The sequence below is a fragment of the Collinsella aerofaciens ATCC 25986 genome, assembly GCF_964259375.1.
Lineage (GTDB): Bacteria > Actinomycetota > Coriobacteriia > Coriobacteriales > Coriobacteriaceae > Collinsella > Collinsella aerofaciens_BO.
Window position 1 is genome coordinate 1 of record NZ_CAXVJM010000003.1, and the last position, 115,343, is coordinate 115,343.

Annotated in this window: 97 protein-coding genes and 1 riboswitch (1 of these 98 running past the window's edge); of the genes, 49 read left to right on the forward strand and 48 right to left on the reverse strand. The window is 60.3% G+C overall.

Annotated elements, in window-relative coordinates; all coding sequences use genetic code 11:
- A partial coding sequence (locus ACEXKH_RS01765) for a zinc ribbon domain-containing protein (RefSeq protein ID WP_373572852.1) occupies positions 1-661 on the forward strand: 661 nt, incomplete at its 5' end.
- Between the two features lie 279 nt (positions 662-940).
- Here the strand turns inward: ACEXKH_RS01765 and ACEXKH_RS01770 are convergent.
- The 5 genes from ACEXKH_RS01770 to ACEXKH_RS01790 all read right to left on the reverse strand — a co-directional run bounded on the left by ACEXKH_RS01770 (position 941) and on the right by ACEXKH_RS01790 (position 5,802).
- On the reverse strand, positions 941-1,654 hold the full coding sequence (locus ACEXKH_RS01770; RefSeq protein ID WP_006234438.1) for an ABC transporter ATP-binding protein: 714 nt from the start codon (positions 1,652-1,654) through the stop codon (positions 941-943).
- Entirely contained in the window at positions 1,655-2,515 is an 861-nt protein-coding gene (locus ACEXKH_RS01775) for an ABC transporter ATP-binding protein (RefSeq protein WP_055310550.1), read from the reverse strand.
- Entirely contained in the window at positions 2,505-3,584 is a 1,080-nt protein-coding gene (locus ACEXKH_RS01780; RefSeq protein ID WP_117758808.1) for a branched-chain amino acid ABC transporter permease, read from the reverse strand. The genes ACEXKH_RS01775 and ACEXKH_RS01780 overlap by 11 nt, the downstream gene beginning before the upstream one ends.
- 9 nt (positions 3,585-3,593) lie before the next feature.
- Positions 3,594-4,475: a branched-chain amino acid ABC transporter permease gene (locus ACEXKH_RS01785; RefSeq protein WP_117582912.1), complete on the reverse strand. Its 882-nt coding sequence runs from the start codon at positions 4,473-4,475 to the stop codon at positions 3,594-3,596.
- A 139-nt stretch (positions 4,476-4,614) separates the two neighbouring features.
- Positions 4,615-5,802: an ABC transporter substrate-binding protein gene (locus ACEXKH_RS01790; RefSeq protein WP_349088828.1), complete on the reverse strand. Its 1,188-nt coding sequence runs from the start codon at positions 5,800-5,802 to the stop codon at positions 4,615-4,617.
- Positions 5,803-6,278: 476 nt separating this feature from the next.
- On the opposite strand from ACEXKH_RS01790, the gene ACEXKH_RS01795 reads away from it, so the two are divergent.
- Together ACEXKH_RS01795 and ACEXKH_RS01800 are read left to right on the forward strand one after the other, a co-directional pair.
- The gene (locus tag ACEXKH_RS01795; RefSeq protein ID WP_316364681.1) at positions 6,279-7,622 is read left to right on the forward strand and encodes a homoserine dehydrogenase; all 1,344 of its coding nucleotides are present in this window, start codon (positions 6,279-6,281) and stop codon (positions 7,620-7,622) included.
- 214 nt (positions 7,623-7,836) lie between these two features.
- Positions 7,837-8,586: an SDR family NAD(P)-dependent oxidoreductase gene (locus ACEXKH_RS01800; RefSeq protein WP_373572853.1), complete on the forward strand. Its 750-nt coding sequence runs from the start codon at positions 7,837-7,839 to the stop codon at positions 8,584-8,586.
- Between the two features lie 284 nt (positions 8,587-8,870).
- Here ACEXKH_RS01800 and ACEXKH_RS01805 read toward each other — a convergent pair whose 3' ends face one another.
- Complete coding sequence (locus ACEXKH_RS01805; RefSeq protein ID WP_373572854.1) at positions 8,871-10,433, reverse strand: cation:proton antiporter domain-containing protein; 1,563 nt, start codon at positions 10,431-10,433, stop codon at positions 8,871-8,873.
- A 184-nt stretch (positions 10,434-10,617) separates the two neighbouring features.
- Between ACEXKH_RS01805 and ACEXKH_RS01810 the strand changes: the two genes are divergently transcribed.
- Both ACEXKH_RS01810 and ACEXKH_RS01815 read left to right on the forward strand, forming a co-directional pair.
- Complete coding sequence (locus ACEXKH_RS01810) at positions 10,618-14,364, forward strand: phosphoribosylformylglycinamidine synthase (RefSeq protein WP_373572855.1); 3,747 nt, start codon at positions 10,618-10,620, stop codon at positions 14,362-14,364.
- 99 nt (positions 14,365-14,463) lie between these two features.
- Positions 14,464-15,399 carry a DMT family transporter gene (locus tag ACEXKH_RS01815; protein WP_373572856.1) on the forward strand — a complete coding sequence of 312 codons (936 nt, stop codon included), beginning with the start codon at positions 14,464-14,466 and terminating at the stop codon, positions 15,397-15,399.
- Between the two features lie 102 nt (positions 15,400-15,501).
- Here ACEXKH_RS01815 and ACEXKH_RS01820 read toward each other — a convergent pair whose 3' ends face one another.
- Together ACEXKH_RS01820 and ACEXKH_RS01825 are read right to left on the reverse strand one after the other, a co-directional pair.
- A complete protein-coding gene (locus ACEXKH_RS01820) occupies positions 15,502-16,644 on the reverse strand; it encodes a GGDEF domain-containing protein (RefSeq protein ID WP_373572857.1) in 1,143 nt (380 codons plus the stop codon).
- A 187-nt stretch (positions 16,645-16,831) separates the two neighbouring features.
- Positions 16,832-17,854, reverse strand: a complete 1,023-nt coding sequence (locus ACEXKH_RS01825; protein ID WP_373572858.1) for a 2-keto-3-deoxygluconate permease — start codon at positions 17,852-17,854, stop codon at positions 16,832-16,834.
- A 212-nt stretch (positions 17,855-18,066) separates the two neighbouring features.
- Here ACEXKH_RS01825 and ACEXKH_RS01830 point away from each other — a divergent pair, with 212 nt between their 5' ends.
- Positions 18,067-18,879 carry an HD domain-containing protein gene (locus ACEXKH_RS01830; protein WP_373572859.1) on the forward strand — a complete coding sequence of 271 codons (813 nt, stop codon included), beginning with the start codon at positions 18,067-18,069 and terminating at the stop codon, positions 18,877-18,879.
- Here ACEXKH_RS01830 and ACEXKH_RS01835 read toward each other — a convergent pair.
- The 3 genes from ACEXKH_RS01835 to ACEXKH_RS01845 are packed head-to-tail and all read right to left on the reverse strand — an operon-like array spanning position 18,876 to position 22,501.
- Complete coding sequence (locus ACEXKH_RS01835; protein WP_373572860.1) at positions 18,876-20,081, reverse strand: FAD-binding protein; 1,206 nt, start codon at positions 20,079-20,081, stop codon at positions 18,876-18,878. The genes ACEXKH_RS01830 and ACEXKH_RS01835 overlap by 4 nt on opposite strands.
- Entirely contained in the window at positions 20,082-20,897 is an 816-nt protein-coding gene (locus tag ACEXKH_RS01840) for an electron transfer flavoprotein subunit beta/FixA family protein (protein ID WP_373572861.1), read from the reverse strand.
- 2 nt (positions 20,898-20,899) lie between these two features.
- Positions 20,900-22,501, reverse strand: a complete 1,602-nt coding sequence (locus ACEXKH_RS01845; protein WP_373572862.1) for an FAD-binding oxidoreductase — start codon at positions 22,499-22,501, stop codon at positions 20,900-20,902.
- A gap of 346 nt (positions 22,502-22,847) precedes the next feature.
- On the opposite strand from ACEXKH_RS01845, the gene ACEXKH_RS01850 reads away from it, so the two are divergent.
- From ACEXKH_RS01850 to ACEXKH_RS01890, 9 genes are all read left to right on the forward strand, one after another.
- Positions 22,848-23,144, forward strand: coding sequence for a hypothetical protein (locus ACEXKH_RS01850; RefSeq protein WP_271748673.1), 297 nt, complete (start codon positions 22,848-22,850; stop codon positions 23,142-23,144).
- A complete protein-coding gene (locus ACEXKH_RS01855) occupies positions 23,141-23,650 on the forward strand; it encodes a hypothetical protein (RefSeq protein ID WP_373572863.1) in 510 nt (169 codons plus the stop codon). Before ACEXKH_RS01850 ends, ACEXKH_RS01855 begins: the two co-directional genes overlap by 4 nt.
- Before the next feature lie 87 nt (positions 23,651-23,737).
- The gene (locus tag ACEXKH_RS01860) at positions 23,738-24,340 is read left to right on the forward strand and encodes a hypothetical protein (RefSeq protein WP_373572864.1); all 603 of its coding nucleotides are present in this window, start codon (positions 23,738-23,740) and stop codon (positions 24,338-24,340) included.
- The gene (locus ACEXKH_RS01865) at positions 24,321-24,581 is read left to right on the forward strand and encodes a hypothetical protein (RefSeq protein WP_373572865.1); all 261 of its coding nucleotides are present in this window, start codon (positions 24,321-24,323) and stop codon (positions 24,579-24,581) included. The genes ACEXKH_RS01860 and ACEXKH_RS01865 overlap by 20 nt, the downstream gene beginning before the upstream one ends.
- 39 nt (positions 24,582-24,620) lie before the next feature.
- The gene (locus ACEXKH_RS01870) at positions 24,621-26,024 is read left to right on the forward strand and encodes a hypothetical protein (protein WP_373572866.1); all 1,404 of its coding nucleotides are present in this window, start codon (positions 24,621-24,623) and stop codon (positions 26,022-26,024) included.
- 89 nt (positions 26,025-26,113) lie between these two features.
- Positions 26,114-26,830 carry a DUF554 domain-containing protein gene (locus tag ACEXKH_RS01875; RefSeq protein WP_373572867.1) on the forward strand — a complete coding sequence of 239 codons (717 nt, stop codon included), beginning with the start codon at positions 26,114-26,116 and terminating at the stop codon, positions 26,828-26,830.
- An 87-nt stretch (positions 26,831-26,917) separates the two neighbouring features.
- A complete protein-coding gene (locus tag ACEXKH_RS01880; protein ID WP_373572868.1) occupies positions 26,918-28,663 on the forward strand; it encodes a TerB N-terminal domain-containing protein in 1,746 nt (581 codons plus the stop codon).
- Positions 28,656-29,960 (forward strand): ATP-binding protein, encoded by a 1,305-nt coding sequence (locus ACEXKH_RS01885; protein ID WP_373572869.1) that lies wholly within the window; start codon positions 28,656-28,658, stop codon positions 29,958-29,960. Before ACEXKH_RS01880 ends, ACEXKH_RS01885 begins: the two co-directional genes overlap by 8 nt.
- Positions 29,961-30,076: 116 nt before the next feature.
- Positions 30,077-32,521, forward strand: coding sequence for a DEAD/DEAH box helicase (locus ACEXKH_RS01890; RefSeq protein ID WP_373572870.1), 2,445 nt, complete (start codon positions 30,077-30,079; stop codon positions 32,519-32,521).
- A 25-nt stretch (positions 32,522-32,546) separates the two neighbouring features.
- On the opposite strand, the gene ACEXKH_RS01895 is transcribed toward ACEXKH_RS01890, so the two are convergent.
- From ACEXKH_RS01895 to ACEXKH_RS01910, 4 genes are all read right to left on the reverse strand, one after another.
- The gene (locus ACEXKH_RS01895; RefSeq protein ID WP_373572871.1) at positions 32,547-33,422 is read right to left on the reverse strand and encodes a spermidine synthase; all 876 of its coding nucleotides are present in this window, start codon (positions 33,420-33,422) and stop codon (positions 32,547-32,549) included.
- On the reverse strand, positions 33,423-35,330 hold the full coding sequence (locus ACEXKH_RS01900; RefSeq protein WP_373572872.1) for an elongator complex protein 3: 1,908 nt from the start codon (positions 35,328-35,330) through the stop codon (positions 33,423-33,425).
- A gap of 97 nt (positions 35,331-35,427) precedes the next feature.
- Positions 35,428-36,324, reverse strand: coding sequence for a DUF4097 family beta strand repeat-containing protein (locus ACEXKH_RS01905; protein WP_373572873.1), 897 nt, complete (start codon positions 36,322-36,324; stop codon positions 35,428-35,430).
- On the reverse strand, positions 36,324-37,040 hold the full coding sequence (locus tag ACEXKH_RS01910) for a helix-turn-helix domain-containing protein (protein WP_373572874.1): 717 nt from the start codon (positions 37,038-37,040) through the stop codon (positions 36,324-36,326). The genes ACEXKH_RS01905 and ACEXKH_RS01910 overlap by 1 nt, the downstream gene beginning before the upstream one ends.
- A 267-nt stretch (positions 37,041-37,307) precedes the next feature.
- Here ACEXKH_RS01910 and ACEXKH_RS01915 point away from each other — a divergent pair, with 267 nt between their 5' ends.
- From ACEXKH_RS01915 to ACEXKH_RS01925, 3 genes are all read left to right on the forward strand, one after another.
- Positions 37,308-38,180: a class I SAM-dependent methyltransferase gene (locus ACEXKH_RS01915; protein ID WP_152068388.1), complete on the forward strand. Its 873-nt coding sequence runs from the start codon at positions 37,308-37,310 to the stop codon at positions 38,178-38,180.
- Positions 38,181-38,298: 118 nt separating this feature from the next.
- The gene (gene trmB / locus ACEXKH_RS01920) at positions 38,299-39,138 is read left to right on the forward strand and encodes a tRNA (guanine(46)-N(7))-methyltransferase TrmB (protein ID WP_373572875.1); all 840 of its coding nucleotides are present in this window, start codon (positions 38,299-38,301) and stop codon (positions 39,136-39,138) included.
- A 99-nt stretch (positions 39,139-39,237) separates the two neighbouring features.
- A complete protein-coding gene (locus tag ACEXKH_RS01925) occupies positions 39,238-41,919 on the forward strand; it encodes a DEAD/DEAH box helicase (protein ID WP_373572876.1) in 2,682 nt (893 codons plus the stop codon).
- A gap of 79 nt (positions 41,920-41,998) precedes the next feature.
- Here the strand turns inward: ACEXKH_RS01925 and ACEXKH_RS01930 are convergent, their stop codons facing one another.
- From ACEXKH_RS01930 to ACEXKH_RS01955, 6 genes are all read right to left on the reverse strand, one after another.
- Positions 41,999-43,756, reverse strand: coding sequence for a DUF2130 domain-containing protein (locus ACEXKH_RS01930; protein ID WP_373572877.1), 1,758 nt, complete (start codon positions 43,754-43,756; stop codon positions 41,999-42,001).
- 152 nt (positions 43,757-43,908) lie between these two features.
- A complete protein-coding gene (locus tag ACEXKH_RS01935) occupies positions 43,909-44,454 on the reverse strand; it encodes a metallophosphoesterase (RefSeq protein ID WP_373572878.1) in 546 nt (181 codons plus the stop codon).
- A gap of 66 nt (positions 44,455-44,520) precedes the next feature.
- The gene (locus ACEXKH_RS01940) at positions 44,521-44,700 is read right to left on the reverse strand and encodes a hypothetical protein (protein ID WP_373572879.1); all 180 of its coding nucleotides are present in this window, start codon (positions 44,698-44,700) and stop codon (positions 44,521-44,523) included.
- Between the two features lie 18 nt (positions 44,701-44,718).
- Complete coding sequence (locus ACEXKH_RS01945) at positions 44,719-45,045, reverse strand: HIRAN domain-containing protein (protein WP_373572880.1); 327 nt, start codon at positions 45,043-45,045, stop codon at positions 44,719-44,721.
- A gap of 422 nt (positions 45,046-45,467) precedes the next feature.
- Positions 45,468-46,847 carry an aldehyde dehydrogenase gene (locus ACEXKH_RS01950; protein WP_373572881.1) on the reverse strand — a complete coding sequence of 460 codons (1,380 nt, stop codon included), beginning with the start codon at positions 46,845-46,847 and terminating at the stop codon, positions 45,468-45,470.
- Between the two features lie 8 nt (positions 46,848-46,855).
- Entirely contained in the window at positions 46,856-48,133 is a 1,278-nt protein-coding gene (locus ACEXKH_RS01955; protein WP_373572882.1) for an iron-containing alcohol dehydrogenase, read from the reverse strand.
- A gap of 200 nt (positions 48,134-48,333) precedes the next feature.
- On the opposite strand from ACEXKH_RS01955, the gene ACEXKH_RS01960 reads away from it, so the two are divergent.
- On the forward strand, positions 48,334-48,894 hold the full coding sequence (locus ACEXKH_RS01960; protein ID WP_432316707.1) for a ferritin family protein: 561 nt from the start codon (positions 48,334-48,336) through the stop codon (positions 48,892-48,894).
- A 243-nt stretch (positions 48,895-49,137) separates the two neighbouring features.
- On the opposite strand, the gene ACEXKH_RS01965 is transcribed toward ACEXKH_RS01960, so the two are convergent.
- On the reverse strand, positions 49,138-50,019 hold the full coding sequence (locus ACEXKH_RS01965) for a hypothetical protein (protein ID WP_373572883.1): 882 nt from the start codon (positions 50,017-50,019) through the stop codon (positions 49,138-49,140).
- Between the two features lie 538 nt (positions 50,020-50,557).
- The gene (pdxR, locus tag ACEXKH_RS01970; protein WP_373572884.1) at positions 50,558-51,997 is read right to left on the reverse strand and encodes a MocR-like pyridoxine biosynthesis transcription factor PdxR; all 1,440 of its coding nucleotides are present in this window, start codon (positions 51,995-51,997) and stop codon (positions 50,558-50,560) included.
- A gap of 145 nt (positions 51,998-52,142) precedes the next feature.
- Here pdxR and pdxS point away from each other — a divergent pair, with 145 nt between their 5' ends.
- Both pdxS and pdxT read left to right on the forward strand, forming a co-directional pair.
- Positions 52,143-53,033 (forward strand): pyridoxal 5'-phosphate synthase lyase subunit PdxS, encoded by an 891-nt coding sequence (gene pdxS / locus ACEXKH_RS01975; protein WP_035137036.1) that lies wholly within the window; start codon positions 52,143-52,145, stop codon positions 53,031-53,033.
- A gap of 20 nt (positions 53,034-53,053) precedes the next feature.
- A complete protein-coding gene (pdxT, locus tag ACEXKH_RS01980; RefSeq protein WP_195544259.1) occupies positions 53,054-53,641 on the forward strand; it encodes a pyridoxal 5'-phosphate synthase glutaminase subunit PdxT in 588 nt (195 codons plus the stop codon).
- Positions 53,642-54,040: 399 nt separating this feature from the next.
- Here pdxT and ACEXKH_RS01985 read toward each other — a convergent pair whose 3' ends face one another.
- Both ACEXKH_RS01985 and ACEXKH_RS01990 read right to left on the reverse strand, forming a co-directional pair.
- Complete coding sequence (locus ACEXKH_RS01985; protein ID WP_373572885.1) at positions 54,041-54,952, reverse strand: hypothetical protein; 912 nt, start codon at positions 54,950-54,952, stop codon at positions 54,041-54,043.
- 151 nt (positions 54,953-55,103) lie between these two features.
- Positions 55,104-56,516, reverse strand: coding sequence for an MFS transporter (locus ACEXKH_RS01990; protein ID WP_373572886.1), 1,413 nt, complete (start codon positions 56,514-56,516; stop codon positions 55,104-55,106).
- A gap of 204 nt (positions 56,517-56,720) precedes the next feature.
- On the opposite strand from ACEXKH_RS01990, the gene ACEXKH_RS01995 reads away from it, so the two are divergent.
- Positions 56,721-57,131, forward strand: coding sequence for a peptide deformylase (locus ACEXKH_RS01995; RefSeq protein ID WP_373572887.1), 411 nt, complete (start codon positions 56,721-56,723; stop codon positions 57,129-57,131).
- Between the two features lie 31 nt (positions 57,132-57,162).
- Here ACEXKH_RS01995 and ACEXKH_RS02000 read toward each other — a convergent pair whose 3' ends face one another.
- Both ACEXKH_RS02000 and ACEXKH_RS02005 read right to left on the reverse strand, forming a co-directional pair.
- Complete coding sequence (locus ACEXKH_RS02000; RefSeq protein WP_373572956.1) at positions 57,163-58,644, reverse strand: aminotransferase class I/II-fold pyridoxal phosphate-dependent enzyme; 1,482 nt, start codon at positions 58,642-58,644, stop codon at positions 57,163-57,165.
- Between the two features lie 201 nt (positions 58,645-58,845).
- Positions 58,846-59,703: a LysR family transcriptional regulator gene (locus ACEXKH_RS02005; protein ID WP_349099774.1), complete on the reverse strand. Its 858-nt coding sequence runs from the start codon at positions 59,701-59,703 to the stop codon at positions 58,846-58,848.
- A gap of 118 nt (positions 59,704-59,821) precedes the next feature.
- On the opposite strand from ACEXKH_RS02005, the gene ACEXKH_RS02010 reads away from it, so the two are divergent.
- Together ACEXKH_RS02010 and ACEXKH_RS02015 are read left to right on the forward strand one after the other, a co-directional pair.
- Positions 59,822-60,736: a DMT family transporter gene (locus ACEXKH_RS02010; RefSeq protein ID WP_373572888.1), complete on the forward strand. Its 915-nt coding sequence runs from the start codon at positions 59,822-59,824 to the stop codon at positions 60,734-60,736.
- Between the two features lie 210 nt (positions 60,737-60,946).
- Positions 60,947-63,196 (forward strand): KUP/HAK/KT family potassium transporter, encoded by a 2,250-nt coding sequence (locus tag ACEXKH_RS02015; protein ID WP_373572889.1) that lies wholly within the window; start codon positions 60,947-60,949, stop codon positions 63,194-63,196.
- Between the two features lie 79 nt (positions 63,197-63,275).
- On the opposite strand, the gene bsh is transcribed toward ACEXKH_RS02015, so the two are convergent.
- Positions 63,276-64,241 carry a choloylglycine hydrolase gene (gene bsh, locus ACEXKH_RS02020; RefSeq protein ID WP_373572890.1) on the reverse strand — a complete coding sequence of 322 codons (966 nt, stop codon included), beginning with the start codon at positions 64,239-64,241 and terminating at the stop codon, positions 63,276-63,278.
- A 244-nt stretch (positions 64,242-64,485) separates the two neighbouring features.
- Positions 64,486-64,905 carry a peptide deformylase gene (locus ACEXKH_RS02025; RefSeq protein ID WP_055250721.1) on the reverse strand — a complete coding sequence of 140 codons (420 nt, stop codon included), beginning with the start codon at positions 64,903-64,905 and terminating at the stop codon, positions 64,486-64,488.
- Between the two features lie 193 nt (positions 64,906-65,098).
- Here ACEXKH_RS02025 and ACEXKH_RS02030 point away from each other — a divergent pair, with 193 nt between their 5' ends.
- From ACEXKH_RS02030 to ACEXKH_RS02045, 4 genes are all read left to right on the forward strand, one after another.
- Positions 65,099-66,412, forward strand: a complete 1,314-nt coding sequence (locus ACEXKH_RS02030; RefSeq protein WP_373572891.1) for an NCS2 family permease — start codon at positions 65,099-65,101, stop codon at positions 66,410-66,412.
- 208 nt (positions 66,413-66,620) lie between these two features.
- Positions 66,621-68,408 (forward strand): hypothetical protein, encoded by a 1,788-nt coding sequence (locus ACEXKH_RS02035; protein ID WP_373572892.1) that lies wholly within the window; start codon positions 66,621-66,623, stop codon positions 68,406-68,408.
- A 302-nt stretch (positions 68,409-68,710) separates the two neighbouring features.
- Positions 68,711-70,495, forward strand: coding sequence for a hypothetical protein (locus ACEXKH_RS02040; RefSeq protein WP_368135157.1), 1,785 nt, complete (start codon positions 68,711-68,713; stop codon positions 70,493-70,495).
- 205 nt (positions 70,496-70,700) lie between these two features.
- Positions 70,701-71,363 (forward strand): alpha/beta hydrolase, encoded by a 663-nt coding sequence (locus ACEXKH_RS02045; RefSeq protein ID WP_373572893.1) that lies wholly within the window; start codon positions 70,701-70,703, stop codon positions 71,361-71,363.
- A gap of 61 nt (positions 71,364-71,424) precedes the next feature.
- Here ACEXKH_RS02045 and ACEXKH_RS02050 read toward each other — a convergent pair whose 3' ends face one another.
- Both ACEXKH_RS02050 and ACEXKH_RS02055 read right to left on the reverse strand, forming a co-directional pair.
- Complete coding sequence (locus tag ACEXKH_RS02050; protein ID WP_373572894.1) at positions 71,425-72,759, reverse strand: uracil-xanthine permease family protein; 1,335 nt, start codon at positions 72,757-72,759, stop codon at positions 71,425-71,427.
- A 122-nt stretch (positions 72,760-72,881) separates the two neighbouring features.
- Positions 72,882-74,015 (reverse strand): 5-methyltetrahydropteroyltriglutamate--homocysteine S-methyltransferase, encoded by a 1,134-nt coding sequence (locus ACEXKH_RS02055; protein ID WP_373572895.1) that lies wholly within the window; start codon positions 74,013-74,015, stop codon positions 72,882-72,884.
- Positions 74,016-74,268: 253 nt separating this feature from the next.
- Between ACEXKH_RS02055 and ACEXKH_RS02060 the strand changes: the two genes are divergently transcribed.
- Positions 74,269-75,792 (forward strand): carbohydrate-binding domain-containing protein, encoded by a 1,524-nt coding sequence (locus tag ACEXKH_RS02060; RefSeq protein ID WP_373572896.1) that lies wholly within the window; start codon positions 74,269-74,271, stop codon positions 75,790-75,792.
- Positions 75,793-75,935: 143 nt separating this feature from the next.
- Here ACEXKH_RS02060 and ACEXKH_RS02065 read toward each other — a convergent pair whose 3' ends face one another.
- The 3 genes from ACEXKH_RS02065 to ACEXKH_RS02075 all read right to left on the reverse strand — a co-directional run bounded on the left by ACEXKH_RS02065 (position 75,936) and on the right by ACEXKH_RS02075 (position 78,919).
- Entirely contained in the window at positions 75,936-76,955 is a 1,020-nt protein-coding gene (locus ACEXKH_RS02065; protein ID WP_373572897.1) for a helix-turn-helix transcriptional regulator, read from the reverse strand.
- Between the two features lie 149 nt (positions 76,956-77,104).
- Positions 77,105-78,001: a LysR family transcriptional regulator gene (locus ACEXKH_RS02070; RefSeq protein ID WP_195503436.1), complete on the reverse strand. Its 897-nt coding sequence runs from the start codon at positions 77,999-78,001 to the stop codon at positions 77,105-77,107.
- Between the two features lie 9 nt (positions 78,002-78,010).
- Positions 78,011-78,919 carry an HAD-IIB family hydrolase gene (locus ACEXKH_RS02075; protein ID WP_373572898.1) on the reverse strand — a complete coding sequence of 303 codons (909 nt, stop codon included), beginning with the start codon at positions 78,917-78,919 and terminating at the stop codon, positions 78,011-78,013.
- Positions 78,920-79,012: 93 nt separating this feature from the next.
- Positions 79,013-79,123, forward strand: a riboswitch (TPP riboswitch).
- Between the two features lie 51 nt (positions 79,124-79,174).
- Here ACEXKH_RS02075 and thiM point away from each other — a divergent pair.
- Genes thiM through ACEXKH_RS02090 form a run of 3 tightly spaced genes read left to right on the forward strand, consistent with a single transcriptional unit; the run spans position 79,175 to position 81,051 of the window.
- On the forward strand, positions 79,175-80,014 hold the full coding sequence (thiM, locus tag ACEXKH_RS02080; RefSeq protein ID WP_373572899.1) for a hydroxyethylthiazole kinase: 840 nt from the start codon (positions 79,175-79,177) through the stop codon (positions 80,012-80,014).
- A 3-nt stretch (positions 80,015-80,017) separates the two neighbouring features.
- Entirely contained in the window at positions 80,018-80,359 is a 342-nt protein-coding gene (locus ACEXKH_RS02085; RefSeq protein ID WP_349089304.1) for a thiamine-binding protein, read from the forward strand.
- Positions 80,356-81,051: a thiamine phosphate synthase gene (locus ACEXKH_RS02090; protein ID WP_373572900.1), complete on the forward strand. Its 696-nt coding sequence runs from the start codon at positions 80,356-80,358 to the stop codon at positions 81,049-81,051. The genes ACEXKH_RS02085 and ACEXKH_RS02090 overlap by 4 nt, the downstream gene beginning before the upstream one ends.
- 162 nt (positions 81,052-81,213) lie before the next feature.
- On the opposite strand, the gene ACEXKH_RS02095 is transcribed toward ACEXKH_RS02090, so the two are convergent.
- Complete coding sequence (locus tag ACEXKH_RS02095; protein WP_373572901.1) at positions 81,214-82,083, reverse strand: patatin-like phospholipase family protein; 870 nt, start codon at positions 82,081-82,083, stop codon at positions 81,214-81,216.
- A 324-nt stretch (positions 82,084-82,407) separates the two neighbouring features.
- On the opposite strand from ACEXKH_RS02095, the gene ACEXKH_RS02100 reads away from it, so the two are divergent.
- From ACEXKH_RS02100 to ACEXKH_RS02130, 7 genes are all read left to right on the forward strand, one after another.
- Positions 82,408-85,125: a bifunctional diguanylate cyclase/phosphodiesterase gene (locus ACEXKH_RS02100; RefSeq protein ID WP_373572902.1), complete on the forward strand. Its 2,718-nt coding sequence runs from the start codon at positions 82,408-82,410 to the stop codon at positions 85,123-85,125.
- 127 nt (positions 85,126-85,252) lie between these two features.
- Positions 85,253-86,782, forward strand: coding sequence for a diguanylate cyclase domain-containing protein (locus ACEXKH_RS02105; protein ID WP_373572903.1), 1,530 nt, complete (start codon positions 85,253-85,255; stop codon positions 86,780-86,782).
- Between the two features lie 111 nt (positions 86,783-86,893).
- Positions 86,894-87,517 carry a flavodoxin family protein gene (locus ACEXKH_RS02110; protein ID WP_349089300.1) on the forward strand — a complete coding sequence of 208 codons (624 nt, stop codon included), beginning with the start codon at positions 86,894-86,896 and terminating at the stop codon, positions 87,515-87,517.
- A 12-nt stretch (positions 87,518-87,529) separates the two neighbouring features.
- Positions 87,530-87,871, forward strand: coding sequence for an arsenate reductase family protein (locus ACEXKH_RS02115; protein WP_022093957.1), 342 nt, complete (start codon positions 87,530-87,532; stop codon positions 87,869-87,871).
- A gap of 86 nt (positions 87,872-87,957) precedes the next feature.
- Positions 87,958-89,088 (forward strand): GTP-binding protein, encoded by a 1,131-nt coding sequence (locus tag ACEXKH_RS02120; RefSeq protein ID WP_373572904.1) that lies wholly within the window; start codon positions 87,958-87,960, stop codon positions 89,086-89,088.
- A gap of 100 nt (positions 89,089-89,188) precedes the next feature.
- Complete coding sequence (locus ACEXKH_RS02125; RefSeq protein WP_373572905.1) at positions 89,189-89,788, forward strand: tRNA (cytidine(34)-2'-O)-methyltransferase; 600 nt, start codon at positions 89,189-89,191, stop codon at positions 89,786-89,788.
- 144 nt (positions 89,789-89,932) lie between these two features.
- Positions 89,933-91,033, forward strand: a complete 1,101-nt coding sequence (locus tag ACEXKH_RS02130; protein WP_373572906.1) for an ATP-binding protein — start codon at positions 89,933-89,935, stop codon at positions 91,031-91,033.
- A 40-nt stretch (positions 91,034-91,073) separates the two neighbouring features.
- On the opposite strand, the gene ACEXKH_RS02135 is transcribed toward ACEXKH_RS02130, so the two are convergent.
- From ACEXKH_RS02135 to ACEXKH_RS02150, 4 genes are all read right to left on the reverse strand, one after another.
- Positions 91,074-93,569 carry an excinuclease ABC subunit UvrA gene (locus ACEXKH_RS02135; protein WP_373572907.1) on the reverse strand — a complete coding sequence of 832 codons (2,496 nt, stop codon included), beginning with the start codon at positions 93,567-93,569 and terminating at the stop codon, positions 91,074-91,076.
- Between the two features lie 10 nt (positions 93,570-93,579).
- A complete protein-coding gene (locus tag ACEXKH_RS02140) occupies positions 93,580-94,698 on the reverse strand; it encodes an AAA family ATPase (RefSeq protein WP_373572908.1) in 1,119 nt (372 codons plus the stop codon).
- Between the two features lie 93 nt (positions 94,699-94,791).
- Positions 94,792-96,795: a GTP-binding protein gene (locus tag ACEXKH_RS02145; protein ID WP_373572909.1), complete on the reverse strand. Its 2,004-nt coding sequence runs from the start codon at positions 96,793-96,795 to the stop codon at positions 94,792-94,794.
- Positions 96,796-97,050: 255 nt separating this feature from the next.
- Positions 97,051-97,539 carry a GNAT family N-acetyltransferase gene (locus tag ACEXKH_RS02150; protein WP_373572910.1) on the reverse strand — a complete coding sequence of 163 codons (489 nt, stop codon included), beginning with the start codon at positions 97,537-97,539 and terminating at the stop codon, positions 97,051-97,053.
- Positions 97,540-97,615: 76 nt separating this feature from the next.
- Between ACEXKH_RS02150 and ACEXKH_RS02155 the strand changes: the two genes are divergently transcribed.
- Positions 97,616-97,912, forward strand: a complete 297-nt coding sequence (locus ACEXKH_RS02155) for a hypothetical protein (protein ID WP_373572911.1) — start codon at positions 97,616-97,618, stop codon at positions 97,910-97,912.
- 48 nt (positions 97,913-97,960) lie between these two features.
- On the opposite strand, the gene ACEXKH_RS02160 is transcribed toward ACEXKH_RS02155, so the two are convergent.
- Entirely contained in the window at positions 97,961-98,665 is a 705-nt protein-coding gene (locus ACEXKH_RS02160) for a class I SAM-dependent methyltransferase (RefSeq protein WP_373572912.1), read from the reverse strand.
- A 436-nt stretch (positions 98,666-99,101) separates the two neighbouring features.
- Between ACEXKH_RS02160 and ACEXKH_RS02165 the strand changes: the two genes are divergently transcribed.
- Positions 99,102-99,503, forward strand: coding sequence for a hypothetical protein (locus ACEXKH_RS02165; protein WP_373572913.1), 402 nt, complete (start codon positions 99,102-99,104; stop codon positions 99,501-99,503).
- 128 nt (positions 99,504-99,631) lie between these two features.
- On the opposite strand, the gene ACEXKH_RS02170 is transcribed toward ACEXKH_RS02165, so the two are convergent.
- Complete coding sequence (locus ACEXKH_RS02170) at positions 99,632-100,447, reverse strand: putative RNA methyltransferase (RefSeq protein ID WP_373572914.1); 816 nt, start codon at positions 100,445-100,447, stop codon at positions 99,632-99,634.
- A 178-nt stretch (positions 100,448-100,625) separates the two neighbouring features.
- On the opposite strand from ACEXKH_RS02170, the gene ACEXKH_RS02175 reads away from it, so the two are divergent.
- Positions 100,626-102,008, forward strand: coding sequence for an MATE family efflux transporter (locus ACEXKH_RS02175; RefSeq protein WP_373572915.1), 1,383 nt, complete (start codon positions 100,626-100,628; stop codon positions 102,006-102,008).
- Between the two features lie 27 nt (positions 102,009-102,035).
- On the opposite strand, the gene ACEXKH_RS02180 is transcribed toward ACEXKH_RS02175, so the two are convergent.
- Positions 102,036-102,902 carry a LysR family transcriptional regulator gene (locus ACEXKH_RS02180; protein WP_373572916.1) on the reverse strand — a complete coding sequence of 289 codons (867 nt, stop codon included), beginning with the start codon at positions 102,900-102,902 and terminating at the stop codon, positions 102,036-102,038.
- 158 nt (positions 102,903-103,060) lie between these two features.
- On the opposite strand from ACEXKH_RS02180, the gene ACEXKH_RS02185 reads away from it, so the two are divergent.
- Both ACEXKH_RS02185 and ACEXKH_RS02190 read left to right on the forward strand, forming a co-directional pair.
- Positions 103,061-103,969, forward strand: a complete 909-nt coding sequence (locus ACEXKH_RS02185) for a DMT family transporter (protein ID WP_373572917.1) — start codon at positions 103,061-103,063, stop codon at positions 103,967-103,969.
- Positions 103,970-104,058: 89 nt separating this feature from the next.
- Complete coding sequence (locus ACEXKH_RS02190; RefSeq protein WP_373572918.1) at positions 104,059-104,784, forward strand: uracil-DNA glycosylase; 726 nt, start codon at positions 104,059-104,061, stop codon at positions 104,782-104,784.
- A gap of 55 nt (positions 104,785-104,839) precedes the next feature.
- On the opposite strand, the gene ACEXKH_RS02195 is transcribed toward ACEXKH_RS02190, so the two are convergent.
- The 3 genes from ACEXKH_RS02195 to ACEXKH_RS02205 form a co-directional block, all read right to left on the reverse strand.
- Positions 104,840-105,520 (reverse strand): SDR family NAD(P)-dependent oxidoreductase, encoded by a 681-nt coding sequence (locus ACEXKH_RS02195; RefSeq protein WP_373572919.1) that lies wholly within the window; start codon positions 105,518-105,520, stop codon positions 104,840-104,842.
- A 9-nt stretch (positions 105,521-105,529) separates the two neighbouring features.
- Complete coding sequence (locus tag ACEXKH_RS02200; RefSeq protein WP_226812554.1) at positions 105,530-106,252, reverse strand: VUT family protein; 723 nt, start codon at positions 106,250-106,252, stop codon at positions 105,530-105,532.
- Positions 106,253-106,408: 156 nt separating this feature from the next.
- Entirely contained in the window at positions 106,409-108,022 is a 1,614-nt protein-coding gene (locus ACEXKH_RS02205; RefSeq protein WP_373572920.1) for a peptide chain release factor 3, read from the reverse strand.
- A 552-nt stretch (positions 108,023-108,574) separates the two neighbouring features.
- Between ACEXKH_RS02205 and ACEXKH_RS02210 the strand changes: the two genes are divergently transcribed.
- From ACEXKH_RS02210 to ACEXKH_RS02225, 4 genes are all read left to right on the forward strand, one after another.
- Positions 108,575-108,955, forward strand: coding sequence for a GntR family transcriptional regulator (locus tag ACEXKH_RS02210; RefSeq protein WP_373572921.1), 381 nt, complete (start codon positions 108,575-108,577; stop codon positions 108,953-108,955).
- Positions 108,956-108,978: 23 nt separating this feature from the next.
- On the forward strand, positions 108,979-109,860 hold the full coding sequence (locus ACEXKH_RS02215; RefSeq protein ID WP_373572922.1) for an ABC transporter ATP-binding protein: 882 nt from the start codon (positions 108,979-108,981) through the stop codon (positions 109,858-109,860).
- Positions 109,857-110,555, forward strand: a complete 699-nt coding sequence (locus ACEXKH_RS02220; RefSeq protein WP_373572923.1) for an ABC-2 transporter permease — start codon at positions 109,857-109,859, stop codon at positions 110,553-110,555. Before ACEXKH_RS02215 ends, ACEXKH_RS02220 begins: the two co-directional genes overlap by 4 nt.
- A gap of 450 nt (positions 110,556-111,005) precedes the next feature.
- A complete protein-coding gene (locus ACEXKH_RS02225) occupies positions 111,006-111,881 on the forward strand; it encodes an EamA family transporter (RefSeq protein ID WP_373572924.1) in 876 nt (291 codons plus the stop codon).
- A gap of 92 nt (positions 111,882-111,973) precedes the next feature.
- On the opposite strand, the gene ACEXKH_RS02230 is transcribed toward ACEXKH_RS02225, so the two are convergent.
- The 3 genes from ACEXKH_RS02230 to ACEXKH_RS02240 form a co-directional block, all read right to left on the reverse strand.
- On the reverse strand, positions 111,974-113,263 hold the full coding sequence (locus tag ACEXKH_RS02230) for a chloride channel protein (RefSeq protein WP_373572925.1): 1,290 nt from the start codon (positions 113,261-113,263) through the stop codon (positions 111,974-111,976).
- A gap of 125 nt (positions 113,264-113,388) precedes the next feature.
- Complete coding sequence (locus tag ACEXKH_RS02235; protein WP_373572926.1) at positions 113,389-113,922, reverse strand: LOG family protein; 534 nt, start codon at positions 113,920-113,922, stop codon at positions 113,389-113,391.
- A gap of 35 nt (positions 113,923-113,957) precedes the next feature.
- On the reverse strand, positions 113,958-114,383 hold the full coding sequence (locus tag ACEXKH_RS02240) for a potassium channel family protein (protein ID WP_373572927.1): 426 nt from the start codon (positions 114,381-114,383) through the stop codon (positions 113,958-113,960).
- Positions 114,384-114,627: 244 nt separating this feature from the next.
- Between ACEXKH_RS02240 and ACEXKH_RS02245 the strand changes: the two genes are divergently transcribed.
- Positions 114,628-115,343, forward strand: partial view of an ATP-binding protein gene (locus ACEXKH_RS02245; RefSeq protein WP_373572928.1) — the start only. Its footprint extends 2,089 nt past the window's final position; only the first 716 of its 2,805 coding nucleotides appear in the window; its start codon is at positions 114,628-114,630; its stop codon lies beyond the right edge, outside the window.

Genomic DNA, 115,343 nt, shown 5'->3' on the forward strand with positions numbered 1-115,343 from the left:
TGGAGGGCAATATTGCGGAAATACCGAAGCGGTGCCGATTCGCAATAACGGCAGTGCTAAAGCAGGCGATTACTCAGGCGATGGATATCTCAGCGATGTATCGCATGACGGCAGCATCCTGCTTGGAAAATACTCAGACGATAACAAGTCCTCAATGTGCCTAATTGATGCAAAAAATGGAGCTAAAAGCGAGTTTAACTCTCATTGGTGCGACCTTTCGTTCATGGACGAAGATCGAAAGATATTGGCAACTTATTTCGACGAGAATGACCCCACCACACTTCATGTGAACATCTACAAATCGAACGTCCCTCATTCGCTGCCTGAGGATGTTCTCTACTTTGTCCAGACTCACCTGCCGTTTGTTATTGGCGGTGGCGTGGCGATCGTCCTCATCATCGGTGGCGCGATCGTTATCCTTTGCATCCGCAAGAAGCGCACGAGGACAGCAAACGGCATGGCAGCCGCAACGCCTAAGCCCCAGCGCAAGCAGCGTCGTCGCCAAAAGCGCGCCCAGCAGAACGCCGTGGCACCCGCAGCACCTGCGATGCCGACGGCACCGGCAGCTCCGGCCGAGCCCGCCCGCTTCTGCCGTCACTGCGGAACCCCGCTCGTACCCGAAGCCCAGTTCTGCCCAACATGCGGACAAAAGGTAGACTAGCGAACAAAACCCAATAGACCCCAACCACCAAGGCCCCGTTCCGAAACACTCCAGAACGGGGCCTTTTTTAAGGCAAGAGGGTCAGGTTTATACAAAGTAGTCGTTGGGGACGTCGATGTTTTGGCAACGACAGCGAAAGCCCGCCAGAGCGAGCAAGGTGCCTTGAAACGAGGCGGCATTGACCTTCTGGTCATGCCGCCGAAGTTGAAAGGCAGATTGCCGCCCTGGCGGGCTTGCAGCGTCGAGCCGTTACGCGGTTTGGTAAAACCGCGTAACTAGTTAGCCTCCGAGGTAAGCCTTGCGGACGTTATCGTCGTGCAGGAGCTCTTGGCCCGTGCCGGTCATGGTAATCTTGCCGGTCTCGAGCACGTAGCCGCGCGTGGCGATCGAGAGCGCCATTTGCGCGTTCTGCTCGACCAGAAGCACCGTGGTGCCGGCCTTGTGCAGGTCCTCGACAATCTGGAAGATCTGCTCAATCAGAATCGGCGCCAGGCCCATGGAAGGCTCGTCGAGCATGAGCAGTTTGGGGTTACTCATAAGGGCGCGGCCCATAACGAGCATCTGCTGCTCGCCGCCCGAAAGGGTGCCGGCGACCTGGCGACGGCGCTCCTTCAGGCGCGGGAACTGCTCGTAGACGCGCTCAAGGCCCGGAGCAACCGTGGACTTGGGCTGCGTGTAGGCGCCCATCTCCAGGTTCTCCTCGACCGTCATCTGCAAAAAGGCGCGACGGCCCTCGGGCACCTGGGCCAGGCCCTTACCAACCAGCTTATCGGCGGGCGTATGGGTAATGTCCTCGCCCATAAACTTGATGGAGCCGGTCTTGGAGCGCAGCAGGCCCGAGACGGTCTTGAGCGTTGTGGACTTGCCGGCACCGTTCGCACCGATCAGAGCCACGATCTCGCCCTCGTTGACGTTAAAGGAGATGTCCTTGATGGCGTGGATGGCGCCGTACCAGACGTTGATGTTGTAGACGGAAAGCATCGGCTCTGCCATTTAGTTCTCCCCCTTATCCTGCTTGCCCAGATATGCCTCGATAACGGCGTCGTTGTTCTGGATTTCCTCTGCCGTGCCCTTGGCGATGACCTTACCAAAGTTGAGCACGCAGATACCCTCGCAAATATTCATGACGAGCGACATGTCGTGCTCGATAAGCATGATGGCAATGCCAAAGGTGTCGCGAATCTTAACGATGTTCTCCATGAGTTCCGCGGTCTCGGACGGGTTCATGCCGGCGGCAGGCTCGTCGAGCAGCAGCAGTTTGGGGTTGGTGGCAAGCGCGCGGACGATCTCCAGACGGCGCTGGGCGCCGTAAGGCAGCGAGCCAGCCTGCTCGTTTGCCAGGTGCTCCATATCAAAGATGGACAGCAGCTCCATGGCGCGCTCGTGGGCAGCCTTCTCGTGCTTCCAATACGTCGGCAGGCGCAGCACGCCCTCAAACCCGGAGTAGCGCTCCTGGTTATGCAGACCGACCTTAACGTTGTCCTCCACCGTCATGGTGTTGAACAGGCGAATGTTCTGGAAGGTACGGGCAATGCCCATGCGGTTGACCTGATAGACCGACTTGCCCGAGGTGTCTTCGCCATCGAGCAGGATGGTGCCATGCGTGGGCTGATACACCTTGGTGAGCAGGTTGAAGACCGTGGTCTTGCCGGCACCGTTGGGGCCGATGAGACCGGCAATCTCAGTCTTGCCGATAGTCAGGCTAAAGTCGTCGACTGCCTTAAGGCCACCGAACTCAATGCCCAGGTGGATGCACTCGAGTGCAGGGCGCTCGCCCAGGTCGCGGTCGGGAACGATGGCTCCAGAAGGATACGGGACCATCTTGCCCTTCTTGAACTCAAACTTACTGGGCATCGGCTGCCACCTCCTTCTTGGAAGCAAAGCGGTCCTTGACGCGACCGAAGAACGCCTTGAGCTGCGGGTTGTTGGTAAAGATCATGACCAGAATCAACACGATGGCGTAGATGAGCATGCGGTAGTCCGAGAACTGACGGAGCAGCTCGGGGAGCACCGTGAGCAGCGCCGCGGCGATAACGGAGCCGCGCATATTGCCCAGGCCGCCCAGGACCACGAACACCAGAATGAGAATGGAGGTATTGAAGTCGAACTTGGTGGCGGAGAGCTGCGAGAAGTTACCGCCGAAGAGAGCTCCGGCAGCACCGGCGAGGGCAGCGGAAACCACGAAGGCGATCATGCGGTACTCGGTGACGGAGATGCCTACGGACTCGGCTGCAATCTTGTTATCGCGCACGGCCATGATGGCACGGCCGGTACGGCTGCGAACCAGGTTGAGCACGATCACGAGTGCGACCATGACCAGGATGGCACCGGCGAGGAAGGTCGAGTACGTCGACACGCCCGAGGCGCCCTGGGCGCCCTTGATGATGGCGGTGCCGTCCTCGAGCAGATGCAGGTCGTCGATCGTAGAGTTGCCCGTGATGTTAAAGATCACGTGCAGGCCGCGGGAGTCGACGCCCACAATGAGGCAGGTGACGATCTCTTTGATGATCTCGCCAAAAGCCAGGGTCACGATAGCCAGATAGTCGCCGCTCAGGCGCAGGACCGGGATACCGATCAAGAAGCCCAGGATGGCGGCAGCGATAGCGCCGACCACGATGCTGATGATAAGGCGCACCGGATCGGAGGGAACGGCGCTCTCGAGGGCGACCGCGGTGACGATGCCCGTGTAGGCACCGACACTCATAAAGCCCGCATGGCCCAGCGACAGGTCGCCCGCGATGCCGACGACAAGGTTGAGGGAAATGGCCATGACGATGTAGGCCGTGATGGGAACCAGCTGACCGGCGATCATGCGCGGGATCATATGGTTGGACTGCATAAAGAACACGATGGCGAAGGCCACGATACACATGGCGTACGTGACAAAGTCGTGACGCGTCTGCTTATCTTTAAGAAACTTCATAACGCTCACCTACACCTTCTCGGGGACGTACTTGCCCAAGAGGCCGGCAGGCTTGACGAGCAGGACGATGATCAAAACACCAAAGACGATGGAGTTGGCAAGGCTCGTGGAAATGTAGGCCTGCGCCATCGCCTCGATGATGCCGATGAGAATGCCACCGACAAAGGCGCCGGGGATGGAGCCGATGCCACCGAAGACGGCGGCGTCGAAGGCCTTGATGCCAGGCATGGCGCCCGTCGTAGGCTGCAGCACCGGCGAGTAGGAGCACAGCAGCACGCCGGCGATGGCGGCAAGGGCAGAGCCGATGGCGAACGTCATCGAGATGGTGCGGTTGACGTTGATGCCCATGAGCTGAGCGGCGGCCTTGTCCTCGGACACGGCGCGCATGGCTTTGCCCATCTTGGTCTTACCCGTAAAGAACATCAGGCCGGCCATGATAACCAGGCAGGCGACGATGGTGACGAGCGAGACGGCGCTTACGTTGAACTTGGCCAAGAACTCCGGCACCTGGAAGGTGACGAGCGAAGTGAAGTTCTTGGGCGTGGCGCCCCACAGAAGCTGCGCGGCGTTCTGCAGGAAGTAGGACACGCCGATAGCCGTGATCAGAACGGCCAGCGGGCCTGCTTGGCGCAGCGGCTTATAGGCCAGACCCTCGATGAGAACGCCGAGAACCGTGCAGACCACACAAGAGAGAATTACAGATGCCCAGCCCGGGAGGCCGAGATACGACGTGGCGCAGAACGAGACATAGGCGCCGACCATGATAACGTCGCCGTGAGCGAAGTTCAGCATCTTGGCGATACCGTAGACCATGGTGTAGCCCAACGCGATGATGGCGTAGACGCTGCCCATGGACAGGCCGTTGACCAGGTATTGGATAAAGACCGTCATGTTCCACATCCCCCTTTCGAATAGGTTTCCAATTGATGTATGAAACAGGGGCGTTACATCGTCCCTAGATACCAAGCAAGCAGGGAAGGCCAAAACCTCCCCTGCTTGGGATCAAAACCGCTCTATGTAAGGCGGCCAATTAGGCCTGTACGTACTTGCCGTCGGTGATGACGTACGCCGTGGGCTCCTTCTGGACCTGGCCCTTATCGTTCCAGGTGAGCTTGCCGGTCAGACCGTCAACGGTAATCTTGAGCATAGCCTTGGACAGCTTCTCGGCGGCCTCGGTCGGATCGGCGTCGACACCAAGACCGGCCTCCTTGAGGGCCTCGGCCACCGCGTGCACGCCGTCGTAGGCGTCGGCGGCAAACTGGTCGGGGGTATCGCCGTACTTATCCTTGTAAGCGTTGACGAAGTCGGCGTTCTTCTCGTCGTCGGCAGAGAACGGGGTCATGAGCAGCAGACCCTCGGCAAGAGAGGTATCGAAGCCCTCAACGCCCAGGATGCCGTCCATGCCGTCGCAGCCCATCATCTTGACGTCGTAGCCCATGTCCTTGGCGTTCTTGAGCAGGACGGACGCCGGCGTGTAGTAGATCGGCGCAAAGATCATGGTGGCGCCGGCCTGCTTGGCCTTGGTCAGCTGGTTGGTAAAGCTCGTGGCGGAGTCGTCCTTAAAGGTCTCCTCGTCAACAATCTCGAGCTTGGATTCAGCGGCCTGGGCCTTAAAGGAATCTGCGATGCCCGAAGAATAAGCGTCGCCGGAGTTATAGAACAGCACGAACTTCTCGTCCGCATATTTCTCTGCCAGGAACTTGGCAGCGTTGACGCCCTGGTTGGGGTCGGTGAAGCAAACCTGGAAGACGCAATCCTTGCCGTCGGTGACGTCCTCGGAGGACGCGGACGGGGTGATCATGAACGTCTTGGGGTCGTTACCGCACTCTGCGGCAACGGCAACCGACGCACCCGTGGTGGTCGGACCGACGAGGGCCTGCATGCCCCAGTCGAGCAGGGTGTTGAAGGCGTTGACGGCCTTCTCGCCATCGGCCTGGTCATCCTCGGCCTTGCTGGCAAGCGGCAGCTCCTTGGTCGAGAAATCCTTGCAGCCGAGCTCGACACCCTGGGTAACGGACTTGCCGTAGGATGCGTTGGCGCCGGTCAGCGGGCCGATGGTGCCGATCTTAAACGAAGCGTCGCTCGAAGCGGAACCGCTGTCGCCGCCGTTGGAGGAGCAGCCAGCTAGAATGGACATCGCCCCCAGACCTGCTGCGCTCGCGATAACGCTCCTGCGATTCATAACAGGGTTCAATGACTTACCGGTGAGGCTCGACATGCGGCTCTCCTCTCAAATCTCGTCGGGTTTCAGTTACCCGACAGGCCATCCTTCGCCGTGTTCGGCGTTCGCAAAATAGTAGACGCTTTAGTTGAGAAAAGTGGCGATTATTTCAACTTTTCTTTTGTTTTGTCCATTTATCCATAGTTATGCGTATTTCTGTCGGTTTATGCAGTTTAGCCACTTTATTACGTGAAAGTAATGTTTCCATTCTGTTACAAGCGTCCCCGCCTTGATTAAAACAGCCTCACCGGTCGCGTTTTGTGCGCACCTAGGCGGCGATGTACTTGCCGTCCTGAATCACATAGGCTGTAGGTCGTATGTAGTGAGCATGTTTCCAATGTTTCCGCAGCGTTTCGGGGGTGCCGTTTTGTGCGACTCCTGTTGCCTGGCGAGCACGCGCCCTCGGTTCACGCTAGAATGCACTCAACCTTTAAGCGGTTAGTCCATCCATAAGATGCACGAAGGAGCTATCTATGAGCGAACCCCTGCGCACCGTGAACGTCGGTCTGATCGGTCTGGGAACCGTCGGCGGCGGCGTGGCCCGTCTGATCAAGAGCCACCACGATGAGTACCTGGCAGCCTACGGCATCGACCTTAAGCTGACCCGCGCCTGCGCGCTTGCTTGGGAGCAGGCCGAGGCGGCAGGCATTGAGCGCGAGGCCTTTACGAGCGACTGGCATGACGTCGTCACCGACCCCGCCGTCGATATCGTCGTCGAGCTGATCGGCGGCGAGCACCCCGCGACCGAGATCTTCACCACCGCCTTCGAGAACGGCAAGCACGTCGTCTCTGCCAACAAGGCCCTGCTGGGCCGTCATGTCGAGACGCTCGCCGAGAAGGCGCGCGCGTGCGGCGTGCAGATTAAGTGCGAGGCCAGCTGCGGCGGTGGCATCCCCATCGTGAGCACGCTTGAGCACGACCTGGTGGGCAACAAGATTCTGACCATCGCCGGCATTCTCAACGGTACCACCAACTACATCCTGTCGCGCATGGACGCCGAGGGCGCCGATTACGCCGACGTCCTTGCCGACGCGCAGGCCAAGGGCTATGCCGAGGCCGACCCGTCCGCCGACGTCGACGGCTTCGACGCCGCCAGCAAGACGGCGATCCTCGCCTCCATCGGCTTTGGCACCCGCGTTACCACCGACGATGTGTACCAGCAGGGTATTCGCACCATCGGCGCCGAGGACATCGCCCAGGCCCGCGAGCTCGGCTACACCATTAAGCTGCTCGGCATCGCCCGCAACACCGACGCCGGCGTCGACGTCCGCGTGCACCCCACGCTGATTCCCGCCGACCACATGCTTGCCAAGGTCAACGGTGCCATGAACGCCGTCTACGTGGTGGGTGACGCCGTGGGCGAGACCATGTTCTACGGCGCGGGCGCAGGCTCCTTCCCCACCGCGAGCGCCGTCGTAGGCGATATCCTGTCGCTCTCCGAGCAGATCAGCCGCGGCGTGGCTCCGCTGCCCGAGATTGAGCCCTATGGTCACAACCTCGCCTTTAAGCCCATGGACGAGCTCCAGACTAAGTACTATGTGCGCCTGAAGGTCGCCGACCGCGTGGGCGCCCTGTCCGAGACGGTCGATATCTTTGCCAAGCACAACATCTCGATCTCGCTCATCAACCAGGTCGAGGACGGCAAGTCGGGCGTCAACGATGCTTGCTCGGTCATCTTCCTGACGCACCGCGCGCTCGAGAAGGACGTCCAGGCTGCCGCCGCCGAGCTTGCCAGCGTCGACTGCGTGGCCGAGGTCGCCAACGTCCTGCGTATCGAGGACGTCGAGGCCTGGACCGAAGGCGTCATGGCCAACTAGTCCATCAATCGCCTAGCAATACGCGCTTTGAGGGCTCCCGTCCGATGTGGGACGGGAGCCCTTTTGTCTCCTGCCCTAAGCACAACGGCAGAGCACATTTGCGCGAGCCGCTCATCGGTAACGCGGGCTACCGTTCACCGATATGCAAACGCGGCCGATTCCGGCTACCGCTACGCTGTGCTGCGTACGTCCACCCCCGAAGAATGGAGGCACCATGTTGCTCGAGGGCAAGAAAGCAATCGTCACCGGAGGCACGCGCGGTATCGGCTATGCCATCGCCTGCCGTTTTATCGAGGAGGGTGCCGCCGTCACCGTCTTTGGCTCGCGCCAGGAGACTGCCGATGCAGCCGTTGAGAAGCTGACAGCTGTCTATCCCGACGCCAAGGTCTGGGGCCGTTCCTGCGATCTCACCTCGCTCGAGGCCGTGACCGAGGCCTTTACCCAGGCTGCAGCCGACATGGGCGGTCTCGATACGGTCGTCAACAACGCCGGCATCTCCCAGCGCTCGCCCCTTTTGGACTACACGGCCGAGGAGTTCGCAAAGGTCATGGACCTTAACGTCGTCGCTGTCTTTAATGGCCACCAGGCTGCCGCCAAGATCATGACCGAGGCCGGCCACGGCGGCACCATCACTACCACAAGCTCGATGGTCGCCAAGTACGGCCAGCCCTCCGGCGTCGGTTACCCCACGTCCAAGTTTGCCGTCAATGGCATGGTCCAGTCGCTCTCGCGCGAGCTCGCCCCCATGGGTATTCGCGTCAACGCCGTTGCCCCTGGCGTGACTAAGACCGACATGGTCGCTAACCTGCCCGAAGAGGTCATCAAGCCCATCATCGCCACTATTCCGCTCGGCCGCATGGGCGAGCCCGAGGACATCGCCAACGCCTTCGTTTTCCTAGCGAGCGACATGTCATCCTATGTCACGGGCGCCGTGCTCCCCGTCGACGGAGCCGCCCGCTCCTAAAGGTCGCAAGCCACGACTTCGAACCTCAACGGAGCTCAACGCAAATGGCGCGCTGTCTGCATCAACCGCAGGCAGCGCGCCTTCTTCTGTTTGAAGTGGAATCCGCGTCCCAGAATTCCGGCTCAGACCGGGACGTAGCTTCCCTCAGGGCCATGTTTCGGAAAGTGTGCCCCGTTTTGAACGCCGATTCTGGGACGCGCTTTCCGCAACGAGCCTCTCGCGGAAACTGCGCCCCGTTTCGGATCTTTAAAGTGGGACGCGCCTTCCCCTAGGGAAGCATCTCGTTATTTGCCATCGTCGTCCTGGGCTTCATCGCGCGCGTAGAGCTCCAGCATGCGGCGGCGGTATTCGTGCACGGCGAGCTTGGCGCGCTCCAGGCGGCGGCGCTCGCGCGGAGTCAGCTCGGACGGGTCAACCTCATCACCATAGGTCTTATCGGCAAGAAGATGCGCCGCGTCCACGATGCGGGCATCGATGTGGCCGCTCGCCGCCTCGGCGGAAAGACGCTCGGCAATCGTATCGAGCGTAGGCAGGCCCTCGAATACGCGACCATGCCCATGCGAGGTCAGCAGCTCGTGCTCGCGTGCGAGCAGGCTCGCCAAATCGTGATGGGCGCGCAGGATGTCAAGTGCATCGGATGGATGCTCGGCAACCTCTGCCACGGCTGCGACCGGTGCAGCGTCGACCACGCGGTAGAAGAGCTGCGCGAGCAATGGCATCAAGAACACCGTGATGGCACCGGCGGCAACCATGACCGACGCAATATCTTGCGACAGCGCGCCCGCGCTGACGGCCACGCTCGTTACGGCAACGATGATCGGCAGCGCCGTGGTGCAGTACAGGGCCACGGTAATGCGACCATACGCCGACACATCGCGCGTCGCAGGACAAATGCTCATAGAGATGAGAATAGGCACGGCGCGAATGATCAGCAACGCCACGATAAAGCCCGCGAGCAGCCCGGGGCGCGACGCCACGGCCGTCAGGTCGATCTTTGCGCCCGATACGGTGAAGAACACCGGAATCAAAAAGCCGTAGGCAAGGCCGTCGAGCTTGGTCTCGAGCGTATGGTTGCCCTCGGGGATGATATAGCGCAGGACAAAGCCGGCGGCAAAAGAACCCAACACGATATCGAGGTCAAAGACGGCGGAGAATGCCACGAGCGTGACCAGGATGAGCACCGTCAGGCGCACGAAGGTCTGCGACGTGGTATCGGCGCGCTCCTCGACAAACGCAAAGAAGCGGCTGCCGACGCGCTTGGAGCGGCTTGGGACCACGGCCAGCAGCACGCAGACTACAGCAAACAAGCCAAGGATTACGAGCGTTTGGATGCCGGTGCGGGCAGACAGCAGCACCGACATGGCGAGCACGGGACCGAGCTCGCCCCAGGTGCCATACGCGAGAATCGAGTCGCCCACGCGCGTGCCGGTGAGCGAGCGCTCACGCATGATGGGCACGAGCGTGCCGAGCGCCGTCGAAGTGAGGGCAAGCGTCACGGCGATACCGTCGAAATGGCTGACCGAGAACCACGGAGTAAAGCGCACGGCAAGCCAGGCGATACCAAACGTGACGACCCACGTCGCCAAGCCGTAGCGCCCCTCGACGCCCGTGATGCTCTTGGGGTCGATCTCAAAGCCGGCGAGCAGGAACAAAAAGGCCAGACCGAGCTCGGACACCAGCGAGACCTCGGCATCTACATGGATGACGCCGAGCATATGGGGTCCCAGCACCGCGCCGAACACGAGCAAAAAGACCGTTTCGGGAATGGGTTTTCCGGGAATCGCCGAGGCGATGAAGGGGCTTGCAAAGGCCACGAGCGCGATGATGGCGAGTGAAACGAATGCCATGTGATGCCTTTCTCTTGTTTGCGCTTCACTGTAGCACCCTCGCCGTCCTCAACGCGCCGCGAGCTGTCGTATCATAGTGAGGTTTACAAACATGTGGCTCAAGGCGACCGCAGGGCAGACCCCGCAAACCGACCGCTGCCGCATACCGTACCGTACGCCCAACCGATCAGGAAGGCAGGAACCAATGGTCTCTCGTATCTACGTGGAGAAGAAACCCGGGTTCGACGTCGAGGCTCAGCAGCTCAAGGGCGAGCTGACCGAGATTCTCGGCATCAAGGGCATCGAGGCCCTGAGGATCATCAACCGCTACGACGTCGAGGGCATCGACGAGGAGCTTTTCCGCTCCTGCGTGCCGACCGTCTTTAGCGAGCCCCAGGTCGATGTGACCTACGACGAGCTCCCCGCAAGCGATGGCGCCGTCTTTGCCGTCGAATTCCTGCCTGGCCAGTTTGACCAGCGCGCCGACTCCGCCAGCGAGTGCGTGCAGCTCATCAGCCAGGGCGAGCGCCCCGCCGTGCGCTCCGCCAAGGTCTATATGATCTCGGGCGCTCTGGACGAAGCCGCCATCGAGGCCATCAAGCACTACGTGGTAAACCCCGTCGAGGCGCGCATCGCCTCACTCGACCTGCCCGAGACGCTGTACATGGAGACTCCCGAGCCCCAGCCCGTCGAAGTGCTCGACGGCTTCCGCGAGCTCGATGAGGCAGGCCTTGCCGCCTTTATCTCCGAGCGCGGTCTTGCCATGGACGAGGCGGACATCGCCTTCTGCCAGCAGTACTTCCGCGATGAGGATCGCGACCCCACCATCACCGAGATCCGCGTGATCGACACCTACTGGTCCGATCACTGCCGCCACACCACCTTCGGCACCGTCCTGGACGACGTGACGATCGACGACGCCGTGGTGCAGCAGGCCTTCGACCGCTACATGGAGATGCGCCACGAGCTCGGTCGCGACGCCAAGCCCGTCTGCCTCATGGACATGGGCACCATCGGCGCCAAGTACCTTAAGAAGACCGGCGTCATGACCGATGTCGACGAGTCCGAGGAGATCAACGCCTGCACCGTCAAGGTGAAGGTCGATGTCGACGGCGAGGACCAGGACTGGCTGTTCCTGTTTAAGAACGAGACCCACAACCACCCGACCGAGATCGAGCCCTTCGGCGGTGCCGCCACCTGCGTAGGCGGCGCCATCCGCGACCCGCTCTCGGGCCGCAGCTACGTGTACCAGGCCATGCGTGTCACCGGCGCCGGCGACCCCACCGTCCCCGTGTCTGAGACGCTCGAGGGCAAGCTGCCGCAGCGCAAGCTCGTAACTACCGCTGCCGCCGGCTACTCCAGCTACGGCAACCAGATCGGCCTTGCCACCGGCCAGGTCAACGAGCTCTATCACCCCGGCTACGTGGCCAAGCGCATGGAGGTCGGCGCCGTCGTGGGCGCCACCCCGGCAAACCACGTGCGCCGCGAGTGCCCCGCCCCCACCGACAAGATCATCCTGCTGGGCGGCCGCACCGGCCGTGACGGCATCGGCGGCGCCACCGGCTCCTCCAAGACCCAGAACACCGAGTCCATCGAGACCTCGGGCGCCGAGGTCCAGAAGGGCAACGCCCCGGTCGAGCGCAAGCTGCAGCGCCTCTTCCGCCGCGGCGACGCCTGCCGCCTGATCAAGCGCTGCAACGACTTTGGCGCCGGCGGCGTCTCGGTCGCCGTGGGTGAGCTTGCCGACGGTCTGTACGTGGACCTGGACACCGTGACCAAGAAGTACGACGGCCTGGACGGCACCGAGCTCGCCATTTCCGAGTCCCAGGAGCGTATGGCCTGCGCCGTCGCCGACGGTGACGTTGAGGAGTTCATGGGGTACGCCGCCGAGGAGAACCTGGAGGCGACCGTTATCGCCGAGGTTACCGCCGAGCCGCGCATGCGCATGGCCTGGAACGGTGTCGCCATCGTCGACCTATCCCGCGAGTTCCTCAACTCTAACGGTGCGCCCAAGCACCAGGTCGCCCACGTGTGCGCCCGCAGCGTGTGGCAGCCCAGCTGGGCCGGCACCACGCTTGCCGAGCGCATGACCTCGCTTGTCACCGACCTCAACGTTGCCTCCAACAAGGGCCTTTCCGAGCGCTTCGACTCCACCATCGGTGCCGCAACCGTGCTTATGCCTTTTGGCGGCAAGACGCAGCTCACCCCGAGCTCGGCCATGGTCGCCAAGTTCCCCGTGGACGGCGAGACTACCACGGCAAGCGCCATGGCATGGGGCTTCAACCCCTACCTGATGGAAGCCGACCAGTTTGCTGGCGCCTACCTGTCCGTGGTCGAGTCCATCGCCAAGCTCGTGGCTGCCGGCTTTGAGCACAAGCGCGCCTATCTCTCCTTCCAGGAGTACTTCGAGCGCCTGCGCACCGAGGCCGAGCGCTGGGGCAAGCCCACGGCAGCCGTCCTGGGCGCCCTCATGGCCCAAGTCGACCTGGGTGCCGGCGCCATCGGTGGCAAGGATTCCATGAGCGGCTCGTTTGAGGACGAGGCCGGCGAGCTCAACGTTCCGCCGACTCTGATCAGCTTCGCTGTGGCCGTGGGCCGCGCGGCGCGCGCCGTCTCCCCTGAGTTCAAGGGCCTGACGCACCGCGTCGTCCGAATCGCCCCCGCCACCTACGGCGAGGACTACCGCCCCGACGCCCAGCAGCTGCTCGCCGCGTTTGACGCCGTCGAGGCGCTCACCGCCAACGGCGACGCCCTGGCCGTCTCCACGCCCGGCTACGGCTGCGGCGCCGAGAGCCTCTTTAAGATGTGTGTCGGCAACCAGATCGGCATCGAGCTTGCCGAGGACGTGGACGTGGAGAGCCTCTTCACCCCGCTCTACGGCAGCTTTATCGTCGAGCTCGCCGAGGACGCCGAGCTGCCCAAGGTCGCCGACGGCGTTGTCGTCGAGCCCCTGGGTACCACCGTCGAGGGCTATGTCATCGACACCGGCTCCGAGGTCATCGAGCTCGCCGAGCTCCAGGAGGCCTGGGAGAGCGGCATCGAGGGCGTCTTCGCCTACCGCAGCGCCGGCGAGACCCCCGAGGTCGAGGCCATCGACTTCCGCGCCAAGGATATCCACGTGTACGGCGGCGCCAAGATCGCCCGCCCACGCGTGATCATCCCCGTGTTCCCCGGCAACAACTGCGAGTACGACAGCGCCCGCGCCTTCCGTGCCGCCGGTGCCGAGGCCGACACCTTCGTGATCAACAACCTCACGCCCGAGGCCGTCGCCGAGAGCACCCACGAACTTGCCCGCCGCATCCGTGCAAGCCAGATCGTCATGATCCCCGGCGGCTTCTCGGGCGGCGACGAGCCCGACGGCTCCGCCAAGTTCATCACGGCGTTCTTCCGCGCTCCCGAGGTCACCGAGGCAGTCCGTGACCTGCTCAAGGCCCGCGATGGTCTGATGCTGGGCATCTGCAACGGCTTCCAGGCCCTGGTCAAGCTCGGCCTGGTGCCCTACGGCGACATCGTCGACGCCACGCCCGATGCGCCCACGCTGACGTTCAACACCATCGGTCGCCATCAGAGCCGCCTGGTGCGCACCCGTATCTCGTCCAACCTGTCCCCGTGGCTGTCGCAGTGCAGCCTCGACGACCCCTACACCGTCGCCATCAGCCACGGCGAGGGCCGCTTTGTCGCCAACGACGAGGTGCTCGCCCAGCTGATCGCCAACGGCCAGGTCGCCACGCAGTACGTGGGCGAGGACGGCAAACCCAGCATGGACCTATCCGTCAACCCCAACGGCTCCGCACTCGCCATCGAGGGCATCACGAGCCCCGACGGCCGTGTCCTGGGCAAGATGGGCCATGCCGAGCGTCGCGGCGACAATCTGTACCGCAACGTGCCCGAGCATGTCCCCGGCGATAAGTTCATGCCGATCTTTGAGAGCGGCGTAGCCTACTTCGCCTAAACCTTTCCCATCGGGTACAATCCCTTCGGGTAACATCACCCGCCACCGACACATCCGGTGGCGGGTTCTTTTTTGCTTCGCGCATGTAGGAAGGACATCATGGAAAGCCGCAAGCCGTATCTCGCCACCCTGCCCGGACTCATCCTGGGCTGTCTCGTTTGCTGCGCGCTCTGGGGATCGGCCTTTCCCTGCATCAAGATCGGCTACGGCCTCTTTGGCATCCCGGCGCACGACAGCGCCTCGCAGCTGCTCTTCGCCGGTCTGCGCTTCACCCTTGCCGGCATGTCGGTCATTATCGGCATGAGCGCAGCCCAGCGCCGACCGCTCGTCCCACAGGTACGCGATATCAAGCCCATATGCATCCTGTCGCTCTTCCAGACTATCGGGCAGTACTTCTTTTTCTACCTGGGACTCTCGCGCGCCAGTGCCATGTCGAGTTCCATCATCGAGGCCAGCGCCAACTTCCTAGCCATCCTCTTTGCCGCTCTGGCGTTTCGCACCGAGAAGCTCAATACGGCCAAGGTGCTCGGCTGCGTACTGGGCTTTGCCGGCGTCGCGCTCGTCAACCTTTCGGGCGCGGACGGCACCTTTGGCTTTACGCTCGACGGCGAGGGCTTCATCCTGGCCTCCACCGTCGCGGGTGCCCTTTCGACCTGCCTGATCGGCATCTTCTCGCGCGAGCACGACGGCGTCTTGCTTGCCGGGTGGCAGTTCTTGGTCGGCGGCCTGGTCCTCACCGCCATTGGCTTTTTGATGGGTGGTGCACTCTCCCCTACGGCGATTGCCCCCGCCATCGCGCTCATCATCTACATGGCGCTTATCTCCGCGGTCGCCTACTCGCTGTGGTCGCGCCTGCTTGCCGTCAACCCCGTCAGCCGCGTCTCGGTCTTTGGGTTTATGAACCCCGTCTTTGGTGTGCTGCTGAGCGCGCTGCTGCTCGGCGAGGGCGCTGGCACGAGCCCCATTACCGTCATCGTTGCCCTGCTGTTGGTCTGCAGCGGCATCATCATCGTCAACAAACCCAAAAAAGCTTAACGAACTGCCCTTATTTAGCAGAGGGGATTCATGTACTTTAGCTTAATGGAGTACATCGGTGAGCTGAGGGCCGCCACGCACGCAAGCGTGCGCCCCTTTTTTCTAGCGTATCTGGACGCCGGCTTTCTTTTTCTCGGCCTTGACGCGGTAGAGCTCCGCATCGGCAGCGCGAAGTAAGTCTTGCCAGGTATCGACGCCATCACCGACCCGCGCGTAACCGATGGACATCCGCAATGCATACGGCACCTCGGCACGAGCGAGCTCGTCGTTAATCGCCGAACACAGGTCCATGATGTCCTGTTCCGCCGCAGCCTTCTGGAGCACCACGAACTCATCGCCGCCATAACGTGCGATAAAACCACCAGACGCCGAGCAGACCTCTTTGAGCGTAGCAGATATGACCTGGAGAGCATGGTCGCCCTCCACATGTCCATAGCGATCGTTAATCAGCTTAAAGCCGTCGGCGTCCATCATAAGCAGATACACATCATCGGCCTGATCAGCACCCGAGAACAGCGACAGCATATAGGTCTCAAAACGGTTGCGATTGTTAAGGCCAGTCAACGGGTCGGTCGAGATCAGCTGCTCCTGGTAGATGATGTAGAGCAGCAGGATGCTCAGCGTTATACCGACACAAAGGCCCGGTACCGAAAACAAAACCTGGAAGGTACCGCCCACCAGAGCGGGAACCACAAAAAAGGCGAGGGTGCGATAAATGGCCTTCGTTTGCAGGCTTTCGACTTTTCGAGCCTGAATAAAGGCATGCAAGGACGTATATATGATGTAGCAGTAGCTAACGATAGGTTGAATCATATAAAGCGCTCCGCGACGATATACGCCCTGCGCATCGATATAGAACATAGTGTGCGTCCAGTAGCTGGCAAATGCCAGCACGACCACCAATACGGTTGGCAACGTCACGAGCGCCACCCTATAGCGCGCGGTCAAAAGGCGAGAGCCCTGCATCGTCTCGGAATAGAAAAACCAAATGAGGCACGCGATGGCGAACAGCGAAAACGAAACCGCGTTGGAAATCCAGTTGGCCGTGATGCCTACAGGAGTGCTCACGCCGTCTGAGAGCGTCCAGATCATATCGAAGAAAATGTAGGCAGCAGACGTGTAGCCGAGCATGCTAAACAAGAGCTGCTGGGTGCTCGAGAACAAGGAGCGGCGGCTTCGTGCGGCAAGCCCGATAAGAACAATCATGCATAGCAGGAATATCTCAATCTTGAGTGCCTTAACCACCAGACGCCATCCCTTCAATATCCAAGTGGTCAGAATCGCCCGATTCGTGTCTGGGCAATAAACACCCCTACTCCGCAGGGGTAAGGGGAATAATAGCAGAGCGCCCGAACGTCACTGCAAGACAGTTTTCGTTCGGGCGCTCAAACGGCGCGAATTGCACGCCAGCTTGATTGACTCGCGTCGACGATTACTCGCCATCGATGTCGGTCGCGACGGCCTCCTCGATGGCCTCGACACCGGCAGGCGACAGATCCTCTTTGCCGTGGCAGAACTTCTTATCGACCCAGCCGGTCAGAATCGGGGCCATGATTGCCGTGATGATGACGGCAGTGGCGATCTGCGCATACGCAGTGGGCGCAAGCTCGGCATAGCGCGGGGCGACCTCGGCGAGGGCGACCGGCGTGGTCATAGCCGTGCCGGCGATAGTGGAGCAGGCAACGGCCGCCTTGCCGTTACCACCGCACAGGCGCTCGAACGCAAAGGTAATGGGACCGACGATAAAGAGCGTGATGAGGCCCAGCAGGATGCCCGAAATACCGCCGGTGATAAAGCTCGAAAGGCTCATGGACGCACCGAGCTGAAAGCCGATAACGGCGATCGCGGGATTGGCGCCGGGGACCAGCAGGTTCTTGATAAACGAGAACAAGTTGCCCAGGACCATGCCGATAACAAGCGGCAGGATGGATCCGATGATGGTGCCGACGGGGATGTTGGCGAGACCCGAGACACCGAGGATGATCATCGTGACGGCGGGGCCGGCCGTAAAGAACAGGATACCGACAGCGCCCTGCTCGGACTCATCGCCGAACTCGCCCATGATGCCCGTATAGAGCGCCATGTTGCAAAACGTGATGCCGCCGATGATAGACACGGAGCTCAGGCCCAGGAAGTTGTCGTTAAAGAAATATGCCACACCCAAGCCAAGGGCAGCCGCAACAACAAGTTTGGGAATCAGAACGACGATACCGGTCTTGATGGCGCCCGGCGTGGACTTAAAGCTGATGCCGGCACCCACAAACAGCAGGATCGCGGCAACGATGGTGTTGGAACCACCGCGGCAGGCGGCGGTAAAGAAGCCGCCGATCTCAAAGACCTGCGGGCAGAAAGTGTTGAGCAAAAGGCCAACGATCATCGGATAGATCATGATGTCACCCGGGATGCGCGGTACCTTAAATTTCTTTTGCTCGTTGGCGGTCGCTTCCTGTGCCATGAAACCCCCATTTCCGCTGACGCAGAACAAAAGCCCACGTCACACTTTGCTACAGTAAAGTTTGACCATGGTACCAGAAGAAGCAGGCCGGCTCGGTGAGAAATTCGATTCGTTGGGTCAGGCAACGACATGGCAGAATCATCGCCCGGCAGCAACCGAGTTCACCTACAATTGCCACCGGATCGAAAGACACAGCTTTCTAGGAAGTCATTATGACAGCCATCGATCGGGGCCGGGCGACCGCGGCCTTCAAACGCTATACCGATGCTTACGATGCCGCCAATCCGCGCATCGCACTCAAGATCGAACACACCTATCACGTTGCCAAGGCATGCGATGCCGTGGCGCGCGAACAGGACTGGTCACCGCAGGACATTGACCTAGCTTGGCTTTGCGGCCTGCTGCACGATATGGGCCGCTTTGAGCAGCTGCGACGCTGGGACACGTTTAAGGACGCCGAGAGCATGAGCCATTCGGCGTTGGGCGTCGAGGTTCTCTTTGGCGAGAGCCCCGACGACGCGCCTGCCACAACAAGCATCCGAGATTTTATCGAGACCGACGAGCACGACGAGCTTATCCGCGCGAGCATCGCCTATCACAGCGACTTTCGCCTGCCGGCACAACTCGACGAGCGTACACGGTGCTTCTGCGATATCGTGCGCGATGGCGACAAGATCGACATTATGCGCACCATCGCCGACAGCACCGTCGACACCATCCTCAAAGTGGACGAGAAGACGTTTCTCGGCAGCCGCTTCTCGTCGCCAACACTTGCCGCCTTTGACGAGCACCGCTGCGTCGCACGCGATGAACGCGACGAGCCCGCAGACTACCTGGTGGGACTCATCTGCTTTATGTTTGAGCTCGTCTATCCAGCGAGCCGCGCGCTGGCACGCGAGCAGGGCGATATCTACCGCCTGCTCGACGCGCCCTTTGGCATTACGCGCCCCTTTACCGATCCCGCCACGCAGGCGACCTGGGAGCGCCTAAAGGACGAGATGCGCGACTGGCTGGCGCGCGCCTAGCGCTCAAGCTGGGCCAGCAGCTCCTCGACGACCTCGACGGCATCGCCGACAACCTTGTACTGGGCAGCACCAAAGATGGGGGCATCCGGGTCCTCGTTGATGGCGATAATGCACTCCGCCCCACCGATGCCGGCAAGATGCTGGATGGCGCCCGAAACACCGATACTCACGAGAAGCTTGGGCGAAACCGATACGCCCGTCTGGCCAATCTGATGGCGATACTCCAACCAGCCGGCCTCCACGACAGGTCGCGTGCAGCCAAGCTCGGCTCCCAGAGCCTCGGCGAGCTTTCGCATCAGCGGCAGGTTTTTCTTGGAGCCAATGCCGCGGCCCACCACGACCAGGCGCTCGGCATCGGCGATCGAAGCCTGCTGCCCCCACTCCTCGGCGGGAATCGAGATCTCGACACGAGCCTTAGCATCATCCGCAAGTGATATCTGGGTGATTGTGCCGGAGCGGCCGTAGTCAAAGTCGGGCGCCTTAAAGATGCCGGGACGCACCGTTGCCATCTGGGGACGATGATTAGGGCAGACGATGGTGGCCATCAGGTTGCCGCCAAACGCCGGGCGCGTCTGCTGCAGCAAGCCCGTCTCCGCATCCATCGAAAGTACGGTGCAGTCAGCCGTAAGGCCTGTCTGCAAACGCACGGCAACGCCGGGTGCCAGTTCGCGGCCAAAAGCGGTCGCACCGTACAGAATAGCCTCGGGCTTGCGCTCTGCCACCAAATCACAGATCAGCCGGGCGTAGACCTCCGCATCGTTCTGGCGCAGACGCTCGTCGCGACAGACCAGGACCTCGTCTGCACCGGCGCAAACCAGATGCTCCAGATTCCCGAGCGAGCCCTCGGGGCCCATGCCAACCAGCGCCACCAGGCGACATCCGCGTGCATCGGCAAGCTCGCGGCCCTTGCCCATGAGCTCATAGGCAACGGGAGTCACGGCGTCGTGCTCGTCAGTCTGCACGAAGACCCAAATGTCTCGATATGCGTCAAGGTCTGCCGCGCCGGCGGCCTCGTCGCGCTCGATCGAGATGGCATTGACGGGGCAGGCGTCGACGCACCCGCCGCATAGGATGCAGCCGTCGGTTACGCGGGCGCAACGGTTGGGCCGCTCGCCCTCCACTACGATGCCACCCGAGGCACAGGCGCGAACGCAGCGACCGCAGCCGATACAGGCTTCGCTATCGATAATCAGTCCGCTCATCTATGCCATCCCCTCGATAATCTTGGCAAGTTTTGCCGCCTGCTCGGACGCCGTTCCGTCAACGGCCTCGCACGTTTGGTCGCGGTCGGGCACAAACGATCGCACGACCTGTGTCGGCGAGCCGGCAAGGCCGCAGCGCGCGGGGTCGGCATGCACGTCGGCAGCGTTGACCACGCGCACATCCGCCTCCTCGGCCGCACGAATACCGGCAATGCTCGGCATACGCAGCTGGCCAATCTCCTTGGCAGTCGTCATCGCGCACGGCATCTCCAGATGCACCGTCTCCTCGCCGGCATCGCAGCCGTGAACAAGCACCGGTGAACCGCAGGTCGTAAAGCCCGCGCTCTGCACGCAGCTCACGTCGGTCACGCAGGGAATCTCAAAGGCACCGGCAAGCTCGGGACCAATCTGGGCCGTATCGCCGTCCACCGCCATCTTGCCGCAGATGAGCAGGTCGAAGTCCTCGTCGAGCGACTCGATGCCACACTTGAGGGCATAGGTGGTTGCCAGGGTATCGGCACCTGCAAAGGCGCGATCGGTTAGCAGCAGTGCGTCATCGGCGCCTCGGGCGATGCAGTCGCGCAATAGCGATTCAGTCGCGGGGATACCCATCGACACCACCGTTACGCGCACGTCCATGCCAAAGCCGATAAAGTCGTCCTTCAGCGCCAGCGCGCATTCCAAAGCGCTCGCGTCAAAGGGATTAATGACCACCTGCTTGCCATCGCGCACGATGGTATTGGTCTTGGGGTCCATCTTGACCTCGGTGCTGCCCGGCACCGCCTTGACGCACACCACCATATGGAAATCGCTCATCTTCACGCGCCCCCTTTCTGGACAAGCTCATCCAAGAGCTTCTCCGAAAACAGGTTTCCGCGACCCAGCTGCCCGGCAGGATCGAGCTGGAGCTTGAGCTGCGCCGACTCGACCATGGCCTCGCGACCGTACATCGTCTCCAAGAAGCCCGCCTTGATCTTGCCGACGCCGTGTTCGGCGGAGACGGCGCCGCCCATGGCCGTGACCTCGGAAGCCCACTGGGCAAAGAGTTCTCCGCCGCGGCGGTAATCCTGCGCATCGCGCGGCAGAATGTTCACATGCAGATGGTTGTTACCGATGTGCCCCCAGGCGGCAGATTCAAGCCCACTTTCGGCCAACGTGCGGCGATACAGGGCGATGACATCGGCCAAGCGTGCGTTGGGCACCGACATGTCCGAGCCCAGTTTGGTGATGGTGGGATCCGTGCGGCGGCGCTCGTCGATGAGCATGTTGACGCTCTCGGGTACCGCATGGCGGAAGAATCGCTGACACTCGCGATCCGCCTCGGTGCGCGCGACCCATGTCGCATCGTCGCTGCCGCCCGCAAGCTCCAGTACCCACCCCAAGTGATACAGCTCCTCAGTCGCCTGGGCTTCGTCGTCGCAGTCGAGCTCCACGTAGACGCAGACCTTGGCGTCTTTGTCGAGCGCCGGCAGCGAGGCGAACGCGGTCGACTGCTCACGCTGACGACGCAGGATATCCAGGGCGCCCGCATCGAAATATTCGATGGCAGCCGCGTGGGAAAGGACGGGACGCACAGAATCGGTGAAGGACACAGCCTTGTCTTCGCTGTCAAAGAAGCAGCTCACGCCCCAAACGACCGCAGGCGCCGCCTGCAGGGCAATCTCGAGCTCGGTGATGACGCCGAGTGTGCCACACGCACCGATAAACAGATCGATGGCATCCATATCGTCAGCAACGAAATAGCCCGAAGCATTTTTGGTCTTGGGCATGGTGTAGTCGGGAAGGTCGAACTCGAGCGTGCGGCCCTGCACCGTGACGAGCGAAAGGCGACGACCCTGTGCAAAAACCTCGCCACGGTGAAGCTCGAGCAGGTCGCCATCGGTCAGCGCGACATGAAGGCCCGTGACGTGAGGGCGCATGGGGCCGTAAGCGTAGCTACGGGCGCCGGAAGCGTTGCATGCCGCCATACCGCCCAAGCAGGCAGATGCCTCGGTGGGATCGGTAGGAAAGAATTGCTCGGGAGCTTCCTGGAACTCCTCGTAGGCCTCAAGCGATGCCTGGTCCCAGCCGGCAGTCGGCAGCACTTTCTTGCCCAGTTGCTTGCGCAGCTCAGACAGCACGACGCCGGGCGCCACGCGCAAAAGAAAGCGGCCCTGCTCATCGTGGCGAATGCCTAAGTAGCGATTCATGCGGGAAGTATTGAGAATGTGACCGCCATGAGGCACGGCGCCGGCGGCAAGACCGGTCCGGGCACCCTGAACCGTCACCGGGACACGCTCGGCATGGAGCTTTTTCAAAATGGCGCGGACCTCGTCCTCCGTTGTCGGAAACGAGATGCTCGAGGCCTCGCCCGATGTGCGAGACTCATCGCGGCCATACTCCTCGAACTCGTCGGTGAAGGGTTTGATGGTTGCAGACACGCGAACTCCCCCTTTAGCTAACTACAGTGTTTGCAGGGAGATGTTACCGCATCGTTTCGTCGACGTGTTCGAGACCGTCTCCATAATTGGCGATTTTAACGTTCGTGCAATTCGGCGAGCGGCAAGGTTTCCTCGGCAGACGATGCTTTTGACACATGTCGCTTTACCGCCAGCGACCACGCAATTGTCGCTCGAAATAAGTTGAAGTAATTTTTACCACCTTTTACCTGCGGAGATGTCAATCCGTCAAGCATTTGGTCAGAAATTGGTCAAGTAGTGACTGATACGGTCGGCATCAACAGCCAAAACCAATGGAAGTTTTGGCCCCAGAAGCAGGGAGGTTCCCATGGCATATTACTGGCCCCAGTACGGCGTCGCCATCGAGGTCGACGACGATCCCTATCTCCTGCCTTTCGACGAAGAGGCGTTCCCCGATACGGCGGTCTACCACGTTACCACCGATGTTATCTGCGACCCCGAGTCGTTCTCGGCGCTCGCCCACCACATCGCGCGTATCCACAACATCGAGCTCCCTCACGACTTCGACGAGCTCATCTACTCACGCCGCCTGATGCTTCATATGCTCTTTGGAGCGGACCCGTCCACGTTCGCACGTGTCTACACCACCAAGGACGCCGCATGAGTGCGAAGAAGCCGCCCCGCCTTGCAGGGCTGGGGCGTCGCAAGAAACTCGTCGTTGTCTGCCTGGCTATCGTCTGCGCCCTCATCGCCGTAGAGCTATACGCCTGGCAGTCGCAGCCCGTGCCCGAAGCGGGCGCCTCAGTCACGACGGCAGAGGGTAAATCGCGCCAAGAAATCCAGGATGAGCTCGACGCCATCGTCCGCGACAACATGATGACGATCTCGGTCGCGCCGGTCGCACAGTTGCAGGAAGGCGGCAAGTTGCGCGTCAACGTGCAAAACGTCCAAGACAACAAGTTTCCCCAGCGCTTCCGCGTGATTCAAAACGACGAGACCATCTATGAGTCCGGTGTGGTCGAAGCCGGCAAGACGGTTGAGACCTGCCCCGCCGGCGATATCCAAGAAGGCGAGGCATATATCGAGATTCAGGCACTCGATGCCAAGACCTACGACACCCACGGCAATCCGACGCGCGTCAAAGTGCGGGTGGCCCAGGCAGAAGGCTAGTGGCCGACGCGCTCGCAGGGGCAACACCCTGCCCCCATTCGTCCAACCATCACGGAAACAGTCCGTGACGAGCAGAAAGGATCGATTATGAACACATCCATGAACCTGAGCGGAGCCAGGGCACTCGCCGTGGGCGCAGGGCTTACGCTCGCACTTGCGATGGGCGCCGCGCCAACGGCGGCCATGGCAGATGTGCGCGTTGGAACCACCGATGTGACGGTGAAGGCCGACATTAGCAATGTTTCGTTTAAGGCGCCAACGGTCATCCCCTTTGCCGCCAATGCCGACGGAACGCTTGTAGGACCCTCCGGCAAGACGCTTACCATCGACAACCTCTCGGCATATGGCATCCACGTCACCAACATGAAGGTCACGGCCAAGAACGACTGGACAATTGTTGCAGACGCAAAGACGGGTTCGGCCCAGAACTCCATCGATTTTAAGGTTGGCCCCGATAAGGCAGAAAAGGATGCCAGCTCGGCGACTCAGACTACGGGCCTCGATCTTTCCAAAGACGTAAGCTTCGACATGAAGTACCAGGGCATTGCCGACGGAACGGACAAAATCAAGCTCAATGTGAGTGGCCACGTCGCCCGCGTCACGCGTGACATCTACCACGCCACCGGTACGGGAGATCAAGTGGCAAGCATCACCTGGACGGTCGAGCCCGGTGCGCACGCCACGTCCTAAGGCGATTGCACTGGCCGCCATCGTCGGCATCTTGGCGTCCGCACCCGCCATGACCTTTGCTCAACAAGAGCAAGCGCAGGCGGCCACAGAAGTGACCGTCGACCTTTCGGGCCTTAATCGCGACAGCCGTCACGAGCCGCTCGCTCAAACGAGCGACACCCGGCAACTCATTGCGGTAGGCGTCGCCACGGCGGGAGCAGGACTGACGTGCCTTGGCCTGCACATCAAACGCAACCAATAGCCAAGCACGACCGGAGCACGCGGAATAGATAGGAGAACCATGGCACCCAAAAACCTTTTGCCCGTCGCCGCGCTCTGCAGCGCACTGGCGAGCGGTACGCCTCTCGCCGCTTGGGCGACGCCCGCCACGGCAAACTCCTTACCGCAAGCTCTGAACCCCGTGGCGAATTCGTCGGGTATCGTCGCCTGCCAACGTTTTTCGCTCGCGCGCGCCACGGTCCGAACCTCGGGATGCCTTCACCGCAATACGGCCGACTCGATAGTCGTGGATATCAAGCGACCGGACAAGGAGAACGGCCCCCGGACAGGTTGTGCCATCTGCACATGGAAATCGGCCGCAGTCGACGCCGATGGCGACCCATGCGACCTAGAGCTGCGCATCGATATTGACTCGGTCGATGACTCGGCGAACGGGGCGAAGGTCGTCTTCGACAGCACGGCCTATGAAGAAGAAGGAGGGGGTGTATGCCTGGGCTGCGTTCCCTCGAATGTCGATGGCGCGCAGCCCATCATCTCCTTTACGGCATCGCTGCGACTGACCAAGGCGAACACCGAAGCCATCGCAACGGGAGATGCGCCTTTGCTGTTCTACGCTGGCGACGCGGACGACCAAGAAGCTCAAAGCACCAGACAGAAGGGCTCGCTTAACCTCACGCGCGGATCAGAACCCGCCCCCATCAATATCGATACCCAGGAGCCGGGCGTGCGGCGCATTCTCGCCGATCCGGCGCTGCTCCAAATGACATGGCACGGAGTGGGGTCCGTCGGGATTGCTGCTCCTATATCTAGCGATAATGACAAATCCCCCAAAGACGAGATCGCAGACGCACCGGTGCATGTTGACGATGCAGACGATGCATCATCAGAAGGCAACGCTGCGGCCCCTCTCGAGAAGCCAGGCGGTACCGCCACCGAACCAGGCAATCCCCAACCGAAAGACGGCCTGGAATTTGCCGCTCCCCCAGATGTCGACGAAGGCAACTGTTGCATGATGGTCGCGCTCGACCACACGGAAACCGTCGATGCCGCAAGCATTGAGCCAGTCGCTGCCAATGCGCCCCGCCGCAAAAATATCCTCATCGCGTTCCCCAATACCGTCGAGCTCGTCTTTTTGCCTTCGGGTGAAGTCGTCGCGCCCACGGCACTTACAGCAGTGGGAGCAAGGAGCGCATCGAACGACATCCAAGCTATCTCGGCACTTGATGCCACAACGACCGCCAAGTTGCACCTTTATTCCGTTGCAGCAGACGGAACGCGAACCGAAGAATTCGACGGAACCAAGCTTTTGGTTCCTCGTCGCATCGGTATCCAAGAAGACTTCCCCTATCAAATGGAACTTGAAGGGTTCGATCGTGCACGAGATGCCGACATCGTTGCCGCAGCCATCGAATCCCCGCAGCACCTCATGACGCTGCGCTTCGACTTTAGCCCCGTCCTATCCTAGACCGCTAACCGCCGCTTGGCTCGGATACTGAGCGCTCCCCTCCCCGTTCTGCTACGATTGCCGCGTTGGCATCAATTACAGGAGGGTTCATGCCGGGTTTAGGAACGATCATCAACGTCGCGCTTTTGATCGCGGGCGGTCTGCTGGGCCTCATGGGTGGGCGCTTCATTACGCCCCGCATCCAAGACACGCTCATGAAGGCGTCGGGGTTATGCGTTCTGTTTATCGGCCTGGGCGGCACCATGCAAAAGATGCTCATTATCGATGGAGAGGCGTTGGCGACCACCGGCACCACCATGCTTATCGTCTCATTTGCCCTTGGTTCGCTCATCGGCGAGGCCATCAACCTGGAGGCCGCCATCGAGAACCTCGGCGAATGGCTCAAGCGCAAAACCGGCAGCGAAGGCGACAACGAGTTCACCAACGCCTTTGTCTCGGCATCGCTCACCGTGTGTATCGGCGCCATGGCCATCGTAGGATCGATTCAGGACGGCCTGCTCGGCGACTGGTCCACGCTTGCCCTGAAGGGCGCGCTGGACTGCATCATCGTCTGCACCATGACGGCCTCGCTTGGCCGCGGCTGCATCTTCTCGGCCCTGCCCGTTGCCGTATTCCAGGGCACGATCACGCTTTTTGCCGGCACACTCTCCCCCATCATGACCACCGCAGCCCTCAACAGCCTTTCGCTTGTGGGCTCCATGCTCATCTTCTGTGTTGGCGTTAACCTTATTCGGCCTCAGACCTTCCGCACGGCCAACATGCTCCCCTCCGTCGTCGTGGCGGTCATCTACGCCCTCCTGTTCTAAACTATCTACATAGCGGTATCCCGAACACCTGTTTGATGCTGTGCTATGATATGAGATCACCGAAGCTGCGTTAGGAGAGGAGAGGCGGTGGCCGACCAGGACGTCAAGATGCTCATCGAGCGCATTATGGCCGAGGCCCGGACCCATCAGTCCGCCCGCTTCTCAAACGAAATCTATGCTGACGAGCCGATTCTCAAGACCGGTCGTCAGATGCAGAACTTCCTCCCCGACCAGTACCGCAAGATGCGCGAGATATCACGCTGGCAAGAGGATCCCAAAGGCGGCGCGGGACGTTGGCTATCGGAGGCGGAGCTCTTTTACCGCCAAGGCCTGCTGATGGCCGACTTCGAGGACGATTGCCCCTACAACGGCACCTTTAAGTCGTACTTTCCCACCTACAATGCCATGAGCGATCGACAGTTGCGCGGCTACTTTACCTGGCGTGCCCAAGTGCGCCGCGGCAATATCGAGGAGACATCGACCTCGTTTGCTTTTCTTTATCTTTACGAATTGATCTGCGGCATTGGCGTCGACAATCCGCGTGACGGCTATGACAAGATTAAGGCATTTTGGGATGCCTATCGCGCCTTTGAACCTGGCATCGACCGGTTCGCACGCGTGTGGCTGCAGGACTACGCCGTGTTCCATGAGCTCGACCCCAAGCTGCTTCGCGACTCTAAAACCGTCGCATTCGACAACGCCCTCATCGAGCTGCGCCGCGCAGCACGAGACCTTGTACCCGCGCCGGCGCCGTCGGACCTGCCGCCTGCGCGTCGCAAGACCTCCGAGCCCACGCTTCCCCTTCCGCCCGATGAGGCGCATGAGGAGCGGCTCATGGCTGCCATCGACGCACTCTCGACGTACAACCTGAATAACTCACGGCTCGACCGTTCTCACCATCGCGACCTGCGCCACGTGGCATGCGCCGTGTATGTCCGTATGGCGCGCTACTATGACACGCACCGAAAGACCGGCATCATAGCGAGCTTGTTTGGGGAGGAGACGGCCATGCCCTACACCATGTTTGCCTCGGCCGTGTTCTTTGCGCCCGAGCGCCACGAGGACTGCGAATATCGCCTGGACCCCATTCACATCTACCGCTGCCAAAATGGCTTTTGGGAATGTATGCGCATCCACGGCAGCAGACAAAAAAGTAGCAAGCTCGGTGAGATAATGCGCGCTTGTGATCAGCGTCTGCGCTTGGCACTGGATCCCGGCCATCCCCTTAAGGAAGAGAAGGTCCCCAAATATCTGGCCAAGATTATCGATGACGAGATCACAGCATGGCTTTCATGGGATGCCGCGCATCAGCCCGTCAAGATCGATATCGACCTGAGCCAGCTGGGGCACATTCGGAGCGCCGCCGCGCAAACGCGCGAGGCGCTTTTGATCGACGAGGAGCGCGAGGACGGCACGTTTGCGGATGCCGAGACGGCAGTTGTCGAACGACGGGAAGCCAAGCCCGTGGCCGACACGATCGCCGAACCAGTCGCGACGACCATGCAGCGGGACGAGGCTGGCGAGCCGACCATCTCCACCGAGCAGTTTGGCGTCGTAGCCCCGCTCCTCGCACCAGCGCCCACGCCCGCCGACACCGCGTCCGCACTCGATCCCACCGCAGACGCCTATCTTCGAGCACTACTCGAGCAAAATGCAGCGCAGACGGCATCGGCGGCGGCACAGTCGGGCAAGAGTGAGGATATGCTCGTCGATAGCATCAACGAGGCGCTCTTTGACCTGGTGGGTGACACCGTAATTGAATTTGGCGCGGCAGGACCGCACATTATCGAGGACTACAAAGCAGACGTGAGAGGATACCTAGACCATGAGTGATACCGCATCCGCAGCGCCTCGCGTACCCAAACGCGTCGCCGCCGTCATTCTCAACTCGCTCAAGGGCGGCGTGGTCCCGCGCATCGGCCTTCCCTATATCACCGTGGGTCGCGAGGTCGAGATTCGCGCCCTGCTCACCGATTTGAGTCTCATCGCCGATGGCGGCGCGAGCTTCCGCTTCTTAGTCGGTCGCTACGGCGCCGGCAAGAGCTTCTTGCTTCAGACCATCCGAACGCATGCCATGGGCGAGGGATTCGTCGTCGCTGATGCCGACCTTTCCCCTGAGCGCCGCCTGCAGGGCGGTCAGGGACAGGGCCTTGCCACCTACCGCGAGCTCATCCGCAACATATCGACCAAGACGCGCCCTGAGGGCGGTGCGCTCAACCTTATTCTGGATCGCTGGGTCGCCTCGTGCGCCGACGTCGACGAGTCGGTCGTCAATGCCCAACTCGCTCCACTCGAGGAGATGGTCCACGGCTTCGACTTCACCCGCATGCTCCGCCGCTATCGCATGGCCGTATCCGAGGGCGATGAAGAGGCTATGAGCCGCGTGACCAAATGGATCCGCGGCGAATACCGCACCAAGAGCGAGGCTCGCGCCGAACTGGGGTCCTCAACCATCATCAGCGATGACGACTGGTACGACTACGTCAAACTCATCGCGCGTTTTTTGGTTTGCAGCGGCTACAAGGGCATGCTGGTGCTCATCGACGAGCTCGTGAATCTATACAAGATTCCCAACGCTATCACGCGCCAGTACAACTACGAGAAAATCCTGACCATGTACAACGACACACTCCAGGGCAAGGCACAGTACCTGGGCATGATCATGGGCGGCACGCCAACCTCCATCGAAGACCGCCGCCGCGGCGTGTTCTCCTACGAAGCTCTGCGCAGCCGACTCGCTCAGGGTCGCTTTGCGCGAGATGATCTCAAAGACATGCTCGCGCCCATCATCCGCCTGCAGCCGCTCACCTACGAGGAGCTGCTGGTGCTCATCGAAAAGCTCATGCAGATCCATGCCGGCTACTTTGGCTGGACGCCCACGCTTACCGAGAACGACTTGGTGAACTTTCTCAAGATTGAGTTTGGCCGCGTGGGAGCCGATACGCACCTGACGCCCCGTGAGGTCATTCGTGACTTTATCGAGCTGCTCGATATCCTGTGTCAGAACCCCGATGCAAATGTGGCCGAGTTGCTGCAAAGCGTCGGCGGCGACGCGCTGGCGCCGGCAGCCGCAACAGGCGACGCCGGCACCGCAGGCGGCGACCGCAACTTCGCCGAATTCACCATCTAACCCGCCAAAAAGGGACAGGTTTATTTTGGCAGGCTTTATCTGGGCAAACGTCGAGGCAGTGATGCGGCAAGCCACTGCTCACCGCGTTAAGAGGTTCGTATTTGAGAGGAGGCCCCGTGAACGCCTTTGACCGCTACGCCCCGTTTATCCAAGACTTCATCTACTCCCACGATTGGGAGAGCTTGCGCTCTATCCAGGTTGCGGCAGCTGATGCCATCTTTAACACGCAAGATAATGTGCTCCTGACGGCATCCACGGCTTCCGGCAAAACCGAGGCAGCCTTCTTTCCCATCCTGACCGAGTTTTGGGAGAACCCGCCCGCAAGCGTAGGCGCCCTCTACATTGGCCCCCTCAAGGCGCTCATCAATGACCAATTCGTCCGCCTCAACGATCTGTGCGAAGAAGCCGATATCCCTGTCTGGCACTGGCATGGCGATGTCTCGCAGTCGCACAAGGCTGAGCTCATCAAAAAACCGAGCGGCATCTTGCAGATTACGCCCGAGTCACTCGAGGCGCTCCTGATCCATAAGCACATGGCGATCCCTCGTATGTTCTGCGACCTGCGCTATGTGGTTATCGACGAAGTCCATTCGCTCATGCGCGGCGACCGCGGCGGGCAGACGCTCTGCCTTATCGAGCGGCTCTCGCGCATGGCAGGCGTGCAGCCCCGCCGCATCGGTCTGTCGGCAACCATCGGCGACCCCGAGCGCACGGGCGCCTTCCTGTCGCAGGGGACGGGACGCAACTGCGTCATCCCCCGTTTTGAGGAGCCGCGCCGCGTGTGGCGCATCTCCATGGAGCACTTCTACAACTCGGGTCCCCAGGCGCAGCAGCGAGGATTCGAGAGCATGGGTCCTCAAGAGGCCGAAGTGCTTGCGTGCGAGCGCATTGAGGCAGTGACACCCGCGGCGCTGCCCGCATCCGGACAAGACATGCGCCACAGCGGACAGCTCACACAGGCGGAACGTCGTCAACGTCGCGAGCAGGCGCGGGGCAAGGACGCTCCCAAAGACCGTCGCACTTCCTCGGCCCCCGAGGGCGAAGTCGACATCCCACGAGCGACCGAGCAGGCGCTTCTCAGCCCCACCGACACAGCGCCAGACAACGCCGACCCCGGCATGGGCTATATCTTCGAACACACCCGCGGCCGCAAGTGCTTGGTCTTTGCCAACTCGCGCGAGGAGGCAGAGGCTGTGTGCTCCATGTTGCGCAGCTACTGTGAAAGCCGGCACGAGCCAGACCGCTTCCTTATCCATCATGGCAACCTCTCGGCATCGCTGCGCGAGACGGCCGAGGAGCTCATGCGCGACGAGGAACAGGCACAGACAACCGTCACCACCTCCACGTTGGAGCTCGGCATTGATATCGGTCGCCTGGAGCGCGCGTTCCAGATCGATGCACCGTTTACCGTCAGCTCCTTTTTGCAGCGCATGGGGCGCACAGGCCGCCGCGATCTTCCGCCCGAGATGTGGTTTGTCATGCGCGAGGAGGAGCCCGAGCCGCGCACGATGATGCCCGAAACGATACCCTGGAAGCTCCTGCAAGGCATCGCGCTCGTACAACTCTATCGCGAGGAAAAGTGGGTCGAGCCGCCCGAGCTCGATCGACTCCCCTACAGCCTGCTCTATCACCAGACCATGTCGACCCTCGCCAGCGCCGGCGAACTCACACCGGCCGAGCTTGCTCAGCGTGTGCTCACGCTGAGCTATTTCCACCGCGTCTCGGCCGATGACTATCGCGTACTGCTGCGCCACCTCATCAAGATCGACCACATCCAGGTCACCGAGAGCGGTGGGCTCATCGTGGGCCTCGCGGGCGAGCGCGTCATCAACAACTTTAAGTTCTACGCTGTGTTCCAGGAAAACGAGGAGTTTACCGTTCGCAGCGAATCGGCCGAGCTGGGCACGATCGTCAATCCCCCACCGCCCGGTGAGCGCATCGCTATCGCCGGACACTGCTGGATTGTCGAGGAAGTGGACTGGAAGCGCCATACCGTCTTTGCCACGCAGGTCAAGGGCCGTGTGCCGGCCTACTTTGGCGACTGCCCCGGAGATATCAATACGCATGTACTCGAGCGCATGCGCAAGGCGCTCAACGAGCACGCGGCATATCCGTACCTCATGGGTAACGCGCGGGCACGCCTCGCACAGGCTCGTCATACCGCCGAGATTTCGGGCGCGGGAACCAAGCCGCTCATTAACCTGGGCGGCGACACCTGGGTGCTCTTCCCCTGGTTGGGAAGCTACGCCTTCCTAGCACTCGAGCGCATGCTTAAAATCAAATGCGCCGCTGAGCTGGGACTTCGCGGACTCGACCCGTCACGCCCGTACTTTATGCAGTTTAAGATGAAGGCCGACGAGGAGACGTTCTTTGAGGTGCTCGCCGCCGAGGTCGAAAAGGACTTCGACCCCATCGAGCTCGTCTATCCCGGCGAGGTGCCTTATTTTGATCGCTACGACGAGTACGTTCCCGAGGAGCTTGTGCGCAAAGGCTTCGCCGAAGGCGTGCTCGACATCGAGGGCATGAAGCAGCGCGTCCTCAGCTGGCGCGACCACACATAAGACGGGACTGACTATTCCCAATAGGCTAGTCGTGGAGAGCAGTGCCGAGGAAGTCGGCATCGAAGGGCACGGCTTCGGCAAAGGCGTAGTCGCCGTCGCTGGCGATGAGCAGGTAGTTTTCCTCGCCGCCAAACTCCGCATCGCCACATGGCACCACCCAGGCGTGGTCGAACACCTCGAGTGCCGTGTCAGCGCAGTCGCGCAGGAACGACACATCGCTCCCCTCGCTTGCGCTCACGATATTGGCCACGTAGATACCCCCGGGGTTCAGGCTGCCTCGCACCAAACGCAACGCCTCAACCGTCGCCAGCTCGCGCACGGGCTCGTCACCGCCAAAGCAATCGCTCACGACCACGTCGTAGCGACGATGGCCCACGCTCGTCACGCCCAGGTACGAGCGAGCCTCAGCGGTAATCACTCGCAGGCGATCGCCCACCGTGCGCTCCAGCTCGTCCAGGTAGAACCAACGGCGCGCCAGTCGCGTAATCTCGGCATCGTACTCAATGACGTCCATGCGCAAGCTCTCGTGCGACATCAGCGCAAACTTGGGATAGGCAAACCCGCCGCCGCCCAGCATGAGCATACGGTCGATACCATGCCCGTAAGCATCACGCATTGCGTCCTCGGCCTCAAACACATCGTCAAATGCACGATAGTACGCAAAGACTGGCTCCGCCCAACGATCGCCAACATAGCTCGCGCTTTGGTAGACGCCGCCCTGTACGAGCACGCGGACCTCGTCACCGCTCTCGTCGTGCACACGCTTCACACGTGCCAACCCGTTGCGGGTACGTGCGACCTGCAAACAGGCAGCACGAACAGCGACGGCGGCCGCACCAAGCGCCGCGGCTCCCAGGGCGACGCCGGCAACAACGCCAGCGGAAACACTCGGCTTGTTCATCTAGAGCTCCTTTTGCAGATAGAGACCATGGTCGCAAAAACCCAGGTGGCGATAGTACTCGCGCGTACCGATCGCGCTGATCACGTTGATGTGCGTATACCCCGCATCCCGAGCAATCTGGCACGCACGCTCTACGAGCAGACGCCCCAGGCCGTGATGCTGAGCCGCCTGGCCCTGATCGCCCACACGTGCCGCCATACCATAAACGTGCACCTCGCGAATCATCGCCTCCTCCGGCCCCGTCGGCAGCTCGTCCGCGTGCGCGGCAACAAACGAACGGTCGGGCAGCGACAGGCGCAAAAAGCCGGCGATCTTGCCTTCGGGCGTCACCCACTGCAAAAAGCGTTCGCGCGTCACTGGCGTCTCGTACGCCACCTCCTCGTCAAGGATCAGCTCATCCAAGTCGGCACCCGCCGTGCTGATCTCGCGATAGCGAATCTCACGCACCGTCGCGCCTTCTCCACGAGCCGACAAGCGGTTCTCGACGAGCTGACGTAGGTTGGGCTTCTTGTTGCCCACCATAATGTCGTCGGAGCTAAAGTCGCGAATCATGCGACTGATGCGGCAGAACGCCGGCGTCACCACGATGTCGTCGGCCAACACATCGAGCAGCTCGTCCTCGGTATAGGGGCGCCACTCGCCACGCTCGTAACAGCCCACCAGACGCGAGCCCTCGATGAGCGCACACGGGTAGACCTTGACCTCGTCGGGCATAAAGGCGCCCTCGGTCATAAAGCGCTCGTAGTCACGCTTGTCCCCCTCGGGCGTGGCGCCCAGCAAGTTGAGCATAAAATGCGCATGGATCTTAAAGCCAAACAGGCGCGCAAGCGAAAACGCCCGCTCAATCTGCGCCACCGAAATGCGACGCTCGTTGATATCGAGTAGATGCTGGTCAAGGCTTTGGATGCCCATCTGTATCTTGGTGCAGCCCAGGCGGCGGATGAGCGTAAGCGCCTGCGGCGTTACGGTATCGGGGCGCGTCTCGATAACGAGTCCCACCACGCGATGCTTCGCCGTCTCGTTGATGCGCTGCTGACGCTCGAGCTCCTCCATCGTTGCCGTCTGCCACTCGGTGACCTCGCCCCACGGCGTACCGGGGCCGTACAGACGACGCACCGCGCGGTTATAGCCGCCCACGGCAGCATCCACACGCTCCTGCTCGTCGGCAACGCCGGCAGCGAGCTTGGCCTCGTCTGTCGCAATGCCGGCAGCCCGATAGCACTCGCGGCGCTCTGTTACCACCGGCGGCAGGGCATCGGCGGGAGCGTCATCGAGCAGGCGCCCCGCCTCAGCACGGCTGATGCCCGGACGCGCCAACATGGGGTTTGCCGCCACGCCGGCGACGGCATCGTCATTGAGCGCACGGAAAAGCTCGGACATAAACCACGTCTGATACCCTTGCGGATAGTCGCTCCAGGTGCCACCGAGCACGATAAGCTCGATCTTGTCGATCGCATGCCCCATCTGCGAAAGTGCGGTCAGGCGAGCGCTCACCTGCAAATACGGGTCAAAGCAATTTTGTTCCGCACGGGCGCACGCCGGCTCGGCGTGCAGATAGCTTTTGGGCATGCGCAGATCGTTGGGGCAAAACAGACAATCGCCCGAGCACGGCCACGGCTTGGTGATGACGGTAATGGTCGCCACGCCCGAAGCCGTGCGGCGCGGCTTCATGCGCAGCACCTGCAGCAGCTGACGCTCCAGCTCGGCATCGACATTCCATCCAGCCCAACGAGCCGGCTTCTCACGTTTAACCCGCTGGTAGAACGGCAGCAGACGGCGCTTGGCCAGATCTCGTTTGTCGGCACCCTCACGGCGCGCCTCGGCATGTATCAGTTTGACGAGCGCCTTGTCGTCCACGGTCTCACCGCGACGCAGAGCCTCGAGTATGTTCAAAATAATCTGTTCCATGCCCCCATTGTAAAGGCAAAGGCGCCGGAGCCAGTCACGGCCCCGACGCCTCCATCAAAGAGCATGCCTATATGCACCGATCTCCGAAAACCGCATGTCACACCGATTCGAACGACATGTCGCCCGAACCGACCTTAAAACGATACGTTGCAGACTTGTCACCGTTGTCGAATTCAGCATTCAATATGGTCTCACCATCGTAGCCAAGCGGAAGGAAATCGCTCTCAAAGTCACCGCTGTCCACGGTGAGGCTCGCCTTAAAACCCGTAGAGTTCGGAACCGTTATCTCCACATCACCCGAGCCCACGCTTACGTCCATCGACTTCGCGGGGGCCTGGTAGAGCTCGAACGCCACATCGCCCGAACCGACCTCGGCATCCAAGGTGTCGGTTACGGTGCCCGCAAACTCAACGTCTCCCGAGTCCAAAGTCAGGTTGAGGTCATGACACGCAATGTCCGTGACCGTTAGATCGCCCGATCCTACATTCGCTGTAATGCCCACCATGTTATCGGCAACATCCCGCGGCAGCTCGATGGTGACCGAACGATCGATAGCGCGCTCGTCATCGCAGTCGAACTGGCTAATCGTGAGTGTAGAACCCTTGACCTCGGCCAGATTCTGAGTGGCAGCATCGTAGGTAGCTACCCCCTTTGCAACACGACCGCTCTCGATGACACGCACCTGCCCGCCGGAAACGCACTTGATCTCAACCTCACCCGATGTCACATCCAGGTCAAGGGACTGGAATGAGTCGGCATCAAACGTTTCGCTCGAAAGCTGCCGAGACTGAGCGGAATAGTTACCGCCATCCAAAGAATCGTCCCCGTCAACCACATCGTCCATACCGGACAAACCGGATGCAATATCGCCGAGATCCCACGGGCCATCAAAATGAAACAATATCCGCGAAATGCCAAAGACAAGCCCAATGATGAGTACAAACGCCCCGATACCAACGCCCAAGCGTACCTTGGATTCATGCGAAAGCTTCATCATTCATCACCCTCTTTGGCAATCGGCTCAGCGGTGGTCGCGGTAGCCACGTCAGCATCAACCGAAGCGGAAACATTCTGAGCCCTAGTTGTCACCGGCGCCGGACCAACCTGGATATTCCCACGCGCCCAATCGCCATCGAGCGCACGCGCCACCCAGTGATAAATGGGAATCGTAAAGAAGATCAGCGCGGCCAAGGGGCCGGCACCAAACGGGAACATCAGCAAAAAGAACAGCAGCCAACACACGGCCCAATACGGGAACGACTGGAACGGGCCCTTCACCGGAGTCGAGCCAACTGCGCCGCCACTCGTCGCCTGCGCCGTAGCAGCATTGGCGGCCTGCGCACTCCAGCTTGCCGCTTGTGCCGCCTTGGCCGCAGCATCACTCGCCTGTGTTGCCGCCTCGGTGGCACGTGCCGCCGCCTCATGGGTGCGTGCGCGCTCTGCCGCCTCGGCCTCGCGCTGGCGGGCGCGGTCCTCGTTCTCAAACTCGATATCGTCCTCGATCTCATCGCTCGGATTGAGCAGCTCGTCCAGGCTCACGCCATAGAGCTTGGCGAGCGAGATCAGGTTCTCGGTATCGGGCGAGCTCTCCGCGCGCTCCCATTTGCTGACCGCTTGGCGCGACAGTCCCAGCTTTCGTGCCAGCCCTTCTTGACTAAAGCCTTTGCTGCGGCGAAGGTCGGCGAGCCGCTGCGCAGTTTCTACATTCATGGTTCCTCCTATGTGATGCCAGCCGTGCCGCCGGACCGTTTTTGTTCTTAAGGCGCCTTGCACAGTTAAAAATCTATCCGCCACCGCCAAAAGCACGCCACCTATTCTAGTGAGATTTTTGACAACCGGCGGTTGCGAGTGCATATGAGCTGCGGAAATGTGTCCAAACAAAGCAATGACCCGTAGCTTGGTTGTCCCCGTTGCGGCGTTAACGGTAGTATGGTCGTACTGTTTATTCCGCACCGCCAACGGAGGGAGTTCCGCGCCGTGAACCGCGATTTCGCTTCATCGCTCATCCAGCTCAACAATACGTTCTATCGCGAGCACTCCGCCTCCTTTTCCGATACGCGCCAGGCCCCGTGGCCCGGCTGGGTGCGCACCATGGACATCGCGCTCGAACAGCTCGACGTCGCCACGATCGAGCATCCCGTCCGCGTCTTCGATCTCGCCTGCGGCAATATGCGATTCGAGAACTTTGCCGCCGGCGGCGCACTTGCCGCCAAGGGCGTCGATGGCGCAAACCCCTCGGCAGATGCCAGCTGCCCGTTTGAGTTCTACGGCGTCGACTCATGCCAAGACCTGGCCATCGATGCACATGGTCACGCCCTGCGCATTCCCAACCTGCACTTCCAGGAACTCGACGCGCTCGATGCCCTCATGAAGCTCAACCCCGCCGAGACACCCGACGTGCTTTTCGACGCCCCGCTCGCCGACATCTCGGTCTGTTTTGGCTTTATGCACCACGTGCCGTCATGCGAGTACCGCGTACGCGTGCTCGACGCCCTGGTGCGCCAGACGCGCCCGGGCGGCATCATCGCCATCAGCTTTTGGGAGTTTATGAACGACGAGCGCATGGCGCGCAAGGCCGTTCGCGCCGAGGCCCGCGCCGAGCTCACCCCGCCGTTTGAGGGTTACGATTCCGCGCAGTTTGAAGCCGGTGACCACCTCATTGGCTGGCAAAACGACCGCCACGCCTACCGCTATTGTCATCACTTTGACGATCAGCAGATCACCGACCTGGTGCGCGGCGTCCGTACGTTCTACAAGAGCGGCGAGGTCCCCGTGCGCGAGCTCGAGCGCTTCCATGCCGACGGTCGCAGCGGCGAGCTCAACCGCTACGTGATCCTTAAGCGCCTGTAGGTATCGGCGACTCGCTGCCGAGCCGCATCGCATCTTTCGGGCAAGCTATGCCCACCCTTTTTCAACCCATTGACGGAACGCGCAGCTATGCGTTCCACACTTATGACCAAGGAGCCTCATGGGAGCCGTCCACGTTCGCACGCCTAAGAACTTTGTGCTCGAGGAGCGCCTGGAGCGCTACGCCGATGCGATTGAGACGAACCCCGAGGCCTATGCTGGAGATTGGCGCGAGGCCTGTGCGCCAGTTGGCAACAAGCCCTTCGAACACCTTCACCTGGATCTTGGCTGTGGCAAAGGAACCTATCTGGTCGAGCGCGCCCACCGCGAGCCCGACACACTCTTTATCGGCATGGACCAGGAGCCCATCTGCATCGCCTATGCCGCACAGAAAATCTGCGAGCAGGAACTGACCAACGCACTCGTTCTGCCCCGAGGCGCCGCATCGCTGCCGCAGCTATTTGCCGCAGGCGAGCTCGATGCCATCACCATTAACTTTCCCACGCCGCAGCCCAAGGCCAAGTACGCCAAAAAACGACTCGTCCATGTCGACCATCTGATGCTCTACCGCCCGCTCTTTGCAGCCGGCACCACCGTCACGCTGCGAACCGACAGCAAGCCATTGCGCGACTACGCCCTGGGGCAGTTTGCCGCGGCAGGCTACGACACACTTTGGGTAAGCGACGACGTCCGCCGCGACCATCCCGAGCACCCCGAGACCGAATATGAATGCCGCACGCGCGAGATGGGCGCCGCTGTATATGGTATTTGCGCCACACCCGGCGCGCAGCCCAGCGATGAACAGCTCGCGGCGGGCCGCGCGCAGGAGCAAAGCCTTGCCTGCTACCTGCCCGAAAACCTCGATGAGCTCACCTACGTGCCTCTCGGCATGGAAGAGGCCGTCGAGAACTTTAAAAACCGCGCCCGCAAGGGTAAGAAGCGCCTGCCTCAGGAACGCTAGTACCACGCGCCCATTTCCTGCATTTTCTCGCGCGCTGGCACCCCGCGCTGCCGCTACGCCATAATAGTTGACGGACAAACGCGAGAGAAAGTTAGCCGTATGACGCAAAGCACAACAGATACCGCCGCCAGCACCGTCTCCGGCGCCGGCGCCGCCAGCTCATTCTCGGGCGGCACGGGAACCGAGGCCGAGTTCGGCTCGCTCGGCGCACTCTCCCCCACCTGGTGGGAGCCCGAGGACGGCAGCGAGCCCGAACCGTGGCTCACGCCCGACCAGGCTTTCGAGCGCTTCTTTGAATGGACGAGCGAACGCGGCATTGAGCTGTGGGATCACCAAGAAGAGGCCCTCATGGACCTGGCCGCCGGCGATCACGTCATATTGGGCACACCGACCGGATCGGGCAAATCACTCGTCGCGCTGGGCATGCTCTTTATGGGCATGGCGCAGGGCAAGCGCTGCTATTACACAGCCCCCATCAAGGCCCTGGTCAGCGAAAAGTTCTTCGACCTGGTGCAGGTGCTCGGCCGCGATAACGTCGGCATGATCACCGGCGACACGCATATCAACACTAAGGCGCCCGTCATCTGCTGCACGGCGGAAATCCTTGCCAACGATGCGCTGCGCGAAGGCGAGGATGCCGACGTGGGCTGCGTAGCCATGGACGAGTTCCACTACTTTGCCGACCCCGACCGCGGCTGGGCATGGCAGGTGCCGCTGCTCACCCTGCCCCATACGCAGTTTATGCTCATGAGCGCCACGCTCGGCGATGTCACCGCGATCGCCGCCTCACTCGAGGAACACACCGGCGCTACCTGCGACTTGGTCGTCGATGCCCCACGCCCCGTGCCGCTGAGCTACGACTACGTGACGACCTCGCTCGAGGGCACGGTCGAGCTCGCGATGCGTCGCGGCGAGGCCCCGCTCTACATCGTGCACTTTAGCCAGGATGCCGCCCTTGCGACGGCGCAATCCCTCGCCAATTTTGGCATCGCCAGCAAGGAGCAACGCGAAGCCATCAAAGACGCGGCAAAGGGGACGAGCTTCTCGACGGCCTTTGGCAAGATTCTCAAGCGTCTACTTGGATGCGGCGTCGGCGTGCACCATGCTGGCATGTTGCCGCGCTATCGCCTGCTGGTCGAGCGCTTGGCGCAACAGGGTCTGCTACCCGTCATCTGCGGTACCGATACACTCGGCGTCGGCATCAACGTACCCATCCACACCGTGGTCCTCACCGCGCTCACCAAGTTCGACGGCTACAAGATGCGTCGCCTGCGCGCCCGTGAGTTCCATCAGATCGCTGGTCGCGCCGGCCGCTCGGGCTTCGATACCGAGGGCATGGTCATTGCCGAGGCCCCGGAGCACGAGATCGAGAACGCCAAGCTCATGGCCAAGGCGGGCGACGACCCCAAGAAGCTCCGCAAGATTAAAAAGAAAAAGGCCCCCGAGGGCTTTGTCACCTGGAACAAGCAGACCTTTGAGCGCCTGATCGAGACGCAGCCCGAAACGCTCAAGCCGCGCCTGCGCATCACGCACTCCATGGTGATTAGTGTGGTCGAGCAGGGCGGCGACGCCCGTGCCCGCGTACACGATCTCATCGAGACAAGCCTGCAGACCCCCGAGGAAAAGGCCAAGCTCGAGGTTCGCGCCGACGAGATCTTCGCCACGCTCATCGATTCCGGCGTCGTCGTTCGCACCGAGGTGCCGCCCGCACCCGACGCCCCGACTGGCGCCGCGCCGGACATCGACTATGCACTGACGGTCGATCTGCCCGAGGACTTTGCGCTCGACCAGCCACTCTCGCCGTTTTTGCTTGCCGCGCTGGAGCTGCTCGACCCCGAGAGTGAGACCTATACCATGGACCTCATCTCGATGGTCGAGGCTACGCTCGAGGACCCCAAGCAGGTGCTGCGTGCACAGGAGCGCGCCGCGCGCGACCGCGCGATGGCCGAAATGAAGGCTGACGGCGTCGAATATGAGGAACGCCTGGAGCGCATCCAGGATGTCACCTACAAAAAGCCGCTCGAGGATTTGCTCGATGCCGCTTTTGACAAGTACTGCCAGGAAGTACCCTGGGCCAACGACTATCAGCTCTCGCCCAAGAGCGTCCTGCGCGACATGTTGGAGAGCGCGAGCGACTTTAAGGGCTATATCCAAAAGCTCGGCATCGCCCGCTCCGAGGGCATTCTGCTGCGCTACCTAGCCGAGGCCTACCGTTCGCTCGACCGCACCGTACCCATCGAGAAACGCGATGAGCGCTTGCGTGACATCATTTCGTGGCTCGGCTTTGTGGTGCGCTCGGTCGACTCGAGCCTGGTGGACGAGTGGGAGAACGCCGGCAACCCCGCTGCACTCGACGCCGCACCGCCGCAGGGCATCGACGAGGTCGTTGCGGACCGTCGCGGCTGCACACTGTTGGTGCGCAACGCGCTCTTCCGCCGCGTAACCCTTGCCGCCCGCGGACACGTGCGCGACCTGGGCGAGCTCGACGAGGACTGGGGCATGAGCGAGGTCCGCTGGCAAAAGGCGCTCGATGCCTACCATGAGCAGCACGAGGAAATCCTCACCGACGGAGACGCCCGCAGCGCCGCGATGTTTTCCATCGACGAGAGCGACGAGAAGACCGATCACGTGTGGCACGTGCACCAGATCTTTGCCGACGAGGATGGCGACCACGACTTTGGCATCATGGGCGATGTCGATCTGGACGCCACGCAAGACGGCGGCGAGGTCATCTTCAAAAACTACCGCGTCGGCTTTATCGAGGACCTGCTCGAGGACTAGCCGGGCGCAATGGAACGAAACGAAGCGGGGGCGCTGGCAACATCGCCAGCGCCCCCGCTTTTGCACCATATGCTATGCCTTACTCGGCATCCTCGACCTCATACGAATCCGCCTCAGCTGGCTCATCGTTTGTCTCCGTCGCAGCCCCGCGCGCCTCGTCAAACGCCGCCTTCATGGTCTTGTTGCCCCAGGTGAGCTTGCGAATGGTAAGATCGTCGGCCTTCTTGTTGGCCAGGCGCAGATTGTTCTCGGAGGACAGCAACGCCTCCTTGGTTTTCTGCAGATGGCTAATCGTCTTGTCAATCTCATCGATCGCCGTTTGGAACTTGCGGCTCGCGATCTCGTAGTTGCGACCGAAATCATTCTTGAACTTTTCCATCTTGGCTTCGAAGTTCGTGACGTCGATATTCTGCTGTTTGTACTCCGCCAGCTCCTGCTTATAGCGCAGCGAACCCATGGCGGCGTTGCGCAGCAGCGTGATCATGGGAATAAAGAACTGCGGACGGATCACGTACATCTTCTCGTAGCGATAGCTCACGTCCACGATGCCGGCATTGTAAAGCTCGCTCTCGGGCTCGAGCAGCGTGCAGAGCACTGCATACTCACAGCCCTTCTGGCGACGATCGTGGTCGAGCTTCTTAAAGAAGTCCTCGTTCTTGTGCTTGGTCGCAGTCTCGTCGTTCTCGTTTTTCATCTCGAACATAATCGAAATGACCTCGTTGCCGCTCGCGTCGCACTCGCGGAAGATAAAGTCGCCCTTGGTGCCCTCGGACGCATCGTTATCTTTCTCAAAGTACGCGTTAGGAAACGCCGTCATGCGTAGGCGGTTAAACTCGGTCTCGCAGTGCTGCTCGAGCGACTCGCCCACCATCTTGGTGGACAGGCGGATCTTCATTTCCTTAAGGCGCTCAATCTCTTCGTCCTTGTAGCGGATCAACTCGTCGCTCACGCGCTTGGCCTGCGCGAGCTCAAGCTCGTGGGCTGCCTTGGCCTGTTCCTCACGCGAATCGCGCACCGCCAGCTCACTCGTCAGCTTGGCACGTGCCTCATCGCGCTCTCGCTCCGCCGCGGCGACCGCCTCCGATAGGTTCATTTTGGCCGTCAGCTCCTGCTCGCGCAGCTGCGCGCGCAGGCCCTCGGCCTCCTGCTCAGACTGAGCCCTTGCGGCGGAAAACTTCTCTTGTACCTTCGCGCGGTAGTCAGCAAGCGCGCGCTCGGCCTCGCCGCGAGCGGCATCAAGCTCACGCTGTGACTCGGCCGCAGCAGCGGCAAGCGCCATCTCCCTGGCCTTGTCCGCAGCGGAGAGCTTTGCCTGTAGCTCAGCAATCTGAGCGTCGCGGGCGGACAGATCGTTTTGAGCAGCATTGCGCGCCGCCGCCTCGGCAAGTTTGGCTTCGTCATCCTTGCGTCCCAGCTGCGCGCGCAGGTTGTCAATCTCACGCTGGAGCTCTGCGTTTTCCTTCTGCGCATCCGCACGGGCCTCAACCGCCGCGCGCTGGCTTGCGCTCTCGCGCTCCGTGGCAGCGCCCTCGAGCTTGGCGCGCAGCTCGGCAAGCTCGGCATCGCGCTTGGCAACCTCTTGTGCCAGCTGCTGAGCTGCAGCATTCTTCTGCTCGACAAGCTGAGCATTGCGCTGAGACTCTGCCTTTTGCAAGGCAGCCGTCGAACGAGAGCGCTCAAGTTCCAGCGCCTGCTCGCCCTCGCGCTGGACTGCCTTCACACGCTCATCCAGGTCGCGCGAAAACTCGGCATCGCGCACTTGCTTGACGATATCCGCATAGCCGGACGCATCGACCTTAAACACTTCGCCGCAATGCGGGCACCTGATCTCGTTCATAGCAGCTCCTCGATGGACGCAAATTTCAATCGCCTACACTCTACCGCGCCGCGCGGACAAAAAAGACGCCGCCGCCATAATGGCAACGGCGCCAGCACCACCACAAAGGTGCCTGTCCCCCCCTTGTCGCGGTTTGTGCGGTGGTTCGAGCATTACAGTCCAAAGAAGCCCAGGATTTGATCCCGGCTTACGGGCTTGTACTCGTTGGCATCGAGACCGACATCGTAGCGAAAGATAGGGCGCTCGCGGTCGCGGTTGCGCGCGTTGGTGCGGTCTCCCCTGCTGTGGATATGCCCATGCAGCATGATGGCGCCACGCGCCTTACCGTTCCAGCTGAGCATGGGGTAGTGGCTCATAACCAGACGATGGCCCTTGGCATAGCCGGGAGCAATCTCCAGGTAATCACGCACGTCTTCCCAAATCTGCGGTGCGTCGGGATCTTCCCAGTCGCCGTCATGGTTACCGCGGATGAGCGTCACATTCTTGCATTCGATACGCTCGCGCAGGTGCACGGCATCCGCTAGGGGCAAACGATAGGTAAAGTCTCCCAGGATGTAGAGACGGTCATCCGCAGCCACGCACTCATTGATGGCATCGATGGCCTTGCGGTTCATCTCCTCGACCGAGCCAAACGGCCGGTCCATGTCGTGCAAGATATTCGTATCGCCCAGGTGCAGATCGGCGGTAAACCACATCATCGTCTATGCCCTCATTTCGCAACGTGTCTAACACGTGCCTAGTATACAGACGCTTTGGCGCGTCGGTTAGCCAAAGAGCCCGCCGAACAGACCTCGGCGGCGTTTGTCTTTCTTTTTCGACGCGTCACCCTGGGCGTTCTTGTCCTGCCGCTTCTTACGATCCTGCTCCAGCTCATCATCGTCGAGCAGCATATCCCACTCAAACGGATCATCTGTCAAATCGAACAGGTCATCGTCATCAAACATGGCAGCCCCCCTTACCGACTAGCGGGCATCCACCACATAGAGGCCAACGCGCACCTGGTGCCACGGGCTACGCTCGGGGGCAACCTGCTGCACGCGCGCCTCAAATACGTCCTCGTGGCCGTAATACATCATCAAGGACAGCGGGCCGACCTCGTTTCCCGGAACATAACCGAGCTTGGTGTTGCCGTAGTAGATCGCAACTGCCTCGGGGTCATGGGGATTATCGCGCTCGGCACACAGCGTCAGCTTATCGCCCGCTTTAATATCGCCTAGGACCAAAGCGCCGTCGGCATATTGAAATCCTGCAATATGAAACGACAGAAGCACACGTGAAGGCTCGTACATGGCAGCTCCTCTAACGGCCGGATAAACCGACGCTTAACCTTATTGAGAAGTCTACGAGCCCGTACGGACACAGATTCACCCGCCCGCACCTTTCAACCATTTGCCGCAACGCTTGCGAGACAGAGCGCTTGCAGATAAGATAGAGGCACGGATGGCACCCGTTGCAGCGGGTCTTGCCAACTCCGATACACGTTTTCATCGTGAGAAGTGGCCGTCTTCGCTTACGCGGGGGCGGCTATTTCATTCGGCCGATAAACAGGCCGAGTTCGATAGCCGCGATTAACAACGCCAGTAACGAAATAACATCGCTTACGTTCATACCAATTCCCTTCTAAAGGGAGTTGGCCCATCCGTACCCCATAGCAGTAGTCTAACGTAAATGGCGGGTAATAGGAACACTTGTTCGTATTACCCGCCATTTCCTAATGCACAAACATGCGCACGAATTTGTGCTTCCAGCTTGCGTAGGGCGCATACCGAAACGGCACGTCGAGCCAGGTTGCCTTGTTCACGATGCTCTTCTTGTGGCTAAACGTATCGAAGCTCTCCCGGCCATGGTACTGCCCCATACCGCTCGCGCCCATGCCGCCAAAGCCCATATGGCTCGTAGCCAGATGCATGATGGTGTCGTTGACGCAGCCGCCGCCAAAGGACACGTAGCGCACAAAGCGCTGCTGAACCGCGCGATCCTGGCTAAAGATATACAGGGCCAACGGCGTCGGGCGATCCGTAATAAACGTCTCGACCTCGTCTAGGCTCTCAAACGTCAGTACCGGCAAAATGGGGCCGAAAATCTCCTCCTGCATCACGGCGTCATCGGGGGCCACGCCGTCCAAAATCGTCGGCTCAATCTTGAGCGAAGCCTCGCGCGCGGCACCTCCAAGCACGACTTTGTCGGGATCGATCAGCCCACGCACGCGCGCAAAATGCTTGGCGTTGACGATATGGCCGTAATCCTCGTTGTCGAGCGGATGCTCGCCAAACATACGACGGGCCTCCTCCTTGATGAGGCCCAGCAGCTCGTCGTGCACGCGCGCATCGACCAACAGGTAGTCGGGCGCCACGCAGGTCTGCCCCACGTTGAGCCATTTACCAAAGGCAATGCGCCGAGCCGCGACCCTCAGGTTTGCCGTCGCATCCACGATACAGGGGCTCTTTCCGCCCAGCTCAAGCGTCACGGGCGTAAGGTTTTTGCTTGCGCGCTCCATGACGAGCTTGCCGACCGGAACGCTACCGGTAAAGAAGATCTTGTCCCAGCACTCATCGAGCAGTGCCTCGTTCTCGGCGCGGCCGCCCTCGACAACCGTCACTAGGCGCGGATCAAATGCCTCTTCGCAGATTTGCTTGAGCACCGCGCTCGATGCCGGAGCATAGGCGCTCGGTTTGATGACCACGGTATTGCCCGCGGCAAGGGCACCAGCGAGCGGCTCGAGCGTCAGCAAAAACGGATAGTTCCAGGGAGCCATGATGAGCGTGACGCCATAGGGCACGGCCTGCGTCTTGCACACGCTCACGGCGTTGGCGAGGTCACACGGGCGCAGGCGCGGACGGCTCCATCGAGCCACATGCGCAATCTGATGACGAATCTCGGAAAGCGACGTGCCGATCTCGCACATATAGGCCTCGTCGTGTGACTTGCCCAAATCGGTCTTGAGCGCATGGGCAATATCGGCCTCATGCGCCCGCACCGCATCACGCAAGCTCACAAGCGCGCGACGTCGAACATCGACATCAAACGTAGCGTGCGTCTTAAAGTAGGCGCGCTGATCGCCGACGATGCGCGCAATTTCCTCGGTGTTCATGAGCCCTCCTAGTTCTCGTCCTCAAACATACCACCCGCGACGAGCTCGTACATATGCTCGAGCTCCAAACGGTCCATTAAAAGCGGAACGGGGTACAGCGGATTGGCCTCGGCATCGGCATGCGCCGCCATTTCGGGAATGTCGCAGCGGCGAATGCCCGTCACATATTTAGGGATCCCCAGGGCTTCGTTCATGCGGTCGGCCCAATCGATAAAGGCCTCGGCCGCCAAGTTGTCCTGTGCGTTAGCCGGCGCGATACCGGCCATGCGGGCAAGATCGGCGAGCTTGGGAGCAGCAACTTCGCCATAGGCGCGAAGCATGTGCGGCAGGATGATAGCGTTGGCCAGGCCGTGGGGAATCCCGTAACGCCCGCCCAGGCTGTGCGCGATGGCATGAACGTAGCCAACATAGGAGCGCGTAAAGGCAACGCCCGCTTTATACGCCGCCGAAAGCATATTGCGGCGCGCACGCATGTTGTCGCCATGCTCATAGGCCTCGAGCAAATTGTCGTGGATGAGCTGCACCGCCTGACGCGCCGCCTTACGCGTGTAGGCCGTGGTGCTGCGTCCGATAAAGGCCTCGACGGCATGCGTCAGGGCGTCCATGCCCGTCTGGCCCGTAATGGAAGCGGGCAGGCCGCGCGTAAACTCGGGGTCGTGCACCGCAAAGCGCGGTATGAGAACAAAGTCGTTAATGGGGTACTTGTAGTGCGTCTTATCATCGGTGATGACCGCCGCAAGCGTGACCTCGCTTCCCGTGCCAGCCGTAGTGGGAACGGCGATGAGCAACGGCAGGCGACGATGAATGCGCAGCAGGCCGCGCATCTTATTGATGGGCTTGTTTGGCTGTGCGATGCGCGCGCCCACGCCCTTGGCACAGTCCATGGCCGAGCCGCCGCCAAAGCCGATAATGGCCTGACAAGCATGCTCCCGATACAGGGCCGCCGCTTCCTCCACATTCGAGACCGTGGGATTCGCAGAAGTTTTGGCGTAGATCGCGACGTCGATTCCCTTGGACGCGAACGCCGTCTCGAGCGGTGCCGTGAGCCCCAGACGGGCAATACCGGGATCCGTCACGATGAGAACACGCTGTATCGAGCGTTTTTGAAGCACCGCGGGAACATCCTCAGCGTGCTCCAGAATATGCGGCTCGGTATAGGGCAAAACCGGCAATGCGATGCGAAAAACCGTTTGATACGTTCGACACCAGGCACGACGGGCTAGATGCATAAAGGAAACTCCCTCATTTGTTGATTGGTCAACATTTGCTCGACCGATTGTACTCATCGACGCCCGCACGAGGTCTGGTATTCGTTAATCAATTAACATCTTCACATGCTCAAAATTGTTTTATTAAAAATCATTCCTAATAGGCTTCACATTCGGTCGCATTTATGGATAATAGAACTCGTCAAGACGCACGTCCGGAGAGGGCCCTTACGGGACCGGACGAGCGCTCCATCGCCATCGATCGAAAGGATCGAATCATGAAGTTTGTTTGCCCCGTTTGCGGTTATGTGGAAGAGTTCGACGGCGACCAGCTGCCCGAGGATTTTAAGTGCCCCCAGTGCGGCGTCCCCGGCTCTCGTTTCCTGAAGCAGGAGGAGGGCCAGCTCGAGTGGGCTGCCGAGCACGTCGTGGGCGTTGCCAAGATGGAGGGCGTCTCCGAGGACATCGTTGCCGACCTGCGCGCCAACTTTGAGGGCGAGTGCTCCGAGGTCGGTATGTACCTGGCCATGGCTCGCGTCGCTCATCGCGAGGGCTATCCCGAGATCGGCCTGTACTGGGAGAAGGCTGCCTACGAGGAGGCCGAGCATGCCGCCAAGTTCGCCGAGCTCCTGGGCGAGGTCGTGACCGACTCCACCAAGAAGAACCTCGAGATGCGCGTTGAGGCCGAGAACGGCGCCACCGCCGGCAAGACCGATCTTGCCAAGCGCGCCAAGGCCGCTGGTCTCGATGCCATCCACGACACCGTGCACGAGATGGCTCGCGACGAGGCTCGCCACGGCAAGGCTTTCGCTGGCCTGCTCAAGCGCTACTTCGGCTAAGCCAACCGCCTGAGAGACAACCTCTAGCTCGAAAAGGCCCGAACCGCAACGGTTCGGGCCTTTTTCGTTGCCTCGCGAACTTGCTGACGACCCGAAAAGAGACCGACCACGGCATCGGCTCCCCGTCAAAAACTAAGTGAGTAGGCTTTTTGGAACATTCCAAGCAGACCAATCATCTTGCTGCATAAAACCGCAAGTAGATAGCTTGTTACAAAACAGTCTGGTCACCATCACGCCAAAAGCCTACTCACTTAGATTTGCAACCGTCCACGATCGGGCCTTTTTGTATCTAACGGGTCTCTTTTTGTCGATTTCTCCCAGTTTTGACCAGTCAATGAAGAGCTCAGACCGCAGTAACGCCTCGGCCTTTTGCTCTTCCGGGCTTTTATCTCGATATTCAACGTCGAGCATTCTGCATACGGTCTTAACGATCGCGCGGAATCTGTCCACATCAGAAATCTGTCCGTGCGTCAGGAGAAACACATCGTAGCCCATGGCCTGAAGTGCCGTCATGCGGTCGGCGTCACGCAAACCGTCCCCCGCGCGCCCGTGCGAAGCCTTTCCCTGGCATTCGATGGCCACCTGCCGCATGCCGTCCGGCGAAGACAAAAGCAGGTCAATGTATACGCGGGACTTTCCGACAATTCCTCGAGCACTTGCGCTTAACGTCACTTCGACATTGAGTTCAATGCCGCAAAATCCTTCGCCTCCCAGGGCTCGCGGCAGCCCAAGCAACAAATACGCCTCGACTTCAAAAGGCGACGCGGCACCCTGTGGAACAAAACGCGATACCGCTGCGAATCGCTTGCCGTACCGCATCCCGCAAACATCCGAACAAAAACGGTCGAGATCTACACCCAAAACCAAAGCGTCGCGACGCCACAAATCCGAAGCGGCATCGTCCTCGGACGGACAGCGCGCCCAACCAAAGTCTGCCGGAATCGCACCCGAATCAATCGCGCGCGAAAGCTCCGACTCAAGCACCGCCGGTAGGGCGCACACCGCAAACGAGCCGCACAGCTCCGCTAATACCAAAAGAAGCTGGAGATCCGTCAGATGCCGTGACATGACGAATGCCGTCAGCAGGGGCGACGTAACCAAAAACCCATGCTCCGTTTCCAGCACGGATTCCCTGGGGAGCTCGCCCAGGAACAGCCGCTGCCTCATGCTGGCAGGGCAAGTCCGCCCACTTCTCGTCCGGACCAATGTATACAACGGAAAACCAAGCACAACCGCAGCCGTCGGGTTATGGGCGAGGTCATGTCGCAACCGGTCTTCTTCCGGTCGCGGAAGCGGCGGACACAAAGCGCGAACCTGAGGGGGCAAACGCCAATACTTAAAAGCCGATATGTCACAAAGTAAGTCCTTCATAGGCACAGGAAAGCACGGATTGCAACCCGGGCGCTTTCGCATTGGCGCGAACGCAACAAAAAGGGCGCCGAACGGACTGCCGAGTTTTCAACAGACGCCTCCAACTGACCAAAAGCTTGCCAAAAACTTGACGGAGCCTGTTGAAAACCCCAATTCCCTCTCACGTGGCGACCTTACGCGGGCAAGTGAGTAGGCTATCTGAAACATCCCGAGCAGACCGGTCATCTTGCTTCGTAAAACCGCAGGTAGACAGCTTGCTGCAAAACGGTCTGGTCATCATCACGCCAAAAGCCTACTCACTTAGGTTGCAGGCCTCCTCCATGAGCTGTGATTCCAAGGTATTTAGCACTGTTGGACTCAAATCGTCATACTGAACAAGAATTCGAACCGAGCTTTCAGGGACGGACGCGCCATCGTCGCACCATAAACAGTCACTGATATCGATAAAAGGGATACCCGAGCGCGTGAGGGCACGCGTAAAAGAACTTCCGCCCGTGCCATGTTCCACAACCACGACGCAGTAAAGGCCCGCGTCTGCGTGTTCGATCGAGACCTCCCCCGCTGGAAACGCCTTTCGCACGAGCGCCGCCAAGCCATCACGCGCCTCGCGAGCACGAACGCGCACGCGGTTCACATGCCGCTCGTAATCACCCGATTCCAGCAAACGAGCCAAAGCGACCTGGTCGACAGAACTCACCGACGAGGCATAGAAACCAAGGTTGCACCTAAACCGCTCCATCAGCTCATCGGGCAGCACCATGTACGCTAGACGCAACGCCGATGAAAGGCTCTTCGAAAACGTGTTGGTGTAGATAACCGACTGGGCGGCATCAATCGACGCGAGCGCGGGAATCGGCTTCCCGGCAAGGCGAAACTCACAATCAAAGTCATCTTCGATGAGATACCGACCTGGTCGCTCAGCGGCCCAGCTCAGAAGCGCATAGCGACGCGCAATGCTCGTCACAAGACCGGTCGGATACTGATGGGACGGCATCAGGTGAAGGACATCGGTCCCGCTTTTCTGCAGAGTGCTCAAGTCCACGCCCTCATCATCCAACGGGATATGTCGAACTTTGCAGCCCATAGCCTGATAGATACGCGTCAGACGCAAATAGCCCGGATCCTCAACCGCATACACCTTGTCCGCGCCAAGCAACTGAACCAACATGGTATCGAGCAGCTGGGCGCCCGCACCGATAACGATGTTGTTGGGGTCGACATTCATACCCCTTGTCCCGTGCAGATGGTGAGCAATTGCGCGTCGCAGCCGAGCAGTGCCCTGCGCCGGTGCGGGCGAAAAGATTTCGCGCTCGTCTTCGGATGCCAGCGTCGCCCGTAGCGCGCTTTGCCAAAGCCGCGCCGCCTCCAAAGCAGAAGGAGAAAGCGCATCGAATCGCTCGACCTGTCCGTTGACATCATGCACGCTGGGGCCCACAGAGACGGCATCTCGGTCGATGCCCTCCGCAGCCGAAGCCAAAACCGGTGCATCCGGAAGCTCGCAAGCGTAGTAGCCACGACGTGGTATTGAGCAAATATAGCCCTCAGCGAGTAACTGGCTATATGCATTCTCGATGGTAATAACACTGATTCCCAGATGACTGGCAAAGGCGCGCTTAGACGGCAAATGCTCCCCCGCCACAATGCGTCCAGCTACGATATCATCTCGAATTTGCTGGTAAACATACTCATAGAGCGATGCTTCGCCGCGTTTTTCCAAATTGTAGTCAAGCATGAGCCTATCACCTGACCTTATTAAGTCATTCAATCTGGTATTAGTCTGACCTTGTAATTATCTCGAAAACTGAGTATTTTGTCATACCCAGCTCCCCGATAGGATGTTCCGTCAAGCAATGCACATGCCAACCAAGGGAGCAACCATGGCAGAACAGAACAGCAAGGCCGACCGCGTCAAACTCAATCGCGAGCTCGCGCAGATGCTCAAGGGCGGCGTCATCATGGACGTTACCACGCCCGAGCAGGCACGCATCGCCGAGGAGGCAGGCGCCTGCGCCGTCATGGCCCTCGAGCGCATCCCGGCCGACATCCGTGCCGCAGGCGGCGTCTCGCGCATGAGCGACCCCAAGATGATCAAGGGCATCCAGGAGGCCGTCTCCATCCCCGTCATGGCCAAGTGCCGCATCGGTCACATCGTCGAGGCGCAGGTCCTGCAGGCCATCGAGATCGACTACATCGATGAGTCCGAGGTTCTCTCCCCTGCCGATGACGTCTATCACATCGACAAGACCCAGTTTGACGTGCCGTTTGTCTGCGGCGCCCGTGATCTGGGCGAGGCGCTGCGCCGTGTTGCCGAAGGCGCCACGATGATTCGCACCAAGGGTGAGCCGGGTACGGGCGACGTCGTTCAGGCCGTGCGTCACATGCGCAAGATCCAAAAGCAGATCCGTGACGTTGTTGCCCTGCGCAACGACGAGCTCTTTGAGGCAGCCAAGCAACTGCAGGTTCCGGTCGAGCTGGTGCGCGAGGTCCATGCCACGGGTAAGCTTCCCGTCGTGAACTTTGCCGCCGGCGGCGTAGCGACCCCCGCCGACGCCGCGCTGATGATGCAGCTGGGCGCCGAAGGCGTGTTTGTCGGCTCGGGCATCTTTAAGAGCGGCGACCCCGCCAAGCGCGCAGCCGCCATCGTCAAGGCCGTGGCAAATTTCACCGATGCCAAGCTCATTGCCGAGCTTTCAGAGGACCTGGGCGAGGCCATGGTGGGCATCAACGCCGACGAGATCGAGATTATCATGGAAGAGCGCGGGCGCTAGTCCAGCAGAAAGGATCGCACATGAGCGATTATGCAGACCAAACGGTCGCCGTGCTGGCGGTCCAAGGCGCATTTGCCGAGCACGAGGCAAGACTATCCGAGCTGGGCGCGCGCTGTATTGAGCTGAGGCAGGCGGCTGATTTAAAGCAGGACTTTGACCGTCTGGTACTTCCCGGCGGCGAGTCTACCGTTCAAGGGAAGCTGCTAGATGAGTTGGGCATGCTCGAGGAGCTTCGCACCCGCATTGTTGAAGGCATGCCCGTCCTGGGCACCTGCGCCGGCCTGATTCTGCTGGCTCATGACCTTGCCGCCCATGACGATAAGGGCACGCCGCGCCTGGCAACCATGGATGTGCTCGTTGAGCGCAATGCCTACGGCAGGCAGCTCGGCAGTTTTCGAACCAAGGGGCAGGTAGCTGGCATCGACGGTGAAGTGCCGCTGACGTTTATCCGCGCGCCCCGCATCGTCGAGGTCCACGGCGACGCAAAGGCCTTAGCGAAAGTCGACGGCCGTATCGTCGCCGCGCGCCAGGGCAACCAGCTCGGCGTAACCTTCCACCCCGAACTCGACGAAGACACCCGCCTCCACGAACTGTTCCTACAAATGTAGGCAGAACAGAAACGAGAGTGGATAATCTCCCACTTTGAGCCTGAATGCGAGCCCAAACTGGGAGATTATCCACTCTCATGCTATGTAGTCGTTGGGGACGTTCTTGAATGACTAGTCAAACAAGAACGTCCCCAACGACTAGTCATTTAAGAACGTCCCCAATGACTACAAGGAGTGTCCCAAACTGCCGGCAGAAAAGGAACGTCCCTAACTGCCGCATCCGGAGCAAGACAGCGCCGCAGGTAGAGGACGGACAGCGAGCGGGTCGCATTTGAGGCAAGGTGACGTGAAACGAGAGGGCGCTGACCTTCTGGTCGCGCCCTTGAAGTTGAACGTCAGATTGTCCAAATGCGGCCCGCGTAGCGTCGGCCCGTTACGGCGTTTGGTAAAACGCCGTAACTAAAAACGGTTACCGCGGAAGCCGCCACCGTTGCGGCCGCCACGGTCGCCACCGCGACCGTGGCGGTCGTTACCACGGTTGCCGCCGAAGCCGCCACGGTTGCCGCCGCGGTCGCCATAGCCACCACGGTTGCCACCAAAGCCGCCGCGACCGCCACGGTCGCCGCCACGGTCACCAAAGCCGCCACGGCCGCCACGGTCGCCACCGCGACCGCCGCGGTCGCCACCACGGCCACCACGATCGCCAAAGCCGCCGCGGCCGCCACGGTCGCCGCCACGGCCACCACGGTCGTCACGGCCGCCGCGAGGACCGCGATCCTCGTCCAGGCCCATGGCGACGAGCGGAGCGATAACCTTATCGAGAGCGGCCATCAGCTCGGTGGCCTCCTCGTAAGAAAGCTCGGGCAGGAGCTTCTCCTTCTTGTTGGAAAGCTCGACCAGGCCCTCAGCGGCATCCTCGGCAGCGAAGACGACGATCTTGCGCATATCGCCCTCGGCGTCGTCGATGCGGCCGACCAGGTCGGCAGCCTCGGCCTCGGCCATCAGGCCATCGAGCTCACGAAGGCGCATGCCCAGCAGGTCGGACATCTCCTTCTGCTCCATCTTGGGCTTGAGGTCAAGAAGCTTGATGGCGCGCTCGATGTTCGCCATGCGCTCGGCCTTGGCCTCCTCCTCCTTGGAAATAGCAAAGCGACGGCTGCGCAGCAGGCGGGCGGCCTTCTGCATCTTGTCCATCAGCTCTTCGTCATCGTAATCAACGGCGGCCTCGACAACCTCGGCCTCCTCCTCGGCGGAAACCTCGTCAGCAGCCTCAACCTCGGCAGCTTCGGTCTCCACGGTCTCGACTGCCTCAACCTCGGCAGCCATGGTCTCGCTCTCGGTCTCGTTCATGATCTCTTCGTTCTCGGACATGAGACTCCTTCTTGGCCCTCTCGGGCATCATCGCCCCATTCGCGGGGCCCGTCGCGCACTCTTTGCGCTTAAACATTCATGCCTCTCGGCAAAACGTCCATTAGTTTATGGTGTCGTCACCCAATCTAACTGCAGAATCTATGTGTACACATTAATGCGACATGTGCGACTCGCGGCGAGCGTACACCAGCGACGCGACGAACCCGATCACGGCAATCACGGCCGCCACACGCACGGCAGCTGCAAATCCAATCGCCTGGGCAACGTCCGTCGCAACGCCAGCGGCGCCGGCAGCTGCCGCAGAGCTCGAGAGCAGACCGATAAACAGCGACGGGCCAAACGACCCGGCAATCATATTCCACGTGTTGAGCAATGCCGTTCCGTGAGGATGCTCAGCGGCAGGCAGCGTCTCCAAGCCGACCGTCTGCGAGGGGCTCAGCACCAAACCGACGCCGGCATACACCACAACGGTCAGCGCCACAACAACGCCGACGTTCATGCTTGCAGCGGTCATCGAGATCGCAATCTGCCCCACGGCGATCAGGGCAAAGCCGACCGGCAGCAGCGGCCATGCGCCGTGGGCGTCCATCACGCGTCCACCCGCAATCGAGGTCACGGCGTTGAAGGCAATGGCCGGCAAAATGAGCAGGCCCGCAACAAGCGCGGTCACGCCGTATGCGCCCTCAAAATAGAGCGGCAGCAAAACGCTCATCGAGAAGGTCGTCATCATCGACACCACGACAAGCAGGCACGCAGGCCAAAAGCGAATGCTTGCCATGGGACGCACGTTGAGCACCGGATGCTCGAGTTTAAGCTGGCGGGCAGCAAACAGGCCAAGCAGCACAAAGGCGACAACAAGTGCCACGATGCCGTTTGTCACATTGGCAGAGAACTCACCGACGGAATATACAAACGCCGCGATGCCGGCGGCCAGCAAAACAACCGAAAGGACATCGAGCGAAACATTCGAGCGCTTGCCGACGTTTTGCACGAACTTTGCGCCCACGGCGGCGACCACGATACCGCCCACCAACGGGACGATAAACACCGCCCTCCAGCCAAATAGAGTGCACATAAGACCGCTGACCACGGGGCCAAACGCCGGCCCCAACGTGATGCAGGCGCCGCCCAAGCTCAGATATAAGCCGATCTTTTCACGCGGGGCGCAAGACAGCACCACGTTCATCATGAGCGGGAACAAGATGCCCGAGCCCGCGGCCTGCAGGATACGGCTCGGCAGCAGCACGGCAAACGACGGCGCCAACAGGCACAGAATCTCACCGGCGACCATGCAGCCGCATGCAAAGAACAGCAGCTTACGCGTCGAAAAGCGCCCAGACAGAAAGGCCATAATGGCCGTGAAGATCGACGTCACGATCATGTAGCCCGAAACGAGCCATTGCGCCGTGGTCGCACTCACCGAAAACGCCGCCATGATATCGTGCAGTGCCACGTTAATGATGTTCTCGTTAAACGCGGCGACAAAGGCGGCAACATACATCACGGTAAGAAACGTCGAGGTCGTCGATGATGATTGAGTTTGCTTCCGGGTTTTGGTCCCCATACAATTCCTTCCTCTTAGAACGACAAACGCATCGCCCCAGAGGAACGGTCTAGGGCGAAGATGAGCCCTAGATTTACATCGGATAGCACGAACGGCGTATCCGACAACATGGTTCAATAACGCAGCATTGTAACGCGCGCACGCAGCTTTGTCTCCGCGTTATTATTGAAAGTCCACGAAAGCACGAGACATGAGGAGCCCGCCATGATCAAGCCCATCATGAAGTCCGAGTTCTTTTTACGCCTGCCCTCCGAAGATGCCGGCCCCGAAGACGTTGCGACCGGACAGGACCTTCTGGACACGCTCCGCGAGCATGAGCACGAGTGCGTGGGCCTCGCCGCCAACATGATCGGCGTGCGCAAGCGCATCATCTGCGTAAAGGACGGTAGCAGGGCGCTGCTCATGTACAACCCTCAGATTCTTGAGCAGGTCAATGCCTATCAGACGAGCGAAGGATGCCTCTCTCTGATCGGCGAGCGCCCCTGCACCCGCTACCGCCGCATTAAGGTGGAGTATCTAGACGAGAACTTCGTCCACCGCATCAAAAACTTCTCGGGCTACACCGCCGAAATCATCCAACACGAAATCGATCACTGCAACGGGGTCGTTGTTTAGTTCCGCCGTTCGGTAGAACGGCGGAACCATATTAGTTCTGGCGGTAATGATCGAAGAAGTCAGCCAAGTCGTCGAGCGACTCTTTGAGCACTTCCATGCGCGGCAGGTACACGATGCGGAAGTGGTCGGGCTCAGCCCAGTTAAAGCCGCCGCCGCGCGTGATCAGGATCTTCTTCTCGTGCAGCAGGTCGAGGGCAAACTGCTCGTCATCGGTGATATTGAACTTTTTAACATCCATCTTGGGGAAGATATAGAACGCCGCGCGCGGCTTAACCACCGAGATGCCGTCGATCTTGTTGAGCGCCTCATACACAAAGTTGCGCTGCTCGTAGACACGACCGCCGGGGCGGATGTAATCGTTGACGGACTGGTGTCCGCCGAGCGCCGTCTGAACGATCGACTGAGCCGGCACGTTGGAGCACAGGCGCATGTTGGAGAGCATATTGATGCCCATGATAAAGTCGCTCATGCAGCGCTGGTTGCCCGAAAGCACCATCCAGCCAATGCGATAGCCCGCAATCATGTGCGACTTGGACAGACCGCTAAAGGTAACGCAGGGCAGATCGGGGGCGAGCGAGGCAATCGAGACGTGCTCGTAGCCGTCCATGCACAGGCGGTCGTAGATCTCATCGGCAAAGATCATGAGCTGGTGCCTGCGCGCAACCTCGACGATGCCCTCGAGCACCTCGCGCGGATAGACAGAGCCCGTGGGGTTGTTGGGGTTGATGATGACGAGGGCCTTGGTCGCGCTCGTGATCTTGGACTCCATATCCTCCAGGTCGGGATACCAATCCGCCTGCTCATCGCATAGATAGTGCACGGGATGTCCACCGGCAAGGGTTGCGCACGCCGTCCACAGCGGGTAGTCGGGGCTGGGGATCAGAATCTCGTCGCCGTTGTCGAGCAGCGCGTTCATCGAAAGCTGAATGAGCTCGGACACGCCGTTGCCCGTGTAGATGTGCTCCATCTGAACATTGGGCAGGCCCTTGATCTGCGAATACTGCATGATCGCCTTGCGCGCGGAGAACAAGCCACGCGAGTTGGAATAGCCTTCGCAGTCGGGCAGCTGCTGGCGCATGTCCTTGATGACCTCATCGGGCGTGCGGAAACCGAAGGGCGCCGGGTTGCCGATATTGAGCTTGAGGATGCGCTCGCCCTCATCCTCCATACGGGCAGCCTCGTCGACGACGGGACCGCGCACGTCATACAGGACGTTATCGAGTTTGGTGGATTTAGAAAAAGTACGCATGGTGGCGCTCCTTGGAATTTGAGCCGTGGGGCTAGGTTCGGATTTGGCAACGTTATGGGACGAGGACGTCTCGCCTTGATCGGCGCCACCGGCAAGCAGCCAGGTAACATCGACCTCCAAAATGCGGGCGAGCAGCTCTGCCACATCGCGCCGCGGGATCGTCTTGCCGCTCACATATTGGCTCATCTGACTCTTGCCGAGTTTTTTGCCGAGCATCTCCGATGCGCGGATTACGTCCGACTGGCGAACGTCGCGATCGGACATAGCCTGTCGCAGGCGATCGCTAAACGTCTCTTGGGCCACTAGAACCTCCTTGCTGGCAAAGTTCAATTTATAGAACACGAATTGAACCAAGGTTCAATTTAGCAAGCAGTATAGCGCGGCGCATTATCCGGAAGTTCAATTTCACAAGAAAATGTACCGAGCCCCGAGAATTGTCCAAAAGTGGACAACAGGTACGCGCTTTTAGAGGTATTCAAGGAATCGAGCGGCGGCAAGCGAAACGTCAGCCGTGCGATATATCGCGTTGATCTGCCGATGGGGATGCCCCTCGAGCGGGCGCACGGCAACATCGAACTGGCAGCGCCGCAAGATGAGCGCCGGAAGAATGCTCACGCCCAGACCGTCCTCGACCATGGCCATAATCGCATAATCATCCCAGGTCGACAGCTTAGAGCGCACCGCCAGGCCCGCGCGGCGAAACAGCGGCGTAATCTCGTCGTCGCTACCGCGTTCCAGCAGAATAAACTGCTCGTTGGCCAAATCGGCAAGGGAAACGACCTCCGCGGTGGCAAGCGAGGAGTCCGCTGGCACCACGGCCATCAGCTCGTCTTGCACCAACGGCCGCGACGCCATGCCGGCGCCGCGTGGCTCGCGCGGAATAAAGCCCAGGTCGCAGCGACCTTCCGCCACCCATTGCTCAATCTCGGAGTAATCACCCATCAGAAGCTCGTAATCGACATCCGGGTGATCAGCGCGAAACCGCGCGATCACCGACGGCAGTACATGGGTCGCCACACTCGAAAACGTACCGATACAGATCTTGCCGCGCATGAGCCCCCGCATTTCGTCCACGCATCGCTGCAAGCGGCCAAACTCTTCGCATAACGCCTCGACTGCCGGCATGACCTGCCGCCCGTCGGCAGAAAGCACCACGCCCTCGCGGCTGCGATCAAGCACCTTGAAACCCCAGTCTGCCTCAAGGTCGCCTACCATGCGACTCACGCCCGACTGCGAATAGCTCAGCCGCTCTGCAGCACGCGTAAAGCTGCCGGCACGCACCGTCTCGAGCAGCACCTGCATCTTTTGGATATTGGTCTCCACGGCACGTCCCCACCTTTGCATGAGTATTTGTCATGTCATCCATGAATTATATTCGCTTTTCTTCTATAGCCCGCTACCCCATAGTGAATTTGCACGGATACAGAAGGGGCGGCAGTGCATGAACAACAATGGATTGGTTACATACTTAGCAGCATTACTGTTGTTTGGCTCTAACGGCATCATCGCCGCAGCTATCGCACTGCCGAGCTCCGACATTGTGCTCCTGCGTACGTTTTTGGGCGCCCTCTCGCTTGTCACCATCCTCACCATCACCCAACGCCATAAGTTGCAGGCGCTATCTCGTCCCCGCGAAGCCGCAGCCCTCCTTCTCTCGGGAGCCGCGCTGGGCGCCAGCTGGATTTTTCTGTTCCGCGCCTACCAGACGATCGGCGTCGGCGTATCCTCGCTGCTGTACTACTGCGGCCCCATCATTGTCATGGCACTCTCCCCGCTCATCTTTGGCGAAAAGCTAACCGGCGGCAAAATCGCCGGCTTTATCGCCGTTGCTTGCGGCGCCTTCCTCATCGCGGCCCAAGGCCTCGGCGGCAATATGCCCATTGCAGGTATCGCTTGCGGAATCGCCTCGGCATTTTGCTATGCGCTGATGGTCATCGCTAGCAAGGGTGCGCCACACATCGAAGGCCTCGAGAACTCCACGCTCCAGGTGAGCGCCGCCTTTGGGACCGCGCTGGTCCTTACGCTCATCACGCAGGGCGCTCCCTCATTCCTGTCCGCCGGCGTCGCCGCCAGTATTGATTGGCGCGCCGTCGTCATGCTCGGCGTCGTCAACACCGGCATCGGTTGCCTGCTCTACTTTAGTGCCGTCGCCAAGCTGCCCGTCCAGACCGTCGCGGTCGTCGGCTACCTTGAGCCGCTTTCGGCCGTCGTGTTCTCCGTTGCCCTTTTGGGCGAGACCATGACGCTCATCCGCCTCATGGGCGCCGCGTTGATCATCGGCGGCGCGATCTTTTGCGAAGTCGCCGGCAAACGCGCAGACACCAAAGCAAGCATCGCCCAGGCAGCACGTGCTTAAAAGCCCCTCTTCAGTTTCAAAGCAGGGGCGCGTCCGCGGTTATCACATTGCAGCAAGCCATTCAGCGGATATGCCCCGGCTTTGAAATGCTACCTGCGTACGTGAATAATCCCCAGATGGGGATTATTGTCTAAAACACCCCGATGTGCCAAACTGCTCTTATATGTATAAAGATGGCATAAAGGTTATCTGCCCTAGACAGATAACCGGATGTCTAAGGGAGTCCACGTGGCACACAACAAACTGGAGGCAAACCTCCAAGACCAGCATGGACAGGGCGGGCATGGAGCCATTCCCCTCTCCGCTGGCATGCTGCTCGTAACGCTCGGCGTCGTCTACGGCGACATCGGCACGAGCCCCATGTACACCATGAAATCAATCGTCGCCAACAACGGCGGCATCGGTACCGTCAGCGAGGACATGATCCTGGGCGCGCTTTCGCTCGTCATCTGGACCATGACGCTCGTGACCACGGTCAAGTATGTACTGATCGCCATGAAGGCCGACAACCACAACGAGGGCGGCATCTTCGCCCTGTTCAGCCTCGTACGCAAGGTGGCGCCGTGGCTGATTCTTCCCGCCATGATCGGCGGCGCGGCGCTGCTCGCCGACGGCATCCTCACCCCCGCGGTCACGGTCACCACGGCCATCGAGGGTTTGCGCACCATCGAGTGGGGCCATGCGCTTTTGGGTGACGGCCAGACCAACGTCATCATCATCACCATTATCATTATTTGCGGGCTGTTTGCCATGCAGCGCGCCGGTACCTCGTCAATCGGCAAGCTCTTCGGCCCGCTCATGACACTATGGTTCCTGTTCTTGGCAGGCGCCGGCCTGTTTAACATGCTCGGCAATCTGTCCATCCTACGCGCGCTCAACCCCATCCGCGGCATCATGTTCCTGTTCTCGCCCATCAACCACTCGGGCATCATGGTGCTCGGCTTTGTCTTCCTGTCGACGACCGGCGCCGAGGCGCTCTACTCGGACATGGGCCACGTGGGCAAGGCCAACATCTATGCATCCTGGCCGTTCGTAAAGGCCGCACTTATCCTTAACTATCTGGGTCAGGGCGCTTGGCTGCTCGCCAACAACTCCAATCCCCAGATGCTCGCAATGGACATCGTCAACCCGTTCTACATGATGCTTCCCGAGCCCCTGCGCCCCTTTGCCATCGTACTTTCGGCCGTGGCGGCCATCATTGCCTCGCAGGCGCTCATTACCGGCTCATTCTCGCTGGTATCCGAGGCAACGCGCCTCAACCTTATGCCGCACCTTCGCATCCACTACCCCAGCGACACCAAGGGCCAGCTCTATATTCCGCTCGTCAACAACATCATGTGGGTCGGCTGCATCTTCATCGTGCTGCTGTTCCAAAACTCCGAGCGCATGGAGAGCGCCTACGGCCTCGCCATTACCGTGACCATGCTCATGACCACGACGCTTTTGACGAGCTACATCGCCGGCATCCTCAAGCACAAGCTGGTTGCCTGCGTCTTCGCCCTGCTCTTTGGTGCCATTGAGCTGTGCTTCTTCGCTTCGTGCCTCACCATGTTCTTTGACGGCGGCTACGTCATGATCTTCCTGGCGGCACTGTTGTTCGGCCTTATGTATGTATGGCGTCGCGGCACTGCCATCGAGCGCACGCAGACGATTCTGCTGCCCGTCTCCAAGTACATCGACCAGCTCAATCGCCTGCGCAATGACGAGACCTATCCCGTGCTCGCCGACAATCTGGTGTTCCTCACCAACAGCCCCGACCCGCTCACGCTCGACCGCGACGTGCTCTATTCCATCCTGGACAAGCACCCCAAGCGCGCCAAGGCATATTGGTTCATCAACGTGCACGTTACCGACGAGCCCTATACGCACGAGTATTCCGTCGAGACCTTTGGCACGGACTTTTTGTTCCGCGTGCGCCTGGACCTGGGCTTTAAGGTCAACCAGCGCATCAACGCCTATCTGCGTCAGATCGTTGGCGACTTGATGACATCGGGTGAGCTGCCACCGCAGCATCACACCTACTCCATCTACGAGACACGCGGCAACGTGGGCGACTTCCGTTTTTGCATGCTGCGCAAGATGCTTGCCCCCGAAACGGACATCAACCGCAACGACCACCGCGTGATGGCCATCAAGTACGCCGTCCGCCGCGCCTGCGGAAGCCCGGCACGCTGGTACGGTCTTGAGAACTCGGCGATCATCATCGAGTACGTGCCTCTCTTTGCCCGCATGCGTCCGGCGGTCAAACTCGTACGCACCCATGTGCCGCTCGAGGTCCAGATCGAAGAAGCCGAGGAAATGGAAGTCGATATCTTCTCGGACGACCTGGTCAACGGCAACGAGGCCGGTAGGGACATGAACGTCGATCCCACCGAATTGCTCGAGAGCGTCGCCGATACGCCCGAACAGCAACTGCTCGACGGCCTCGAGAGCGCCCAGCTCAACGACGCCAACTTCTAGCGACGTCGCGCATCAACGACAGCGCCCCTGCACCTCACAGGAGATGCAGGGGCGCTTTGCATTTCAGTAAAGCCGTCGGCTACGAACGACGCGGCTCGGGAACCACGAGCCTATCGGGGCTCGCGCCCTCGGCATCCATCAGGCTCACGTAGCGAATCGACGGATCCCCATACATCGCGTAGTAATAATTGCCCGTGCGCGCGCTAAAGCATCCGGTGTAGATAGTCTTCTCGAACTTGCCATCGCCCATCCTGGACGCCCCCTCGATCATCACCACGCCCTCGAGCGAGCGGAACATGCGGACGACGTTTTCGGTCTCGCTCTCCTTTTGCGGGTAATTGGCATTGAGGTACGCCGCCTTTACAAAACGGCTCGGCGAATAGCAGTCACCCGGAATACCGCGCATGCCGGCACCGGCTCCATAGGGCTTAAGCTCGGCGCCACGCCACTTCGCCGTCTGCGGAAAATCGCTTGTGGCGGTGATATAGGTGCGCAGGTTTTCCATGTGCCACGGGAAGGTGGGCTGATTGGCAAGGGTGTCGACCGGATCGTCGTATACATGCAGGCCGTCAGCCATCATCTCGACCACGATGCTGCGCTGGCTGTCGCCGATAATCCAATGGAGCAGCGACACGCCCAGCCCCTCTCCGGCAGATTTGGCGACAATCACCGTATCGCGCAGCGCGGCCTCGACCTCATCGACCGTCGAGAACGTCGCTGCCACCCACAGGGGAAACTCATAGGCCGCGATGTTGGTCTTTCCATCAACCGGGCCCTCGGCATACTCGGCATAGCCGGGAAAGTTGAGCCCCGCCACAGCCAGACCCGCATCGTTACCGCAATCGAAAAACATGGGATAGTTCTTGTAATCGATGCACATGCCGATTACCGCGTGTGCCGCCGACGCATCGTCGATAAACGAATACGGAATGTGGAACCCGCGCGGCATCACGCGAACCTGTTGGCCGTAGTCAAAGCTCCAGTCGAGGTTGCGGCCCAGATACATGTGACCAGAATTATCGGTAAATCGAATACTCGTACACATAGCGCCTCCTAGCTTTACGTTCCTGCTAAGTTCATTGTCTCCAAACAAAAAGGCGCTAAACACAAAAGCCCGGACATGACAACAATGTCACGCCCGGACTATTCAAGCTGGATAAACTCAACCAAGTTAACCCCGCAGGTCGTCTAAGGGGTCAAAGTGCCACAGATTGCCACGAAAGAGGAGCGCCGCGTACTAACGGTACGCAAGCGACGATTGAGCGGCAAGGTGCGGTGCTTTGATCCCCTTAGACCAACTTGCCGAGACAGTGGTCGATCATATGCTGAATCATCTGTGCCTCGAAGCCCACAAAGTCCTGCTTGCGCTCGCGCATCTTGCCGTCGACGATCTGGTCAAAGGCAACCTTGCACTTGATGTAGCGCGTGGACTTGGTGACCTCCTCGTGCGTCAGGCAGCTCTCCTCCATCTTGCTGGCGCCCAGACCAAACACCAGACGGGGGTTGTAGAGCACATGGGGCTCGCCGGCATCGTCCAGGTAGACGCAGACCTTCTTGGTGACGCCGATCTGGTTGGCGGCAAGGCAGCCGGCATCGTCGAGCGACTTGATGGTATCGATCAGGTCCTGTGCCACCGACTCGTCCTCGACGGTCGCGACCTCGCAACGCTGGGACAGAATAGCCTCGTCGTGGCAGAGCTCTTTAATCATACGTTCCTCCATAGGGGTCGTTGTAACTGCTTAAGTATACGGTACCCACACATTTTCATACGGAAAATACCGCCCGTCCGCTACAAAGCGCCGAACATCAACATGTGAGGAACAGCAAGGTTGTAAAGGCGATATAGTGAGTGAGTTCGTGTCAATCGGCCTAAACTCGGGGCCGAACAAGGAAAGGGTATACATGGACGAACTATTTCACGTCAGCGAGCGCAAGTCCACAATCGGGACTGAACTTCGCGCTGGACTGACAACGTTCCTGGCGATGGCCTACATCATTGCCGTCAACCCCGCGGTGCTCTCGGGCGCCGGCATCGATGCGGGAGCGCTCGCCTGCGCCACTTGCCTGGGCGCCGGCATCATGACCATCTGCATGGGCGTCTTCGCCAACCGCCCGCTCGCCTGCGCGTCGGGCCTGGGCATCAACGCCATGATCGCGGGCATCGCCACCACCATGTGTGGCGGTGACTGGCACGTAGCCATGAGCGTTATCTTCCTCGAGGGTATCGTCATCTTGCTGCTCGTCCTTTGCGGCCTGCGCGAGGCCATCATGGATGCCATCCCTGTGGTCCTGCGCCACGCCATCTCGGTTGGCTTGGGTCTGTTCATCGCCATGATCGGCCTGTGCGACGCCGGCATCATCACCGCTGGCGCCGGGACGCTCGTCGGCCTGGGCGACATCGCCACCCCCACCTTTATCGTCGGCATCATCTCCATCGTCGTGACGGTTGCCCTGGCTTCCCGCAACGTGCCGGGCTCGCTGCTCATCGGCATCATCGTCGCCGTTATCGCCGGTATCCCGCTGGGCGTCACCCATGCGCCCGAGGGCCTCATCGCACCGCTCGACTTCTCGACCTTTGGCGCCCCGTTTGCCAGCACCGCCGACGGCAACATGGCCATCGTGAAGGTTCTGACCGACCCGATGCTGCTCGTCGTTGCCTTCTCGCTGCTCATGAGCGACTTCTTCGACACCATGGGCACCGCGATGGCCGTCGCCAAGCAGGGCGAGTTCTTGACCGAGGACGGCAATGTCGAGGACATCCGTCCCATCCTGGTCGTCGACTCCGTGGCCGCTGCTGCCGGTGGCTTTATGGGCGTCTCCTCCATCACCACCTTCGTCGAGTCCACCTCTGGCGCTGCCGACGGTGGCCGCACGGGCCTTACCTCCGTCACCACCGGCGTGCTGTTCATTCTCGCCGCGTTCTTCTCCCCCATCGTCACCATCGTTTCCAGCGCCGCCACCTGCGGTGCTCTGGTCTACGTCGGCTACCTCATGATGAGCGAAGCCTCCGAGATCGACTGGTCCGACGTGTCGCAGGGTTTCCCGGCGTTCATGATCGTCGCCGGCGTGCCCTTCACCTACTCCATCTCTGCCGGCATTGGCCTAGGCTTTATCGCCTACGTGATCGTCGCGCTCTTTAAGGGCGAGGCCTCCAAGATCAAGCCGCTCATGTGGATCGCAGCCCTTGCCTTCCTCGTCTACTTCTTCGTGGCGTAACGGCACAGTCTGCCAAAGCAGAACACAAAAGCGCGGAGTCGCATCGAGCGGCTCCGCGCTTTTCTTTTAAAGCCAGGCAACGCACGGACGCGCGATGTATTGTTTCCCAAGTTTTGGACATTTTGCCCTCCAAACGGCACTACCGCCGACTACATCCTGCAGATATGCTGGGCGTAATCGCATAGGCCCTATGAGGATGGGAGTAACCATGGCCGCCTTGTTCACGACCCCCAAGCGCAATGACAAAACCTCAGGAGCCCATTTTATCGAGCCCGACGTGCGCCGTCGCACGCTGCTCGCACGCGGCAGCTGGCGCCGCGTGACGCGCCGCATCGTCTGCGGCCTGGCCTGCGCGCTCACGGTGAGCTCGCTGCTCATGCCGAGCGTCTCGCTCGCGGCCGAGTGGGTGGACGTCGGCGGCAGCCGGTATGACGCTGGCACCGCGGCGGGTGACGAGGCTGGCACCTGGTCATGGGATGGCGCCGATGACATGAAGCTCAACGGCTATGACGGCGGTGCGATCGAGGCCGAGGGCAAGCTCAACATTGCCTACGAGGGCAAGAACACCGTGAAAACCGAGCCCGATTACACCGGAGCCGCCATCAAAGCGCAGGATGGCACTAGCCAGAAAGCAGAGTTGAACATAACGAGCTCGAATAGCACGGATGAGCTCAATGTGACAGCCGAGACCGATGCAATTAAATCCACAGGCGACCTCTCCATTTCTGGCCCAGGCACTGTGAACACCACAAGCGCTACTGCCGACGGAATTGAGGCAAAGGGCAATCTTTCTATCACGGGCTCGGGCACCGTGAATGCTACGGGCGGCACCGAAGGCATCCAATCCAAGGGCAAGACCACCATCGATTCCTCTGGCACAGTGATCGCTAAAGGAAACGAAAGTTACGGCATCTCCGCGGGCAGTGACCTCATCATCAAAGGCGGTGGCAAGGTAGAAGCAAGCTCGATAGAAGAAGCGGCGATTTGGGCTGACGGCAACATCGACATCTTGGGCGGCAGCCAGGTTAAGGCAAACTCCGAGGAGGATCTTGCCGTCGACACTGAGGGCAGTCTCACGGTCACCAACGCATCCCTTAACGCAAGCGGTGTTGAGTATGGCGTCTATGGCCGCAAGGGCATCACGCTCGACCACGCGACCGTGACGGTCCGTGCAAGCACGGGCGGCGGTTGGCAAACTATCGCTCTCATCACTGACGAGGACGACATCGTCATCAAGAATGGTTCCATCGTGGACGCGCTCGCGGAAGGCGGGTTCTCGGCTGCTATCGCCAGCAGAAACTACAACCCTGGCGAGTCAGGCGGCCACATCTACATCAGCGACTCCGCTGTCAAGGCTATAGCCCGCTATATCGAGACCGGTGGCGGCGGCCCCGATCACTACAGCGGAGACCAGAACGACGAAATCATCCCTGAGTCCGAGGGCCTGAACATCGGCATCTTCGCGCAGACCAGCGAGGGCATCACGCCCGCGACCATCTCGATTATCCGCAGCAAGGTCACGGCCGAGGGAGACACGGCAGCAATCTTCGCCCTTGCCATGAGCGAGGACGGCAAGGCGATCGGCACCATCGAGATCGAGGGCGCTCCCATTCAGAGGCCCGCAGGCGGCAAGGTCATTGACTATCGCTACGAGCAAGAGTACAGCCGCAGCATTATCTATGAGGCAGGGCAAACCATCGGCACGGGCGACGCCACGATCGACTCCCCCTATGACGCCGCTGTCGCCAAGAGCACGGTCATCGTGCCTCCCGAGGAGATCAAACCCGAGGAAAAGCCCGGCGAGACCAAGCCCGAGGGTTCCAAGTCCGAGGGCACGAAGACAACCAAGACCGTTGCAGTTGCAGCCACGGGAGCCAAGACCACCGGCAAGCTCGCGGCAACCGGCGACGCCTCGAGTGCCTTCATCGTGGCATCCGCCCTTGCGGGAACAGCCGCCATCGCCGCAGGCGCCGTGGTGAGCCGCAAGCGCTCATAGACGCCCTTCATACACGAACCGACACTTTTAAAGCCGCCTAGTCCGCGCACCGTTTAGCAACGCCACCGCCGAGCTCCCCTCCAGCGGTGGCGTTTTCTGTTTGCACTCGTATGGCACACACGCGAGCGGAGTCGCAACAAGCGGCTCCGCGCTTTGTGATTAATGCCCGACAACGCGTAGGTGCGCAGCTTATTCCTCTTCCGGATTTTGGACATTTTGCCCTCCAAACGGCACTACCGCCGGCAACATCCAGCAGATACGCTGAATCTAGTCGTATAGGCCCTATGAGAACGGGAGCAACCATGGCAGCCTTGTTCACGACCCCCAAACGCAATGACACTACCGCCGGAACCCATGTTGCCGAACCCGACGTTCGCCGTCGCATAGGACTCGCGCACGGCAGCTGGCGCCGCGTGACGCGCCGCATCGTCGCGGGCGCCGTGTGCGCGCTCACGGTGAGCTCGCTGCTCATGCCGAGCGTCTCGCTCGCAGCGGAATGGGTCAAGGTCGGCGGCAACAAGTACAACACCGCGGCGAGCGACGAGGCCGGTACCTGGTCGTGGGACGGCGCCGACGACTTGAAGCTCAACAACTATAACGGCGGCGAGATCCAGGCCGCAGGCAAGCTCAACGTGAATTACTCGGGAACCAACATCGTCACTGCCGAATGGATCGAAAGCATCAACGTTTCTCATGGCACTAACGAGAATGCCGAGCTCAATATCCAAGGCGACGAGGGCGGCACGCTCAGCGTGACATCTACTGAGGACGCTATCCTCTCCACGGGTAATATCAACATCGACGGAGCCGGATCCGTCAACGCCACGAGCACTGGGTTTGATGCCATCAATGCCGGAGGTGATCTCGCTATCAAAGGTTCGGGCAACGTCAACGCCACGGGTGCATCGGATGGCATCAGGGCAAACGGCAATATCACGATTGACGACAGCGGAGCCGTCACCGCCAGGGCTACCAAGGACAAGGGTATTGGAGCCGACAAGAACCTCACCATCAAGGGTGGCGGGACGGTCGAGGCAAGCTCAGCCGATGGTGAGGCCCTTTGGAGCGGCGGCAATATCAACATCTCGGACGGCAGCCAGGTCAAGGCAAGCTCCGAGAAAGACGCTGCCGTCGAGGCCAAGGGCAGCCTCGCAGCCACAAACGCCTCCCTCAACGTAAACGGTGTTGAATATGGCGTCTATGCCCACAAGGGCATCACCCTCGATCATGCAAACGTGACGGTCCGTGCAAGTAAAGGCAGATACGGTGGCGCCAACGCCCTCTTCACCTACCAGGACGACATCGTCGTCAAGAACGGCTCCACCGTGGACGCGTTTGCGGAAGGCGAGGTTTCGGCTGCATTCTCCACCAGAAACGATCGACCCAACGAGAAGGGCGGCCACATCTACATCAGCGACTCCGTTGTCAAGGCCATAGCCCGCTATGTCGAGAACGGCGACGGCCCCATCCCCTACAGCGAAAACCAAGATGGCGAGACGAGGCGCGAACCCCAAGGCGAGAACATCGGCATCATCGCCCAGACCAGCGAGGGCGTCACACCCGCAGTCATCTCGATCATCCGCAGCAAGGTAACGGCCGAAGGAGATACAGCGGCAATCTTTGCCCGTGCCATGAGCGCTGACGGCAAGACAATCGGCACCATCAAGATTGAGAACGCCGCCATCCAGACGCCCGAAGGCGGCAAGGTCATTGACTATCGCAAGCTCCGTGACGGCATCTACGAGGCAGGCCAAGCCATCGGCACGGGCGACGCCACGGTCGACTCCCTCTATATCAAAGCAGTCGCCAAAAGTACGACCATCGCACCTCCCGAGGTAGCCAAGCCGGAAGACCCCAAGCCCGACGAGACCAAGCCCGCAGAAAGCAAGCCCGCGGAGTCCAAGCAGAACCCCAAGCCTGAGGGCTCAAAGCCGACCAAGGCCGTTGCGGCTTCAACCACGAAAGCCAAGACTACCGGCGTGCTCGCGGCAACCGGCGACACCTCGGGTGCGGCCATCGTGGCAACCGTCCTTGCGGGAACAGCCGCTATCGCCGCAGGCACCATGGCGAGCCGTAAGCGTTCTTAGACGCCTCTGCGCACATGGCAGCTCCCGCGAAGGCCCCGAGCCCCAGCACCGTTTAGCAACGCCACCGCCGAGCTCCCCTCCGGCGGTGGCGTTTTCTGTTTGCGCCCGCACGACGCACGCGAATGTTCTTGATGCTGTCCAACCGGTATACGCTGGCGTGCGACAATTGGGACTGCCGATATCACAACACTGAGAGAAGCCTGCCTTGGAAGCACAAAAGCAGATAACCGTACATTCGGAGCATACGGAAGGCGCGCCCGTCATCTACCTCCCCGTGGTCATGGGCAACGGCAGCGAGGTTTATAAGTGTTGCCGAGAGCTCGACTGTCCGCCATTCACCCTCGTCGCCATTGGCGGGCTCGATTGGAATCGCGAGCTGAGTCCCTGGGAATGCGACGGGACCGTACGCGATGCCGAGCCTTTCGGCGGCCAAGCTGCCGGTTTTCTTGATGAGCTGCTGAATCAGATAATCCCCCAGGTGGAGTCGTCGCTTCCTCAGCCGCCCACCTGGCGCGGCATTGCCGGCTACTCGCTCGCGGGCCTCTTTTCGCTTTGGGCCCTCTGGCAAACCGATGTCTTTGGCCGCGCGGCGAGCGCATCGGGGTCGCTATGGTTTCCCGACTTTGTCGATTGCGCCAGCACGGCGCCATTTGCCGGCAGCCCGCAAGCCGTCTACCTGTCACTCGGCAAAAAGGAAACCAAGACGCCCAACCGCATGATGCGGCATGTACTCGACGACACACGCGCGATGGAAGCGTTGCTCGTCGAGCGCGGCATTCCAACAACGCTGGAGCTCAACCCCGGCAATCACTTTGCCCAAACCGACTTACGCATGGCCCGCGGCATCCACTGGATACTGACACATTAAAAATGGTGCCCACACGCATATACGCATGGGCACCATATCTTGTTTTAGCTGAACGCAGCTGCTACTCAGCAGCCTCCTCAAGCTCGGAGACATCAAACTCAAAGTCGTTACCCGGCAGGATGGCGTTGAGCACAATGCCCACCAGTGAGCCCACGGCAATGCCGGACAGCGAAATGGTCACGCCGCCCAGCTCCAACACGATGGCGCCGGCGGTGCTGTACGCGATGCCGAGCGAAAGCACGAGCACCAGCGCGGCAACCAGCACGTTGCGGTTGTTCTGGAAATCGACCTGGTTCTCGATGAGGTTGCGCACGCCTACGGCACTGATCATGCCGTAGAGCACAAGCGACACGCCGCCGATTACACACGCCGGCATGGCGGCAATCACGGCAGCGAACTTGGGGCAGAACGAAAGCACGATAGCGCAGCACGCGGCAATGCGAATCACGCGCGGGTCAAACACACGCGTCAGGGCAAGCACGCCGGTGTTCTCACCATACGTAGTGTTGGCCGGAGCGCCAAAGAGCGAAGCCAGGATCGTGGCAAGACCATCGCCGAGCAGCGTGCGATGCAGGCCGGGATCGGCAATGTAGTTGCGCTCGCAAGTCGAACCGATAGCAGAGATATCGCCGATATGCTCGATCATGGTCGCAAAGGCCAGCGGCATGATGGTGATGATGGCCGTCGTGGCAAGACCGCTATCGAACTGCGGCCCAAAGAGCGCAAACACGGTGTTGTCCCACACGATGGGCAGACCGACCCACGAAGCGGCGGCAACGCCCGAGAAATCAACCTCGCCGAGCGCAGCCGCAACGGCATAGCTCACCACAACGCCCAGCAAGATCGGCACGATCTTAACCATGCCACGGCCCCAGATGTTGCAGATGACGATCACTGCCACGGCGACAACGGCAACAAGCCAGTTGGTCTGGCAGTTGGCAATAGCGGAGCTTGCCAGGATCAGACCGATCGAAATGACGATGGGGCCAGTCACCACCGGCGGGAAGAAGCGCATGACGCGCTTGGCGCCAAACGCGCGGAAGAGTGCCGCAAGCACCGGATAGAGCAGGCCGGCACAAGCTACGCCCAGGCAGGCGTAGGGCAAAAGCTCGGTCTCGCCGTTGGGCGCGATGGCGGCATAGCCGGCAATAAAGGCAAACGAGGATCCCAAGAATGCGGGGACCTTACCGCGCGACAGGAAGTGGAACAGGAGCGTGCCCAAGCCGGCAAACAAAAGCGTCGCCGAAACCGAGAGACCGGTGAGCACGGGCACCAGCACGGTAGCGCCAAACATGGCAAACAGGTGTTGCAGACCGAGCAGGAACATGCGCGGGCGGCCGAGCGACGATGCGTCGTAGATGGCATCGCTGGCGGCGGGCGTCGAAGACTGGGGCATGGATGTCCTTTCGAATGGAAGGGCGATCGGGCATATCGGATAACCTGCCCGAACGATACGATCCGAACCATTGTACGCGATGCGCCATGCCTCGCACGCGCCGCCACCTGCAAACGCTAGCGCTATTTCCAAACGCGCTCGGCAATGCGCTTGACCAGCGCGATCTTTGCCCATTGCTCGTCCTCGGTCAGCTTGTTGCCAATCTCGCAGCTGGCAAAGCCACACTGCGGAGACAGATACAGGTTCTCGAGCGGAACATACTTTGCAGCCTCGTGAATACGCTCGACGATGGCATCCTCGTCCTCAAGCTCAGCGGCCTTGGTGGTCACCAGGCCCAACACGACCTTCTTGCCAGGGGTAACGTACCTCAGCGGCTCAAAACCGCCGGCGCGCGGCGTATCGAACTCCAGGTAAAATGCGTCGACATCCTCGTTTGCGAACAGGTACGGCGCGATGGGGTCATAGCCGCCCTCGAAGGCATAGGTAGAGTGGTAGTTACCACGGCACACGTGCGTGTTAATGACCAGGTCGTCGGGCTTGCCCTCGATGGCGGCGTTGTTGAGCGCCACGCCCAGCTCGCTTACCTTTTGCAGGTCGACCGGGCTCATGCCGGTTTTGGCGACAAAATCGGTATCGCAGTAGATGCCCCAGGTGCAGTCATCAAACTGGATGTTGCGGCAGCCTGCTGCGTACAGGTCGGCGATCACGGTGCGATAAGCGGCTGCAATAGCGTCGGCAAGTTCCTCATCGGTCTTATAGACGGCACGCAGACTCTCCTGCTGGCCGTCGCAGCGGTCGAGCGTAACTTCGGAGAATGTCTGGATCGGCGCCGGAATGGTCTGCCGCGCGACCTGGCCCTCCCCCTCGAGCGCCTTGACAAACTTAAAGTGCTCGACGAAGGGGTGGTTCTCGCCGCTGATGGGGCCGGTCACCACGGCGGTATCGGCCGTGGTCTCCTCGTCGTGGAACATATAGCCCGTACGCGAGGTACGGCGTTCAATGCCGTTGAGCCCCCACATAAAGTCGAGGTGCCAGTAACTGCGGCGGAACTCGCCATCGGTAATCACCTGCAGGCCAGCGGCCTTTTGCTTGTCCACCAAGTCGCGAATAGCCTCATCCTCGACGGCCTTAAGGCCGTCGTCATCGAGCGTACCCGCGGCGTAGGCGGCACGGGCGTCCTTTACGGCCTGCGGACGAAGAAAGCTGCCGACGATATCGGCGCGAAACGGCGCGTTCAGCGTGGTTAAAACACTCATAGATGTCTCCCTTGCAATTGATTGCTTTATCGAGAGAGAGTATGAGCGCTCTTACCGGCATCGCAAAATATGCGTTTGTATTGGTTTGATATAGGAAACTTCTATATGCACGCCAACGGACCGCCGAGCCAAACTATCCCATATCCACCAGTGCAAATAGCCATTTTCGTGCCCATATGGCACTAGCAGCTCTGCCCTATCGCGCATACGCTTAGTGGTGACCGCCAAGGCCACGCGAGAGATTGGAGCGACCATGACCACGTTTACGACCCCCACGCGCCACACCGATCGTGCTGCAGGGCTTCATTACGCCGAGACCCCCGTGCGCCAGCGCGCCGTTCTCACCTGTGGCAGCTGGCGCCGCGTGACCCGCCGCATCGTCTGCGGCCTGACCTGCGCACTTACCGTGAGCTCGCTGCTCATGCCGAGCATCTCGTTTGCGGCAGAGTGGGTCGAGGTCGACGGCAACACCTATACCGCCGGCGCCACAGCTGGCGACGGCAGCACGTGGGCCTGGGACGGCGCCGACAACATGACACTCAATGGTTATAACGGCGGAGGCATCGCTGCCTACGGCAAGCTCAACGTGAGCTACGAGGGCAACAATACGGTTGCCAATGACGAAGGCGACGGCATTTCCGTTGTGGACGGTGCCAATGAGGGCGCCGAGCTCAACATCTCCGGAACGGGCACCCTGACGGCAACAGCAGAAGGCAACGCCTTGTATTCCGAGGGCGATATGACGATCAGCGGAACAGGAACTGTCACCGCCAAGGGCGCGGGCGCCGAGGGCATCCTTGCCGACGGCGACATAACCATAACCGGTGGCGGCACCGTCGACGCACGCTCCGAGCAGGACTGCGGCATCGTCGCCGAAGAAACCCTCACGGTATCCAACAGCACGCTAACCGCCCAGGGATTCGGCAGCGGCATATATGCCTTCGATGGCCTGACCATTGATGCGGCGACCGTACGAGCGTATGCATACCCAGCGCGCGAAGACAGCCCCACCGCCATCTTCACCGACGAAGGCGACATCACCATTAAAAACGGCTCATTCGTTCACGCCTATGCCGAGGGTGAAAACGCCTCAGGAATCTACTCGTACAATTACGACACCGGCAGCCCCGGCGGGCGCATCTTTATCAGCGACTCGACCGTCGAGGCCATTGCCCACTACATCAACCACGATGGAGGCAACCAGCCCCTACCGCCCATCGGCAATGGCGATATTGTCGTAGTTGACCCAGACGTGAACGCTCGTACGTATGGCATCTTCGCTCTCACCGAGGATGGCCTAACGCCCGCGACCATCTCCATCACACGCAGCCGCGTAACAGCAGAGGGCGACACCGCCGCCATCTTAGCCGTGGTGAATAGTGCAGACGGCAGCATTGCCGGAACGATCAATATCGTCGATAGCATTATCGAAACACCCAATGGTGGACGCATTTGCGACGTGCGCTTCGTTGACACCGAACCCGCCGATGCCCCCTACCAGCGTGGACAGACCATCGGCACCGCCAGCGACGTGATTACAGACCTGTACAGCGACGCCATCGCCAAGCGCGCCGTCATCGTTCCGGTGGATACGCCCCCGGCAAAGCCCGAGTCGAAGCCTAAGGTAACGACCGCCGCCGCGACCATCAAGCATGTCGACACCAAGGGCACGCTCGCGGCCACGGGTGACGCTTCCGCTATGGGCGCCGTCGCCGCTGTCATTACGGGCATGGCAGCCGTCGTCGCTGGCATCTTTACCAGTCGCAAGCGCTCGTAACTCCAAGCCTCGTGACGCTCGATCAATTCGGGCGCGCACCGTCCCATGGTAAGCGGCCGCCGGACCTCCCACCGGCGGCCGCGCCTCGTTTGAACGACCCCGATTCAATTATTCGTCCAAAACAGGCGCACCCGCCCAGTCGCCTACAGCAATACAAACTGTTTCAGCGCGGCGCGACTCGTTATGCCCAGCTTGGCGTAGGTGTTCGACAGACGATTCTTAACCGTGCCACGCGAGATACCCATGTGAGCGGCAATCTCATCGTTGGTCCAGCCGCGACAGGCCAGCATAGCGATGGCGAACTCCGTCGTAGTCAGGCTCTCGGCAACGGTGGCGCCCGCCCCCGGATTGTGCACACGACGCCAACCGCGGCTAAACCGCTCGGTAACTTTGATGATCTCCGCGAACTCCTGCGGATGGCTCTTCTTCAGACATGACTCCAACACGCCTTGCAAAAGCCCGTGATGCTCGCCGACGATTTCAATCAGGCCATCGGGCTGCGCAATCTGCCAGGCACGCATAAAATGAGCGTTCGCGCGGTCAGCTTCGCGCTGGTTAATCCACCCAACGGCGGCAATCAGGTGCAAGAAGACCTCAGGGACGGGATAGCTCTCCTGCTTCATCGACAAGGCGTTCTCCGCCATACCCACGCAGCGTCCGTAATCGCCGTCGAGGTAGGCACGGTGCGCCAGCGCATAGGTTGCAAACAGGCGCAGCCCCTCGGGCAGCAGCGATGCATATAAATCGAATTCGCCGCGCGACACCGGCGAGGGAAAATGCAGCAGCACACAGGCGCTCGCCGCAAGCAGCATATATGAAGCCTGGACGCGTGGATCCTTTGTCGTCCTTTGACCCTTCCCTGTTTCCTTGAGATACGCAAGGCAGCGGCGCGCCGCCAATGCGCGATTCAGCGATAGATTTGCATAGGCGCACAACAGGCATGCCGAAAGACGGAGCGAAAGGTCATCCGATAGTAAGTACGGCTCTGCTAGGCGCTGTGTCTCATCGGGGCAACCGCGATAGTAGTGCGCCTCGGCACGCGCGATAACGCCATAGTCATCTTTGAGCATCACGTCGAGGGTTTTGTCGAGCGTTCCGGGCTCAAACGCCGCGCACATAAGCGGCATGGGGAAACGCCAGCTGTCGGTATATATCCGATCCACGGCGACCTCCCCTCGCATAGCGGCTCACTTTGATGGTAATGCGAGGGGGCAACGGTTAATGGGACATGTGGCTCGAAATACAGCCTCATCCTGGGACGTTCGCGGTAAATCGAACGGCGCCAAGTTTAAATACGGCGCCGCTCAAAAGGCTAAATATGCTGGCGGATCGCGTCGATATAGGCTTGGCCATAGCGCGTGAGCGTCGTGTTCTTGCGCGTGATGATGCCGATCTCCATGTACTCGTCTACATCGAGCGGAATGGAGATAATGCCGGGGCCGTTAAGTTCATGGCTGATCACGCCTGAGCATACCGTGTAGCCGTTGAGGCCCATGACCAGGTTGAACAGCGTCGCACGGTCGCGCACGCGGATATTCTTGCGGCGCTCAAACGTCGAGGTCAGCTCCTCGGAATAATAAAACGAGTTGTAGCTGCCCTGCTCGTAGGATAAAAACGGATAGTCCTCGAGATCTTCGAGCGTCACGCTGGCGTGGTCCGCCAGTGGATGGTCGGCGCATACAAAGACATGCGGCGTGGCGCAGAAAAGCCCCTCGAATACGAGCTCGTTGGCGGCGAGCATGCGCTCGATAACCTCGCGGTTATGCTCGGATAAGTACAGGATGCCCAGTTCGCTTTTCATATGCGCGACGTCCTCGATAATCTCGTGAGTCTGTTCCTCGCGCAGGGTAAAGTCGTAGCGCGCGGCATCGAACTCGCGGATCACATCGACAAACGCATTAACGGCAAAGGAATAATGCTGGCAGCTCACACTAAAGTGCGGCACCTGCTCGGACGCGCCCTTGTACTTGCCCTCGAGCAGATCGGCCTGGTCGAGTACCTGGCGCGCGTAGCCCAAGAAGGTCTCGCCTTCCTCGGACACAACGACGCCCTTGTTGGTGCGCTCAAAGATGTGCACGCCCATCTCGTTTTCGAGATCGCGAATCGATGCGGTAATCGAAGGCTGCGACACAAAGAGCCGGCGCGAGGCCTCGGTAATGCTGCCGCATTCGGCAACTTTGACGACATATCTGAGCTGCTGGAGCTTCATGCTGTCTCCTTAGCTGTTCGTGATGCCAAGGCCCGCCGCATCCATCTGACGCATAAACGGCGGCATCTCCCCCGTCGCGGCGCAGGCGGCAATCTGATGCAGAGCCCCGGCGACCGCATCATCTGCCACAGCACCAATATGCCAGCGCGCGGCAGCCGTGACGGCCTCGTTGGCATTGGCGACTGCAACGGAGTTGGGAACGGCATCGATCATGGGCAGGTCGTTATCGGAATCGCCAAATACGGCCACCTCGTCGGGCGTCAGGCCCAAAGCGCGCGCCAGCTCCAGCGCAGCGCAACCCTTGTCCCAACCGGCCGGAAGGATGTCAAACAGGCGCACGCGGTTGTTGGGAAACACAAGCGAGAGCTCCGGCACCTCGGCGGCAATGCGGTCGCGCAGCTCAGCGAGCTCTTCGCGCGAGCGGGCGCTCCAGATATTCGCCTTGTATACCGGGGCATCATCGACAACAGGACGGCACGGGGCCTCTTCGCCCTTGAGCCACGCGTTGCCGCCCGACTCCATGGCGCGGCGCACGCGCTCGGGGTCGCTCGTCACGCAGTAGGCATCGTTATTCCAAAAGTCATCACCCAGGCTGTAGACCTTTAGATAGGTATCGTCGGTCTCCTGCTCGAGGTAATCGGCCAGACGCGTCAGGGCATCGTTGTCGGTCGCGCGCGAAGCGACCACCTGACCGTCGACAAACATCACCTGGCCGTTACAGAACGCGCCAGTCGAGAAGCACTCGGCGCGATTGCGAAACATCCAGCCCATCGCGGACGGCTGGCGACCCGAAACCGGGCCAAAGTGCAGACCCGCCGTCTGCATGGCATGAATGCCCTCGATGGCGTAGTCGCTGGCGCCGTCATTCCCGGCTGGAATCAGCGTATCGTCCATATCGGTCAGCACAAGTTTAATCATAAGGCCCCCATTCGTATCGGTCCTACCTATTGTAACGACCTGCCAAAATAAACCTGTCCCTTTTTGGCAGGTGCGCTAGTATAGGGAACAACAGATTCGATGCGGGAGTGCCGGCGGTGCAAACCACAAGGCTGAGAGGGCATGGGGCCCAATCCTTTGAACCTGTCAGTTAATGCTGGCGTAGGGAGCATGCCGCCTTTTTAGGGGCGCTGTCTATGCACAGCGCCCCTTTTCTATGCCAAGGAGGCATGTGCAGTGATCGATTCGGAACAGCTTAAGCAAAACGTGGTCAAGGCCGTGGAGGAGATTCGTGCCACCAACCCGATGGCCGGCTCCATCACCAATACGGTGACGATTGACTTTGTCGCCAACGCGCAGCTCGCCGTGGGCGGCTCTGCCGCTATGGTCTACCTGCCCGACGAGGGCGAGGCACTCGTTGCCGGCGGCGGCGCCATCTATCTGAACATGGGCACGCTCTTCCCCATCTACGAGCAGACGATTCCCCGCGCGGCCAAGGCGGCATACGATGCCGGTAAGCCCTGGGTACTCGACCCGGTGGGTCTGGGCATCGGCAGCCTGCGCACCCAACTGGTAAACGAACTCAAGCAGTACAAGCCCGCCATCGTGCGCGGCAACGCCTCCGAGATTATCGCGCTCGCCGGCCTGTGGGGCCTTGAGGGCGAGGCAGCGGACTTGAGCCGCGTGCGCGGTGTCGATACCACCGATACGGTCGATGCCGCCCGCGATGCCGCCGTGGCACTCGCCCGCTACACGGGCGGCGCCGTCGTGGTTTCGGGCGAAGTCGACCTGATCACCGATGGCGAAACCGTGGCCAAATCCCACGGCGGCAGCCCGCTCATGTCCAAGATTACCGGCTGCGGTTGCTCGCAGGGCGGCGTCCTGGCCGTGTACGCCTGCGCTGCCGATCCGTTTACGGCGGCCATCTGCGGCACCGCTGTCTACAACGTTGCCGGCACGCGCGCCGCCGCTGTCGCCGATGCCCCGGCAAGCTTTAAGGTCGCCTTTATCGACGAGCTCTACCGCGCAACCGCCCAGGACATTGCCGATAACCAACTCGAGCTCGAGGAGGCATAGGCCATGTCCGAGCCCACAACCAATGCCGGCATGAACACGCTCGTCGCCGTGGCCATCGCCCCGTGCGGCACCGGCGATGAGCTCTCCGCCGAGGTCGCCGAGGTCGTGCGCGTCATACGCGAGAGCGGCCTTCCCAACCGCACCACCTCGATGTTTACCGAGATCGAAGGCGACTGGGACGAGGTCATGCAGGTCGTGCGCGACGCGACCTTTGTTCTGGCAAACAAGGGCATCCGCACCGAAGTCGTGCTCAAAGCCGATATTCGTCCCGGATTTACCGACACCATGACCGGCAAGCTCGAGCGCATGGAAGCACAGATCAAGAAGCAGGAGGAAGCACGATGAGCATCCGCGACAACCTTGATATCTCGGCCTATCTAGTACTCGGCCCCGAAAACACGCTGGGACGCCCCGTGGGCGATGTGGTGGCCCAGGCGCTCGACGCAGGCTTTACCTGCATCCAGGTGCGCTCCAAGGTGGCAAGCGCCCGCGAGATCATCGCACTGACCGGCGACGCCGCGCAGGCAATCGCACAGGCTGGCAAGACCGGTCAGGTCGCCCTGTTAATCGACGACCGCCTGGACTGCGTACTCGCCGCGCGCGAGCAGGGTATTGCTGTCGATGGCGTGCATGTAGGCCAGAGCGATATTCCCGTCGAGGTCTGCCGCAAACTTTTGGGCCCCGATGCCATCGTGGGCCTTTCGGCCCGTTGCGAGGAGATGCTCGAGTACGTCAAGACCGCCGACATGAGCCTAGTCGACTACCTGGGCATCGGCCCACTCCACGAGACCGAGACCAAGCGCGACTGCGGACGCGCGGCCGACGGCTCTATCATCACCAAGAGCTTTGAGGACCTGGCCGCCCTCCACGCGGCAAGCCACGTGCCCATCGTGGTGGGCGGCGGCGTCAAGACGGCCGACCTGCCACAGCTCAAGGCCACCGGCGTCGACGGCTTTTTCGTGGTGAGCGCCGTCTGCAGCGCCGATGACCCCTACGCCGCGGCCAAGGAGCTCGTCGACACCTGGCAGCAGGCGTAAGTCTAGGCCGAGCAGCTGATTCGCAGCCTCATATCTTCAATAGCGGAAAGCGCATCCCAGTTTGGACGCCCATTCTGGGATGCGCTTTCCGTATAGAGAGCCAGTGGGAAACTGCGTCCCAGTTTGAACACTGATTCCGGGATGCGCTTTCCGGCGTAGTCCCTACCCCGCCAGATACGCTTCCAGCGCGGGCAAGGTCGTCTCCGCATCACGACGGCCGATCTGGTAGATGCGCTCGAGCTCATCCGGTTCGCGACACAGCGACGGCACCTTCACCGATTCGCTCGGCCGCACCACAAAGATCTCGCCGGCAGCCTCGCGACGTGCCAGGTCATCGAGCGTGGCATTGTAGACCTCATGCCGATGCTCAAGCGCTGCAACAAACTCCGGGTAGTGACGGAACACGCGCCGCAGCATGGGCATCACGCTATTGGGCTGCTTTACAAAGCCCGCCGGCTGCGTCAGCACCACCACGTTGCGGTCATAGCCCTGCGCAAACAGCCAGGCGCTGGGAATGGAATCGGCAACGCCGCCGTCCAGATACTTATGCCCCTCAATGGCGACAGGACGCGTTGCCACGGGAATCGCCGATGACGCCCGGATCCACTCGATATCGTGCTCATCACCGTAAGGCAGGTCATGGTAGACGGCCCGCCCCGTCTCGATATCGGTGCACACGCAGGTGAACCGCATGGGGCAGGCACGATAAGCCTTAAGGTCGATGGGATCGCGCTCGATGGGCACCTCGTGATAGGCAAACTCGGCATTGAACATGTCACCGGTTCGCAGCCAGCTCGTCACGCTCGCATAGCGCTTGTCAGCGCAATAGGCCTTGTTGTAGCGAATGGCACGGCCGATTTGGCGCGATTTAAAGTTGTAGCCAAACGCCGCGCCCGCCGAGACGCCCACCATATGGTCGCAGGTCAAACCGTGCTCCATCCAAACGTCGAGCACGCCCGCCGTATACATACCGCGGTAGCCGCCCCCCTCGAGCGCGAGCCCCACCGTGCGCGTCGTATTCGGCTGTGCCATGCGACCATCTCCGTTCCTGCGTTTTAAAACGGGACAAGTATACCCGTCAACATATATCGTCTCAGTCGCATTTTTATCGAACATCGCATCGCCGCGCTACCGCTTGTCGAATAATAGCCGCCCACAGCATGTGCACCCATATATAATTGTGCGCTGTTGTTTATACTACGCAGCAGTTATCAACAACGAACATTAGCCGGCAAAGTAACCCAACAACGCAGCAAGGCGGGGGCCTGGATACACGCAAAACGTTGAGCAACGACGCGTGTACACAACGAGCTCGCCCGACGCAATCCGCCCCGACCTCAGAAAGCCGCTTAGAACATGGATACCATCAGCAATTACACCGAAACGCTCGAAAGGACCGTTCGCGACCTTCTCGAGCGTCAGGATGATCTGATTAGGACCGCCTTTACCGACCAGCTTACCGGACTTGGCAACCGCGGCGGCTTTGCCCGTTCCCTCGAGGAGCTCTGGGAGCAGGAACTGCCCGTGACCATGGCTTTTATCGATATTGACAACCTCAAGCACTGCAACGACGTCTTTGGACATGACGAGGGCAACCGCTACATCTTGCAGGTAAGCTTTTATCTCAAGCTGTATATGAAGGTGGACGAGGCGGCGTTTCGCATCGGCGGCGACGAGTTTGCCATCCTATCTACGATTGCAACCGAGGACGACCTCGCCGAACGTCTGGAACACTGTCGAACGATCCTGCTCAAAAACAACGATTCCGAGATGCCTCACTCGTTTAGCTACGGAGTGGCACACGCCGACCCCGCCCTGGGCGAAGCCTCCAATCGTATGACACTCGATGCCGACCATCGCATGTACGACTACAAGCTACGCCATGCCATACACCTTGATCGACGCAATATCACACAAGTCCACGCCGACGACTTCGAAATAAGCGACCGCGTTTTCGATGCCTTTTCGATGCTCAACGAAGGCCGTTATTGCTTTATCGAGAACTTGGACAAGCATCGCACCCTTTGGTCACAAGGCGCCTTGCGCGATCTCGGTCTTCCTTCCGAGCATATAGACAACTGCCACGATTACTGGAAAACGCGCGTCCATCCCGATGACCTTGAGGCCTATACCAACGATATCGACCAAATCTACAACGGCTCCAAACACCGCCGCGTCATGCAGTACCGTATGCGCAATGCCGCGGGCGACTACGTCCTTTGCCGCGCTCGCGGGTTTCGTATCGACGGCGACGGAAATACCCCCTCGCTCTATGTCGGCGAGCTCGTCAACCACTCGCTTGCCGAAACCGTCGACGCCGCTACGGGCCTCGGAACGCAGCGTATGCTGATCAACGCTATCGATGCCTGCCGTCGCGACCGTTGCGAGACGGGGCTTATAGCGGTCCGCGTTCGCGGCACGGCAAAGCTCAACGAGCTCTATGGGGCCGAGGCTGTCGACAACATGCTTGCCGAATACGCAGGCCGCATGTTGTCGATCACCCGCGGCAGGAGTCGCGTCTTCCGCTCACGAAACGCCCAGTTCGTCGTACTCAGTAACGATTTGGGCCACGAGGCATTCGAGCAACTGACCCATCATCTTAAAGAAGCCGTTTTCGCTCCTGTTCGAATCGCGGACGACACCATTACCCCCGTCTGTCTTGTCGTCCCGGCCTTTTACGAGCACTTAATCAATCAAGCGACCGCTGTTTTAGGCGAACTCGACCGTCGTCTTCGCGCCGCCGGCGGGCTTGTCCCCAACGACAGCCTCCCCATACCCGAGATTGAGCGCAAAAGCGCCGTCGCCGAACGCATCGATACGCTCACGGGCCTCTATCGACCCAGTGAGTTTATGCGGCGCGCTAACGCATTTCTCGAGGCAAGGCGCGACGGCACCTGGTGCATCGCCACCGTCGACATGGGGCACATGCGGCTGTTCAACGAATGGCACGGACAGGCCGAGGGCGACCGCATGCTCGCCGATGTGGGCACGGTTCTCAAGGACATCGAGAATGCCGACATGGGCGTCGCAGGGTACTGGGGCCAAGATGACTTTTGCGTACTCATCCCCTTTAAGCACATCACCGTCCATCAAATCTACAGCCGCGTTCGCGAGGCAGTAGCCAGGCATGATGACGGCGTAGGTTTCTGGCCGTCCATGGGCGTTTACCCCATCGACTCCAATGAGGAAATCACCATCGATGCGCAGGCAAAGGCCATGTTTACCAATCGGCGCGCGAAAACCGACTTTAAGGATCGCATCGCCGTCTTTCGCCCCGAGGAATACAAGCGCGAGGTGGCGTTTCACCGCACCCTCACCGAGTTCCAGTATGCACTCTCAAACGACCGCATCACCTACTACCTGCAGCCCCAGGTTGATATGGAAACCGGCGAGATCATTGGCGCCGAGGCGCTCACGCGCTGGATTGACAAAGATGGATCATTGATTCCACCTGCGTCCTTTATCCCCGCACTCGAGGAAAGCGGCTTTGTGGTGACGCTCGACAAGTACATTTGGCAGGGTGTCGCCTCGTGGCTGCGCGGGCGCATCGATCGAGGACTTCGCGTGGTTCCAGTCTCGCTTAATGTGTCGCGCGTGGATATCCTTGCCTGCGACGTTGCCGAACATATGGGGGCGCTCGCCGCCCAATACAACCTACCGCCCGAGCTCATGCGTATCGAGATCACCGAGACGGCTTATACGGGGGAGTCCGAGGCCGTGGACAAACTGACAGCCGACCTGCACACCCGCGGCTTCTCGACCTATATGGACGATTTTGGCACCGGCCAGTCCACGCTCGCGATGCTCAAGAACGTCAACGTCGACGTCATCAAGCTCGACCGCACCTTTGTGCCCACCGACCGCGATCAAGGCCGCAGCGCGCAGATCGTGTCATCGATGCTCGAGATGGCGCAGTCGCTCCATCTGCCCGTTGTGGTCGAAGGCGTCGAGACAAATGAGCAGGCGAACATGCTACGACAGATGGGCGCCCGCTACGCTCAGGGCTTCCTCTACTACCGCCCCATGCCGGCGAAGGATTTTGAGGCATTGTTCGATGGTGGCAAAAACAACTGATACGCTCGCGCGCAAAACACCACCGTCTAGGGGAGCATTTGTCCCCATTGGCTAACTCATATCCCCAATTCAAACCGAATTGGGGATATGATACGGAGCATCCTGTCACCCAAGGAGGTTATCCATCATGAACGAGTCGTATCGCCTGGGCGAGCAATCAATCATTGCCCATCTTCAGCGACTCGCGAACGGGGCCTCAACCGCCGAGCTCGATGTCGCGGCGCTGCCCACGGAGTTGCGCGCCGTCGGCGAGCAACTGCAGAAAACGCTCGCCGTCTTGCAACAAGAACGCCAGCTGCTTGAGCGCAGCGCCTATATCGATTCGCTCACCAATCTTGGCAACCGTGGTGGACTCGACCACCATGTCGATCAGCTCTGGCTCAAAGGCACTCCCTTCACCTGCGCCTATATTGACATCGATCACCTTAAGCACTGCAACGATAAGTTTGGCCACGCCGAAGGCAACCGCTACATTCTGGGCATCTGCCGCGCGCTCACCGAGGCAATGGAGCACGATGAAATGCTGTTCCGTATCGGTGGAGACGAATTTGTACTCGTGTCCCCCACGACAGGCGAAGCCGAGCTCGAGCAGCGCTTGGAGCGGACACGCACCGATCTTGTCGAGGCAACATCGGACGGCAAGGCGCCCATGATCGCCAGTTTTAGTTTTGGTTGCTCGCATGTCGACCCGCTTGCAGGCGATACGCGTCGCCAGATGACGATGGATGCCGATCGCAAAATGTATCGCTACAAGCTCATGCACCGCGTGCAGCAACCGAAAGAAGACAACGCGCCGATGCGGCCGATCGCCGATCAACTTCCCTGCAACGACCGCGTGTTCCAGGCGATCTCCATGAGCTCCGAGACACGCTATCCGTTTATCCTCAACCTCGATACCGGCGAATCGCAATGGTCGGTTAATGCCGTACGCGATTTTGGCCTGCCCTCCCAGCACCCTTACAACTCGCTCGACATGTGGCTTGCCCGCGTTCACCCCGAAGATCGCGATAACGTACACGCCGAGCTCGATATGGTGATAAACGGCACGTGGCACTTCCACTACATGCAGTATCGCGTGATGGATGCTACCGGAGCGTACGTGCTTTGCGACTGCACGGGCTACCGTTTGGACGGCACCGATACCGAGCCCAACATGTACGTGGGCATTATCATCAACCGAAGCCTAGCAGATACGACCGACTCGGTAACGGGCCTGGGCGATGTCCACGCCCTGGTCAACGCCATTGGAGAGATGCGCCGCGTGCCGCGCGAGGCAGGCTTTATTGCCATTAAGGTCGACGATATCGCCGAGGTCAATGCCCGCTTTGGATTCGATGCAGGCGACCGCGTGCTCGCCGAAAGCGCCGCCTGCCTCATGGATTGTTCGCGCGGCAAGGGTCGTCTGTTCCGTTCGACGGGACCGATGTTCGTGGCGCTTTTCGACGAATTCGATCCCGAAGAGACCGACGCGATCGCAGACGAAATTGAACGGTTCCTGGGTTCTCCCGTGCTCATCGGCTCGCTTGAATATCAGCCGCCCATTCGTGTGGCCACGCTCCATCTGGACGCTGTCGATCGACAGCCCGTTTCCATTTTGAACGAGCTCAAAGCGCTACTCGAAGAAGCGCCGCAGGTACCGGGCACCAAACTGGACTAGCGTCGTGGGGAGCGATGTGAAACACAAGCCGTTTCGCATCGCGCCCCACGCCATCTGCTCTCTCGTGCGATAATCCTCCGCAGAAGTCACCGACAGCAGAGGGAGTTTGTGATGAAGGTTCTTTTGGTCAATGGCAGCCCCAAGGCAAACGGCAACACCGCCCGCGCACTCGCCGAGGTCGCCGAGCAGCTCAATGCCGAAGGCATTGATACCGAGGTGTTTCAGCTGGGCGCCAAGCCCATTCGCGATTGCATCGGTTGCGGCCAGTGCGGCAAACTTGGCGGTCGCTGCACCTTTGACGATGACGTGGTGAACGAGCTCATCGCTGCCGCCGAGCAAGCAGATGGTTTTGTCTTTGGCTCACCCGTCTACTATGCGCACCCCAGCGGACGCATCCTTTCGGCCCTCGATCGCGCCTTCTATGCAGGCGGGCATGCCTTTGAGCACAAACCCGGCGCCGCGGTCGCCGTCGCCCGTCGCGGCGGCACGTCAACCACGTTCGATGTGCTCAACAAGTACTTCACCATTAAGCAAATGCCCGTAGTTGCTTCCACCTACTGGAACAACGTGTTTGGCCGCGTGCCCGGCGACGCCGATGGGGACGCCGAAGGCCTTGCCACCATGCGAAATATCGGCAAAAACATGGCGTGGCTCCTGCGCTGCATCGAGGCAGGACAGGCCGCCGGCATCAACGCACCCGAGGCAGATCACGCAACGACCAACTTCATTCGATAGAGCGGCGGAACCATGAATATTCAAATCTTCGGGACTAAGAAGTCGTTCGACACCAAAAAGGCCCAACGCTATTTTAAGGAGCGCCGCATTAAGGTGCAGTTTATTGACCTTAAGGAAAAGGAGATGAGCAAGGGCGAGCTCACGAGCGTGATGCAGGCGGTCGGCGGCATCGACAAGCTACTCAACCCCAAGGCCAAGGACGAGGAGACGCTCGCGCTCATCCAGCACCTCACCCCCAGCCAGCGCTTTGACAAGCTGCTCGAGAACCAGCAGGTTCTCGCCGAACCCATCGTGCGCAACGGCAAAAAGGCCACCGTCGGTTATTGCCCCGATGTATGGGGAGCCTGGGAGTAGCTTGTGTTATTTGCCGGCTCGTGGGTATAAGAGCAGGCGTTTGGCATAAGATTCAACTGTAAGCCATGTCTAACAAAGGAGGGCACATGCCCAACAAACCCGTGAAGATCATCATGCTTACCGGATACCTCGGTGCCGGCAAGACCACGCTGCTCAACCACATCCTCGCTAACGACGGCGGCATCCGCGCCGCCGTGATCGTCAACGATATCGGCGAGATCAACGTCGACGCCAGCCTTATCGCCGACGGCGGCCTTTCCGAGACCGATGACCTCATCCCGCTCACCAACGGCTGCATCTGCTGCACGCTTTCGGATGACCTGGCCAACCAGCTGCAGGGCATCGCCGATTCGGGCAACTTCGACTACATCATCATCGAGGCATCGGGCATTTGCGAGCCTATCCCCATCGCCTACACCATCTCGAGCTTCTGCGACGAGGCCAAGGTGGGCGGCGAGCCCAAGCTCGCGCTCGACAACATCGTGGCCGTGGTCGACTGCGCCCGCATGTACGACGAGTTCAACGGCGGTCGCGACCTGCTGGCCGAGGATATCGACGAGGACGACATCGAAAGCCTGCTCATCCAGCAGATCGAATTCTGCTCCACGCTGATCCTCAACAAGACCGATACCGTGACGCCCGAGCAGATCGCCGAGCTCAAGGCCATCGTGCGCAGCCTGCAGAAGGACGCCGTGATTGTCGAGGCCCAAAACGGCGAGGTCCCCATGGAGGAGCTGCTCGACACCGACCGCTTCGACTTTATGCGCGCCTACAACTCCGCCGCCTGGATCGAGACCATGGAGCATCCCGAGGAGCACGACGACCCCGAGGTGCTCGAGTACGACATCGAGACCTTTGTGTACTCGCGCCGCAAGCCGTTTGACCTGCAGAAGTTCACCAATTTTGTTGAGCAGGAGTGGCCCGACGAGGTCATCCGCGTCAAGGGTCCGCTGTGGCAGACCGGCGATCCGGACATGTGCTACATGTTTGAGCAGGCCGGCCACCAGATGCGCCTGATGGAGAACGGCCTGTTTGTCGACTCGGCGCCCGAGGGCGAGAAGCAGAAGATCATCGACGAGAACCCCGAGATCATGCAGATTTGGGACGACGAGACGGGCGACCGCATGACGAGCCTGTGCATCATCGGCCGTCACATGGACAAGGACGCGCTCATCGCCTCCCTCGATGCCTGCCTGACCGACTGGCACCGCGCCTAGGTTTATCCAAGCGGACATTTTTCCGCTACGTAACCGCCAAACCACCACGAAGGTGCCTGTCCCCTTCGTGGTGGTTTTTCGTTCTGAGCCAAGGAGATTCATGTTCAACATTGTGCTGTATGCGCCCGAGATTCCGGCCAATACGGGCAATATCGGCCGCACCTGCGTGGTTACCGGCGCCCGCCTGCATCTAGTGGAGCCGCTGGGGTTTTCGCTCGACGACAAGACGGTGCGTCGCGCCGGCCTGGGCTACTGGCAAAACTCGGACGTGACCACCTATGCCGGCTGGGAGGATTTCCTTACGCGCAATGGTCTCTCCCCTGCCGACGAACACCTGCACTTGCTGACCAAAAAGGCACGCCGCACCTATGCGCAGAGCACCTACCGCGACGGCGACTACTTGGTCTTTGGCAGCGAGAGCTCGGGCATTCCCGAGCCACTGCTTGCCGCGGCGCCCGAGCGTTGCGAGCGCATCCCGATGCTGCGCGATTGCGACTCACTCGATAACGCCGAGGCTTGGGAAGCTCACGAGGAATCGCTGGGGCATACCGAGGACAGCCACGAGGCCATCCTGCAGCAGGACATCTGCGGTAACTTCGTCAATCCCGACGACTACCGCATCAGCGCACTCAACCTCTCCAACAGCGCCGCCATCGTCCTCTACGAGGCCCTACGCCAGACAGGCTTTGCGGGAATGTGACAAAGGGACAGTCCCTTTGTCACATTCAAGCGCCACGCCGATGGCACACATGCCTAATTGATGCTCTAGATAAAGAGCCCTCACTTTTAATCAGAATTAACTAAAGTAAAATGAAGTTAAACGGCGGTGTGAAAGGAGAGCCTTGTGGAATATCTCGAGAACCCGTTTACCCCCAGTTTTGGCGAGGTTCCTGCCCATCTCGCTGGCAGACAACAGATTATTCGGGATCTGGACCGTGCCTTCTTGAGCCAGCGCAGGCGCCCAGAATTGACCTCGATCTTCTCAGGCGCGCGTGGAACCGGTAAAACCGCTCTCATGTCGTCGCTTGCGACGAGGGCCGAATCCCATGGCTGGGTTGCCGTAAAGACAACCGCGCTTCCAGGAATGCTTGAGGAAATCGAGCTCGGGGCGAAACGTGCTGCCGGCCATCTTATCGACCCGTCTAAGAACTTCGAAGTCACCGGCCTCGGAATTGCACCGCTCGGCAGCATCGAGGTCAATCGCGTTCACGATGCCTCAACCTGGCGTTATCGCATGAGCGACATCATCGACCAGCTCAACGAGGCAGGCACCGGTCTGCTCGTCACGGTTGACGAGGTGGACCCGACACTCGACGAAATGATTCAGCTCGCAGCGACGTATCAGCACTTTGTGACCGATGGAAAACGCGTCTCGCTGCTCATGGCGGGACTTCCCAACAACGTCTCGACGTTGCTGAACCACAAGACGGTCTCGTTCCTTCGCCGCGCCCAACAATATCATCTGGGTCGCATTGCCGACTATGACGTACGCGAGGCCTTGATTCGCACAATCCAGGAAAACGATCGCCTGGCAGATGCTGAGGGAATCGATAGAGCCGTTCGCTCGATCTCTGGTTTTCCCTTCCTATTGCAACTCGTAGGCTACCGTGCCTGGGATCTCACAAGCGATTCGAAGGAAATCTCGTCACGCGACTTTGACCTGGGAATCAAAATCGCGCGCGACGAGATGGACGACCGAATCCTCGCGGCAACCTATCGGGAACTCACTGCAGAGGACAAGCGATTCCTCATCGCCATGCTCGATGACGAAGAAGAATCCACCACCGCTGACCTTGTCGAGCGCCTTAAGCGTTCGCCGCAGCAGGTCTCCCGCTACCGACGCCGCATGATAGATGCCGGCATCATCGGGGAACGAGGACGAGGGCTCGTCGCATTTGAATTGCCATTCTTCCGCGACTATCTCGCGGCTCAATGCGTGAAATAAAAGTCAATGTGACAAAAAGGCGGTCCCTTTGTCACATTGCCTATAGGTAGCGACCGGTAATGCTCTTGGAGCAGACCGCAATGTCGCCCGGCGTGCCGGCGCAGACGATTTGCCCGCCCGCATCGCCACCGCCTGGGCCCATGTCGATCACGTAATCGGCGTTGCGGATAAGGTCGAGATCGTGTTCAATCACGATAACCGTGGCGCCTTTGGCAACGAGGCCGTCAAACACACCCAGCAACACCTGAACATCGAGCGGATGTAGGCCGATCGTAGGCTCGTCAAATACGAATACGGCATCATCCTGCACGCGGCCCATCTCGCTCGCGAGCTTAAGGCGCTGTGCCTCACCGCCCGAAAGCGCCGGTGTGGGCTCGCCAAGCGTGAGATAACCCAGGCCCAGGTCGTGCAAGGTCTGCAAGCGCGTCTGAACCTTCTTGAGTCCCAGTGTGGCGTCGATGGCCTCGTCCACACTCATGTCCATGAGCTGCGGCAACGTAAGCAGACTCCCGTCCTTGCCCTCGCGATGGATACGCGAAGCCGCGTCTGCATAACGCGAACCGCGACATGCCGGGCAGACGATCTCGACATCGGGCAAAAACTGCACGTCGAGCGATATCGATCCCGTGCCATCGCACGTAGGGCAGCGCAAGGCGCCAGTATTGTAGCTAAAGGCACCCGCCTTGTAGCCGGCTGCCTTGGCCTCGGGCGTACGGGCGAAGGCGCGGCGCAGCTCATCATGGATGTCGGCATAGGTTGCCACCGTCGAGCGAACATTGGCGCCGATGGGCGTGGCGTCAATCAGGTTGGCACGCGCAATGCCCTCGGCATCGACCCAACGCACGTGCCCCGGCAGGCGCTCGCCAGCTGCCTGCGCCTTGAGTGCCGGGATGAGCGTCTCAAGCACCAACGTCGTCTTACCCGAACCCGAAACACCCGTCACCGCGACCAAGCGGCCGCGCGGGATATCGACTTCGAGCGGCTTGACGGTATGGATGGCATCGGTCGCCATGCGGATATGGCCCTGGTCGAACATTTCGTCGTCAGTCACCTGCGGACGCAAGCGCTTGGGCTCGACGCGCAAAAACGGCGCGATACGGCTGCCCTGCGATTGTTCGACCTCGTCCACCGTACCAGCGGCAATCACATTACCGCCGCCCGCTCCGGCAACGGGGCCCATCTCGACCAGATAATCAGCCTCCGCCAGCACGCGCGTATCGTGGTCGACAACGACCACGGTGTTGCCGTCGCCCACCAGATCGCGCATCACGCCTACCAAACCGTCGACATTGGCAGGATGCAAGCCGATTGAGGGCTCGTCCAGCACATAGAGCACGCCTGTCGATCGGTTGCGCACCACGCGGGCAAGCTGCACGCGCTGGCGCTCACCCGTGGAGAGCGTGGCGCCGGCGCGGTCGAGTGAAAGGTAATCGAGACCCAGGTCGACCAGACGACGGGCCGTGCTCAAAAATGAATCGCAGATATCCGCTACCATGGGCTGCATCTCGGCCGGCAAGGACATAGGCACCCCACGCACCCACTCAATCGCCTCGCCCAGCGTCATAGCCGCCGCCTGTGCCAGATTGATATCGCGCACCTGGGGCTGGCGCGCAGCCTCGGAAAGACGCGTGCCACCACAGTCACGGCATGGCCCCTCGCGCAAAAAGCGTGCAACGCGTTTGAGGCCCTTATCGTCCTTGACCTTGGCGAGCGCATTCTCAACGGTATAGACGGCGTTGTAATAGGTAAAGTCGAGCGGCGTGGCACCCTCGCCGTTTTTGGGAACGTAGAGAATATGCTTCTTAACCGCCGGACCGTGGAACACGATGTCGCGCTCTTGAGGTGTGAGCTGGTTAAACGGCACATCGGTACGCACGCCCATCTCGCCGGCCACCTGCTTCATCAGGTCCCACATGAGCGTGCCCCAGGGAAGCACCGCGCCTTCGTTGATGGTCTTTGACTCGTCGGGCACCAGGCTCGCCTCGTCCACCTCGCGCATGACACCGGTGCCGCCGCAGGTGGGACACGCACCGCCGCTGTTAAAGGCAAGGTCCTCGGCACTCGGCGCGTAGAACTCGCGGCCGCATGCGGGGCACGTGAGCGACAGGCCCGCAGCCACGTTAAGGCTCGGCTCCACACGCGCCTCGCAATGTGGGCACACGTGATGGGCGCAACGGCTAAAGAGCAGGCGCAAGCTGTTGTTGAGCTCGGTCATGGTGCCAAAGGTCGAGCGTACGCCTGGCACACTGGGACGCTGATGCAACGCGAGCGCCGCCGGCACGTGCAGCACCTCGTCCACCTGGGCGTGTTCGGCCTGCGTCAGGCGACGTCGAGTATAGGTGCTGAGTGCTTCCAAGTAGCGACGCGAGCCCTCGGCATAAAGAACCCCCAGCGCCAGCGAACTCTTGCCCGAACCCGACACGCCGGCAATGCCCACGAGCCTTCCCAGCGGAATATCGATATCGATGTCCTTGAGGTTATGGACGCGCGCACCGCGCACCTCGATAGCCTGCGGGCCCATCTTCTGTTCCGTCACCTTTATCACCCTACTCATGCCATAAAACTCGATCGCGAATGTACGCGCCCAGCATGGGCACGGTAAACCGGACGAGGCCGTATCCGGCAGCCTCGATGATGCGCTCGCGAATCAGGCTTGCGCGATATTTACTCGCCCAGCTCTGGGTACGCTCGCAACGCTCAATGATGTCCGCCATGCGCGTCGGCTTGCCCCCGTCAGCCGCCATGGCCTCGATAAATAGGCGCTGCGGACTGCGCAACCCGTAATACAAGGGAGCGTCAACTGCTTCATAGAACTCGGAGACGGCATCCGCATGGCCATCCTCGACATCGCACCTTTCAATGACCTGCGAGTTACGTCGGACAGCAGAGCGCCACATGTAATAGCCCACCAGCTGGACCATATAGGGATGCCCCATGCTCCTGCGCGCCGCAAGGTCCGCCGTCTCCGCATCAATGTAAAGACCAGCGTCTTTGACCGTCTGGACATATGAATCGCGCACCTTGGGCAAAGAGATCGCCCCCAGCGTACGCTGCTGGGCACGGCGCAAAAACGTCACGCTCGGCTCTTCGAGCAAGTCATCAACCATACTGGGCAATCCAGCGAACACCAGCGCAAGACCGCGCTGGTCGCTATCGGGCAATCCCGTAGCATCCTGATCTCCGAGCACCTGCTGATAGAGAACGGCAAGAGCCGCCAGCTCCTCGATAGACGCAGACTGCGCCTCGTCAATCGCAAACAGTATGCCCTTGCCTGGACCGAGCTTCTTGAGGCGCTCGTTGACCAGCCCTCGTAACGTCTCGCCCTTTGCTCGCGCCGCCTCGACCGACATCCGGCCAAACGACGGCCCGAACCCCAACGACGTCACAACGGGTTTATTCGAGCGAAGCGCGTCGACTAAGCGGTCGCATAAGCCAAGCGAAGCGGAATCGGAGATAACCGCCCATCCGCACTCATTGGCTAGACGTTGCAGCTCCCGCAGGAGAACCGTTTTGCCGCAGCCACGGTTTCCCGTAATGAGCATGAGCCTACCCGGCGCTCCGGCGCCGTTGTCGAGTCCTTCCTCAAAATCTTCGATGACCGACTCGCGGCCGATGAGTATCGGAGGCCGCTTGCCGGCAGTGGGCTTAAAGGGATTTGGATTCATGTCGGACTCCTCGGATTGGCAAACCCTGCCTATAGTTATACCAACTTATACCGAGTTATACCAACAGCAGGTGACAAAGGTGCCGCCCTTCTATCACCTATGGCCGAAAAACTCGGCGTCCGCCGCTCGCCAGGGGCGGAAGGTGGCGGGATCGACCTTTACGTGAGCTGCGGCGGGCACGTCGTACCATTTGACCGTGTAGCCGGCGCCGTGAGAGCAAAAGACCGAGTCGGGCGTGTTGGGCAGATCGGCCTCGGGCTCATAGGCGGCCGCCTCGATGACGCGCTCGGCATCATGGCAAGCCGCATAGCCGGCGAACTCTAGGTACAGATGTCCGCGACCACTCGTGTAGGCAGCCACCTCCAGCGCGTAATCCTGCACCTCAGATGCCGGCACGCAACCCACAAGCTTCGCCCGGTCTCCCGCCATCGTCGGCGGCTCGTACTCGGCACCCATGCGCGTGGCATCCGAGAGCGCCCGACCCACGCACTCCCCCGGCACCTCGAGCTCAAAGCGATACCACGGCTCCAACAGCACCGCCGCGCCGGCGTCGCGCGCCTGCATGAGCCCCTGGCGAATCGCGCGGTACGTGGCCTGGCGAAAATCGCCGCCCTCGGTGTGTTTGGCATGCGCGCGGCCACCTGTGAGCGTAATGCGCACATCGGTGATGGGCGAGCCGGTCAGCACGCCCAGGTGATCGCGCTCCATGGCGTTGGTGAGTGCCAAACGCTGCCAGTTAAGATCGAGCTCGTCGGTCGAGGTCACGGTGCCAAACTGTACGCCCAAACCCGCTGCCAACGGCTCCAGGCACAGATGCACCTCGGCATAGTGGCGCAGTGGCTCAAAGTGGCCCACGCCCTCGACCGGCTGCGAAATAGTCTCCTTATAGAGAATGCCGCCGGGCTCAAACTCGACCGCAAGGCCAAAACGATCGGCAAGCACGCGCTGCACGACTTCGAGCTGCACCGCTCCCATGAGCTGCAGATGTATTTGCTCGAGATGCGTATTCCAGCTTACGCCGAGCATAGGATCCTCGTCGGCCAGCTCAGTCAACGCTTTGAACACCGCATGGACATCGTGTTCGCCCGGAAGCACCGTATAGGTGAGGACCGGCGCAATGACGGGTGCATCGCACGCGGATTCCGCGCCCAAGGCGTCCCCTGGGCGAACGTGCGCAAGGCCCGTCACGGCACAAATGCCGCCAGCAGCAACTTCTTGGACAAGCTCATACTTTTCGCCGTTATAGATGCGCACCTGATCGACCTTCTGCTCCCATGCCTCGGCGCCGGAACGTCCGTTAATCAGCTGTTTGGCATGCAGCGTGCCGCCGGTCACTTTAACCCATGCCAAGCGCTCGCCGCGATCCCCGCGGCTCACACGGTAGACGCGCGCGGCAAACTCCGGGTGCCATGCCCTTTCACGCATCAGCGCGCACATGCCATCCAGCAGCTCGTCCACGCCTTGGTCCTTGAGCGCCGAGCCGGCAAAGCAGGGAAAAAGCTTGCGCTCGACTACCATGCGCGACAGCGTCGCGGAGGAAAGCTCACCCGCCTCAAGAAACTCCTCGAGCGCCGCCTCGTCCAACGCAGCAGCGTCCTCCTGAACGGCGCCGCCCGTCAGCAGTTCGTTGGCATCCAGGCAGCCCTCGGAAAGACGTTGCCCAAGCTGCGCCAGCAAAACATCGCGGCCGGGATTCTCCAAATCAATTTTGTTGATAAAGATGAACGTCGGGATGTCATAGCGCGCAAGCAGGCGCCACAGGGTTTCAGTATGCCCCTGCACGCCATCGTTGGCGCCCACAACCAAAATCGCATAGTCGAGTGCGCGCAGCGTGCGCTCCGCCTCGGCAGAAAAATCGACATGCCCCGGCGCATCCACGAGCATGACGTGGGTATCGCCATGGTCGAGCACGGCCTGCGACGAGAAAATCGTGATGCCACGCTCGCGCTCGATCGCGTCAGTGTCCAGGTGCGAATCGCCATCGTCAACGCGGCCGCGCTTGCGAATACGACCCGCGTTGAACAGCATGGCCTCGGCCAGCGTGGTCTTGCCGGCATCGACATGCGCCAAGATTCCAACGACCGCTTGCTTCGACATGGCTCTCCTCTTATATACAAGCCCATCACACGCGGCAACGGGCACTCACGCTCCACACTGGATGATACAATTTACGGGCCGGCGGGCGAAGCGGGCCCTATCCCCCGACCGAGCTCATCGCCCTGCGTTGCCGCGCGGCGATTTTCGTAGGTTCGCGCCTTGCGAAAGCCGGCTTGCAAAACAGCGCAGCGAACGAAAATGGCCCCACCCGGAGCCATTTTCGTTCGCGCGAATTGTTGATACGCGCCCTCGATCTTATGCCTCGCGCAGCCAATCAAACGCGACGCGCGGCGTACCGTCCGACACATATACGATACCGGCGCGCTTAAACCCGGCCTTGGCAATGGCTCCCTGCATGGGCAGGTTGTCCTGATGCGTGTCGATACGCAGGTGATCGGCACGCTCTTTGGCAAAGGCAAACATCGCAGCCGCGATACCGTGTACGGCGCCATCGGATGCCACGCGGTGCAGCACGGCGTACGGAGTGTCGCTGCGCCATTGACCGTCCTCAATTACGTCATAGCACTCGTCCGGGCCGGGCAAAAAGGCAAACGTCGCCACCACTCGGCCGTCGACTTCGCACACATAGCTGCCACCGGCGGCGATATCGGCAGCCAGCTGCTCGGCCGAGGGCGTGCCTACCGGCCACTGCGTGGCGTTGCCATGCGCGCGCATAAAAGCGCGGGCCGCGTCATAGATGGCCATAACGGCGGGAATGTCGGTATCGAGGGTTTTTCTGATCATCACGCGACGACCTCACGTTTATTGGTATCACTTTGATTGAGCAATGATACCAGCGTTTGGAGAGGGCGCGAAGCAGATGAGTAGCAAAAAGCGAGCCGCCTGGTCAAAAGCCAAAAGCGAGTTTTTGGGCGCTGCCACGGGCGGCGATATGAGCGACCTGTTTGCACGCGAAGACGAGCGCCGCGACGCCCTGGACGCCGAGCGCGATGAAGCCTGGCGCTACAAGTCGTGCGAACGCAAAAACCGTTACGACACGCGCGCCGAGGCCGAGGCAGTTATGGCCGACTGCGAAAACCGCGGGCGGCGCGGCCTTGCCTGCTACAAATGCGAATACTGCGGCGGATGGCATCTGACGTCGCACCCCTGGAAATAGGCCCCGCATCGGCACGGCGCTGACGGAGCGCCAGCCATCGCACGCAAGCTACGGGCGCGGCGGCACCAAAACATCGTAACGAACGGCCTTGCCCGCGAGCTGATAGCTCGGCTTTACGCCGGCGAGCAACGGGCCCTTCACCGGCCGCTTGATAACGACCTTGCGCGGATACACCGCAAGTGCTGCCTGGACCAGCGTCTCCTCGTCGGCGCACGGCTGCTCCAGATGATGCAAGAGTTGGAACTTCTTTTTCACCGCCGCGCTCTTGGTGCGCCCGGGAAACATGGGGTCCAGATATACCACGTCAGGAGCGGTGAGCTCGCCCTGCCCGATCAGCTCAGCTACATGGCGAAGGCCGGCAATGCTGTCCTCGCCCGCATGTAAGCGCATGCGCGCCACGGCAGCTGCAAGCGCCGGATCATCTGCCGCGCGATCCAAGGCATCCTTGAGGAGCGCCGCGATCACGCAATCCTGTTCATACAGATCGATGGTAAAGCCCGCGGCCGCCAGCAGCAGCGAATCCTCGCCAAAGCCCGCCGTGGCGTCAATCGCCCATGGGCGCTCGATGCCTTTTGCGCGCGCAGCCTTTACCAGCAACTCTTGCTGCAGACGGCCCTGCTTGAGCCGTGGAAGCATGCGGCCAAAATCGGCGCGCAGCTCCATCGTGCCGCCGGTGAGCGTGAGGCCCTCGGACTTCCCGATCAACTCAAGCCCCGCGGCCCGAGCAACAGAAAAGGGATCGACGACACCCATGGACACTCCTTAACAAGCAAAACGAATGCGTGAGCGCCGTTCATGACGACACCCAACCGTCCGCTATTGTCCCACATGCGACATGGTCCACAGCATCCCAATGCAAAGCACCGCCATCAATCCCGTGCACACGGCAGCGATCACAGAATCACCCATGCGCCTTCCCAACGACCGCGGCTCACGCACTTGCCCTGCTCCGTACATCATGGCTCCTCCTTGAGACCAGCCCCTTGTTACGGCCTCATCATCGCAGCGCCGCACATGAGCTGCCATCGATTTGGCTTACGTCCAGCTTTCCTTTTTGAAAGGTTGGACCGTACAGGCAAGAGACGCTTTCAGGCGCATGCATCGCCCCGTTGAACTACAATGTGCTTCACGATATGTGCCGCAACCTGGGTGCGACAGATTCTCCGCGCCCGCATCGAAAGGACCAGCTATGAGCGCCGCTCGCAAGACACTCAAAATCCTTGCCCTGATTTATTTTGTTCTGGGCATCGCCAGTCTCGTCATTGGAATCGCCGGCATCGCGACCGGCAAGCTCGATTCCACGTACGGGTCGAACGCCATGCTCGCCGCGGTCGTGCTTGTCGCCAAGGGCATTGTTGATCTTGCTGCAGGTGTTGCAGGCATCAAGGGCGCCAACAAGCCTTCGCAGGTGGATTGCGCGTTTAAGCTCGGTATCGTTGCCGCGGTCGTTACGCTCGTCCAAGCCGTGCTTACCCTTCCCGCGCTCGGCGGCAGCTCCGTCAACATCGTCGCCTTTGTCATCGTGGTCTACGATCTGTTCTTTATTCAGCAGGCGCACGCCGTTAAGGCCGAGAACAAGGACCGCCTGTAGTCACCTGTCCCCACAGTTCCCTGCAGCCGAGCAAACGTAAAGGGCCGATCGCGCATCTCCGCGGTCGGCCCTTTGCATTTGCCCAGATAAAACCTGCCAAAATAAACCTGTCCCTTTTTGGCAGGTTGTTAGCTGTGGCGGTACTTGGCGATGATGAAGTCGATATCGGTCTGGAGCGTGTCCAAGTTTGCCAGGCGCTCTTTGTCGGCAGGGCGCGTGCGATAGTAGTACGGCGTCATCTGGAACACCGCCTCGATGTCAGCCTGGGTCTGGAGCGTAATGTTCGCAGACACCCGCTGCGTTCCGACCAACTCGAGCTCGGTGGTCTTCGGCAGCTTCTCATCGTTAAGGTACGGTGTGTCGTAGAGCACCTCTTTAAGCCCAAAGAGATGACGGGCACCCGGCACCACGGTGTAGAGCGAGCCCTCTGGCGCCAGCACGCGGGCAAACTCACGCTCGTTAAAGGGAGCGAAAAGCTCGGTCACCATATCGAAGGCGCCATCGGCCACGGGGATGTCCTTCATGTTGGCCACGAAGTAGGTCGCATCGCCGCGCTTGGCGGCCAGGCGCACCATCTCTTTACCCAGGTCAAAGCCGTAAGCATCCACGCCCGAAACCGCGCCCATGGCACTGGTGTAGTAGCCCTCGCCGCAGCAAATATCGAGCAACGTCATGGGGCAGTTCGTTGACGCGGCACGTCCAGACACCCGCTCGTGCACCAGCTCGACCATCGCATCGCGCAACGGCGCGTAGTATCCACGGTTCAGAAAGTCACGACGGCTGCGCGCCTGCGACTTAGGATCACCCATGGAGTCACCGCTCTTGGACGAACGCAGCAGATATAGATAGCCCTCGCGCGCTCGGTCGAACCGGTGTCCGCCCGTGCACGCAGCACCGCGCTCGTCGTCCACCAACGGCTCATGGCAAACGGGACACAACAACATGGCAACTCCTTAGCGCGAACAACACAACGCACACCATTGTCGCACGCCTTCCCCGCCTAGTCATTGGGGACGTTCTTGAATGACTAGTCGTTTAAGAACGTCCCCAACGACTAGTCGATAAGGAGTATCATCATCTGCGCAAATAAGCACGAAAGAGCATGTTAGAGATTGAGAGCGTATGGCTGACACCGTATCTAAGCACATTGACATGACCACCGGCTCGCTGTGGCGCAATATTCCCCTGTTCGCCTTCCCCGTGGCCGCCACGAGCATCTTGGAGCAGCTGTCGAACCTCATCGCCACGGTCATCATCGGTAACTTCTCGGGCGACCAGGGAACCCTCGCCATGGCGGCGGTCGGCTCCAATGTTCCGCTTACCAGTCTTATGCTCAACCTGTTTATCGGCATGTCGCTTGGCTCCAACGTGGTCATCGCCAACGCTATCGGCCGCAACGACCAAAACATGGTCAAACGCGCCGTCCATACCTCGATTTTAATGGCGCTCGTGGGCTTTGTCGTCATCGCCCTGGGCGAGATCTTTGCCGAGCCCATGCTCGCCGCCCTCAACGTTCCCGCCGAAACCATGCCGCTCGCTTCGCTCTACCTGCGCGTCTTTTTGCTCAGCCTGCCCTCGATCTTGCTCTACAACTTTGAAGCCGCGATCTTCCGCTCCGTCGGCATCACCCGCATGCCGCTACAGGCGCTTGCCGTGTCCACCGTCCTCAACATTGGCCTAGACCTCATCTTTGTCCCCGTACTCCACTGGGGCGTCGCGGGCGTCGCCATCGCCACCGCCATCGCCTACACCGTCAGCGCCGCCACGCTCTTTATCCGCCTGCTCAAGACCGACTCCGTCGTCCGTGTCACCCTACGCGACTTAGGCTTAGACCCCGTCGCCCTCAAGCGCATCGTCAAGATCGGCCTGCCCGCCGGCATCCAAAGCGCCGTCTTTGCCGTCGCCAACATCATCATCCAGTCTGCCATCAACAGCCTGGGCACCGAGGTCATGGCCGCCTCGAGCGCCGCTATGAGCTTGGAGTACGTATGCTACAACCTGCTCAACAGCTTTAGCCAGGCTTGCACCACCTTTGTGGGACAAAATCACGGCGCCCGCCAGATCGATCGCTGCACCAAGACGCTCAAGGTCTGCCTGGTCGAAGGCGGTATCGTTGCACTCACCACGATCATCGTTATTGTCGGCCTGGGGCGCGAGATCTTGTCGCTCTTTAACAGCGATCCCAACATCGTCTCGATAGGCTATATCCGCGTGTGCTCGATCTTTCCGGCGTACGCCTTTAGCATGTTCTACGAAAACATGTCAGGCTACCTGCGCGGCTTTGGTATCTCGCTCACGCCCGCCCTCATCACCATGATCTGCGTCTGCGGCATCCGCTTCTATTGGGTGTTCTGTGTGTTCCCGCACTTCCGCACCTTTGCGAACATCATGATGGTCTACCCCATCAGCCTGGGCACCACGGCGTTCTTTATGGTCGTGGCGGTACTACTTTGCCACCCGGCACGCACCTATCGCGCCACCCAAGCCAAAGCGACAGCCCGCTAAACACCGCATTCAACGCCACGCCAGTCATTAATTGACAATATGAGAGCTCATATAGTCGATAAAGCGCCTCGTGGCGATGGGCATGGTGTCCCAGCTGCGCCAGGCGGCCACCACGTCGCGCGAGGGGGCATGCACGATGGGCCGCACACGAATATCGGCTCGCATGCCCTCCACAGTACGACGGTAGAGCATGCTCACGCCTAGGCCCTCCTCCACCATCGCCATGATGGTGTAGTCGTCGGTCACCTCGCTCATCACGTGCGGCGACAGCCCATGCGCCGCAAATGCATCGAGCACCAGGCTCTGTTCGCCCTCATCCAGCAGCACAAACGGCTCGGACGCCAAATCGGCGAGCGTCACCTTTTCCTTTGCCGTCAGCGGATGCGCTGTCGGCAACAATGCCACCAACTCGTCGTGATAGACCACACGCTTCTCGAGCCCTGCGGTAAACCCGCGCGCCGTAAAGCAAAAGTCAACCACGCCATCGTGCACCCATTGAGCGTTGCGCGTGTAATCGCCCTGCTTGAGGGTAAAGCGTACGCCCGGGTGCAGCGCACCAAAGTCGCGAATCACGCGCGGCAATACGGTGCGGCTCACGTTGGTAAACGTCGCGATACGAATATCGGTCGACGAAAGCCCCAGCAGCTCCTGGCGCTTGCCCTCGAGCTCAGCCTCGGCAGTCACAATCTGTCGCAGATACGGCAGGTACTGCTTGCCGTCGCGCGTAAGCGAAACGCCCTGCTTACCGCGCTCGATAAGCGTTGTACCCAGCTCGCGCTCGAGTGCCTTGACGGCCTGGCTCACCGCGCTTTGTGTATAGCCCAGCTCGTCCGCCGCGCCCTTAAGACTGCCGCGATCGACCACCATACAAACAATCTGATACCGCGATGCCATCGTGCCTCCACCTCGATATAGCTGTAAAACGTTTTGCCAGGGCTTTTTCTGCCAGCATTAGTATTTCTTAATCATACTGAAGATACATTCGCTTTACTACATCCACATCTGAGAGCAGAATCCTTTTTGCGAAACCGTTCTGTAACAAAAGGAGTCCCATGGATCGCAAAAAAGCAATCGCGCTCTCATTTTCCGTTCCCGTCGCATGGGGCTTTTCGTATCCCCTCATGAAGATCGGCATGGACAGCATGAACGCCACGAGCATCGTCGCGCTACGCTGCATCATCGCCTTTGTGGTCTGCCTGCTGCTCTTCCACAAGCACGCGTTGCGCATCAACCGCGATCTTATGGTCCGTGCCGCCATCATCGGCGCCATTATGGCAACCGAGCTCACCTGCATGTGCCTGGGCTCCAGCCTTACCTCTGCCTCCACTGCCGGCTTTTTGCAGAGCCTGACGGTCGTGATCGTACCGTTTGCCAACGCCGCCCTGCTGCGTCGCGCCCCCGAGCGCAAAGTGCTCGTCGGCACCGCCATCGTCACCTGCGGCATGCTGCTGCTCTCGGGCGCCGACTTTACCAGCCTGAACCCGGGCGCGATCATCATGCTGCTCTCGGCCTTTATCTATGCCAGCCACATCATCGTGGCCAAGCGCTTTGTCGAAGAAGTCGATCCGCTTGCTCTGGGCGTTTGGCAGCTGGGCTTCGGCGGCTTGTTCTCGGGCATCGCTGCATTCACCTTTGGCGGCTTCACGCTTCCCGGCACGCCCAGCGAGATCGTCGTTGTCGTCGCGCTCGCACTCATCTGCTCCGCCTACGGCTTTATCACTCAGACACTCGTGCAGCCCCACGTGCCCGCCGAGACCACCGGCTTCGCCTTCTCGCTCGAGCCGGTCTGCTCCGCCGTCTTCTCGTTCTTCCTGGTTGGCGAGGTCCTAAGCCCCATCGCCTTCTTTGGCGCCGCCCTCATCCTCACCGGCGTCATGGTGGCAACCGTGCAGCTTCCGCGACTTCATGCGCATGCTCACGACCATACCCGCATGGCAGGAGCGCCCGAGCGAGCCTCGTAAAGCGCCTCACCTTTTATAGCCGCGGCATAAAGGCAACCGGTGCGCCTTTACAATAGATGCCAACACAGCATCTGCCATAAAGGAGCCCCATGAACACCGCAACCCGCGACCGCAACATAGCAACTTGGTTGGGCGATGCGCCGCAGCCGGTACGTGACACGACGAACCAGCTGCTCGAGCGCATCGCCCTTTTGCGTGCCGTGCAGACTATCTACCCGGCACAAGACGACATCCTCAATGCCCTCGCTTACACGCCTGCCGATCAGGTCAAGGTTGTCATCTTGGGTCAAGACCCTTATCACGGGCCCAACCAGGCCATGGGGCTGTCGTTCTCGGTTCCCGCGACGCAAACCAAACTGCCGCCGAGCCTGCGCAACATCTATAAGGAACTCAACGCCGACCTAGGCTGCCCCATCCCCGCCACGGGAGACCTAACCCCCTGGGCACAACAGGGCGTCCTGCTCCTCAACACCACGCTCACCGTGCGTGAGCATGCCGCCAATTCGCACGCCAAGCTGGGCTGGAGCACGCTGACCGACTACGTTATCGAGCGCTGCTGCCAGCTGCCCCAGCCGGTAGTCTTTTTGGCATGGGGCCGCTTTGCCCAGCAGATGGTCGAGGGCAAGCTCGCCGCGACCGGCGCGGGAAAGGCAACCGGCAAGTTCTGTCTGGCCTCTACGCACCCCTCGCCGCTTTCGGCCAACCGTGCCACGGCAGAGCTCCCCGCCTTTATGGGATCGCGCCCCTTCTCGGCAGCTGATCGGCTACTCGAACAGCACGGCTCGACCCCCGTCAACTGGACTTGCCTCGGCTAAAAATCGATACATCAAAAACGCGCCCGACGGCAATCTTGCCATCGGGCGCGTTTTACTATTCGGGCCAAATAAATTGTGTGCGGCCGGCCTCGCCGCCATCAATCAGCAGGCTCTGCCCGGTCATAAACCGGTTGGTCACGCCCACAAAGTAGATCCACTCAGCGATCTCCTGGGCGGTAGCCCAGCGCTTAAGCGGCGTGAGCTCCATAATCTGGTTCCACAGGTGCTCGTCTTCCATCACGCAACGGTTGAGCGGCGTGATAACGCCGCCCGGGTCCACACTGTTGGCGATGGCCTGCGGCGCCAGGCGGTTTGCAAGGTTCTTGGTGTAGGCGATGACGCCGCCCTTGCTGGCGGCATAGGCGGGAAACTCCGATCCCGTATGTCCGCTCGCCGACCCCACATTGACCACGGATTGGATAGCAGGCGCCGGCTTGGCGGCAAGCCCCTCCCCCACAAAGGCATAGTGCTCGGTCACGTTGATGGTGCCACGCAGGTTGGAGGCGATGTCGTCGGCCGAATCCTGCGTTCCGGCAACATTCACGATTACCTGAGGCTCAAGGTCGCCTGGAAACGAGTTAGGCTCGCGGACATCAACGATCAGATGGCGATAGCGTTCGTGATCGATCGCCGCCGGTAGCAGATCAAAGCCCACGACCTCGTGGCCCTCGTCCAAAAAGCGCTGCACGCACGCGGCTCCGATACCGCCCGAAGCGCCCGTGATCAAAACCCGCATACTTGCTCCTTAGGCGGTTGCGTGGCGCTCGAGGTACTCGGCGCCCACGTTCTCGCGCTCCCAGCCACGCACGACCTTGTAGCCCACGGGGCTCAGGAAGACCTCGCACAGCAGCTCGGCAACAGCGCCGGTCAGCGAGCACATAAGGACCTGTACCCACGTCCAGCCAAAGAACGTGTGGCTTACCACAATGGCAAAGACCAGGTTGTCGATAAACTGGCCAACACCCGTGGACACATAGGAGCGGAAGGCAAAGCTCGCAAAGTTATTCTTTTTGAGCATACGACCGAGCGACTGGTTGAGCGTGGAGTTAACCACGGCAGAAACGAGCATTGCCAGCGAAGAGCCCAGCACCACGTACCAGGTGCCGCCGATGGTGGCGTTAAGGGCGGTGTTGACCTCGATCATACCCGTGTCGTAGTAGGCGCCCCACATGCCGGGCGTGAGCGAGCATGCCCAAAAGCACAGGCTCACGGCCAGGTTGACCAGCAGCGCGAGGATAGAGATTTTGATGGATGCCTTGGCGCCAAAGCGCTTACAGATCATGTCCTGGCACAAAAACGAAACCCAGCTCACCACAAAGCCGCAATCGAGTGCCAGATACGGCAGGCTGATGAGCTCTTTGTTGGCCAGCAGGTTCATCATGATGACGCTCACAAAAAACAGCGAAACCGTTGCCGCGGGAATGCTCCGCAACAGGACCTTGTAGTCCTCCATGACCTTCTTGATCATTATGTACTCCTTTGGTTTTAGGTTTAACGAGCAGGATATCGGACCCGAACTGCTCGGACGTCACGGTCTTGAGACGACGGTGGGTATAATAGCCGCTCACACGGCATCAGGCAAGCAAACGACGCGGCAGCCCCGCAGGGCCACCGCGCCGATGCATTAAAAGGCTACGTTGCCAAACTCCGACAGGATAAGGTCGGGGTTGTGGTCGGTAGCCCAATCCACGTTCCACGGGCTCGTGAACAGCAACAGCTTACCGCCGCGCATGTCCTCGACGCGCAGCGTGTCGCGCGTGAGCGAAAGGCCCGGGATATCGATGGTGTCGGGGTCGTTCTGGATCCAGCGGATGTCCGTATAGGGCAGTGGCTGGCGACGAACCTCAACACGGTACTCGGCCTTGAGGCGGCGCTCGAGTACCTCAAACTGCAGCACACCGACCACGCCCACGATGACGCTCTCCATGCCGGCACCCAGCTCGCGGAAGATCTGGATGGCACCCTCCTGGGCAAGCTCCTCCATACCCTTGACGAACTGCTTGCGCTTGAGCGTGTCGACCTGCGTAATACGAGCGAACATCTCGGGGGCAAACGTCGGGATCTGCGGATACTGCACGTGGCGCTTGCCGGAGCACACGGTGTCACCGATGCTAAAGATACCCGGGTCGAACAGGCCCACGATATCGCCCGCGTACGCCTCGTCCACGATGGCGCGGTCATCGGCCATCATCGAGGTGCCCGTGGCAAGCTTAAGTTTGCGGTTGCCCTGCACGTGGAAGGCATCCATGCCGCGCTCGAACTTGCCCGAGCAAATGCGTACAAAGGCGATGCGGTCACGGTGGTTCTTGTCCATGTTGGCCTGGATCTTAAACACAAAGCCGCTAAAGTCGTCGCAGCAGGGATCGACCGGTTCACCGGTGAGCGTATCGGTATAGGCGCGCGGCGTCGGGGCCAGACGCAGGAACTCCTTGAGGAAGGGCTCCACGCCAAAGTTGGTGAGCGCCGAGCCAAAGAACGCCGGGCTCAGCTTGCCGCAGGCCACGGCATCCAAGTCGAGTTCGTCGCCGGCACCATCGAGCAGCTCGATGTCGTCCATCAGGTTCTTATGGTTCTCCTCGCCGATGAGCTCGTCCATGGCGGGATCGCCCAGCTCAGCCTCGACCTCGGCGACCTTCTTGGTGGCGTTGGCGTGGCCGTCGCCCTCAAAGGCGATAACGCGACGGGTCTGGCGGTCGAACACGCCGCGGAAGTTGCGGCCGCTGCCAATCGGCCAGTTCATGGGATACGTATTGATACCCAGGACGTTCTCGATCTCTTCCATGAGCTCAAACGGATCGCGAGCCTCGTGGTCGAGCTTATTCACAAAGGTGAAGATGGGAATATGGCGCAGCGTACAGACCTTAAAGAGCTTTTTGGTCTGGGCCTCGACGCCCTTGGCGCCGTCGATGACCATAACCGCGGCGTCGGCGGCCATAAGGGTACGGTAGGTATCCTCCGAGAAGTCCTGGTGGCCAGGGGTATCGAGGATGTTGACGCAGGCGCCGTTGTAGGTGAACTGCAGAACCGAGGAAGTAACGGAGATACCGCGCTCCTTCTCGATGTCCATCCAGTCCGAGACGGCATGCTTGGCCGAGCTCTTGCCCTTGACCGAGCCGGCAGTCTGGATGCTGCCGGTATAGAGCAGCAGCTTCTCGGTAAGCGTGGTCTTACCGGCGTCCGGGTGGCTGATGATCGCGAATGTGCGACGCGACGAGATTTCATCCGACAGGCTTGCCATGCGGATCCTTTCTTGCATTGAGTGCATTACGTCGTTGTAACCGCACTATTGTAGCCGCGAAATTCCGCTCTAGGGCACCTATCAGGACAAATTCATCAGTTGGGGCATGGAGTAGCAGTCGATGGCGGCACTCCGCAGCAGTTTGTCTCGATCTGTAACATCTAGACGGTTTTTGAACCTATACCTGTTACAGATTGAGACAACCAGGTGGGCGTCCCAGAAAGATCTCAATCTGTAACATCTAGCCACTCAAAACGGGTCCATCTGTTACAGATTGAGATATAAGGATAGACGGGTGGCCAATGTCTCGATCTGTAACATCTAGCAGCCAAAATCTTCTCCAGTTGTTACAGATTGAGACAACCAGGTGGGGCCCGCCAGCAAAATCTCAATCTGTAACAGGTAACCGTCCAAATCGGTTCCAGATGTTACAGATTGAGATGAATGAACGAGCGGACAATCCGTATTTAGCTCTTGCATAACTGTGCATAGTGTATATATACTGTGCTTACCGGTTATATACACATGTAGCCCAACAGCTAAGGAGCCGCTGTGGACATCATCCTATCCAATTCGAGCGACAAGCCCATCTACGAGCAGATAACCTCTCAGGTCAAAGCTCAGATCCTTTCGGGTACGCTCGCTGCGGGAGCCAAACTCCCCAGCATCCGTGCGCTCGCGAGCGATCTTGGCGTGAGCGTCATCACCACCAAGCGCGCCTACGCCGACTTGGAGCAGTTCGGGTTTATCTGCACCGTGCAGGGCAAGGGCTGTTTTGTCACCGAGGGCAACCAGGAGCTCTTGCGTGAAAACCAGCTCTGCCATATCGAAGAGCTGCTTGCGAAAGCGGCAAGCCAAGCCGAAGCCTTGGGCGTCACGCGCGACAAGCTGCACGAGATGCTCGACCTGGTAGCCCCCGAAACCATGCAGTAGCCATCTGCAAGAAAGGCTATACCATGCAAAACCTTTTAGAACTCAAAGGCATCTCACGCCGTGTGAGCGACCGTTTTTCGCTGCGTGATGTCACGCTCGCTGTGGAGCCCGGCCAGATCGTCGGCTTTGTGGGCGCAAATGGCGCCGGCAAGACGACGACCATTCGAGCTGCTCTCGGGCTTATAAAGCTCGATGCCGGCGAGGTGCACCTGTTTGGGCAGCGCTGTGGCACCGGCGCGCCCGATGAAGCGCAGTGCTGCTTGCGCACTCGTGTCGGCCTCGTGCTGGACACATGCCCCTTCCCTTCCACACTCAAGGTGACCGAAGTTGAGGCACTCGTAAGCCCGGCGTACCCCACCTGGAGCCACGACACCTTCTCCAGCCTCATCGACCGATTTGGCCTCGATCCCAAGACAAAGGTCAAGGACCTCTCCCGCGGCATGGGCATGAAGTTGCAGCTTGCCTGCGCACTCAGCCACAATGCCAAGCTGCTCGTTTTGGACGAAGCCACTGCAGGCCTTGATCCCATGGCGCGCGAGGAACTGCTCGACGAGCTGCTTGCCTTTGTCGCCGACGGCCAGCACAGCGTGCTGCTCTCGAGCCACATTACGTCCGACCTCGATCGCACCGCTGATCGCGTCATCTGCATCGATAATGGCTCGATCATTTTTGACCTGCCGCGCGAGGACATTACCGACCGCGCCGGCATCGCCCACTGCACTCAGGCACAGGCCACCGAGCTTATGGCTTGCGTCGAAGGTGCCCGTGCCGCCCGCCACGCCTACAGCGTGGACGTACTCGTGCCCAACCGTCGCGAAACGCTCGAGGCCTTCCCAGAGATTCCCTGCGATCGGGCAACCATTGATGACTACCTGCGCCTCATGCTGAAAGGGGCTTCGAAATGAAACGCGCCTTTATGTCCGAGCTCGCCATCGTTCGCACGCTTATCCCGAGCATCGCGGGCGTCAGCCTGTTCATCTTCGTTGTGTTGACCCTCGTCAACGCGTCGGATGGCGATTCCGGCATGAGCGCTGGCGCCTGCGCGGTCAGTGCCATGTCGCCCATCATGGTCATGAACTCGCTGGCCGGCTTCGACAATCAAAATGGCTGGGAGCGTTATCGGGCAACGCTGCCCTTCTCGCGCAAAGACATTATTTGCGCACGCTACCTGAGCGTTATTGTCTTCTCGGCTGTCATGGCGTGCGCCGCCGCGCTTCTGAGCATCGTCTCCATCCCGCTATTCAACAGCGTGGGCATCCCCTCGACGGGACAGACGGTCTTTGAGACCGCTATAGCCTCGGCAGCATCGATGCTCATCTCCCTCATGATGGTGTTTTTGGCACAGCCGCTGTTCTTCCGATTTGGACACATGGAGGCGCTGCGCCTATCCGTCGGCCTGTTTGCCCTGCTCTGGTGCCTTGCCATTGCCACGTTGAGCTCCTCCAACCCCATCAGCAACTGGCTCATGTCGATTGCCGGAGCGAATCCCGATCCCGCCGTCCTTGGCTGTCTGTGTGCAGGCATCGCCGCACTTGCCCTCGCGCTATGTGCAATCAGCTACACCGTCAGCACCAAGGTTTATCGAGCACGCGACCTGTAATCGACAGCTAAAAAAGCTTAGGTGGTACCCCGCTTATTTTTTCAATGAAACAAGGCGGCATGGCGTCACCACCGCCCCTCACAGCAGGCCGTCTAGTTCTTGGCAACCAAAAAGACACCGTCAGCATATCGAAGGTGAATACTTTTCCGAGAAGTGAACGAGTAAAAACAGTGCCCTGTAGCATCGACATTTTTAAGGACTCAATTCCTGCGGTTTTTGTCTAAGAATCCTGCAGTTTTGTTCGAAAAAAGCGTGCATGTTCCAGGGGTCCAGATTTACTCGTTCACTTCGCGGAAAACCATTCACCTTCGATTCGAGCCTTAACCAAATGCCCTCTCGAACTATGGCCCCTGTCTCACCACAGCAATATCAAAGCTTCATGGCGGGACGGTATCATCGGACGAGCGCCGTAAATCTGGCGCGGTCGTTCTTTGGGGAGGCATTTCACCCGTGTCGTGGGTCGCAGCAGCATTTGTGTCGGCTTTCTTTGCCGGCATCACATCTATCCTGGCCAAATGCGGCATCAAGCAGACCGACTCCGATGTCGCGACGGCCATTCGCACCTGCGTGGTGTTCGTTTTCGCCTGGGCAATGGCGGGCATTTCTGGATCCATTGGAACCATCGGCAGCATCGAACCCAGATCCTGGCTCTTTCTCGTCCTCTCGGGACTCGCTACCGGTGCTTCGTGGATCTGTTACTTTAAGGCGTTGGGCATCGGAGACGTCAATAAGGTCGTACCGGTCGACAAGATGAGCACCGTACTCGCCGCACTGATCGCCATCGTACTTTTTGGCGAGACGAGCAACCTTGCGGTTAAGCTCGTGGGAACCGCTGTCATCACCCTCGGCACGTTTTTAATGATCGAGAAGAAGCAGTCTGCCGGACCCGAGCAGCAGCAAGACCGGACCTGGCTCGCTTACGCCCTCGGCGCCGCCGTGTTCGCGGCGCTCACGTCCATCCTTGCCAAGGTTGGCATCGAAGGCGTTGAGTCAAACCTGGCCACGGCAATCCGCACCTGCGTGGTACTGGTTATGGCATGGGCGATCGTGGCAGCCAAGGGAAAACTGGATCAGGTCGCGCACGCTGACCGGCGCGAACTCACATTTCTCGCAACATCGGGCATCGCGACCGGAGCATCGTGGCTGCTCTATTACTACGCCATCGCCACAGGCCAGGTGAGCGTCGTGGTGCAGATCGACAAACTATCGATTGTCGTATCAGTACTATTTGCGCGCCTGGCATTCAACGAAAAAGTCTCGCGACGCAGCGCTATCGGTCTCGCCCTCATCGTACTGGGCACCGCCGCGCTCGCGGTTTGGAAATAGCGCCGATTCCGAGCGAGATCTAGGCGCTCGCAAATCCATGACACAGCGCCACACCGGGCCTAGGGTGCTTGTATCGACCGTGCGTCACCGCACTACTTGCGCAGCGGCTTGGGCAGCGGAATACCAGCAGCGATGACGGCGGCGATGATCATACAGACGATGCCTTTGAGCGGGAAGCACATGAGCAGCAGGCCCACGACCATGACCGGCTGACGCATGACGGCGCCCATCGTCGATGCCGTGCAGACGGCGACGCAAAAGACCGGATCTGCGCCGGTGAGGATAGCAAGGCCATAGCCTAGGCTTACGCCCGAGAAGATAACCGGGAAGAAGTGGCCGCCGCGCCAACCAAGGTTGATGAGGGCGGGGGTCAGCATGGCCTTGACCAGACCGGTCGCGATAAGCACGCCGGCGGGAATGGTCAAGTAGGTTTCCATGAGCACGTCGGCCTGGGTCTCGCCGGCAAACATGGTGTAGGGCAGGACCGTGCCGCAGATGGCGAGCGCCAGACCGGCTAGCATGGCCTTGACGACAGGACGCTCCCCTATTGCATGGGCAAGCGCTTCGCTCGCGTGCTCAGAGACAAAGTACAGCCAGCCGCAGATTGTTCCGATCAACGACAGAGGGACGAGCCAGGTAAGCTCTAGGTTGCCCACCTCGGCGGACTCGAACCTGGGCATGCCCATGCCGCCGCCCACAAGCTGGCCAAGCAGCAGGTAGGTACCCAGACCGCCGGCAATCGCAATACCGTAGACCACCGTCTTTTGCGCCTTGGGCAGCTTGATGGTGATCTCGCCGGACGCGGAGCCCTCGTCGCCGTCGGCACTACCGGCAAGCGGCGCCACAAAGCCAAAGACGGGCGCGGTAAAGAGCGCCGTCAGGGCAGCCTGGGTGCCCAGCAGCGTGAGCTCCCTAAATTCGGCGCCAAAGCGGCGCATACGGTCACCGACCCAGCTGCACAGACCCGCGATAACGCCGGTCAGGCCGGCCTCCGGTCCAATGCTTCCGCCAAACAGCAGCGGCAGTAATGCCGCGAGCGAAAGCTTGCCCAGGTTGTCGTACGGGTAGCGCCCGTCTTGCTTAACCTTAGCCATCACCTGGTTGAGGCCATCAGTCTTGGTGCCTGTCATCTTTTCGTACAGACCGATTAACAGGCCGCCCAGCAGGCAGACAAAAAACGGGTACGGCAAAAAGCCAAACGGGCCACTGGCAAGCTCGGGCGAAGCGACGCCCAGCGCGTGCGGAATCTCGGTCCATAGATAGTCGATACCGTGCTCCATCGCGAAAAAGAACAGCCAGACCGCGGCACCTGCGAACGCACCGGTCACGGCAACGCTAACTAAAAACAGCGCGCGGTTTGTGGGTTTGGCAAGGTTATCCATCGGGTCCTCCCGCGGTCAAAGTCGACATAGTTACGTTTTATTGTAGAGCGAGCGTTGCCCGAACGAGCCAACCGTCTGCGCCGCAAACGGCACCATTGGGAGCCATAGTGGGGCAGGCTCAAGGCTTATCCGTTGATAATCGAGGCAATCTCGCGCAAATCGTCGGCAAAGTAGATGCCGTGCTGGCGCCGCGGGCTCGATAGGCCCTTATCAATCATGTGCTCGAGCAGCGCCTTGAGGTCGTTGTAGTAACCGTCCAGGTTATACAGGATGCATGGAGCACTCAGGTGCCCCAACGACACCGCGGACATGACCTCGGCAATCTCCTCGAGCGTGCCCGTCCCACCGGGAAAGGCGATGAACGCATCGCCGAGCTCAATCATCTTGGCCTTGCGCTCCGCCATATCACTCGTCACGATAAGGTCGTCGATACCGTCATGTTGAAACTCAGCCTCGATAAAAAAGCTCGGCTCAACACCCGTCACACGTCCGCCAGCATCGAGCACGCTATCGGCGAGCGCGCCCATCAGGCCCGATTTGGACCCGCCGTATACCAGCGCGTGTCCGTTGGCGCCAATCCAGTTGCCCAGCTCCTGCACCGCGGGCAGAAACGCTGGGTCATTGCCAGTGTTGGCACCCAGGTACACGGTGATGTTCATATTTGGCCCCCCTGTTGTGGCGCACGACGTTCGTCTTAGCGCTGGCGTCGACGATACTCGCGCACGCGACGCGAAAGATCGGCAAGCTCGTCGTGATTGAGCTCTTCCAAATGCTCCAGATCATCCATAAAGCGTGTCATGGTGTCCTTTTGACGCATCTTGATAAGCGTATTGCAGTAGTTCACCGCCACGCCCGTGAGCATGGCGATGTAGAAGATGCTGATGACGCTCAGAATGACGGTAATGGCGCGGGCAACCGGTGTCTCGGCCGGAATGTCACCAAAGCCGATGGTCGAGACCGTCTCAAAGCTAAACCACAGGCCATCGCCAAACGTAAGGGTCGTGGGCTCGGACAGCCAAACGGCCGTCGAGCACAGCAGATAGAAGACGAGGAACAGCTCCGTAATGCGCACGAAGCCTGCCTGGCGCAACACGTCAGCAAGCGTCTTGAGCTTTTTCATCGCGACCCCTTCCACGGACAACCAATCACGTTCGCTCGGTATTGTCCCACGCCTCCCCCGCAAACGAAACTAGTCATTGGGGACGTTCTTAAATGACTAGTCAAACAAGAACGTCCCCAATGACTAGTCGTTTAAGAACGTCCCCAATGACTGCCGGGCGGGAGCGTTTAGCGGTGCAGCTGCCGACTAGTCAGGCTGAGCTGGTATCCTTGTGCGGTAATATCTCGATTCGTTAGGATTGCATGTGAGAGCTGCCACTGTCCTTCGTTCAGTTATATATCGCGCTCTGGCCATTGTGCTTGCCGCGCTTGCCGTACTAAGTTCTATCGCGCCTGTCCAGGCTTTTGCCGATGACTCTAGTCAGCAAGTCAAAACGGTCCGCGTCGGCTGGCTCGTCAACAACGAGGGCTTCCAGGATGGCATCCCCGGCGAGCGTCTCTCGGGATGGGGTTACGAGTACCTCCAGACCCTGTCGTACTACACGCCCGGCTGGCGGTACGAATACGTCTCCGGCACCTTCACCGAGCTTATGGACATGCTCGAGGCAGGCGAAATCGACCTCATGCCCAACATCTCCTACTCCGAGGAACGCGCCCAAAAGCTGCTCTTTTCCTCGAACCCCGAGGGCACCGAGCGCTACTTCATCTACGCCAAGCCCGATCGCGACGACCTGGCCAAGGGTGACCCCCAAGCGCTCCAGGGCCTTACCATCGGCTGCAACCCCGGCGTTATGCAAACCGCCGTCGGCCAACAATGGCTCGCCAACGAAGGCATCACCTGCACATACAGGGAGTATGACGGGGGCTCCATGCTCTTTGACGCGCTCGCAAACGACGAAGTCGATGCCGTCATCATGAACGACACCATTTCGTCGCCCGATGCCTCGCCCATGTTCTACGTTGGCTCGAGTGACTACTATTTTGCTGTCCCCAAAAGCCGCCCTGACCTGATGGACGACAT

Bases quoted from the DNA above. Each gene is read 5' to 3' on its own strand.
- ACEXKH_RS01770 (WP_006234438.1), bottom strand. From the start codon at position 1,654: ATGGCAGAGCCGATGCTTTCCGTCTACAACATCAACGTCTGGTACGGC.
- ACEXKH_RS01775 (WP_055310550.1), bottom strand. From the start codon at position 2,515: ATGCCCAGTAAGTTTGAGTTCAAGAAGGGCAAGATGGTCCCGTATCCT.
- ACEXKH_RS01780 (WP_117758808.1), bottom strand. From the start codon at position 3,584: ATGAAGTTTCTTAAAGATAAGCAGACGCGTCACGACTTTGTCACGTAC.
- ACEXKH_RS01785 (WP_117582912.1), bottom strand. From the start codon at position 4,475: ATGACGGTCTTTATCCAATACCTGGTCAACGGCCTGTCCATGGGCAGC.
- ACEXKH_RS01790 (WP_349088828.1), bottom strand. From the start codon at position 5,802: ATGTCGAGCCTCACCGGTAAGTCATTGAACCCTGTTATGAATCGCAGG.
- ACEXKH_RS01795 (WP_316364681.1), top strand. From the start codon at position 6,279: ATGAGCGAACCCCTGCGCACCGTGAACGTCGGTCTGATCGGTCTGGGA.
- ACEXKH_RS01800 (WP_373572853.1), top strand. From the start codon at position 7,837: ATGTTGCTCGAGGGCAAGAAAGCAATCGTCACCGGAGGCACGCGCGGT.
- ACEXKH_RS01805 (WP_373572854.1), bottom strand. From the start codon at position 10,433: ATGGCATTCGTTTCACTCGCCATCATCGCGCTCGTGGCCTTTGCAAGC.
- ACEXKH_RS01810 (WP_373572855.1), top strand. From the start codon at position 10,618: ATGGTCTCTCGTATCTACGTGGAGAAGAAACCCGGGTTCGACGTCGAG.
- ACEXKH_RS01815 (WP_373572856.1), top strand. From the start codon at position 14,464: ATGGAAAGCCGCAAGCCGTATCTCGCCACCCTGCCCGGACTCATCCTG.
- ACEXKH_RS01825 (WP_373572858.1), bottom strand. From the start codon at position 17,854: ATGGCACAGGAAGCGACCGCCAACGAGCAAAAGAAATTTAAGGTACCG.
- ACEXKH_RS01830 (WP_373572859.1), top strand. From the start codon at position 18,067: ATGACAGCCATCGATCGGGGCCGGGCGACCGCGGCCTTCAAACGCTAT.
- ACEXKH_RS01835 (WP_373572860.1), bottom strand. From the start codon at position 20,081: ATGAGCGGACTGATTATCGATAGCGAAGCCTGTATCGGCTGCGGTCGC.
- ACEXKH_RS01840 (WP_373572861.1), bottom strand. From the start codon at position 20,897: ATGAGCGATTTCCATATGGTGGTGTGCGTCAAGGCGGTGCCGGGCAGC.
- ACEXKH_RS01850 (WP_271748673.1), top strand. From the start codon at position 22,848: ATGGCATATTACTGGCCCCAGTACGGCGTCGCCATCGAGGTCGACGAC.
- ACEXKH_RS01855 (WP_373572863.1), top strand. From the start codon at position 23,141: ATGAGTGCGAAGAAGCCGCCCCGCCTTGCAGGGCTGGGGCGTCGCAAG.
- ACEXKH_RS01860 (WP_373572864.1), top strand. From the start codon at position 23,738: ATGAACACATCCATGAACCTGAGCGGAGCCAGGGCACTCGCCGTGGGC.
- ACEXKH_RS01870 (WP_373572866.1), top strand. From the start codon at position 24,621: ATGGCACCCAAAAACCTTTTGCCCGTCGCCGCGCTCTGCAGCGCACTG.
- ACEXKH_RS01875 (WP_373572867.1), top strand. From the start codon at position 26,114: ATGCCGGGTTTAGGAACGATCATCAACGTCGCGCTTTTGATCGCGGGC.
- ACEXKH_RS01885 (WP_373572869.1), top strand. From the start codon at position 28,656: ATGAGTGATACCGCATCCGCAGCGCCTCGCGTACCCAAACGCGTCGCC.
- ACEXKH_RS01895 (WP_373572871.1), bottom strand. From the start codon at position 33,422: ATGAACAAGCCGAGTGTTTCCGCTGGCGTTGTTGCCGGCGTCGCCCTG.
- ACEXKH_RS01900 (WP_373572872.1), bottom strand. From the start codon at position 35,330: ATGGAACAGATTATTTTGAACATACTCGAGGCTCTGCGTCGCGGTGAG.
- ACEXKH_RS01905 (WP_373572873.1), bottom strand. From the start codon at position 36,324: ATGAAGCTTTCGCATGAATCCAAGGTACGCTTGGGCGTTGGTATCGGG.
- ACEXKH_RS01910 (WP_373572874.1), bottom strand. From the start codon at position 37,040: ATGAATGTAGAAACTGCGCAGCGGCTCGCCGACCTTCGCCGCAGCAAA.
- trmB (WP_373572875.1), top strand. From the start codon at position 38,299: ATGGGAGCCGTCCACGTTCGCACGCCTAAGAACTTTGTGCTCGAGGAG.
- ACEXKH_RS01925 (WP_373572876.1), top strand. From the start codon at position 39,238: ATGACGCAAAGCACAACAGATACCGCCGCCAGCACCGTCTCCGGCGCC.
- ACEXKH_RS01930 (WP_373572877.1), bottom strand. From the start codon at position 43,756: ATGAACGAGATCAGGTGCCCGCATTGCGGCGAAGTGTTTAAGGTCGAT.
- ACEXKH_RS01935 (WP_373572878.1), bottom strand. From the start codon at position 44,454: ATGATGTGGTTTACCGCCGATCTGCACCTGGGCGATACGAATATCTTG.
- ACEXKH_RS01940 (WP_373572879.1), bottom strand. From the start codon at position 44,700: ATGTTTGATGACGATGACCTGTTCGATTTGACAGATGATCCGTTTGAG.
- ACEXKH_RS01945 (WP_373572880.1), bottom strand. From the start codon at position 45,045: ATGTACGAGCCTTCACGTGTGCTTCTGTCGTTTCATATTGCAGGATTT.
- ACEXKH_RS01950 (WP_373572881.1), bottom strand. From the start codon at position 46,847: ATGAACACCGAGGAAATTGCGCGCATCGTCGGCGATCAGCGCGCCTAC.
- ACEXKH_RS01955 (WP_373572882.1), bottom strand. From the start codon at position 48,133: ATGAGTACAATCGGTCGAGCAAATGTTGACCAATCAACAAATGAGGGA.
- ACEXKH_RS01960 (WP_432316707.1), top strand. From the start codon at position 48,334: ATGAAGTTTGTTTGCCCCGTTTGCGGTTATGTGGAAGAGTTCGACGGC.
- pdxR (WP_373572884.1), bottom strand. From the start codon at position 51,997: ATGCTTGACTACAATTTGGAAAAACGCGGCGAAGCATCGCTCTATGAG.
- pdxS (WP_035137036.1), top strand. From the start codon at position 52,143: ATGGCAGAACAGAACAGCAAGGCCGACCGCGTCAAACTCAATCGCGAG.
- pdxT (WP_195544259.1), top strand. From the start codon at position 53,054: ATGAGCGATTATGCAGACCAAACGGTCGCCGTGCTGGCGGTCCAAGGC.
- ACEXKH_RS01985 (WP_373572885.1), bottom strand. From the start codon at position 54,952: ATGTCCGAGAACGAAGAGATCATGAACGAGACCGAGAGCGAGACCATG.
- ACEXKH_RS01990 (WP_373572886.1), bottom strand. From the start codon at position 56,516: ATGGGGACCAAAACCCGGAAGCAAACTCAATCATCATCGACGACCTCG.
- ACEXKH_RS01995 (WP_373572887.1), top strand. From the start codon at position 56,721: ATGATCAAGCCCATCATGAAGTCCGAGTTCTTTTTACGCCTGCCCTCC.
- ACEXKH_RS02000 (WP_373572956.1), bottom strand. From the start codon at position 58,644: ATGTCCGATCGCGACGTTCGCCAGTCGGACGTAATCCGCGCATCGGAG.
- ACEXKH_RS02010 (WP_373572888.1), top strand. From the start codon at position 59,822: ATGAACAACAATGGATTGGTTACATACTTAGCAGCATTACTGTTGTTT.
- ACEXKH_RS02015 (WP_373572889.1), top strand. From the start codon at position 60,947: ATGTCTAAGGGAGTCCACGTGGCACACAACAAACTGGAGGCAAACCTC.
- bsh (WP_373572890.1), bottom strand. From the start codon at position 64,241: ATGTGTACGAGTATTCGATTTACCGATAATTCTGGTCACATGTATCTG.
- ACEXKH_RS02025 (WP_055250721.1), bottom strand. From the start codon at position 64,905: ATGATTAAAGAGCTCTGCCACGACGAGGCTATTCTGTCCCAGCGTTGC.
- ACEXKH_RS02030 (WP_373572891.1), top strand. From the start codon at position 65,099: ATGGACGAACTATTTCACGTCAGCGAGCGCAAGTCCACAATCGGGACT.
- ACEXKH_RS02035 (WP_373572892.1), top strand. From the start codon at position 66,621: ATGGCCGCCTTGTTCACGACCCCCAAGCGCAATGACAAAACCTCAGGA.
- ACEXKH_RS02040 (WP_368135157.1), top strand. From the start codon at position 68,711: ATGGCAGCCTTGTTCACGACCCCCAAACGCAATGACACTACCGCCGGA.
- ACEXKH_RS02050 (WP_373572894.1), bottom strand. From the start codon at position 72,759: ATGCCCCAGTCTTCGACGCCCGCCGCCAGCGATGCCATCTACGACGCA.
- ACEXKH_RS02055 (WP_373572895.1), bottom strand. From the start codon at position 74,015: ATGAGTGTTTTAACCACGCTGAACGCGCCGTTTCGCGCCGATATCGTC.
- ACEXKH_RS02060 (WP_373572896.1), top strand. From the start codon at position 74,269: ATGACCACGTTTACGACCCCCACGCGCCACACCGATCGTGCTGCAGGG.
- ACEXKH_RS02070 (WP_195503436.1), bottom strand. From the start codon at position 78,001: ATGAAGCTCCAGCAGCTCAGATATGTCGTCAAAGTTGCCGAATGCGGC.
- ACEXKH_RS02075 (WP_373572898.1), bottom strand. From the start codon at position 78,919: ATGATTAAACTTGTGCTGACCGATATGGACGATACGCTGATTCCAGCC.
- ACEXKH_RS02085 (WP_349089304.1), top strand. From the start codon at position 80,018: ATGTCCGAGCCCACAACCAATGCCGGCATGAACACGCTCGTCGCCGTG.
- ACEXKH_RS02090 (WP_373572900.1), top strand. From the start codon at position 80,356: ATGAGCATCCGCGACAACCTTGATATCTCGGCCTATCTAGTACTCGGC.
- ACEXKH_RS02095 (WP_373572901.1), bottom strand. From the start codon at position 82,083: ATGGCACAGCCGAATACGACGCGCACGGTGGGGCTCGCGCTCGAGGGG.
- ACEXKH_RS02100 (WP_373572902.1), top strand. From the start codon at position 82,408: ATGGATACCATCAGCAATTACACCGAAACGCTCGAAAGGACCGTTCGC.
- ACEXKH_RS02105 (WP_373572903.1), top strand. From the start codon at position 85,253: ATGAACGAGTCGTATCGCCTGGGCGAGCAATCAATCATTGCCCATCTT.
- ACEXKH_RS02110 (WP_349089300.1), top strand. From the start codon at position 86,894: ATGAAGGTTCTTTTGGTCAATGGCAGCCCCAAGGCAAACGGCAACACC.
- ACEXKH_RS02115 (WP_022093957.1), top strand. From the start codon at position 87,530: ATGAATATTCAAATCTTCGGGACTAAGAAGTCGTTCGACACCAAAAAG.
- ACEXKH_RS02120 (WP_373572904.1), top strand. From the start codon at position 87,958: ATGCCCAACAAACCCGTGAAGATCATCATGCTTACCGGATACCTCGGT.
- ACEXKH_RS02125 (WP_373572905.1), top strand. From the start codon at position 89,189: ATGTTCAACATTGTGCTGTATGCGCCCGAGATTCCGGCCAATACGGGC.
- ACEXKH_RS02140 (WP_373572908.1), bottom strand. From the start codon at position 94,698: ATGAATCCAAATCCCTTTAAGCCCACTGCCGGCAAGCGGCCTCCGATA.
- ACEXKH_RS02145 (WP_373572909.1), bottom strand. From the start codon at position 96,795: ATGTCGAAGCAAGCGGTCGTTGGAATCTTGGCGCATGTCGATGCCGGC.
- ACEXKH_RS02150 (WP_373572910.1), bottom strand. From the start codon at position 97,539: ATGATCAGAAAAACCCTCGATACCGACATTCCCGCCGTTATGGCCATC.
- ACEXKH_RS02155 (WP_373572911.1), top strand. From the start codon at position 97,616: ATGAGTAGCAAAAAGCGAGCCGCCTGGTCAAAAGCCAAAAGCGAGTTT.
- ACEXKH_RS02160 (WP_373572912.1), bottom strand. From the start codon at position 98,665: ATGGGTGTCGTCGATCCCTTTTCTGTTGCTCGGGCCGCGGGGCTTGAG.
- ACEXKH_RS02165 (WP_373572913.1), top strand. From the start codon at position 99,102: ATGAGCGCCGCTCGCAAGACACTCAAAATCCTTGCCCTGATTTATTTT.
- ACEXKH_RS02170 (WP_373572914.1), bottom strand. From the start codon at position 100,447: ATGTTGTTGTGTCCCGTTTGCCATGAGCCGTTGGTGGACGACGAGCGC.
- ACEXKH_RS02175 (WP_373572915.1), top strand. From the start codon at position 100,626: ATGGCTGACACCGTATCTAAGCACATTGACATGACCACCGGCTCGCTG.
- ACEXKH_RS02180 (WP_373572916.1), bottom strand. From the start codon at position 102,902: ATGGCATCGCGGTATCAGATTGTTTGTATGGTGGTCGATCGCGGCAGT.
- ACEXKH_RS02185 (WP_373572917.1), top strand. From the start codon at position 103,061: ATGGATCGCAAAAAAGCAATCGCGCTCTCATTTTCCGTTCCCGTCGCA.
- ACEXKH_RS02190 (WP_373572918.1), top strand. From the start codon at position 104,059: ATGAACACCGCAACCCGCGACCGCAACATAGCAACTTGGTTGGGCGAT.
- ACEXKH_RS02195 (WP_373572919.1), bottom strand. From the start codon at position 105,520: ATGCGGGTTTTGATCACGGGCGCTTCGGGCGGTATCGGAGCCGCGTGC.
- ACEXKH_RS02200 (WP_226812554.1), bottom strand. From the start codon at position 106,252: ATGATCAAGAAGGTCATGGAGGACTACAAGGTCCTGTTGCGGAGCATT.
- ACEXKH_RS02205 (WP_373572920.1), bottom strand. From the start codon at position 108,022: ATGGCAAGCCTGTCGGATGAAATCTCGTCGCGTCGCACATTCGCGATC.
- ACEXKH_RS02215 (WP_373572922.1), top strand. From the start codon at position 108,979: ATGCAAAACCTTTTAGAACTCAAAGGCATCTCACGCCGTGTGAGCGAC.
- ACEXKH_RS02220 (WP_373572923.1), top strand. From the start codon at position 109,857: ATGAAACGCGCCTTTATGTCCGAGCTCGCCATCGTTCGCACGCTTATC.
- ACEXKH_RS02230 (WP_373572925.1), bottom strand. From the start codon at position 113,263: ATGGATAACCTTGCCAAACCCACAAACCGCGCGCTGTTTTTAGTTAGC.
- ACEXKH_RS02235 (WP_373572926.1), bottom strand. From the start codon at position 113,922: ATGAACATCACCGTGTACCTGGGTGCCAACACTGGCAATGACCCAGCG.
- ACEXKH_RS02240 (WP_373572927.1), bottom strand. From the start codon at position 114,383: ATGAAAAAGCTCAAGACGCTTGCTGACGTGTTGCGCCAGGCAGGCTTC.